The following is a 115,343-nucleotide window of genomic DNA, read 5'->3' on the forward strand; positions in this document are numbered from 1 at the left end:
TTTAAAGATTGTTACAAGAGTGATCAGAAGAAAAATTTGCGGGATAGAAAGAACAATATCCACAAATCGCATTAGAATGGCATCAATGATGCCTCCAAAATAACCGGCAATTGCTCCAACAACCGTGCCGATTGTGATGGAACCTAGCACTGAAGCAAACCCGACAAGCAGGGATACTTGCGCCCCGTAAAGCAAACGCGTCAGCAAGTCGCGTCCAAACCGGTCTGTTCCAAGCAAATTCTCAGCTCCGCCCGGCGGAACTAATTTTTTCGTCAAATCCTGTGTCTCATAAGCATATGGTGCAATGACAGGTGCCAGGAGTGCTGCAGAGATGATAAAGATCAGGAATGCAGCACCTGCAACAGCCAGTTTGTTTTTGGCAAACTTTCTGAAGAATATTTTTGTTAACGTGTCAGGGTTCGCTTTGATTCCGTGAACCGCCAGCTGACCAGAAGTTTCCGGTGTCAGGTTAGTTTGTGCCATTGTGCTCCCCCTCCTAGTACTCGATTCTCGGATCGAAGATTGCGTAAAGAATGTCAGCAATTAAGTTTCCGATGACGACAAAAACAGCTGAAATAACAGTTAACGCCATAATAACCGGATAATCACGCTGGAATGCAGAATCGATGAAAAGAAGTCCAATTCCAGGCCATGAGAAAATCTTCTCAACAACGACAGCTCCTCCGATAAAGGAAGGAATCATCAGACCGAAAATTGTGATGATTGGAATCAACCCATTTCGCACGCCGTGTTTAATAATGACTTTCGATTCTTTAAACCCTTTTGCACGGGCAGTTCTCATATAATCCTGCTTAAGGACGTCGAACATGCTTGACCTTGAATACCTCGTCAAGCCCGCCATATCGGCAGAGGCAAGAACAAATGCAGGCAGCATGAGATGGTGAATCCTGTCCCATATGCTGAATTCGGCATTCAAGGTTGAGGTTCCTCCGGTCGGGAACCAGTTGAGCTGCACGGCAAAGACCATGATCAGAATAAGACCGAGCCAGAAGTTCGGGGTAGCCAGTCCAAGGAAAGAAGTGACAGATACAGTGTAATCAACTTTTGTGTAAGGTCTTGCTGCAGAGATGATGCCAAATGGAATGGCAATGATCAGAGCTAGAACAGTTGAGACAACCATTAGCAATAACGTATTCGGCAAACGGTTCATAATCATTTCGCTTACAGGCACACCCTTACGGATAAGCGATGTACCGAAGTCACCCTGCACCATGCTTCCAAGCCATTTCAAATACTGAATGTGAACAGGATCATTTAATCCGTATTTCTCCATAAATTTTGCTTTATCAGCAGGGCTGATGGTCGGATCCATCAAAAGTGTTGTCGGGTCTCCAGGCGCAAGTCTGATAATCGCAAACGAGATAATTGTAATACCTAACAATAAGGGAATAGCCATCAATGTTCGGCGGACGATATAAGTAAGCACAGCTAGATCTCCCCTTTCCTTCTCAATTTTCTATAGGTAAAAACAGGGTCCAAAAACAAACAGACTCGTTCAATTTTCAAATTCAATCAGAATGTGCAAATTCTGCTTCATAAAAACAAGGGAAGGGATACTCCCTTCCCTTTGCACGTTTCCTGAAGTGTGTCAGTAATCAGTGATTACTGTTTTAACCACCATTTGTGGACATTGTAGTATTCAGACTTCGCGTTAAACTCGTAGCCTTGAAGATTTTCAGGCATTACGCGGTGAACGTTTGGATAGTACAGGAATGTGTATGGCTGGTCTTCAGCAATAAGCTTGTAGATGTCAGCATACTTTGTAGCATACTCATCTTGATCAAGAATTTGTTTCGCTTCTTCCATTAACTTGTCTGCTTCTTTGTTTGTGTAATCAGTCATGTTTAAGCCTTCAGCAATTTGGCTTGAGTGGAAGATGTCATATTGATCAGGGAAAGTAGACAAGCTCCATCCTAAGATCATTGCATCGAAATCCCAGTTTGGTGCAGAAACCTGCTCGATGAAAGCAGAGAACTCGATGATCTCAGGCTTAACTTCGATACCGATTTCTTTTAATTGCTGCTGTACAACAACCGCGATATCTTCACGGATTTTGTTACCTTGGTTCGTTTTTAGAGAGAATGAGAATTTCTTGCCGTCTTTGTCAAGAATGCCGTCGCCGTCAGTATCTTCCCATCCTGCTTCTTTAAGCATAGATTTTGCTTTTTCAACATCATAATTGAACTTTGGCACATCGTCGCTGTATGCGAAAGAAAGCGGGCTCTCAGGAACGTGAGCTACTTCACCGTCGCCGTTCATAACAGATGAAACCATAGCGTCTCTGTCAAGAGCCATTGTTAGAGCCTGGCGTACTTTAACATCTTTGAAAAGGTCGTTCTTTTGGTTCCAGCCGATGTAAGTGTAAGAAAGACCTAAGCCAGACTCAACTTTTACGCCGCTGAACGTGCTTTTTACTGTTTCAATGTCAGTACCTGGTACTTCTGTGAATTGAACATCGCCAGCTTGAAGCTGTGCAAGAAGCGCATCCTGGTCAGGAACGATTTTGTACGTGATTGAATCAAGGTATGGCTCGCCAAGGAAGTAATCTTTGTTCTTCTCAACTTTTACATATTCTCCGTCTTTCCACTCAACAAATTTGAATGGGCCTGTACCGATTGGAGATTTTGTGTTGAATTCGTTCTCGCCAAGCTCACCCACTGGAACTTTTCCAAGGATATGCTCAGGAAGGATTCCGTAGCTTAGAGAAACAGGGTAGAATGAAGCATCTTTCTTGTTAAGCTTGAATTCTACTTCAAAGTCGCCTTTTTTAGTTACTGTTTCTAAAGATTCAAAACCAGATCCGCGCTCACCGACATAGTCAGGGCTTTTAGGGATGCCGTATGTAAATACTACGTCATCTGCAGTAAGCTGTTCGCCGTCGTGGAATTTAACATCTTCTCTGATTTTTACAGTGTACGTTAAACCGTCTTCAGACACGTCGATTTTTTCAGCGAGGTGCAAAGTCGGGTTGAACTCAGTGTCAGAAGACACAAGTCCGTCAAAGATGAAGCCTTCGATATCAGAGCTTGAAGCATCTGTAGAATACATTGGGTTAAACAATGTTGGTCCGCCAATCGTTCCAACTACCAAATCTCCGCCCATTTGCGGTTCGCCGGCATCTTCAGCCGGTTTTTCTTTGCCGCCAGAACCTGAAGCAGGTTTGTCGCCCGCGCCGTTGTTGCACGCAGCAAGGAACAACGAGAATACAAGCAGTAAGCTAAGCAGTGTAAATAAACCTTTACGTTGTTTCACTTCGTATTTCCCCCTTAGAAAATTTTTAATTTTTAGACTTCTTGACTGACAAGTTATGGCTTCTGCCATCTCCCCCCTTCAAGAGTGTGATGTATGCTGATCTTGCCATCAATAAAGATGGCAAGCAACAAAGTGATTTTTCTTTACTTCTTTAAATTGAGGAACGGCTTCGCGGCAGGCGCTTGTAGCAGCCGGACATCTTGTATGGAAGACGCAGCCTTGCGGAGGATTTGCCGGGCTCGGCAATTCTCCCTTCAGGACGATGCGCTCCCGTCTTGCCATACCTGCTTTTCTAGGAACCGGAACGGCTGAAAGCAGTGCTTGAGTATAAGGATGCAGCGGCTCAGAGTAGAGGCTGTTTTTATCAGCAAGCTCCATCATTTTGCCGAGATACATCACTCCGACACGGTCGCTTATGTGCCTTACAACACTCAAGTCATGCGAGATGAACATATAGGTCAGGTTAAACTCATCCTGCAGATCTTCTAATAGATTAATAATCTGTGCCTGAATCGATACATCAAGCGCCGACACAGCTTCATCTGCAATGACCATCTGAGGATTCAGGGCGATTGCCCGCGCGATCCCGATTCTCTGGCGCTGCCCTCCTGAAAATTCGTGAGGATAGCGGTTGATGAAGGAAGCATTCAATCCTACTTTTTCAAGCAGCTCTTCTACTTTTTCGGTTCTTTCTTTCCCTCTGTAAAGATTATGGGTATTCATCGGTTCTTTAATGATGGAACCTAATGTTTTTCTCGGATTTAATGAAGCAAACGGATCCTGAAACACCATCTGAATATTTTTCCGGACGGTTTTGCGGAGCTCGCTTTCGGGTAAATTAGTGATATCCTGTCCATCGAACAGAATTTTTCCGCCGGTTGGCTCATACAGACGGATAATCGTCCGCCCTGCAGTAGATTTTCCGCAGCCTGATTCACCAACTATTCCGATGGTTTCTCCCTTTTTAACAGTCAGGTTGATTCCATCTACGGCCTTTACATACCCTGCAGTTTTCTGAAGAATTCCCGATTTGATCGGAAAATGTTTTTGTACATCTATCAGCTGAAGAATCGTTTCATCGTTTTTCAGCTGCGCTGTCTTTCTTTCTGCATCTGCAACTTTCATTGAACGGCAGCCTCCTCGTCATCATATAAAAAGCACCGGACAGAGCGATGAGCTGAATGCTGCGTCAACTCAGGAAGAGCGCTGAAACATTTATCAAATGCTTTTGGGCATCTTGGTGCAAACCTGCAGCCTGCAGGAAGATTATCCGGTGTAGGAACGTTGCCCGGAATCGAATTCAGCTTCTCAATATCACCGTCTATTGAAGGAATCGAAGCCATGAGCCCCTGTGTATAAGGGTGAAGCGGTTCATCAAACAAATCTTCTACGGACGCTTCTTCAACGACCTGACCGCAATACATAACTACTACTCTCTCGGCTATTTCAGATACAACGCCGAGATCATGAGTGATTAAGAGAATACTAGTATCAAATTTCTGGCTGACATCTTTCATCAGATCCAGAATCTGTGCCTGAATGGTAACATCCAGTGCCGTTGTCGGCTCATCCGCAATCAGGAGCTTCGGATTGCAGCTCATCGCGATCGCAATCATGACACGCTGGCGCATTCCTCCTGATAATCTGTGCGGATAATCATGAATAATTTCATCCGCCCGGCTGAATCCTACTAATCTTAAAAGCTCAATTGCTTTTTTGACAGCCTGGTTTTTAGGAAGCTTCTGATGATACATCAGCACTTCTGTAATCTGGTCGCCAATGGTCAGAACAGGATTCAGGGAGGTCATCGGCTCCTGGAAAATCATTGAGATGTCATTTCCCCGCACCTTGCACAATTCCTTTTCGGATAGCTTGGCCAAATCCTTTCCGTTTAGCAGAATCTCTCCATCTACTATCTTTCCTCCGGGACTTGGTACGAGCCCCATAATGGAAAGAGATGTAATACTTTTGCCCGATCCCGATTCCCCTACAAGTGCAACCGTCTCGCCTTTATGTATCTTCAAGTCAACGCCGTCCACAGCAGGAACAGCTTGCTTCTTTTTGTAAAAATATGTTTTCAGATTCTTAACTTCCAACAGTACTGACAATACCCTTCACCGCCCTATGATGTAAAGAATTTCCTTATCAATTATATAAATCATCTTAACTTTTTGTAAACATTGAATAGTCAGAAAATATATATTTGTATAGTATTACAAAAGTTTTACAAAAGCAAGCGAATTTTTAAAATATTGTAACTTTATTATTAAATTACTGTCTTTACTAGGAAAAAATACCAACAAAAAAACCCTTACTTGGGTTTAATGAATGACTTATTAACTATTTCGTCTGACGAAACAAAAAAGAGATCTGTCATGTTTATTTTTGTCTTTTCCATGTAATCCTTCACAATCTGATAGCCTGCGGCATATCCCAGCATCTTTGGATAAAAGCCTGTTCCGAACATGATTTGGGTGAACTTTCTGGAATCGCTTTTCAGTTCAAGATTCGGTTTTAAGATTTTCTCATAAAAAGACTGAACCTGATCCTTCGAATAGCGCTTCGTCCAGGATCCTGCATACTCTTCCCCCATTCTCACCCTGACTGCATTCTCTGCCATGCCCTCAAGAATGACCGCATCCATCAGCGTATAGTCCCTTTCCTTTTTCGGGTCTTTTGCAAGCCTGCAGACATGATGATATTCATGAGTCAGGATTGTCTGAATTTCTTTTTTGCTGTTGTCCGACAAAAACAGAAAGAGTTTATCATGAAAGGCAAGACCTGATTTCCCTCCAAATTCATCGCGCATTTTTCTGTTGGCCGCATCAGCAGGCAGGATGAATACCGGCACATCGGGACCTGACCATTCCTTTTTGAGCAAGGCTTCATCCGCCCTCACAATGTCCCACACCTTGTTTTTCTTCAAATCTGCAAGCAGCAGACCACCCGTTTCTTCCCCTTTGTACATACCAAAAGAATGCAAATAGCCGCTGATTTCCCTTGTGCTGTTTTTATGAAAGTACGGCTTCATCCGTCCGCAAATCTTAAGATGATCGGTTGATTCTTCGAGCCATTCATTTGTCTTGATTACAGTCATAAAACATCCGCACTCCCCTCTGCGGTATCTTATGAAGAGGCGGGAGGGAGGGTGAAAAACGAAATAAAAATGCCTCTTTTCCGAGAAAAAGAGGCATTTAAAATCATTGATATTTTTTAAAGATAATCGTTGCGTTATGTCCGCCGAACCCAAGTGAATTGCTCAGTGCAACATTCACTTCCGTTTTTCTTGCCTCGTTTGGAACGTAGTCAAGGTCACATTCCGGGTCCTTTTCATGAAGGTTAATAGTTGGCGGAATGATGCCTTCTTTGATGGCAAGTATGGAAAGAATCGCTTCAACTCCGCCCGCTGCTCCAAGCAAGTGCCCTGTCATGGATTTTGTGGATGAAACGGCAAGCTTGTATGCGTGCTCTCCGAATACTTCTTTAATGGCAAGCGTCTCAAATTTATCATTATAAGGAGTGCTTGTGCCATGGGCATTCACATAGTCAACGTCCTCCGGAGACAGGCCGCCGTTTTCAAGCGCCATTCTCATCGCGCGCACGCCGCCTTCTCCTCCAGGTGCAGGAGCCGTAATATGATGGGCATCGCCTGTTGCTCCGTAGCCCACGATTTCAGCATAAATAGGTGCTCCGCGGTCGAGTGCATGCTGCAGCTCTTCAAGAACAAGAATACCTGCCCCTTCTCCCATGACAAATCCGTCGCGGTTGGCATCAAACGGTCTGCTTGCTGTTGCCGGATCCTGATTTGTGGAAAGGGCTTTGCTTGCGCTGAAGCCGGCAAACGCCATCCTTGTAATCGGTGCTTCTGTTCCGCCTGTGATCATCACATCTGAATCACCGCGCTGAATAACTTTAAATGCATCACCAATTGAGTTTGTGCCTGTAGCACATGCTGTTACCGTACATGAGTTAAATCCTTTTGCTCCTAAAGCAATCGACACCTGGCCTGCTGCCATGTCCGGGATCATCATTGGAACAAAGAATGGGCTGACGCGTCTCGCACCCTTTGTCAGCAGTGTTTCAAACTGATTTTCAAAGGTTTCCATCCCGCCGATGCCTGACCCGATCCATACTCCAACACGAGGTGCAATCTCATCTGTAATTTCAAGCTGTGCATCTTTAACCGCCATAAAAGACGCCGCTACGGCATATTGCGTGAAACGGTCCATCTTTCTTGCATCTTTTTTATCCATATACTTCTCAACATCAAAGTCCTTGATTTCTGCTGCCACTTTTGCAGGGTAATCAGCAGAATCAATCCGCGTCAGCGGGCCGACACCTGATACCCCTTTAATTGCATTGTCCCAAGTGGACGCTGCATCGCTTCCAATTGGAGTAATGGCTCCAAGTCCAGTTACAACAACTCGCCTGTTTGTCATCTGTATACACCCTGCCTTTTTTATAATTTGAAAGTTTATCTGCCCCAGCGCATAGCAATGGCGCCCCAGGTTAATCCGCCGCCAAAACCTACCATGACCACAACGTCTCCGTCCTTAACCGTCCCTGCCTCAATTTCCTCGACAAGTGAAATCGGAATGGATGCTGCTGAGGTGTTTCCATATTTATGAACCGTTTTTGACATTTTTTCAACTGGAAGCTCAAGACGCTCTCTCGCTGCTTCCATGATCCGAATGTTTGCCTGATGCGGAATTAAGAAGTCAACATCCTCTTTTTTAAGGCCCGCTTTTTCAATGACATTCACACTCGATTCACCCATCTGCCTGACGGCAAATTTAAAAACTTCTCTGCCGTTCATCACAATTTTTTCATCCTGATATAAATGTTTTCCGCCAGATCCGTCTGAGCCAAGTTCAAAAGAAAGAAATCCTTTTCCTTCTGATACGCTGCTGACAACAGCCGCTCCGGCACCATCTCCGAAAAGGACGGCTGTATTGCGGTCATCCCAGTCTGTAATTTTTGAAAGTTTTTCAACACCTACAACGAGCACATTTTTATAAGCGCCCGTTTCAATGAACTGCTGAGCTGTAATCAGTCCGTACATAAAGCCAGCACATGCCGCGCTCAAGTCCATGGCAGCTACTTTCCTTGCCCCGAGTTTTTCCTGCAGCATGCATGCAACCGTAGGAAATGGCTGATCGGGGGTCACAGTGGCCACTAAAATCATATCCAAATCCTCTGCAGTCAGTCCAGCGTTTTCAATCGCTTTTTTAGCTGCATAGTAAGCCATATCGGAAGTATCCATATCATCTTCTGCAAGACGGCGTTCTTCAATACCTGTCCGTGTGCGGATCCATTCATCGGATGTATCCATCACTTTCTCAAGATCAGCATTTGTTACAGTACGGTCCGGAGTATACCGTGCAATCCCAATAATTCCAGCACTCATATATGCAGCTCCTTTTTCGCTTGTTTTTAGAATCAATTATTATTACCTGGTACTAATTTTATCGTATTCTTTTCAAAATTTCAATCCAAATCTGTGCGTTTGCCTCGCTCCGCTTTTGAATCAGAACATACACTGTCAGTAAGGAAAACTAAGAGAGGTGTTTATGTTGAGCGAAAAAAGGCAGTCGGATGAGTCCGGAGATTTTTTCAACTCCTTCATGTTCGGCGATAGACGTGAGGTGCGCACAGAGCAGGAGGAAACAGAAAAAAGGCCCGCTCTTGATGAGCAGGAACCTCAGTCCGGAACCGATTATTTTAGCATTTTCATGCAGATTGATGACATTATGGACTCGATAAAAGAATTAAAGCCGGTAGTAAAAGAGTTTTCACCTATACTGGATTATTTTAAACAGAAGCTCAAATAAAAAAAGCGCAGCTTATCTCACCGGCTGCGCTTTTTTTTATTTACCTGCTTCATTTTTTCCAAGTTCGTATGCATCGTTCATGACTTTCGTTAAAAGCTCCATCATCGGCTGAAGGTGTTCAGCTCTGATTTCAATTCCTGCTTCATCGAGCTTTGCTTTTGCCTCGGGAAGATATTTCATGGCAATCTGCATAAATTCAAGCGTTTTTGTATCCTGGCTCATTCTAAGTTCTCCTTTACAGCTGATTTGGCAATTTGTCTGTTTGCCGGTAGGTTTCAATTTGCTGCTCTACTTTCTCCTGAAAGGCTTTATCGACTTTCGGACTGTATGTACCCATTTCAATCACGTTATCCTGAAAATCAAAATAGAGATTTCCGCTGGCCAGTTCCCCGGCCTGGTATTTCTCTGCGACAAGCTCATAAAGCCTGTCCACATGCTGAATCGTGCTGGTCAGAACGGTAGTTTCTCCAAGGTCTGACTGGTCGGACACATAGCCGATGGCATACAGGCCTTTTTCTTTCATTCTTTCGATTACAGGTACATTATAGCCGTCACCTGCCGGATATACAACATCCACGCCTTCGGCAAGCATTTCATCTGTATAATTCAGAGCTGTCCGCACGTCATCCCAGCTCTCGACATATTGAATCTTCACTTCAACATCAGGGTTTTGATAAAATGCCCCTTCATAAAAACCGTCAACTTCCGGCTGCCATTCATACGCAGCAACAATTCCCACTTTGTTGGTACTCGTCATTTCCCCGGCGATCATGCCCCCAAAAAACCCCATGGCATTCGCATTGAAGTTGAGGCTAGTCACATTCTCTCCATCTGCATCACCATTGAAAAAAACAAACCGGATATTTTCATATTCTTCATTCAGCCCTTCAAAATAGGCTTCATATTCGCTTCCATGGCCAAAAATGAGATTGACTCCTTTGCCGCTCATCTCATTGACGGCTTCTCTCACCGCATCTTCATTATTCATGCCTTCTTTATAAAAGACTTCGGCCCCGTATTGCGATTGTATTTTCAAAAGCCCTTTGTATCCTTTCGTTCCCCAAACCTGATCGCTGATCGTATCAGGTACAAGCAAGCCTACTTTTTCCAGCTCATTCTGACGGGGTTGTCCGCATCCAGCCAGAAAAAAAAGGCACATCGCGAAGAGAATACTTTTCTTCAGCATGGCAAGCAGCTCCTTTAAGCTTGTGCTAGTCTAGATTCCTCTATATTTTAGACTGTATGACTCATTCGGCACAAGGATATATTTCCCAATAAATAAGCAAATGGGAGATTTTATCTAAAGGGACTGAAAAATATAGAGGTTTTGTCTGATCCACTCGGTTTGGGCGCTTAATCCATCTTTTAGCGAAACAGTGCTGCGCACGGTATATTTTATGTCCTCTGAAACTTTGCAGGCGACCCCGCTTTCCTTTTTTTCATTCAAAAGCACTGCAGCCTCTCTCCACTGATTTTCTTTACCGGAAGACAAATGAATGGTATCTCCTGTAAATGTTTCAGGCTTAGACAGCTCAATCAGGGCATTAACGGCATCTTCAATGTAAAGCAGGTCTCTTCTTTCCTCTTTTTCATCTTGAACAGGGCTCCCGCCAGTTAAGGAAGCAACAATGCGTTTATGAATGCTGCCCGAATTGGGCTGCCACGGACCGTAAAGACCTGGAAACCGGATGATTTTCAGCAGATCTGACTGTTTAAATAGCTTTTTCAATGTCTGTTCCTGCTTTAAATGAGCTGCTCCATTTATCGTTGTCGGAGCTGGTACTGTGTTTTTATCAATGACAAGCTGATTCTCACCGTATACTTCCATCGATGAAATTAATACTAGAGGGATTTTGTGAGTAAGTGAAAGAGAAGCACACTCTTTTAGAAGATTTTCATGAATCCTGCTTTCTTTGTCGGCAGGATCCTGAATGCAGCAGAAAATAATATCAAGCTCTTTTTCATCCGGAACCGAATCCACGCTTTGAAACAGAGCATTTCTCCCGATCATCATCAGCTTTTCTTCAGCGACTCTCTGTTCGAGTTCATCCTCATAATGATTGCTGATGCCATCAACACATACGCCCTCTTCAAGCAGCCTGCTGCAGAGGGAAAAACCGACAAACTGCAGGGTTCCCGCAATGAACGCTTTTTTCATGTTACGAATCCTCCTTATAAGAGCGTTATAGTAATCGTATGCTTAAAAACAGCGCAAAAGAATCGTTCCTGATGCAGGAACGATTCCGGCTACAAATTTTTTTCATTTTCTTTAAAAAACTTCACGACCGAATGATGCAATCTGTATTGATTGTCGGCAAGATGGAACGTGAGATCGATCGGATTTCCATGCTTGCTTCTGTGCTCCTCATACATTTTGCTGTGGTCCTGATAAGGGTAAGTGATGCTGTTCATCCGCTGCCAAATATGAACCGGTATGTCTGCTGTATCAAAGCTTTCATCAAATGTCATGCTCCCTGCCTCTTTTGGGTCCTTGTCATACGCAAGGGCTATTTCGCGGGAAAGCCGTTTGTAGAAAAATTTGTTCTCTCTCTCTTTTTCAAGGTGGGCGCTTAGATTCAGGCAGGGATTAAACATGGCAGCAGATCTGATTTTATCGCTTGATTTCATAAGTTCCTTTGCAACAAGCGCGCCCATTCCCTCGCACAGAATGTGAACACGCTCATTTAAGATTTCTTTTTTCATGACTATATGATAAATCCTCATTGCGAGCTGCTGTGCTTTCGGACTTCCCCAATTTGCCCCGTACAAATTGGACGTAAAGACCGTATAGCCTGCTTCGAGAAGTACGCCAAGCAGCTGATTTCTTCCATAATGCTGAAGCCAGAAGCTTGTTTGCGAATCCACGAAATGAGTTTTGTCCCCGAAGATATAGACCCCGAATCCATTCGGCTGATACGGATAATGAATAATTGTCCACTCGGAATCAAGCTGAAAAAAACGTTTTGTAATGCCCATCTTTGCCCACCTCCTTTCAATCGTACTTTGAACTTCTATACAACGTATGTTCACTTCTTATAAAACGAATGGATATATACCCAGTCCGGGCATCCATTAACGTTCATCAAATGGTCACGTTCAGCAGAAATAAAGCTTTTATTCCTCAATCTATGTATGATAATATGGACATAGAATTGTTTGAAGAATGAGGTGAACAGATTGCGCTTTTTTTGGACTTTTTTCTGGACGTTTTTATTAATACAAATGATGGTATACGTTGTTGCTTCTATGACAGGTGTCGCCTATAGTTTTGTTACTGCTTCTATACTCGCTGTAGCTGTAACCGTTGTCATCCTGATTTTGGGTGAAGTTGTTCCTGACAAATCGGCAGAGGGACATCATTAATACCTGACTTCGACTCTGCATGCAAAAAACCCTACTGAAAACAGTAGGGTTTTTTGCATGCACAGCTGTCAAGGTTTGCGCTGGTACGTCCATTCACGGTCGTCATTTGACGTTTCCGGAAAATGGTCTCCTGCCTGAAGCTTTATTTTACGGGGATTTTTAACCATTGAACCTGTCTCCCCAATTTCTACATACACACCGTTATTAGGTGCTTTTTGGCCAGATTTAAAGCGGTGCTGCTGCCCCAAATTGATTCCCTCCTTCAAGGTTTCATACATCTGTAGTATGGTTTAAACGAGGTCAATCCATGTAAATTCCCGCTTAAGTTTGCCTTTACACCCTCTTTCACCTGTAGTTAAATAGAGGAGTGAAACGGAGGATTTACTTTATGGAAGACTTTTATTTAATACTGAAATATTTACTGCTGGGGCTGTTTCAAGGTTTTACAGAGCCAATCCCTGTATCATCCAGCGGACATCTGGTGTTCGCCCAGCACTTTCTTGGCTTGAAAATTGAAGGACTAAGCTTTGAACTCCTTGTCAACGCAGCCTCACTGCTTGCTGTTTTGCTTATCTACCGGGAGGATCTGATTCGGCTGACTGTAAATGGCGCAAGCTACGCAGCAAACAGAAATCCGGAGAATAAAAAAGATTTTCAATTTATTCTATATTTGATTATTGCTACCATCCCTGCCGGTGTTTTCGGAATTCTATTCAAGGATGTACTCTCAAGCAAAGATGTCAGGCTTGCTGCAGGATCCCTGATTGTAACGGGTATTGCCCTTTATTTAATCCGAAATCTGCGGGGCAATAAAAAAGACGGAGATTTGACAGTAAAGGATGCTGTCATAATCGGTTTTGCACAGGCTGGAGCCCTGATACCTGGAATCAGCCGTTCAGGAGCTACCATCGTAGCAGCCATGGCTCTCGGTACAAAACAGGAAACAGCTCTTAGATTTTCATTTCTTTTGTTTATACCTGTCAGTGCAGGCGGAATGATCCTTGGCATCAGCGATCTCTTGGCAGATGAACATTTTAAAGAGCTCATTATGCCATATGCAGCAGGCTTTGCAGGATCGCTCATTATGTCCTATTTTTCACTGAAGTGGTTTATGGGCATTATGGATAAAGGAAATCTGAAATACTTTGCTTATTACTGCTTTATTGTAGGACCGGTTATTTTGATTTTGACTCTTTTTTCTTGAAACAGGAAACACCCCTGAATAAAACCGTTCAGGGGTGTTTTGTTTGTATGGGCGATTTAACTTGAATCGCCGCCGGCAAAATGATGGAATTTTTTTATCCAGCAAGAATCTCCTTCAGCAATGCTTTTTGCACGTGCAGCCGGTTTTCGGCCTGCTGGAAGACCGCTGACTGGCTGCCGTCAATGACTTCCGCTGTCACTTCCACGCCTCGGTGGGCCGGCAGGCAGTGAAGGAAGCTGCTGTCCCGCTTTGCGCCTGCCATGAGCTTGCTGTTGATTTGGTATCCCTTAAAGGCGGCAAGACGGATTTCATTTTCTTCTTCCTGCCCCATACTCGTCCAAACATCTGAATAGACGATATCGGCACCCTGCACTGCTTCTGCAGGATTCGTGACAGCTGTGACAGCTGCTCCGGTTTGTTTGCACACCTGCTGAACTTTTTTCATGACTTCAGGATCCGGCCCATACCCTTCCGGATGAGCAATGACTGCATCCATTCCAACTTTTGCACATGCGATAAGCAGGGAATGGGCAACATTGTTTCCATCACCTATGTAGGCAACCTTTGTTCCTTTAAATGTCTTTTTCAGCTGGAGGATGGTCATTAAATCAGCGAGCGCCTGGCAGGGATGATACGTATCGGTCAGTCCGTTGATGACCGGAATCGATGCGTGGCGGGCAAGCTCCTCGACTTTTTCATGTTCAAATGTCCGGATCATAATAGCATCCACGTAACCCGATAAAACCTTAGCCGTATCGGCAATGCTCTCGCCGCGTCCAAGCTGCAGATCATGGCTGCTTAAAAACAGAGCATTCCCTCCAAGCTGCTGCATGCCTGCTTCAAATGAAACACGGGTGCGGGTTGATGATTTTTCGAAAATCATCGCCAGGATTTTGCCTGAGAGCACCGACTGAACCGGATTTTTCTTCATCTCCATGCCCTCGTGTATGATATGAAGAATTTCTTCGGTTGTATAATCAAGCAGGGTCAGACAGTCTCTCCCAAAGAAAGAGGACTTAGGCCGGGCAAGTTTCACTGAACTCATCACGCATTCACTCCTGTTCGTGTTAATTCTTTTATTGAGTACACCTTGTAATCTGGCGCCGCCTGCAGATACGCGGCCAATGTTTCCCGATTTGAAAACACTTTAATTCCTTTATCCAATGCTTTAAGTCTTAGATCTGCTGATTGTTCCTTCATCAGACTCACAAGCAAACCATTGCGGACATTATCGGCCCATTCATCAAAATCCTCTGTGACAGCTGTCATTCCGGCGTTTTCAATCTGAGTGAGAAGCTGCTGATCGAGCGTATCCAAAAACACACTTGTTTCCTTACCGCCTTCTTCATCAAATACTTTGCCAAGTGCCTCTTCAATGGTCGGTGCCAGACACATGCCTTCTCCGGTTGACCGCATTTCAGGTCCAAGCAGCAAATCAACATTCTGAAGGGCATGGCTTGAGAAAACAGGATATTTTACAGCTACATACTCTTTTTCTTCTATTGAATCATGGGAGAGCATCTTTCCGTCAAGCGCTTCAGCGGCAAGACGGATCATCGGCACATCCATCACTTTGCTGACAACAGGTGCAGTCCGGCTTGCCCGCGGATTGACTTCAAGTACAAAGAGCTCATCCTCTTTTATTAAAAATTGAATATTCATCATGCCTTTATATTGAAGCTTCTGCACGATTTTCAGAGCTGCTTCATGCATTTCTGCTTTAAGTTCTGCACTAATTGATCGGGAAGGAATAATCGCCATGCTGTCACCTGAATGGACTCCTGCAGGCTCTATGTGCTCCATAATTGCCGGAACGAAAATGCCGGTTCCATCAGCCACTAAATCAAGCTCTGCTTCTTTTCCGATTACATAGCGGTCGATCAGCACAGGAAACGAATGCTTGCCTGCTGTTTTCAGCTGTTTTTGAAGCTGCTCTTTTGTTTCCAGAACGAGCATTCCTTTTCCGCCAATCACATAAGACGGTCTGATCAGAACCGGATAGCCGATCTTCTCAGCTTCCGCGAGCGCCTCTTCCTCGTGATGCGCTGTTGCTCCAGGAAGATGGGGGATTTCAAGCTCGTCAAGTAGGTGATAAAACCGTTCACGTTCTTCAAGAATATCAAGGGTTTCTGAGTCTGTCCCAAGGAGAAGCGCTCCTTCGGCCTCAAGTGCGGCAGCCAGATTGATTGCCGTTTGTCCGCCAAACTGCACAATCGTGACATCAATGCCCTCAGCCTCGATTACGTTCATCACGTGTTCTACTGTCAGTGGTTCAAAATAAAGACGGTCTGCGGTTTCAAAATCCGTGCTGACGGTTTCCGGGTTGTTGTTGATCATAATGGCTTCATATCCAAGCTTTTGCAGGGCTTTGATTCCCTGAACAGCACTATAGTCGAACTCGACCCCCTGCCCGATCCGGATGGGGCCGGAACCCAGTACAAGTGCCTTCTTCTTTTTCGGAGAAGCTTCTTTTTCAAGCTCGCACTCACCAAAGTACGCAGAGTAATAATAGTTCGTTCTCGCTTCAAACTCTCCTGCGCATGTATCCACCAGCTTATATTTAGCAGTTATGCCGAATGACTTTCTCACCTTTGACACTTCCGGTTCTTTTACATTCAGCAAGTGGGCAATATATGCATCTGAACAGCCCTTTTCCTTGATGCGGGTGAAAAACTCGCGTGTCATTGTATCAAGCGAAGAAGTCTTCAGCTGCTGTTCGAGCTCGATAAGTGAGGAAAAGATGTTCAGAAAATAATAATCAATGCCGGTTTCTTCATGAATAACATGGATGGTTTCGCCTCTTCTCAAAAGCTCCATGATGGCAAAAAAGCGCTGATCGGTAGCGTATTTCAGCAAGCTCAGAAGCTCCACATCCGAAAGACCGGCCGTATCTTCATGCCAGATTCCAATGTTTCCGAGCTCCAGGGAAGCTGCTGCTTTTTGAATGGCTGCCTCCAGGTTCCGTTCAATTGACATCACTTCGCCCGTTGCCTTCATTTTTGTGCCCAGAACACGGTCCGCATCTTTAAACTTATCAAACGGCCATCTCGGAAATTTAACCACTGCATAGTCAAGTGCAGGTTCAAAGCTTGCAAACGTTGATTGTGTCAGCGGATTCTTCAGTTCATCCAGCGTATAGCCGCAAGCAAGCTTAGCAGCAAGTTTGGCAATCGGATAGCCGGTTGCTTTCGATGCAAGAGCTGAGGAACGGCTTACACGCGGATTTACTTCGATGACATAGTATTGTTTGCTTACAGGATCAAGCGCAAATTGAATGTTGCATCCGCCGATTACTTCAAGTGCTGAAATAATTGTGAGTGATGCGGAGCGGAGCATTTGATACTCATGATCGGTCAATGTCTGAGACGGGGCAACAACCATAGAATCACCGGTATGAATGCCGACCGGGTCGATGTTTTCCATATTGCACACCGTTATGCACGTATTTGAGCGGTCTCTCATCACCTCATATTCAATTTCCTTAAATCCTGCAATGCTCTTTTCAACGAGGCACTGATGAATGGGACTCGCATTCAGCCCGCTTTTCATCAGCTGCATCAGCCTTTTCTCATTCTCTGCAATTCCGCCTCCCTTGCCTCCGAGTGTATAGGCTGGGCGGACGATAATCGGGTAGCCGATACTTTCTGCAAAAGCGAGTGCTTCCTTTGCGTCTGTCACGATCTCACTCGCCGGCACGGGCTGATTTAATTCATACATGAGCTTTCTGAATTTCTCCCGGTCTTCCCCTTTTTGAATCGAATCGACGCTTGTTCCGAGCACTTCCACCTGATATTTTTGAAGAATGCCTGCTTCATGCAGTTTTACCGCAAGATTTAATCCTGTTTGTCCTCCGAGCGATGCAAGCAGGCCGTCCGGCCGTTCTTTTTCAATAATTTTTGTGAGACTTTTCACCGTCAGAGGCTCAAAGTAAATTTCATCAGCGTACTCATGATCCGTCATGATTGTAGCGGGATTGTTATTCACAAGAATGACTTTGTAGCCTTCCTCTTTTAACGCGATGCATCCTTGCGTTCCCGAATAGTCAAATTCTGCTGCCTGACCGATGATGATAGGTCCTGAACCAATTACCAAGATGCTTTTAAGATCATGTCGTTTAGGCATATACCGTTTCTCTCCTTGTCTTTTTCACCATTTCCAAAAACTCGTCAAACAAGTATTCACTCTCTGCCGGTCCCGGATGTGCCTCCGGATGAAACTGAACGGACAGGATTGGAAGCGACTTATGAAGCATGCCTTCCACTGATTGATCATTCACATTCAGAAACCGGACCTTAAACGCTTCTTGATGCGACGTCACAACATAGCTGTGATTTTGGGAGGTCATGAACACCTTCCCCTTAACCTGATCAGCAACCGGATGGTTCGCGCCCCGGTGGCCAAACCGCAGCTTCTTCGTATCTCCGCCGTATGCAAGGGCAATCAGCTGATGGCCAAGGCAAATACCGAGTGACGGGTAGTCTTCCGTCGCTTTCTTGATCCCCGGCAAATACATGGCAAGGCTCTTCGGATCTCCTGGTCCATTTGAAAAAACAACGGCATCCGGCTTTACTGAGCTAAGCTCATGTAATTTTGTATAAGGAATCACCGTCACTTTGCAGCCCCTCTTTAAAAAGGAAGCCCCAATGGATTTTTTAAACCCGAAATCAATAAGGGCAACATGGACATCCCCATCGCCTGCTGTTGTCAGGGTTTCATTGATGCTCGGCAGCTGTTTTTCAGGAAATATAGAAAGATCTTTTTTTTCGGCTGAAAGCTCTGCTTTCATCGTTCCGTGCTTTCTGATCTGTTTGACGACAGACCTTGTGTCCACATGGCTGATAAACGGAACATTCCATTTGCTCAAGTACTCCTTCACGCTGTAAGCTGCCTCGTAGTGGGAAAAATGCTCGCAGCATTCATAAAAGACAGCGCCTTTAATCTGAGGTCTCTCACTTTCAAAGTCTGAAGCATTAATTCCGTAATTTCCGATTAGCGGATACGTAAAGACGATAATCTGATTTTGGTAGGACGGGTCTGTCAGCACCTCCTGATAACCGGTCATGCCGGTATAAAAAACGATCTCGCCCCCGATGTGCGCGCCGGTTAAATTTCCTTTATAGCTTGTGCCGTTCTCAAGAAGCAGGTAACCGCTCATGTTCCGTTCACCTCGAAATGAATTTTTATATAACTTTGAGTATATTTATGCATTGGTGTGTAAAAAAAATTTAGTGTGGTGATGGTTGGTGCCATCAATCCGGGTCTTGATGTTCAGTGCTATCAATACTGGTTTTTTGTTCGTTGATGGCTCTATTCTCGATGTTCAGTGCCATCAAATCTGATTTTCTGTTTGTTGGTGGTTCTATTCTTGCTGTTTCGTGCCATCAAACCTGATTTTCTGTTTGTTGATGGTTCTATTCTTGATGTTTCGAGCCATCAAACCTGATTTTCTGTTTGTTGATGGTTCTATTCTTGATGTTTCGAGCCATCAAACCTGATTTTCTGTTTGTTGGTGGTTCTATTCTTGATGTTCAGTTCCATCAAACCTGATTTTCTGTTTGTTGGTGGTTCTATTCTTGCTGTTTCGTGCCATCAAAACTGATTTTCTGTTTGTTGGTGGTTCTATTCTTGATGTTCAGTTCCATCAAAACTGATTTTCTGTTCGTTGATGGTTCTCTTCTTGATGTTTAGTGCCAACAAATCTGATTTTCTGTTTGTTGATGGTTCTATTCTCAATGTTCAGTTCCATCAAATCTGATTTTCTGTTCGTTGGTGGTTCTATTCTCAATGTTCAGTTCCATCAAATCTGATTTTCTGTTCGTTGGTGGTTCTATTCTTGATGTTCAGTTCCATCAAACCTGATTTTCTGTTTGTTGATGGTTCTATTCTTGATGTTTAGTGCCATCAAACAGAATTCTCCAACTGTTGATGGCTCTTTTCTCCCTGTTCAGTGCCATCAATCCGGAATTTCCGCTGACTGATGGCACCCATCCGCCAGAACAAAGTTCTACCTCACGCTCCCTGCCGTTTTCCTCAAGGTTTTTCCGATAATATCTGCAGCTGCAGACATTTCTTCATCTGTTACGGTAAGCGGCGGCAGCAGCCTGATCACCGTCGGCCCGGCCGGTAGTGCAAGCAGCCCGCTCAACCGGAGTTCTGCAATGAGTGGAGCTGCCTCCTGACTTAGCTGAATGCCAATCATGAAGCCTTTACCTCTGATTTCTTCCACTTCTTCTGCACCGGATAGGACATCTTTGAGCAGATCGTACATTTTATCGGCTTTCCTGTTCACGTCTTCGAGAAAGACAGGATCAAAGATTTTTTCAAGTGTTGCTTTGGCTGCTGCCATCGCAAGCGGATTGCCTCCGAATGTGGTTCCGTGAGAGCCTGGCTGAAAAGATGAAATCAGCTCTTTTTTCCCGATCATGGCTCCTGCCGGAAATCCATTTGCCAGCCCCTTGGCTGATGTAATGATATCTGGCTCTGCACCAAAATGCTGATAGGCGAACGGTTTTCCTGTCCGGCCGATGCCTGTTTGCACTTCATCAACAATCAGCAGTGCTCCAAGTCTTGTGCACGCTTTTTTTACTGCATCCATGAATGTCTGCTCTGCAGGAACGACTCCGCCTTCTCCCTGAACCACTTCAAGCATAATGGCTGCATAGTCATCTCCTGCAATTTGCTCCAGTGCTTCAGAATCATTATACGGAAGGTATTCAAACGACGGCAGCAGCGGCCCGAATCCGTCATGAATCTTCGACTGGCCGGTTGCAGACATCGTCGCGAATGTTCTGCCGTGGAAGGACTGTCTGAATGTCAGGATTTTCGACTTGCCCGTATGCTTTCTTGCAAGCTTGATCGCCGCTTCATTCGCTTCTGCCCCGCTGTTGCAGAAGAAGACGGCATCTCCTGAACTGCTTTCAGTAAGCAGCCGGGCTGTTTCCTCCTGGATAGAGCTTTGAAAGAGATTGGAAACATGCCATACTTTATCGAGCTGCTTTTTTACAGCTTCTTTTACATCCTCATCGCAATGACCTAAATTGCACACGGCAATGCCGGAGATAAAATCCAGGTATTCTTTTCCATTCTGATCAACTGCAACCGCGCCTTTTGCTTCTTTTATTTCAAGATCATACCTTGCGTATGTAGGGAATAAATGACTCACTTTAATGCAGCCTCCTTGCCGGCAGTTATTTTTGTTCCAAAGATGGATGATTCAGATGCAAACTTCCTCTTTCCGCTGACGATCATCACTTCTTTCAGCGTTTGGGAGAGAGATTTTATGGCAGCCTGGACCTTGGGAATCATTCCGCCGCTGATAATGCCGGAGCCGATCATTTCTGCTATTTCATCGGGAGTTGTATGCCGGATGACGATTTGTTCCTTCATGATGCCCTCTACATCTGTCACAAACAGCAGCTGGTTTGCCTCAAGCGCGCTTGCTACAGCTGCAGCTGCCGCATCCGCATTCACATTCAGCGTGCTGTGGTCTTTTGTTTTGGCGAGCGGTGCGATGACTGGGATATAGCCGCCTTTCAGCAGTGTTTTAATAAGATGGTCATCGACGGCTGTAATCTTGCCTACGTGCCCAAGCTCCTGTTCATTCAGATGCTCTCCTGTCAGGGTCCCTCCGTCGCATCCGGCAATGCCCGCTGCTTTAAATCCGTGCTGCTGCAGGGCTCTTACCAGCTGTTTGTTGATTTGTCCCGCAAGCACCATTTCCGCTACATCAAGAACCTGCTTTGTCGTCTTCCGCTGGCCGCCGATAAACTCCGTCTGCACATTCATTGATTTTAAGGCCGCATTGATGGCAGGCCCTCCTCCATGAACAATGACAACCCGGTGTCCATGACTGATCAGCTCGTGCAGGCTTTCAAAAAAATCACCTGACAGCTCATCGACTGTACTTCCTCCGCATTTCAGCACCACTGTTCTGTCCATAGTCCGCTCCTTACGTTCTGTAGCTTGCGTTGATTTTGACATAATCGTATGTCAGGTCGCAGCCCCATGCTTTACCTTCACCGTTTCCAACCCTGAGATCAATATGAATGGCAACCGTTTCTTGCTCAAGCGCTTTTTTTGCCAGTTCCTCTGAAAATGCCTGCGGCTGGCCATTATGAAAAAGACACTGGCCTTCTAAAAAGATGCCGATCCCATCCGGATTTACTTTTGCATCACTGTGCCCGATTGCCCCGATGATTCTGCCCCAGTTGGCATCAGAGCCGTAAACAGCTGTTTTCACGAGGCTTGATCCGACGACTTTCTTGGCCGTTATTCTCGCTTCCTCATTTGAAGCAGCACCCTCAACTGTCACTTCAATCAGTTTTGTAGCTCCTTCACCGTCTTTTGCAATGCTTTTTGCGAGATCTTCGCATACCATTTTCAGCCCCCGTTTAAAAGCATCCCAATCTTCATGTTCCGGAGTGAGCATATCATTTCCTGCAAGGCCGTTTGCCATGACAAGCACCATATCATTAGTCGATGTCTCCCCGTCCACTGTAATCTGGTTAAACGAAATATCTGTCAGCTCGCTCAGCGCCCCCTGGAGCACATCGCTTTCAACTGCTGCATCTGTCGTAATGAAGGCAAGCATCGTGGCCATATTTGGATGGATCATCCCCGACCCTTTTGCGCACCCTCCAATAGTTACTTTCTTTCCGCCGACGACAATCTCATAGGCCGTTTTCTTTGTCACAGTGTCTGTTGTCAAAATCGCTTCTTCAAAAGCAGATGCCCCAAGCTTTACAGGAGAAACGGCCCTTACTCCGCTGCGGATGCAGTCCATTTTCAGAAATTCTCCAATAACACCTGTTGATGCTACCGCCACATATTCTTCTTTCAATGAGAATGCTTCCGCGCACAGCGATCTCATTTCATACGCATCTTTCAGCCCCTGCTTCCCTGTGCAGGCATTTGCAATCGCGCTGTTTACGATCAGCGCCTGCAGTTTTTGCTCTGACTTTGTGCTTTCCTGTGTCACTTTTAATGGAGCAGCCTGAAAATGACTCTGTGTATAAACTGCTGCACAGCTTGCCGGAACCTCGCTGATCAGGACACCCAAATCTCTTTTTGCATATCTTAAGCCGGTATGTACCCCGTCCGCCTTAAATCCCTGCGGCGATGTCACAGAACCTTCTTCTATTTTCTGAATCCCAGCGGACTCTTTTACTTTTAGCATCGATAAGCCTCCTTATGGATACAGGGGAGCCATTTCAAGACCTGCTGTTTCATCAAATCCGTTCATCAGGTTGAAATTCTGAACTGCCTGCCCTGCTGCACCTTTCATTAAGTTGTCAATCACAGACACAATGGTAATCCTGCCTGTTCTTTCATCAAAAGCAATTCCGATATCACAGTAGTTTGAACCGTACACTTCCTTAGTTGAAGGAAATTCCCCGACCGGCCTCACTCTTACAAAATAGCAATCTTTGTAATACTCCTGATAAAGATCATGCCACTCTTTTAAACTGCCGCTTTTCGCCTTTGCGTAAATGGTCGTCATAATTCCCCTTGTCATGGGAACAAGGTGAGTCTGAAACGTAAGAGGCTTTACCGCGCTGTTCATTTCTAACAGAGCCTGTTCAATCTCCGGAATATGCTGGTGTTCATTCACTTTATAAATCTTAAAATTCTCATTTGTCTCTGCATAATGAACGCCGGCGTCAGGCTTGCGTCCTGCACCGGAAACCCCGGTTTTTGCATCAATAATAATAGAGGATTCATCGATTAATTCCCTGCTGACCGCAGGCGCGAGACCAAGGATTGCTGCCGTTGGAAAGCAGCCGGGATTTGAGATAACGGACGCTTTTCTGATTGCGTCTTTATTCCATTCAGAAAGCCCGTAAACCGCCTTGCCCACGATGACCGGATCTGCTGCCTTTCGTTTGTACCAGCTTTCATAAGTCTTTGAATCTCTTAATCTTAAGTCTCCGGACAAATCAATGACTTTTACCTTTTCCGTGCAGATCTCAGGCAGCAGTTCTGCCGCTGCACCGGGAGGGGATGCCATAAACAGGACATCCACCTCGGACTCAATTCCTGCAGTGTGAATGGCAGTCAAGCTTTCCCAGCTGATGTCAGTCAGATGCGGATAAGAATCCCTGTATGCCTTCTCTGCTTCTGACGATGTATATAAAATACATTCATTTACATGTGGATGCTTTGAGAGAAGCCTGTATAGCTCATTCCCTCCGTAGCCTGTAGCGCCTATTATACCTACCTTCAAATCGAATCACCCTTTAATTTATATCGTACATATGTGAGATTTAGTACCCATTATAATACTGCATAAAAATAAAATCAATTGTATTTTTATATATTTTTCATCAAGAAAAAAATCCCGATCCATAACGGACCGGGATTTAATACTCACTGAACACCCAGAGCAATTTTGGCAATTCTGCTCATTCTGTCTTTTGTCCATGGCGGATTCCAGACGATGTTCACTTCTGTTTCTTTGATTTCAGGGATATCGCGAAGGGCTGCTTTCACCTGATCGATAATCGTGCCTGCAAGCGGGCATCCCATTGAAGTTAATGTCATCGTGACAAGGGCTGTACCGTTTTCATCAAGGTCAACATCATACACAAGACCAAGATTGACAATGTCGACTCCAAGCTCAGGGTCAACCACAAGCTCAAGCGCGCCATATATATTCTCTTTCAATGCTTCATCCATTTTTATCACTCCTCTTATCTAGTATACCTGACAAAGGGACCGGCCTAAACTGATTTGCTTTCGCAAAGAAAATCAGCAAACCAGTCAACCGTTGCAATCAGTCCTTCTCGGGAAACTTTATGATCGGCGTTCGTATCGGCAATAAATTTCAGATACTCCGGTTTTGTCTCATAAGCAGATTGAATTTCCTTGAAAAATGTATACGTCGGATCAAACGGGACCACATTGTCCTTTTTGCCATGCCAGAAAAGCAGCGGCCGTGATGCAAGCTTTTCTGTATGTAGGCTGAGATCATATTCCTGCAGGCTGAGAAAATGCTTTTCCATCTCTTCATCTGTAAGAGGGACCTTCATGCCCATTTTTTGTACATATTGTATCTGCTGACGGGAAAACTGCTCATAATAAGGGCTGCCCATCAAGCTTGCTGCAGCTTTGATCCATTCGTACTGGGTCAGTGCCCCGAGAGTGACGATGCCGCCCATCGATGTTCCGGCAACGCCTATGTTTTCAGGATCGATCAGGCCGTTCTTTTCAAAATGATTCTTTATCAAATCAAGTTCCTTGATCTCATTTATTACAATGCTCCAAAATTGCATATTTAACTCCGTGCCCTGAAGTTTTCCGCTTCGTTCACCGTGGTGAAGAGCATCAGGAAGAGCAACGCGAATTCCTCTTTCTGCAAGAAGGTAGGCATAGTGAAGGTTGTGTTCCTTGGCGCTCGTAAAGCCGTGGACGAACAGGACAAACGGCGTCTTTTTATTTTTATCCGCATCCCTCGCGATGTGCAGGACGGGAATACCGGCAATGTTCATTTTTTCAACAGTGATCATGAGGCATACCTCCTTTTTAAGACTTCTTTCTTTTCTAAACATAAGTGTAACATGTAGACAATAATCTTGGAAAAAAGATACACTGTAAGGGGACTTTGTTTTTCAGCCGTCCCTTTAATCATAAAATAAAGGAGCTTCTATGACGACACTACCTCATTTAATTGCACTCGATTTAGATGGTACTTTATTAAAGGATGATAAAACGATTTCTGACTACTCAAAAGAAATCTTAAAAAAAGCGAGAGAAGCGGGACATATCGTCTGCATCTCAACAGGCCGCCCATACAGAGCAAGCTCCATGTATTATGAAGAGCTCGAGCTTGATACACCTATTGTCAATTTCAACGGGGCATTTGTCCATCACCCGAAAGACGATCAATGGGGAGCGTTTCACACTACGCTGGATGTGGAAACAGTCAAGCAGATTGTTGAAGTATGTGAAAAACACAACGTGAAAAATATTCTTGCCGAAGTGATCGATCATGTTTATTTTCACTATCATGACGAAAAATTACTCGATGTATTTACAATGAATACATCTGACATTACAGTGGGAGACCTTCGCAAAAATCTCGGTGATGATGTGACAAGCATTCTGATTCATGCATCAGAAGAAGAAGTCGACAATATCCGCACCTATTTGTCGGACGTTCATGCAGAGCTGGTTGACCACAGACGCTGGGCCGCTCCTTGGCATGTCATCGAATTAATCAAGCATGGCATGAACAAAGCCGTGGGATTGAAAATAATTGCCGATTCCTACTCGATTCCCGCAGAAAGAATTATTGCCTTCGGAGACGAAGACAACGACCTTGAAATGCTGGAATACGCAGGTCAGGGAGTAGCGATGGGAAATGCCATCCCAAAACTGAAAGAAGTAGCAAACCGCGAAACGAAGACAAACGAAGAAGACGGCATTGCCGAATACTTAAAAGACGCCCTATCTCTGTAAGGCGTCTTTTTTAGTGAAGTTTTCCAACCATAAAACGCCCACGTATGAGACAAAATAATGAGGACGCATCAGCAGCGTCAACCATTCATTTTAGGGGGAATTTCGCATGAGCAGTAATAAATCTAAACGCTTTGTTCAGCAAGGTAAAGATTCCGTTTCGAAACATGATGAACGTTTCCCTTATCATACAACAATGGCTGAGTCAGAAGAGCGCAAAGCTCAAATGGCAGAAAAATCCTCTTTAGGAGGCTTTTAATTTATGGGTAACCAACTATTTCAGGCAGCACGCAAAGCAGTCGAAAAAGCTGGAGAAGTTTTAACCGGCAAAATCGGTCATGACCATGGTCATGAACACCGTTCTGAAGAAAATCAGTACAGCTCGCAGCATGGAGCACAGCATAACGGGTCCCATAGCTACGGGGCAAATCACAATGAACATCAAAGCTACAGCTCTCAGCATGGCGGACAGCAAGGCGGGGCTCAGCAGCATGGCGGCGAAAGCGTAGACGCAGATTCTAAAGCGAAAGCCGAAAATGCTCTTATGTCCGCATTTGCCAACGCTTCACCCGCAGAGCAAAAGCAGCTCAGCGAACTTCAGGATGAACTGAAGAACATGTAGGTATGATGGCGGTCCCCGGAATCTGTATTCCGGGGATTTTAACTGATGAAACAAGAACAAAAGCGCAAGCGCCAAGGCCCGCTCCGATAGTCAGATAAGAATCCGGCGGAAAAGTCCGGTTCCCGCCTTTTTTGTCGGATTTGTTCTGAAAGAGGATCTAGGCGCTTCCGCTTGCCGATGATAACTTTGTTATGTTATCAACAACCTTTTATTTTTTATAATTTCCTACAGAACAGAAAAAGCTGCGGATAAACCGCAGCCGTTTTATTCTGAAACTGTAAATGTTTTGACTTCCTGAAGAGGCTTGGCTCCTTCAGCTTTTCCGGCAAACTGGGCGGTCACCGTATAGTCTCCCGCCTGCAGGCTTCCTGCTGATTTCATGTCCCATGTCTCCTCGTAGGTTTTGCTTTCGCCAGGAGGAATCGTTACATACTGCAGCGCCTGTGTAAACATTTTGCCTTTTGAATATTTGTAGACTTCTGCCCCGTTCGGATCGGTAATAATGATTTCGTACTTTTGTCCGGACGAAAATTCAAAGTTTTTTTCTTCATCTGAGTTGTTTTTAACCATCATGGTGATTTGGACAACACCTGATTCTTCTTTCGTTTCAACTGAAAGCTCGACATCTTTTTCTTCCATATCACCCGACACCTCTTCCGCTTGTTCTTTCTCTTGCGGCTGTTCAGCACTTTGGCCGCAGCCTGCAAGAATCAAAAAGACCGTAATGAACAAAAGTTTTTTCATTGCGCATATCTCCTATTCTTTGCGGAAGAATCCAAAGATGCCTGTTGTCTGAAGAATGTTTGTGAATGCCTTTGGATCCACTTCCTTAATGATTTTTTCTAAATCATAAAGTTCATAGCGCGTGATCACGATCATCAGCATGTCCTTTTGTTCGTTAGTAAAGGCCCCTTTTGCAGGAACCATCGTGATGCCTCTTACCATTTTAGCATGAATTGCCTTTTTCAGGTCATCGGCTTTTTTCGTGATAATCATGGCTGTCAGTTTTTCATGACGGGTATGGATTGCATCGATGACCCTCGTTGATGCGTAGAGAGTGACAAGCGTATAGAGTGCTTTTTCCCATCCATAAAGCAGACCGGCTGTAAAGATGATGATTCCGTTCAAAATGAAGAAATACGTTCCCACGGGCTTATCTTTCATGCGTGAGAGAATCATGGCAACAATATCAAGTCCTCCGGTTGATGCCCCGTACTTAAGCGTAATTCCGACTCCGATTGCTACGATCACGCCTCCGAATACTGCATTCAGCAGGATGTCTTCAGACAGCGGATAGAGCGGGACAATCGAAAGAAAGAAGGTTGTCGCTGCGACGCTCAGCACACTGTAGAGCGTAAATGATTTCCCGACCTTCTGCCAGCCTAAAATCGCTACAGGTATATTCAGCAGGAGCAGCAGAACCCCGGTCGATATGTTAAGGGGCGTATATTCAATCAAAACGCTTGATAAAAGCTGGGCAATCCCTGTAAATCCGCTGGCATATACATCCGCCGGAATCATAAACAGGTTCAGTCCCACAGCGTTCAGCAGCGCGCCGAAAATCACAATTATTCCTTTTTTGACTTCTTCATAAACCATTTGCAGAAAATCCTCCCGGGCTATAAGATATTAATAGTATTTCTGATTTACCCTTTTTTCTTGCAGACCAATACAAATTATGTCTTTTCAGGGCTTTCGTTGTTCTTTACTTCTATTTGGCTAAGTGCTACTTTTACTATAAGAATTCAATTTCAAATGAGACTATTCTCCCAAAGGGAAAAATTACATGAAATGAGGTGCAAAAATGACGGTTCACATCCTCGCAGACAGCGCAAGCGATCTGCCGCTTGAGTTTTACGAAAAGAACGGTGTCACGCTGCTTCCGCTCGGCGTACATATTGATGAGCATGACTACCGTGACCTTCTGACCATTACACCGAAGGAAGTATACGATGCAATGAGAGAAGGGAAAGTTGCGAAAACAACGCAAATTTCTCCTTTAGATGTCAAAGAGATCTTTACCTCTCTCGCCCAAAAGAAAGTGCCTGCTCTGTATGTAGCATTTTCTTCAGAGCTTTCAGGGACATACCAGACTGCAGTCATGATCGGCAATGAGGTAAAAGAAGAATATCCTGATTTTGAGCTTGCCATTATCGATTCAAAATGTGCTTCACTTGGCCTTGGCCTTGCTGTTAAATATGCAGCTGAACTCGCCGGTAAAGGAAAAACTCTACACGAAATCGCAGAGTCTGTAAAGGACTTCTGCGTGCATACAGAACACATTTTCACAGTCGACAATCTCGACTATCTCGCAAGAGGCGGCCGCATCAGCAAAACCTCTGCATTTGTCGGCGGTCTGCTGAACATAAAGCCTCTTCTCCATGTTGAGGACGGAAAACTTATTCCTATAGAGAAAATCAGAGGGAGAAAAAAAGTATTCCGCCGTGTCATTGAACTTATGAAAGAACGCGGCACTGACTTAAGCAATCAGACAATCGCCATCAGCCATGGCGACGACCTTGATTCCGCTAATGAAATCAAGTCCATGATTCAAGCTGAATTTCAGCCGAAAGAAATTTACATCAACACGGTCGGCTGTTCCGTTGGAGCACACTCAGGCCCAGGCACAATCGCCATCTTTTTCTTAAACAAACAGATCTCATAATATTTTTCTTCTCGTAGGGCATCCTAAACATATCATTTTTAAAGGAGTTTTGATGATGCCCCATACAAGCGATAACGACAAAAAAGCAAAAGACAACAATGCCAAGCAGCATGAAAAAAACATGATGCGCGAAAAAAGCCGCCAAAAAGGCGAACAACAATTTTCTAAGAAAACAGATCACTTGTAATCAGAAATGGAAACAGCAGCGGGGGAGATTCCGCTGCTGTTTTTTTATGTTAATTTAAATTGTGTTAACGTTTGTTTCAGATCATAGGTCAGCTTTCTCAGCTCTGAAACCCCTTCAGCCATCTTTTCAAAAGCAGCAAGCTGCTCAGCAGTTGAAGCTGAAATTTCTTCGCTTCCCGCTGCTGTTTCCTCCACTACAGCGCTGATGCTCTCAACATTTTGCAGAACATTTCCGCCTAATGTTTTCGAGTGATTCACACCTTCTTCAAGGCTAATCAATTCCAGTGTAATATTCTTCACTTTTTCATCAATCGCATGAAAAGCCTGTGTAGTGATGTCCATACCTGTCTTTTGCTTTTCTGCAAGGGAAACCCCTTTTGCTACAGATTCAGAAATGTTTGCAATGCCGGATTGCATCAGGCTTGCCATTTCAAAGATTTGGGAGGTGGCATTCGTAGATTCTTCTGCAAGCTTTCTGACTTCTGCTGCCACTACGGCAAATCCCTTTCCCGCTTCCCCTGCGCGCGCAGCCTCGATTGCTGCATTTAGCGCAAGAAGATTGGTCTGATCGGCAATGCCGGAGACGACCTTCGTCATATCTTCGATTTTCGTCATATACCCTAAAAATGTCTTCGTTGAGTCATTGATCAGGTTCATCATCACGCCATTTTCTTTCAGCAAATCGCTCTGGGTTCTGATTGCCCCCTGCCCCTCCTGAATGGCGCCTGCCGCTTCTTCGCCAAAAATGACAGACTTTTGGGAGCGTATGACGTTTTCGCTGAAGCCTGCATCCATCCGCTCAATCAGAGAAACAGCATCTTGAAGATCAGAGGAAATTGACTGGGATCCGGCAGACAGTTCATCTGTTGATAAAACGACCTGTCCGCTGATTTCACTTAAAACACGTGTTTCACTGTCAAGGGTTTCAGCAAATCCATCGACCTGTTTGCTTACAGTGTCAATAGAAAGGATCAGCCCTTTAAGCTGATTCACCATACTTGAAAACGAATCATTGAGCGCCCCGATTTCATCTTTCCCCTTATAGGTTAAAGCCTGCACGGCAAGATTCCCCTGTGCAATTGCCGCCGCCTGTTCTGACATGCTTTTTAAAGGCTTCGTAATTGACGATGTCATTCTGATGACAAGAACACTTGAAACAAGAATTAAAAGAGCCGTTCCAATGGCCGCTGACAAAATGACAAACTCGATCTGTCTTTTGACTTCTTCTTGAATAAATGTATACCTGTCATGAACATGGAGATTCACAGAATAAATATCGTTTGAGATGCCATCCATTCTTACAGCCTGGCGTTTCACTTCTGCCTGATTTTTCTCTTCAAGTGCAGGCAGCGTTTTCTGCTTGAGCTCAACGAATTTGGCTGATGCCTTTCTTAAAGCAGCCTTCCCATTTTTATCCTGCAAGGTCTGATCCAGGCTGTCTAAAAGCTTTTCGGTCCGGTTCAGCGACTGCAGCGCCTCCTCCTTGTGCGCATCGGAAAGCGAAAAAGCAGCATTATTTAAGCTCTGCTTGGCTGCATTCAGTTCTCCCTGCAGCTTTTCCACATTTAAAAGCACAGGAACTTCATTCTGGTTTGTCTTTTGAATCAATAGCATATTGAAGACGATAAAGCCAATCATAAAGGTAGCAAGTATGATAATGCCGACAGAATTGAACAATAATTTTTTCTTTAATGACACGATGATCCTCCTAGTTGCTCTCTGCTAATTTTTGCTTCCATTGATCAAGCGTTTTCTGCTGCTGTTCAGTCAGGTTCAGGACACGGATCGGAGCCAGTTGAACCCCATTATCCTTCACACCAAGTTCAATATGCCCCTCAGGAAGCTCCTGTTTCTTGACATAGTCTTTCAGAAGCTGAAAAATGCCGATATCCACATTTTTCATCATAGAGGTTACAACAGCCTTTTCCGCATAAAAATACTGATCGCTGTCAACACCAATCGCATATACTCCGCTGTCCTGCGCCGCTTTTAAAACACCTGCCCCAGTAAAACCGGCTGCTGCATAAAGTACATCCGCCTTTCTTTTAATCATGCTGTCTGCCATGACACCGCCCTTGATGTCATTGCCGAAATCATTTGCATACTCCGTGTAGATGACAATCTCAGGCTTGATCGTTCTTGCCCCTTCTGCAAATCCGTCTGCGAACTTATTTATAAGCGGCACATCAGCGCCGCCGATAAAACCGATCGTATTTGTTTTAGAAGCCATCGCTGCAACAACCCCGGCAAGAAAGCTCCCTTCATCCTCTTTAAACGTAACTGAGGTAATATTCTCAGCCTCAGAAACCGCATCGATCAGCAAAAACTGCTGATCCGGATACTTCTTTGCCGCTTTTTCCAAATCTTCCTGAACCATAAACCCAAGTCCAACGACAAGATCATTGCCCTCTTCAACAAGCTCAGTAATCCCTTTTTCATAAGTGCCCGTTTTTTCAAGCTCCCGGTAATCAAACAAAATGCCAAGTTCATCACGGGATTTCATCAGGCCCGCAAACGCAGAGTCACTGAACGACTGATCCCCAAGCCCCACATCCGAGAGCATGATCCCTACTTTTATTTTTTGATCCGCACTGCTGACTGCCTCATTCTTCCCGCACCCGGCGGCAAGCAGCATACAGGACGCGATTATGATCATAATTTTTTTCATTGATGTCTCTCTCCTTAAAAAGTTCTACTAGGAGGTTATCGACGGGTTTGGGGGAAAGTTTATTTTTTTGGAGGGGGATTTTTGCGGGACCATCAAGCGGCGGATTTTTTGTTTTGGTGGCACTTATCTATGAGTTGGGAACCATCAAGACGTGGAATTTCTGTTTTGATGGCACTTATCTCTGAGTTCGGAACCATCAAGACGTGGAATTTCTGTTTTGATGGCACTTATCTATGAGTTGAGAACCATCAAACGGAGGATTTTTTGTTTTGGTGGTACTTATCTATGAGTTGAGAACCATCAAACGGAGGATTTTCTGTTTTGATGGTACTTATCTCAGAGTTGGGAACCATCAAGACATGGGATTTCTGTTTTGATGGCACTTATCTCTGAGTTCGGAACCATCAAGACGTGGGATTTCTGTTTTGATGGCACTTATCTCTGAGTTCGGAACCACCAAACGGAGGATTTTTTGTTTTGGTGGTACTTATCTCAGAGTTGGGAACCATCAAGACATGGGATTTCTTTTTTGATGGCACTTATCTCTGAGTTCGAAACCACCAAACGGAGGATTTTTTGTTTTGGCGGTACTTATCTCAGAGTTGGGAACCATCAAGACATGGGATTTCTTTTTTGATGGAACTTATCTATGAGTTGAGAACCATCAAGACATGGGATTTCTTTTTTGATGGCACTTATCTCTGAGTTGGGAACCATTAAGACGTGGGATTTCTGTCTTGATGGCACTTATCTCTGAGTTCGGAACCATCAAGACGTGGGATATCTGTCTTGATGGCACTTATCTCTGAGTTCGGAACCACCAAACGGAGGATTTTCTGTTTTGGTGGCACTTATCATCGAGTTCCGAACCATCAAGCGGTTGGATTTCTTTTTTGATGGCACTTATCTCTGAGTTGGGAACCATCAAGAAGTGGGATTTCTGTCTTGATGGCACTTATCGATGAGATCGGAACCACCAAACAGAAAAATTCCTTTCTTGAAGGCACTTATCTCTAAGTTCGGACCTATCATTCAGAAAAATCTTTTATTCAATGGCACTAATTTTATTTATCTACAAAGTGAGAAGACCTCCCGCGCCCTATATGTTCAAAATGTGCGTACAGAATCTTTCTTATTGTCTTTTTTGATAAAACAAGCTTACACCATTCATGAATCTGATCTGTGGTGATCCTCTTTTCCGGAAAGAGAAGCCTGAATTCTCCTATTGCCCGTAATACTGCAGGTAGAAGCGGTTCGGTTGTTTTACAATTAGAGCATATAAAATTTCTGTTATTAAAGAGGGTATACAGCAATAGACATTTTGGACAGATAATACCTTTTTCCAGCCCCTCAAACCCATACCCCGGCAGCTTCAAAAACGGATATTCTTCCACGTGCGAATCCAGAAGTTTCTTGGCGAGCATGTCATGAAAGCCGGTTAATCTGCCCGGCTTGTGATTGAGTTTTTCTGCAAAACGGTTCAGCTGGGGGTGATAAATGATGGGTTGGTCCATTGGAGCATTGTAGAGGTGAAAGCGGTGGTTTACAAAGACGACAAATGGTTCGAGGGGAAACTTGATGCTTTGATCCTGGAGGAGCCGAGTGAGCAAGGCTTCACTTCTTTTGAGCTGAAGCAGGGGGTTTTTCATTTCTTTTTTGGCCGGGGTCGACCATCTTTCTTCTTCTGCGAAGTAATCACCTTCAGAGTTCTTTACATTGAATACGTACATTTTATCAGGTTTGATAAACAGGGAATCAATTTGTACGAATGATCCGCTGATTTCAAAAAGCAGATCGCTTAATACTATGCCATCCCCTCCTTTCTCAATAAGCCACTGCTCAAAATACTTTTCTCCTTCAAAGCCTTTTTCGAGATTCCGCAATTGATTAAGAGCTTCCTCATCCAGCATACTTCTGGCGTTCAAGCTCCGGTAAACAAGCAATTCCCGGTTTTCCTTTAAGTCCTTCAACTAATAAACATCCCCTTTCGTTTTTATCAGATCCATCAATTCCTCATTCATTTTTTCAGTTCCATAAATCAATTCCCCTTCCTTAATTTCGGATCAATCACCACCTGCCCTTCCTTCTTTACACATCCATCATAAAACAATACTATTCCCACCGGCAAAAACCCAAAATCAAATTTTCCCCATAAAAAAACAGCAAACGCATAGGCGCTTACTGTTGTTCTTTTTTAAAATAAGTCCAGCCGTCTTCCTGATAGACCTTTCCTGCTTTCATAAGTGAGCCGAGCGCACGCTTGAATGCCCCTTTGCTCATGTTGAAGCGTTCTTTGATGTCATCGGGATCGCTCTTGTCAAAGAAGGGCATGGCTCCTCCTCTTTCTTCCATGTAATCACAGATCACTTGTGCATCCTCATCCAATGCCTCATGTTTGAATGGAAGGAGAGAAACGTTAAGGGTGCCGTCTTCCTTCACATCAACAACTCGTCCTGTTACAAGTTCGCCAAGACGCGGCTCTCTTTTGCGCTGGGAGGAGTGGATGAATCCTTTGTAGCCTTCTTCAGTTATGATGAAAGAACCGGCAATAATGATTCGGTAGACTCTGCCAGTAACAGTCTGATTGTTCCGGACTCCTGCAGCCGGGACGATGTTTTCCTGCATGACATCTTCCGTTGCAAGTTTTGTGAAAAATCTTCCGTTTTTCGTCACTTTCAGGGAACAGTAGAGCTTGTCGCCTTCTTTTGGCCATACACTTACATAGGCCGGAAGAATATCGTTGTCGACAAGTGCATCTTTTGAAAGGCCAATGTCGACGAATGCCCCCATGTCTTCCCTGACACTGACTACTTCTACCCATCCGAACCGGTCTTCTGATATCGTCGGCTTTTTCATTGTTGCAGCGAGACGGTCTTCATGGTCCACAATCAGGTACACCTCAACCTCATCCAATTCTTCAATTGGTTCAGTGATTTCCGTTTTGTGAAGCAGTACTCGGCTTTCTCCATCTGCTAAATAATATCCGTAATCTACTTTTTCATCTATTTTAAGCGTCATAAACGTTCCGGGATTCATGTGTTCGTTCCTTCCTTTGCAGCTGAACTGCCGTTAGTTGTTATATCATGTACATTCTACTATAATCTAAAGATAATACAAACTTTTGGGAGGATTCTTATGGCCAAGGACAGTTCGTTTGATATTGTGTCGAAGGTGGATATGCCTGAGGTAACAAATGCCATCACGATGACGATGAAAGAAATCGGCACACGCTATGATTTTAAAGGAAGCAAAAGCAGCATCACGCTTGAAAAAGAGGAGCTTGTTTTAGTTTCTGATGATGAGTTCAAAATGGATCAGCTGAAGGATGTGTTCATTTCAAAACTGATCAAGCGCAATGTGGCAACGCGCAATATTGATTACGGAAAAATTGAAGGCGCATCAGGCGGCACCATCCGCCAGCGTGCAAAGCTTGTCCAGGGTATTGATAAGGACAATGCGAAAAAGATTAACGCGATCATAAAAAATGCAGGGCTTAAAGTGAAAACGCAGGTTCAGGATGATCAGGTCCGCGTAACCGGCAAAAGCAAGGACGACCTGCAGCAGGTGATTGCAGCTGTCCGCGGAGCGGATCTGCCGATCGATGTTCAGTTCATTAATTTCAGATAAACGCGTGGACTCAGCAGGTTTTTCCTGCTGGGTCTTTTTTTATCCGGACTGTGGCAAGAATTCCTCATCAATTCAGAAAACTTTTACTTTTCGCACTTGAATCTCCTGAAAAAAACATGTAAATTAGATATAATATCATTTAGCCAATTTCATATTTTTGATTCTTATCTAGAGAAGCTGAGGGACTGGCCCGTCGAAGCTTCAGCAACCTGGCGTAAACCAAGGTGCTAATTCCAGCGATGCATCCATCGGACGATAAGAAGAAGTCATGCATACTCAAAAGTCTTCTTCTTGGAAGGCTTTTTTCTTTTTCCCATTATCAGCTGTATTTTAGGAGGTTTATAGCTTTGGCACTTTTAACAGACTTGCAGACAAAAATTCTGATCGGGGACGGAGCAATGGGCACCCTGCTTTATTCCCACGGTGTGGACCGGTGTTTTGAAGAACTGAACCTGTCAAAACCCGATGACATTCTGAATGTTCATAAGGCGTATCTTGATGCCGGAGCTGATGTCATTCAGACAAATACGTACGGGGCCAATTATATCAAGCTGTCGAGATACGGGCTTGAAGATGAGGTGCGCGCCATTAACCGCAAGGCTGTGCAGATTGCAAAGCAAGCTGCGGAAGGCACCTCAGCCTATGTCCTCGGAACAATCGGCGGGGTCCGTGCTTTTAAAAAGGGCTCTTATTCGCTTGAGGACCTGCGGCGAAATTTCAGGGAGCAGCTTTATCTTCTGCTGAACGAAGAGCCGGACGGCCTCCTGCTTGAAACGTATTATGATCTTGAAGAAATGAAGACGGTTCTTGAGATTGCAAGAAAAGAAACAGACTTGCCGATTATAACGAACATTTCCCTTCATGAAATCGGCGTTCTTCAGGACGGTACTCCTCTTTCTGACGGCCTGTCCCAGCTTGAGGAGCTCGGGGCGAATGTTGTCGGGCTGAACTGCAGGCTTGGGCCATATCATATGCTCTCATCTCTGGAAGAAGTTCCTCTTCCCGAAAAGGCCTTCCTGTCTGTTTATCCGAACAGCAGCCTCCCGACCATTGAGGAAGGCAGACTTGTTTACGGATCCGGTGAAAAATACTTCGCTGAAAGCGCACTTGCTTTTAGAAATCAGGGTGCGAGATTAATAGGCGGCTGCTGCGGAACGACTCCTGATCATATCAGGGCGATGGCTTCTGCACTTAAAGGACTGCCTCCAGTGACAGAAAAGAAGGTGAAAGCTAGGAAAGAAGAAATCTCCATTGCCTCAGCTGCCGAGAGAAAGTATCCTCCGCTGCAGGATATCGTAAAAGAAAAACGATCCATTATTGTCGAGCTTGACCCGCCGAAAAAGCTCGGTATTGAAAAATTTTTAAAAGGAGCAAAGGCCCTTCAGGAGGCTGGAATCGATGCCTTAACTCTTGCGGATAACTCTCTTGCTTCCCCAAGAATCAGCAATGGCGCGATGGGATCCATTGTCCAGCAGACCCATGGACTCCGCTCGCTGATCCATATTACGTGCCGTGACCGGAATTTAATTGGCCTGCAGTCACATTTAATGGGTCTCCATACTCTCGGCTTAACAGATGTTTTAGCCATAACAGGAGATCCGTCCAAAATCGGGGATTTCCCGGGGGCAACTTCTGTTTATGACCTTTCTTCCTTTGACTTGATCAGTCTGATTAAGCAATTTAATGACGGGCTTTCTTACTCAGGAAAACCGCTTGGCGAAAAAACGAACTTCTCAGTTGCCGCCGCCTTTAACCCGAATGTGAAGTACCTTGATAAAGCCGTTAAAAGGCTGGAGAAAAAAATAGCGTGCGGCGCTGATTATTTTATCTCCCAGCCGATCTATTCCGAAAAACAGCTGCTTGATGTCTATGAAGAAACAAAACACTTAACCGTACCGGTTTATATCGGCATTATGCCGCTCACCAGCAGCCGGAATGCCGAATTTATTCATAATGAGATTCCGGGCATTACCCTGTCTGACAGCATCCGCGAAAAAATGGCCAATGCCGGAGATGACAAGGAAAAATCGTATCAGGAGGGTCTGGCCATTGCCAAAAACCTGATTGATGCTGCATTTGATCTGTTTAACGGCATTTACTTGATCACACCGTTTTTGAATTATGAACTAACCGTGGAATTGACGAACTATATTCATAATAAAGAGTCTGAGGCCACCGAAAGGAAGATTACGCATGTCTGATATAAAAAAACAGCTTGAGAAAAAAATCCTCGTTCTGGACGGAGCGATGGGCACCATGATTCAGGACGCCAATCTTTCTGCAGATGACTTCGGCGGAGAAGCTTATGAAGGGTGCAACGAATATTTGACTATAACTGCACCTGAGGTCATTCAATCGATCCATGAAGCTTACCTTGAAGCAAAAGCAGATATTATTGAGACAAACACGTTCGGGGCTACGAAAATCGTTCTGGATGAATACGATCTTGGGCACCTTGCCTTCGAACTGAATAAAAAAGCGGCTGAAATTGCGAAAAGAGCAGCTGAAAAATACTCAACACCCGAATGGCCCCGCTTTGTAGCTGGCTCAATGGGACCGACAACAAAAACGCTCTCTGTTACGGGAGGAGCCACATTTGAAGAACTGATCGAGAACTATGAAGAACAGACACTGGGACTGCTTGCAGGCGGAGCCGATCTGCTTCTTCTTGAAACGAGCCAGGACCTGCTGAATGTAAAAGCCGGCTTTTTAGGCATTAAGCGTGCCTTTGAGAAGACTGGAAAAGAAATCCCGCTTATGGTATCAGGGACGATTGAGCCGATGGGCACGACCCTTGCCGGCCAGGACATTGAAGCCTTCTTTATTTCCCTTGAACATATGCAGCCTCTTTCTGTCGGCTTGAACTGTGCGACAGGGCCTGAGTTTATGACAGACCATATCAGGACGCTGTCAGGCATGGCCCATACAGCTGTCAGCTGTTACCCGAACGCCGGCCTGCCGGATGAGGAAGGAAAATACCATGAATCCCCGCGTTCGCTTGCTCAGAAAGTGAAGGGTTTTGCAGAACAGGGCTGGCTCAATATTGTCGGCGGCTGCTGCGGAACCACACCCGCCCATATCACGGCTATCGCAGATGCAGTCAGCGAACTGAATCCGCGCACCGTCCCGGAACGTGATCCGGCACATACCGTTTCCGGTATTGATCCGCTTATTTATGACGACTCCATGAGACCCCTGTTTGTCGGGGAACGGACAAATGTCATTGGATCAAGAAAATTCAAACGCCTGATTGCCGAGGGGAAATTTGAAGAAGCATCTGAAATTGCGAGAGCACAGGTTAAAAACGGAGCACATGTCATTGATATTTGTCTTGCAGACCCTGACCGCGATGAACTTGAAGATATGGAAGCATTCATAAAAGAAGTGACCAAAAAAGTAAAGGCGCCGCTTGTCATCGATTCAACCGATGAAGCTGTCATTGAAAAAGCACTCTCTTATTCCCAGGGAAAAGTCATCATCAACTCGATTAACCTCGAAGACGGCGAAGAGCGCTTTGACGCAGTTGTTCCGCTGATTCATAAATATGGTGCCGCCGTTGTTGTCGGAACCATAGACGAAAAGGGCATGGCTCTTACAGCTGAGGAAAAGCTTGATATTGCGGTCCGTTCGTTTGAACTGCTTACTGAAAAGCACGGCCTGAGTCCGTCAGATATTATTTTTGATCCCCTCGTTTTCCCTGTCGGCACAGGAGACGAGCAGTATATTGGTTCTGCTGAAGAAACCATTAAGGGCATCCGCCTGATCAAAGAGCGACTTCCGGAATGTCTGACCATGCTTGGAGTCAGCAATGTATCCTTCGGCCTGCCGCCTGTCGGACGCGAAGTATTGAACGCAGTTTATCTTTATCACTGTACACAGGCGGGACTTGACTATGCCATTGTCAACACAGAAAAACTTGAGCGTTTTGCTTCAATTCCGAAACAAGAAGTAGAAATGGCAGAAACGCTTCTTTTTAATACAAATGACGAAACACTCGCGACTTTTACAAATCACTACCGCGGGAAGAAAAAAACAGCCAAAAAACCTGTACAGTCCCTTCCGCTTGAGCAGCGTCTCGCCCAATATGTTGTTGAGGGGACAAAAGAAGGACTGATTTCAGACCTTGAAATAGCCCTTAAGGAATATGATGCTCCTCTCGATATTATTAACGGTCCGCTAATGAGCGGAATGGCTGAAGTCGGAGAGCTGTTCAATACAAACCAGCTGATCGTCGCCGAGGTTCTTCAAAGTGCAGAAGTAATGAAGGCTTCCGTCTCCTTTTTAGAGCAGTATATGGAGAAGAAGGATGACAGCGGAAAAGGAAAAATCCTGCTTGCAACGGTTAAAGGTGATGTGCATGATATCGGGAAAAACCTCGTGGATATTATCCTGAGCAACAATGGCTACAAAGTAGTGGATCTCGGAATTAAAGTGACCCCGCAGGATTTAATTGCAGCTGTCAGAAAAGAAAAACCGGATATTGTCGGACTTTCAGGCCTGCTTGTTAAGTCAGCCCAGCAAATGGTCCTGACCGCTCAGGATCTGCGTGAAGCTGACATTTCTGTACCAATCCTGGTCGGCGGCGCTGCCCTTTCCAGAAAGTTTGCAGACGGAAAGATTGCTCCGCAATACAGCGGACCGGTGGTGTATGCCAAGGATGCGATGGACGGCCTTTCACTTGCAAACCGGATCCGCGTCGACCCGGCCCAGTTTAAAAAGAAAGAAGTGCGATCTGAACGGTTTTCTGAAAAGAAACCGACTGCCGCAGTGACAGAGCTGCTTGAAAAAAGAGCAGAGCTTGCACCGTCCCCTGTTTTTGTGCCTGAGGACTGCAGACGCCATATCATCAAAGATTTCAATTTGCAGCACCTCATCCCTTATATCAACATGCAGATGCTGATCGGCCATCACCTCGGCCTCAAGGGAAAAGTAAAGGAAATGCTGAAAAACAATGATCCAAAAGCTGTTTCTCTCAAAGAAACCATTGATGAACTCCTGAAGCAGGGAGAGGCGGAAAAATGGTTTGAACCTGCTGCGGTTTATCAGTTCTTCCCTGCTGTATCAGAGGGAAATTCTCTGCACATTCTGGATCCTGAAACAGAAGAAAAGCTGCAGACCTTTGACTTTCCAAGACAATCCAAGCTGCCGCACCGCTGCATTTCAGACTATGTTCGTCCGGACGGCGGAATGAGAGACTATGTATCCTTCTTTGCTGTTACGGCAGGAAAGAAAGTAAGAGAGATTGCAAACCGCTTCAAGGAACAGGGCGACTATTTGAAAAGCCATGTCGTTCAGGCACTTGCCCTTGAACTTGCTGAAGGTCTCGCCGAGCGGACGCACCAGCTGATTCGAGATCAGTGGGGCTTCCCTGATCCACCGGACTTTACAATGGATCAGCGCTTTTCAGCCAAATATCAGGGCCAGCGGTTCTCTTTCGGATATCCTGCCTGCCCGAATCTTGATGACCAGGCCAAATTATTCGATCTGATCAGGCCTGAAGACATCGGAGTGAACCTTACAGAAGGCTTTATGATGGAACCTGAAGCATCTGTTACGGCCATAGTCGTTGCCCATCCTGAAGCACGGTATTTCAACGTTTTGAACTGAGACTTCTGTCTCGGTTTTTTTTTTGCCGGAATCAGGTGTTTTATCAAAAAAAGATAGGGAATATATAAAGCATGTCCAACATACTTATCGGATTTTTCACCATACTAAACGTGATCAAAACCTGGAGGGATTGTAAATGAGCCAAAACAGCCAAACAAATAAAACGATGCCTGCACAGCATCAGGATGTGCAGCCAGGGCATGAAAATCAGATGCATCCAAAACCCGAGTTTGACAGCCATCAATACATAGGCAGCGGCAAGCTTTCGGATAAAACAGCGATCATCACAGGCGGTGATTCAGGCATCGGGCGGTCGGTAGCCGTCCACTTTGCAAGAGAAGGCGCAGATGTTGTCATTTCCTATTTGGATGAACACGATGATGCGAATGAAACGAAACGCCTTGTTGAACAGGAAGGCAGACAGTGTCTGCTTATTCCGGGAGATATCGGAGATGAAGCATTTTGCGGACAGGTAGTAAACGAAACAGTCAGCAAGTTCGGCAAAATTGACATTCTTGTCAACAATGCGGCTGAGCAGCATCCGCAGGCTGGCATTGAGGAAATTACAAAAGAGCAGCTTGAACGCACATTCAAAACAAATATTTTCTCTTTTTTCTATATGACAAAAGCAGCCCTTCCCCATCTGAAGCAAGGAAGCAGCATCATCAACACGTCATCCATCACAGCTTATGCAGGAAACGAACAGCTGATTGATTATTCAGCCACGAAAGGTGCCATTACGACGTTCACACGTTCCCTTTCCATGTCTCTTGTGAAAAAAGGCATCCGGGTAAACGGCGTAGCTCCGGGTCCAATCTGGACACCGCTCATCCCTTCAACGTTTGATGCAGAAAAAGTTTCAGAGTTCGGCGCCGACACGCCAATGGGACGCCCCGGACAGCCTGATGAACTTGCACCAAGCTACGTATTCCTCGCAAGCAGCGACTCAAGCTACATCACCGGACAGATGATTCATGTGAACGGTGGTAAAATCATTAACGGCTAAGAAAAGCGGAGCCGACCGTTTAGACCTGACAGGCAGAAAAGAAATCACCCGAAAAGTCCGACTTTGACTTTTTGGGGGATTTTGTTCTGACGGAAGGGCTGGGAGGCGGAGCTGGACAATGAAGAAAAGCGGAATCGCCCGTTTAGCCCTGACAGGCAGAAAAGAAATCACCCGAAAAGTCCGGTTTTGACTTTTTGGGGGATTTTGTTCTGACGGAAGGGCTGGGCGATGGAGCTGGACACCACGAAAAGCGGAATCGCTCGTTTAGCCCTGACAGGCAGAAAAGAAATCACCCTAAAAGTCCGGTTTTGATTTTTTGGGGGATTTTGTTCTGACGGAAGGGCTGGGAGGCGGAGCTGGACAATGAAGAAAAGCGGAATCACCCATTTAGACCTGAAAGTTACAAAATCTAATAAGTTTACCGCTGCAAAAAAAGCCCGTATCCAAAACGGGCTTTTTTCGTGTCTTCAAATTATATATTCTTAAGAAAATGTGCATGTGACCTATACTATTAAGAAAACGCTTACATATACTGTATTAGGAAGGAGGGGATAATGATGGATCGATTAATTTTCTTATTCCTTGCAGCCATTCTTGCAGGCTTTGCTCTAGTTGAACTTCCGCTGGCCGGAACATTCCTTGCAAGCCTAGCACCGTTTACGACAGTCGTTGGCGTTTTAGCAATCTTAGTTTTTTCTTTCGTTTTGATTTTCCACGGCGTCAAAAGCTTATTTAATAAGTAGCTGATTTCAAGGCCGGAGATCCTTTTCTCCGGTCTTTTTGTGCTGCTGGAAATGTCTTTTATGAGCTGAGTTCAGTAAGCAATAGATAAATAGGCTAACATAATTCTTTCTTCCGCATACCCTAAATTTGAGCAAGAGAAAAGCTCACGATTTCATGATTGGAGGAGACACAACCATGAGTAAAGATGGATGCGGCGGCGGATACAATAATGGATTCGCGCTAATTATCGTATTGTTTATTTTGCTGATTATCATCGGTGCTTCTTTTGTCGGCGGCGCTGGTTATGGTCCTGGACCTGGCTACTGCTAAAAACACAAAAAAAACGGCTTGCAGTGCAGGCCGTTTTTTTAAATGAAATTTTACAGTGCGTTTGTTAAAACTTCTGTCAGGACAGGTACAATTTGTTTCTTGCGGGATACAACGCCTTTCAGCACCGCCATGTTATCAATAAGCTTTACATCGTATGCCTGTTCTACCGCGCGTGTTTCACGGCCAAGAGCAATGGCAACGGAATCATTGATCAGGATATCTGTTACGACAAATACGAACAAGTCCAATTCTTTTTCAGCGATAACCGCTGAAACCATCGCTTCGATTTCTTCTTTATGAACAAGAATGTCGTTAGGATCTACCGCATTTACCTGTGCAATCTCAACTTTGTAATCGCCCATTGAGAATTCTTTTGCATCAAGAGAAATGAGTTCTGAAACTGTTTTGCCGCTGAGGTCAGCTCCTGCTTTCAGCATATCAAGTCCGTACACTTCTGCATCCACGCCGGCAATGGCTGCAAGTTCTTTCGCAGCTGCTACATCCTGCTCTGTGCATGTAGGTGATTTAAACAATAATGAATCAGAGATGATGGCAGACAGCATAAGGCCCGCAATTTCTTTTGGAATGCTCACGCCGTTCTCTTTGTAAATCTTGTTCAGGATTGTAGCTGTGCATCCGACAGGCTCCGCGCGGTAATAAAGCGGATCGCTTGTTTCAAAGTTTGCGATGCGGTGATGGTCAATAACCTCAAGCACGTGTACTTTTTCAATGTCACTGACACTTTGCTGGCGTTCGTTATGGTCGACTAAAATGACCTGGCTTGTCTCATTCGCAGCTGTTTCGATCAGTCTTGGAACGTCAACTCCAAATGTATTCAGAGCAAATTCTGTTTCGCCGTTGATTTCTCCGAGGCGGACAGGCTCTGCATTCATGCCTAGCTTTGTTTTAAGATCAGCATACGCAATTGCAGAGCAAATCGTATCTGTATCCGGGTTTTTATGACCAAAGATCAATACTTTTTCCATCTGAAAAACTCCTTTATTCTATCTGTTTTTGCTGAATCAGCATACATTCTCTTATTTTAACAGAAAAGCGGCTTTCTGCTACTTTTTCTTTTAGGCGGCTTAGGAAAGCAAATCACCCGCGAAACATTGCACTCTATTATTATGACCGCTTTCCACTCCCTTTTTCAAGTGGACAGGTTTATCTGCCGGCTGCTTTATTCACCGGGAAGTATCCCGCTTCTTTCAGCGGATCGAGGTCTTCATCCTCTTCGGCCATTTCCATGAAGATGAAGTCTTCATCAAGTTCATACAGGGCCTCAAGCTGTTCTGCGGCTTCTTTAAACCGTTTCATTGAGGCAAGATAGCAGGCTCTGTTATAAAGACAGAGAAGATCCTCAGGCTCAAGTGCAATTGCCGCTTCAACAGCTTCAAGTGCTTCTTTCAACTTGAATTGATGTCTGTATATGAGGCCAAGCTGATTGTAATTGTCGTGGTCGTCAGGGCTGACATCCATCGCCTGCCTGATGTGAGCTTCCGCCTGCCGGTATTTTTCATCTTCTGTATAGAGTCTTGCCAGATGGAAATGTCCCTTTTCCACTTCCGGATCAATTTCCAAAGCCCGTTTAAACGCACCTACTGCCTCTTCAAAGTCTCCGAATTCAAGCAGGGCGATGCCAAGAAGACTGTAATAGTCTGCATCTTCCTCGTCCTCAATCAGTGCTTCAAGTAGACCGCATGCTTCTGAGAGGTAGCGGACTGCTTTCTTTTCGCCTGCAGCAGCCGCTTCTTGAACAAGAAGGCCTGCAAGTTTATAGGCTGCGGCAGGTTCAAATGAATGGCGCAGTGACTGCTGCAGCACTTTAATGGCATCTTCATTAAGCCCAAGCTGAAGCTGTAGATCAGCAAACCATATGACGGCGGTTGTATTTTCCCTGTCAAGCTTTACCGCCTCTTCGTACAGATGAAGAAGAACTCCAAGTTTTAAACTTGCTTTTGAGATGCCTGTAATCCGCTTCAGCCAGCCTTTTTGCTCCTCCGCCTGTTCGAACGCATCCTGCATGTCTTTTAAGTGTCTTTCATAAGAAACTGCTGCATGCATGAAAATGATGCTTTTTTCTTCGTTTGAAGCTTTCAGTCTTTTCAATTCTACTTCAAGCTTTTGTATCGTTCTTGTTTCCATCATCAAATCAATCAGTGTGTCGTACAAAGTCCTGGTATCCGGATGGACAAGGATCAGCTTGAAAAGAAGAGCCTTTGCCTCTTTTGCTTTCCCGCGCCTGATCAGAAATGCTGCATAATGATGCTGCACCTGCAATTGGTCCGGATCAAGTTCAAGAGCCTGCATGAGGTGCTGTTCCTCTTTCTCAGCATCGCCGAGTTTTGCATAGACATGTGAGAGAGAATGGTGAAGGAATGCCTCTTCCACTGTTCCTTCAAGCTTCAATAGGTCCTGTTTAAAGGACTCTGCTTCTGCTTTTGTTTCCATTAAATTCAGCAGAACATCTGCTGAAATACAGTAAGGATCAACATGGAAAGCGGACAGGAGATAGTCTTTTTCTGCAGTCTTATCTTCTCTGCGGTTTGCAACTGATGCAAGGTCGAGCATCGCCTGTTCATGTTTCGGATCCAGCTCGAGAACTTTTTTATAATGACGCTCCGCCTCCGTGTACTCTTCAAGCTTTAAGGCGACCTCGCCAAGCCGGTAAAACGTGAAAACTTTTTCACCGCAGATTTCAGCAGCCTGGCGGTATAATTTTCTTGCTTTAACAATTGAGCCCTGCTGTTCATGAAGATAGCCCGAATAGGCTAAAATGGCCGATTCGCTTACCTTCCCTTTTAAACGTTCATAAAACGCAAGGCCTCTCCGGTAATGCCGTGTTTCAGCAATCATGTCCGTATAGATTTCCATTGCCTCTTCCACATTTTCGTCAGCAAAGGAGATTGCTTTTTCCATATAGGACAAAGCAAATTCCTCGAAAGCATCGCTTTCATCCATTTCGCTGCTTGCAGCAAACATCCGTTTCCCGGCGTTAAAGAGAAACTCGCTGTCATGCTGAAATGCTTCATAATGCGACTGAATTTCTTTAAAGAAGCGGGCTGTATCCCCTTCTTCTTTGTAAAGAGCAGCCAGAGCAATCCGTGAAAATGCGTCCTTTTCATCAAGGGCAGCCGCCATGCTGTAAAGTTCCCTGGCCTGCTGATACTCTTCTCGATTCTCCCGAATAACGCCCGCTGCATGAAGAAGCTCTTTCTTGTCATCTGCTGTTTGAATTCCCTGATCAAGAACGCCTAGAGCCTTCTCCTCATCCTTAAAAACGGAATCATAGAGGTCCGCAAGTTCAATAAATGCTTCTGCTTCAGCCGGATCAAGGGCAGCAGCGGTCCGGAATCCGCGGAGTGCCGCCCGGTATTTGCCGAGGGCCAAGTCGCATTTCGCCCTTTGAAGCCAGACGTACCCGTCATCTTTGTTTTCCCTCAGGCATTCGTGAAGCAAGCCTCTAGCCTCCTCCGGCCGGTCTGCTTCAAGCAGAAGGAGGCAATGATTGACGATTGTGAAAAGATCCAGGCTGTTAATATCCATTGCAATTTCAGAAAGCCTGAGCGCTTCTGCCGACTGGTTTCTGCTGAATGCTGCCATCGACAGGTAGGTCCATAACACGTGGTCTTCAGGCTCTTTTTTCAGGGCTTCTTTAAAAGCCGAATAGGCTTCATCGTACTGCCCGGAACCGTAGCTGATTCTGCCTTTTGTCAACCAATAGACCCCCGGATAATGGCGGGACTTGGTGCTGTTCAAATAGCTTTCTGCCTGTTCATTGTTTTTTGCGCTGTAATAGGCCATAGCGGCTGTAAGACTGTGGTATTCCGCCTGTTCTTTATGCTTTGAAATGACTTCTGCAGCTGCGCTTAAGATTTCTTCATCCACAACACCCGGCAAGTATTTCATGATATAGGCGGACACGGCCATGTGCCCGATATTCTCTTTCAGGAAATCCTGATCTTCACGGCTGAGTTCCTTATGAAAAATTTCGGTCAAAGCGAAAAGTTTTTCAGACATCTCATGTACGTGATCAGGCAGAAGGACGGACAGGTTTGAGTGTCCCTTTGGAGAAATGGCAAGCGATAACGCACCATTGTTTCCAAATTCGCGCTGCAGATCTTCATACATCAGCTCGTGCGTATATCTGTTGTTTGGGTCCTGCACGTGAAAAACCTGAAGTCTGTCATCATACCCGACAATCAATTGAACATGGGACGCCGTAGGGTAATCAATATTAACCATAATGGCTATATCACGGTCAAGCAGCTCTTTAAATACCTCTTCGTTTCCAAAAAAATACGTGCACCGGAATTCTTTTTCTTTAAAATAAGCAATCATCTTAGAAAGCTTTGATCCGTTTACGGCAAAAATGGATTCGGCAATCTCATCCTGTTTTACGGTTTTCCCGTACATGCTGAAAACCATCTCTGCACAGGCAGGAACACAATAGTTGTACTTCTGCACGACCGGTTTATAAGCGGTATTTTTCTTTTTAAAGCTGCCTTCTTTTTTAAAATGCTTAAAATAGGACTTCTCTTTAAAATGGCTGTGTTTGTTTAAGTAAGATTCAAGAACATCAAAATCTTCTTCCCCGTAATGGGATTCGGCCGTGTAGTATTCGGTCATTTTCTTGTAATCGTGGTATTGGGTAAGCTCATTCAGCCGCTGAATCGTGTCCCGCATCTCTTCCCACTTCTTTTGCTTTGAACACAGTCTGATTTTTTCGATAAGAAGTTTTGGATAATCGGGGTACAGGGTCATCGCTTGGTCAAGCTCACGCTTTGCAAGTTCAGCTTCCCCTTGAAGAGCCCAATGCTGAACAAGAAGCAAACGGGCAATCACACCGTCTTTCTTATCCTTTTTCCCCGCTTCAAGAAGGGGGACAGCCTTGTCCCAGTCGCCGCTTTGAAGATAGTAATAGCCCCATCTAGTATTCATGCTGTCCTTCGCCAGCGCTTCACATTTTTTCATATACTCATAGGCTGCCCCGAGTCTTCTCATCTGCATGAGAACAGTCGCCATGGAAAAAGAGAGCTTTTCTCTCAGCTCATCTGTAAGCTCCTGTTTCTCAACCTGAACAAGCAGCTCTTCTGCCTCAATCAGCTTGTGTTCATCCGCAAGCTGTTCGCTGTACCAGATGGCCGTCTGCGGAGAAGGAGCCGTCCGGTACATATCCCGAATCATAATTGAGCTCAGCTGATCCATCAGGCTTTCCTCTGCTGCAATCAGCAATTCCTTCATTTCCTTTTCATTGCTGCCGCAGCGGATAAAAGATTTGAAAGCTGTCAGACTATTTTTCGCTGCCATTTCCTGATACGCCTCTGAAAAGTGAGAAACTGCCGTCTTGTATTCTTGCTTTTCAAGCATTTCCTCTATGTATGATAGATTCATTTTTACCCCTCGCCCGTTAGTTTGTAAAACGCTTTATAAGGTAACTATACTCTGTTCCGGTGCTTTTGCAATCCATTTTTCCATGCAAAAAAAACCCGCATGAAAGCGGGTTCTGGCAGAAGATATTCAGTTGATTTCGGATGCCATGACTTTGATGAAATCAGTCAGAAAATCCTGATAGTTAAAATTCAGTGCAATGGTATGTTTCGCGCCAGGCGGGGTGAGGTGATTACGGAAATCGGCAAAGCTCATTCCTCTTGCATCTCCCAAAACACAAACAGAAACGGTTTTTTTGACAGAATAAATTTTTTCCTGATTCATCATAAAGTAGATGGCAAAGGCGTCGTGGATCGATGGACCATTCTGGTGCGGCCTAAGCTTCGCATAAGCGTCTGAATAATAATTCGTTACAGACGGAATCAATGCTTTAAACGGATTTTTTGAAATGGAATCGATGTACGCGGCAGTCTCTCTCGTTACGATGGCCCGGTCCGTCACATTGAGGGGCGCGATATGGACACTTTTTGCATAGTTAAGGACAACATTTGCGGCGACAGGATCCCCGTGGTAATTTGCTTCAGCAAGCGCCGTGACGTTTCCGGGCACAAAAAAGGCGCCGCCCATGCTGAATATATCGTTCACCTGCTGCAGCCTTTCAAGGTTTAAATTGAAGGCATGGGCAAGCGATGTGGGCCTGCCGATATCGGCAATCGTCAGATCAGGGTGTTTTTCAATCAGTTCAAATACATGGGAAAACCTTTTTAGATTCACCCTGATTCCTTTTGGAGGCCTGATTGGCCCGAGTCCTTCCGCGCCGTGTATTTCCGGATAGTAGACAGACAATTCACCGCTTAACGGGAAGGTAGCCCCTTCAATGACCGGGATATCTTCTCTCCCTGCAAGTTTCAGCAGATAGGCAGTATTCTCTGTTGCCTGCTGCTTTGAGACATTGCCGAAACTTGTGACAATTCCAAGCAGTTTTATGTCAGGGTGCAGCAAAGCATAAATAATCGCAAGCGAGTCATCAATGCCGGGGTCGGCAAACAGCAGAAGTTTTTTCATGCATCAGTCACCTTTTTCCATTTGATAGTTCACTATATGAAGGAAAAGCCGTTTAGAGAATTCCTATTTTATCCAAAGGGTTTTTGGTGAACCAGGTGGTATATAGTTCTTAAATCATATTGGGAGTGAGAAAATGGAAGCACAGGTACCGCGCAGAGGGATGGCAGGTAAAAAGAAGGGAATTTGGATCGGAACGATAGGACTACTTTTTTTGATTACTGGAGTCCTGGTTTTTGTAAACCTTTACATAAGCAGAAGCCTTCCTGGTTTATCTGGAGAGGTATCCGTTTCAGGTCTTTCGGCAGAGGTGAACGTCACAAGGGATAAGCATGGTGTCCCCCACATCCTCGCCGTCTCAGATCAAGATCTCTACACAGCTCAGGGCTATGTTCAGGCACAGGACAGACTTTTTCAAATGGATTTAAGCAGAAGGCAGGCATCCGGAACACTCAGCGAAGTCGTTGGGGAAGCAGCCATCGAAAGAGACAAGTTTTTCAGGACACTCGGACTTAGAAGAGCAGCTGAGGCGTCCTATCCAATTTACGATGAGACATCAAAAAAGGCGATGCAATGGTTTGCAGACGGTGTGAATGCCTTCATCAAAGAGGCGGAGGCTGAGGGAAAACTGCCGTTTGAATTCAGGATACTGGGCTACGAACCAGCTGAATGGACGCCCGCTGATTCCCTGACGATAGGGAAATATATGGCCTTTGATCTCGGCGGCCACTGGTCTGGACAGGCCTTCCGCTACTGGGCCATGGAAAACCTGCCGGAAGAAAAAGCACTGGACCTTTTCCCAACGTATCCAAAGAATGCACCTGAAATCATCTCTTCCTACAAAGATTCGGATTTAGATATTGAAACTGGATTTGCTTCTGCCGTTATACCGCCGGAATTTAACGGAAGCAACAACTGGGTAATAAGCGGAGAAAAGAGTGAAAGCGGCAAACCGATGCTTGCAGACGATCCCCACCTTTCGCTCGGCACTCCGTCCATCTGGTATCAGATGCATCTGCAAAATGAGAACATGAATGTAAGCGGCGTTATTTTTGCGGGAGTTCCGGGGATTATTCTAGGTCATAATGAAGACATCGCATGGGGTGTGACAAATACCGGCCCTGATGTGCAGGATTTATATATCGAAAAACGCAATCCTGAAAACCCGAACCAATTTTTATACAACGGAAGTTATGAGGATGCCGCTGTCATAAAAGAACCGATTGCTGTAAAAGACGGAAAAACGATTGATTATGAAGTAGTAGAAACGAGACACGGTCCGATCATTTCGGATTTTGCCCATGATTCAAAGAAAGACACAGCGCTTTCGATGAAATGGACGGCTCTTATGCCGTCAACCGAATTTCAGGCAGTTCTTTCGATGAATAAAGCGAAAAACTGGGATGAATTTGAGCGGGCACTTGCCGACTTTCACGTTCCGACCCAAAACTTTGTGTTTGCCGGCAAAGACGGAACGATTGCCTACAAAGCAAACGGGAAAATTCCGATCCGCAAAAAAGGCGACGGCATGCTGCCTGTTCCGGGATGGACAGATGAATACGAATGGGAAGGATTTATTCCATATGATGAGCTCCCGCGGACTGTTAACCCCAAGGAAGGATTTGCTGCCACCGCGAACAACAAAGTGATCGGCGATGAGTACCCCTATCACATCAGCCATCACTGGGCGCAGCCATACAGGTATATGAGAATAAAGGAAGTACTGGAATCCAAAGAGAAGTTTTCCCTTCAGGATATGAAAGACCTTCAAATGGACAAGAAAAATCTGTATGCTGAAGAATTTTTAAAGCCCCTTCTTGAACAGCTTAAAACGGCTGATTTAAATGAAACCGAACAAGCAGCAGCGGACCTGCTTGGCGGCTGGAATATGACTGACGATAAAGAGCTTGCCGCACCCCTTTTGTTTCATTTATGGATGAAGCAGATTCCAGCCGTGCTGTTTGAAGATTCCATTCCGGAGAAAATGGATGATTTATTTGAAGGGAAACAGGGGATAACGGATGAACTCTTAAGGCGGGCTTTGAACGGGGATGAATCTAAGTGGTTTACAGATCAGGGCGGATTCCAGCAGGTTCTTCTCGCTTCTTTTCAGGATATCGTCAGTCTGATTCAAGAAAAATACGGCAATGATCCCGGCAGCTGGAAATGGGGTGAGTATCATCAGCTTTATTTCGCCCATCCGCTTTCTTCCGCTTCACCTGTTCTAAAGTGGCTTTTTAACAGGGAAAATCCTGTGCCTGTCGGAGGCAGCCAAATTACAGTGCAGGCTGCAAACTATAACGCGGAAGGCACAGTGAATCACGGAGCTTCATGGCGGTTTGTCATCGATGCAGCTGATCTCGGCAAAGGCCACCATATTGTCGGGCCTGGCCAGTCAGGGCATGTTAAGAGTGAATGGTACAAAGATCAGCTTGATGATTGGGTAAATGGAACCTATCATGTGACAGATATTAAAAAGGCCGAGGGGAAAAAGACGCTTGTGCTTGTGCCGGGCGGCTGAATACAGCAGATGAAACAAAAACGGCCCTGAAGGCCGTTTTTGTTTAGATTATCGTTGTTTTTTTTGCAGGAACGTATTCTCTGCATGATTGACGCTTCATCAGCTTATGCGGGATGATAATGCGCTTGATCGGGTCCATCGGATCTTCCACCAGCTGAATGACATGCTTGGAAGCTTCATAGCCTAATTGAAAAATATTGATATCAACGGTTGTAAGCGGCGGTCTTGACACTTCAGAAAGCATAACATTATTGAATGATACAACAGATACATCATTCGGAACATTAATGCCCATATCATCAAGGGTGTTCAGCACCCCAAGAGCCATCAGATCGTCTGCTACGACAAGAGCTGTTGGAGGCTCATCCAGGTTAAACAGTTCCTGAACGGCTGCCTGCCCGCCCTCTTTTAAAAACTGTGCGTGAATGATGTAATCATCACGGTAAACAAGGCCTGCGTTGCGTATCGCTTTTTCATATCCCAAAAGGCGCTCGACCGTTACGACAAGCTTGAGATTTCCCCCGATGAACGCCACCCGCTCATGGCCAAGCTGAATCAGATGATCCGTAACTTCCTTCGCTGCACGGTAGTTATCATTGTCTACATGCGTAATGTGCTCGACATCTTTAAATGGCTTGCCGACAATGACAAACGGGAATTTTTTTCTGAGAAGATATTTAGTCAGCTTATCGTCTACTTGAGAATACAGGAGAATGATGCCGTCTACCCGTTTCCCTTCAACCATTTGCACGACGCCCTCCATAATTTCAGCGTCCGTTTCACCCGTCGACATATGCAGAGCATAATGTTTTTGATGGGCTCCTTTGCTTATGCCGCGGATAACTTCAGGAAAGAATGGATTTAAGAACGCTTTGTCAGCAGAACCCGGAATCACGATGCCGATTGCCTGGGTTGACTGATTGGCAAGACTTCTGGCAATGAAATTGGGATGATACCCAAGCTCACTCATCGCTTCTCTAACTCTCTCTTTTGTTTTTTCACTTATACGCGGGTTATTAGCAATCACTCTCGAAACTGTTGATGGAGCTACATTTGCTAACTTTGCGACATCTTTTATTGTTGCCACAATCCCATCCCTCTCTTACTGGCATGATCGGAGATTTTCTTCTCCGGATAAGTATCATTTAATCTATCACGAATGCTTTAAAGCTACAATACTGTAACCGCATTCAAATCTTTTCTGTAAAAAGGGGAAAGATTTCCCCTATGCTTTCTTCCTTCTGTTCCGGTACAAAAATCCTGCAAATAATGCGGGAACGGCTATAAATACACTGATCAGCGGAATATTCGGTCCTGTTTTTTCAACAGTCTCATAGATTTCAGCAGTCTCTCTGTCGAGAATAAATTCGTACTCCCCGTTTTTCTCTTCGGTACTGTCCCCGGTTAAAAGCCCGTTCAGTTCTTTACCTTCAGAGAGAGCATCAGCCGGAACAACAGCCGTTCTTGATTCTTCGGTATTGTTTACGGCAACCACCGTTGTTTCACCTTTGTATGTCCGCTTGAAAATGGTCATGCCCTTTTCATCAAACAGCACTTCCATCTCTCCTCTTCTGAGAGAAGGAAATTCATTTCGGACCTTTCCAAGCTTTGAAACATATTTTATGAGTTCATCATTTGCACGGAAATTCATCATTCTGCGATTATCCGGATCATTGCCTCCGTCCATCGCAATTTCAGTTCCGTAATACACAATCGGCATGCCCGGTGCAGCGTACATGTATGTCAGCGCCATTTTAATACGGGTAACCGGATTCTGTTTATTGACAAGAGCTTTTCTCGTAAATCGTTCGTTATCATGATTATCAATAAAATTGCCTAAAACAAATGGATCCTTGTACAGAACCTGATTTCTTTTAAAAACATTTGCAAGCATTCCTGCAGTGCCTCCTGTATTGGAAAACACTTTGGAAGCATCCTCATAAAACGGGTAGTCTACAACAGAATCAAGTCCTGCTTCCGTATACCCCGCAACATACTTCGGGTCCTTATCCCAGACCTCTCCCATTAAAAAGAAGTCGCTTTTGACTGATTTTACTTCCCTGGAAAACTCTTCCCAGAATGCTTTTGGGACGTGACGGACTGTATCAAGGCGATAGCCGTCAATGTCTGTCTCCGTAATCCACCATTTTGCAGCGTCTATCAAAAACGCTTTCGTTTCCGGATTTTCCGTATTCAGATCAGGCAGACCGAAAAGCCAGCCATTTTCTACTTCCTCTTGGTTTTGCCAGTTGGCAATGTCCTTTTTTTCATGAAACCAGTCTTTTTTGTCCGGATCATTTACCCACGGATGCTTATAGCCGGTATGATTGACTACAAAATCGAGCATCACTTTCATGTCGCGCTTGTGCGCTTCTTTTACGAGCGTCTTGAACTCTTCAAGTGTTCCAAAGTTTTCATCAACGTTCTTGAAATCACGGATCCAGTAGCCATGATAGCCGCCTTCTTCATTATCGAACACAGGAGTCAGCCAGATGGACGTAAAGCCCATTTCCTGAATGTAATCAAGCTTGTCAATGATTCCTTTCAGGTCCCCTCCGTGATAGGCTTTCGGATTTTTCGGATCTGCTTCAAAATCATTGGACGTGTCGCCATTATGGAAGCGGTCCACCATGATAAAATACATACTTTCATCCTGCCAAGAACGATTTTCCTCCTTCTTTTCAGCACCGGCATGAGACGCCGGGAATGCTGATAGAAGAAGAAAAGGGATGACTAGTCCTTTTATAAACCGTTTAAACATCCCTATGCCCCCCTTACTGCGTAATAGCTGCCCGGAACCGGACAGCTTTACACATAAGACTATTAAACTGTTAAGGTGATTTCAATATGAAATCGTTCTCCTGCTTATCCTTTATTTGCTCCTGCAGTCAGTCCTTCAACGATATACTTCTGGAAGATCAGGAACAAAATCGTAATTGGAACGGCTACCAGTACAGCTCCTGCTGCAAAGGTCGTAAACTGAGTGCTTGTTCTGCCTGTAACAAATTCGAACAATCCAACGGCAAGTGTTTTATTTTCATTCGAACGAAGGATCAAACGGGCAAAGATGAAGTCCATCCATGGACCGATAAAGTTATTAACAGCGATAAAAACAAGGATCGGTTTAGAAAGCGGCATCATGATTTTAAAGAAAATCGTTGTATGGCTCGCTCCGTCAATCTTCGCTGCCTCTTCAAGACTTCTAGGAAGTCCGTCAAAATATCCTTTAACAAGCCATGCACCAAACGGAATGGATCCGCCGGCGTAAACAAGAATCAGACCCCAGTGATTGTCCAAAAGGCCAATTTGAAGCAGAAGAATGTATATGGCGATCATCCCCATGAAGCTTGGGAACATCTGAAGAACGAGCATGGCCATAAGACCCTGCTTGCGTCCCGGGAAACGGAAGCGGGAAAATGCATATGCTGCCGTTACAACAAGGAATGTTGAGATGAGCATGTTGAAAAAGGCAATTTTAAATGTGTTTTTATACCATGTCAGATACTTTGTTTCTTCAAACAGATAGCGGTAATGATCCAGTGTAAGCGCCTCTGGAATCAGCTTTGTTTTGAAAAGAGAATCTCCAGGATTCAGCGATCCGATGATAATGAAATACACAGGATAGAGTACGGCTATAGCTGTTAGGATTAAAATGGCATATATAACGCCTACGACGAGTTTATCAGTTAGTTTTTTGTTCATCATGACATCATATCCTCTTCCTTGAAGGCTTTTGTTTTTCTGAAGTTCCAGATAGAAAGAGTTGCTACTACGATAAAGATGAGGATGGATACAACCGAAGCTGTAGCAAACTGGCTCTGCTCAAGCGTCATTTTGTAAATCCAGCTGATCAGGATATCTGTAGAGCCGGCATAGCTGTATTCTACATTTACAGGATTACCCTGCGTTAATAGATAGATAATGTTGAAGTTATTGAAGTTTCCTGCAAAGCTCATGATAAGCAGCGGAGCCGTTGAGAACATGACGATCGGCATAGTGATTTTCCAGAACTTGCTCCATGGAGTTGCTCCGTCAACATCTGCCGCTTCAAACATTTCTTTATCAATTGTAGTCATGACACCGCTCATCAGAACCATCCAGAACGGGAATCCAAACCACATGTTAACTGTGACAAGCGTCACTTTTGCCCACATCGGATCAGAAAGCCATGGAATCGCTTCAAGACCAAGTGCTCTTAAGTATTGATTCAGCGGACCGAATTCTCCGTTGAAGATGTTTCTCATAATCAAAATGCTGACAAACTGCGGGATAGCCCATGGCAGAATGTAGATCGAGCGCCATAAGCGCTTAAGTTTAATTCCTTTATGGTTGATCAGAACAGCAAACACAAGACCAAGGAAGAAGGTTGTTGCTGTAGAAAGAATCGCCCATATTACCGTCCATCCGAATACGCCGTAGAACGTTGTGCTCCATGTCTTCAGCTGGAAAAGGTTAAGGAATGTATCAAAGCCTACCCAGTCAACAAGCGCCTTCGGCGGCAAGTGGTTTGGACCGGAGTAGTTTGTAAAAGCAATCATAACTCCGAACAGGAGCGGAAGAATGGTAAGGAACATTGTAAATAGAATAGAAGGTGTTAACAGAATGTAAGGGAATCCGTTCTCCCATACATTGGCAAGCGTTTGCTTAGTTGTGTTAGGCTTAATGCCGCGTTCGCGTGCTTTGCCGACTTTATAGGCATCGCGCACGTTCAAGTAGTAAACCCACAGGAACAAAATGAATGAAATTAAGAAGATAATTCCTTCGATCATCAGGAAGATTGAGTGATCGCCCTGAACAACTTCGAATCCATTTCTTGACTGAGGTGTGTCTCCAAGAGTTGTCAGACCCCACATTGCATATCTGAAAGGCAGTGACCAAAAAACGAGAAGATAAACTTCCAAAAGGATAAAAAGGATACCCTTTAAATATTGACGGTGGTAAATCTGTCCAAGCCCCATTAATAAAAGCGATAGTAATGCACCTATTCTTGCTGGTCCGCGCATTATGCCAGGCCTCCTCACGTTGTATGAAAATCATGTATATTGAGAAAACTTCTTCAAAAAATCCCCATTGTCCCTTTGCTGTCCCCATTTACGGGCAGTTGACCCCCACCTCTTTCTCATGCATGTTCAGGGCATAGAGGTAGAGGCTGCTGCCTGCCAATAAAGGATAAAAGTTGAGCCAATACCATAGGTATCGGCTCAGACTGACTATTACTTCGTTTGTGAAGAGATAGCATCCTCAATTTGCTGACGTGCAGCGTCAAGTGCCTTTTTAGGTTCAGTTCCATCGTTCCACATTGTTGTATAAGCCGTTTCCATTGGACCCCAAACTGATTGCATTTCAGGAATGTTCGGCATTGGAAGTGCTGATTCAGCCTGCTCAAGGAATGCTGAAGCAACTTCGTCGTTTTGGATAGCATCGCTTTCAATCAATTCTGTTTGAGGAGGAAGCTGTCCTGTCATTTCAAAACGTTTTTCAAGCATTTCTTTGCTTGTTGCAAATTGTGCAAGAAGTGTAGCTGCTTTTGGATATTTAGAATAAGAGTTTACATAGTAAGCTTTGATTCCAGAGAAACTTTTTGGTGTTTCGCCGTTATCTAATTTCGGAAGCGGAGCAATACCGAAGTTGATGCCTGCTTCTTCATGGTTTTTAATATCCCATGGACCAGAGATGCGGTACATTAAGTTGTTTTCGTTAAAGAAAGAACTGATCAAGTCGCCAGTGATGTCTTCTTTTTTAAGCGGAAGAAGTTCTTTGTTCATGCGCTGCATGAATTCACCGGATTTAACTGCGCCTTCGTTGTTCACTCCAAGATCAGCTGCGTCTGTATTGTCGCTGCCGAAAATGTAGCCGCCGTAGCCAGCGAAGAATGCATGTGCAAAGTAGAAGTTTGCAGGCTCCATCATGAAGCCGTATTTGCCGTCTCCGGCAAAGCCTTTAGACTGTTCGAAAATTTCGTCAAATGTTTCTGCAGGCTTGTCTACTAAATCTTTATTGTAATATAGTGCATATGTTTCAATAGCCATCGGGAATCCGTAAAGCTTAGAATCGCCGTTTTCATCTGTATAAGATGTTCCGTCGATTGCAGCCGGAAGGAAGCTGTCTTTATATTCATCTGCTAAAACGTTTTCATAAATGAGTCCCGCTTTAACCATGTTTCCTACATGATCGTGAGGTGCATGGAATACGTCTCCGCCAAGTTCAGCAGGACCGTCTACTTCAAGTTTGCCGGCAGCGTCAGTGTGGTTAACTTCCTGCACTTCAACCGGAATATCGTATTTTTTCGTAAATTCTTCTGCAACCATAGTCGCCCACTTGGCTTCTGAGTCTGCATTATCCCAAAGTACAAGCTTTGCGCCTTCTTCAGGAGTCAAATCTACTGCTTCTTCTGTCTTTTTTTCTCCCTCTTTGTCGCCGCCTTCTGTCTTTGCCGGCTCTGAGCTGCCAGGCTTGCTGCATGCTGCCATGACGAATACAAGCAAAGCAATGAGAGTAAGTGATAAAAACTTTCTCATAATTTCCCCACCTTTTATTTTGTTGTAATCTATTTCATTGTACTTAGTGCCCAGGGGACTTTCAGCACAACTGAAACCAAAGTCTCATAGTTCGTCAGTGAAAACGCTTCCTATTACCCTCTTAAAAAAAGGCTTTCATCTCTATCAGACAGCCGTTTCTGCCAAGGTTTGTGCAAACGTTTTCCCTACTAACTAATTTTTATTTTAAGTTTGCCAGAATTAAAAGTCAATACATTTTTAAAATAAATGCAAACGTTTTCCCATTGCCTTATAATAGAAAAGAAATCTATTTTTTGGCTATAGTCGGTGCACAAAAGGATGGGATGATAGTCACACATCTTCCGTTCCTGTGCCCCGCTGCAAAACGGCCCGCAGAAAGAGAGTGAATGTATTGTTAAAAGAAGCTGTATATCACCGCCCTAAAAATCAATATGCCTACGCATACGATGAAAAAACACTGCACATCAGACTGCGCACGAAGAAGAATGATGTTGAAACCGTCAGCCTTGTGCATGGCGATCCATATGAATGGAGCAAGGACGGCTGGACGTTTAAGCAGAAAGAAATGAAGAAAAGCGGATCGGATGAGCTGTTTGACTACTGGTTTACAGCTGTCGAACCGGAATACAGAAGAATGCGCTACGGATTTGAGCTGATTTCAGGAGATGAAAAATGGGTCTATACAGAAAAGGGGTTTATTAAAGATGTGGTCTCGGACGATACAGCTCCGTACTTCGCCTTCCCTTTCTTAAATAAAGCGGATGTATTCCATGCACCTGAGTGGGTGAAGGATACAGTCTGGTATCAGATTTTCCCGGAACGCTTTGCCAACGGAGATTCTTCTATTAATCCAGAGGGCACCCTGGAATGGGGAAGAACAGAACCGACAAGCAGCAATTTCTTCGGCGGTGATTTTGAAGGAGTCATCCAAAACATCGGCTACCTGAAGGACCTTGGCATCAGCGGCATTTATTTCACTCCTGTTTTTAAAGCGTATTCAAACCACAAATACGACACGATCGACTACATGGAGCTTGACCCGCAATTCGGTGATAAAGAAACCTTTAAGCGCCTTGTCAGAACGTGTCTTGATAACGGCATTAAAGTGATGCTTGATGCTGTTTTCAATCACAGCGGCTACTATTTCCCGCAGTTTCAGGACGTTCTTGAACATGGTGAGAAATCAGCCTATAAAGACTGGTTTCACATCCGCAAGTTCCCTCTAAAAAACGAGGATGATTCTTTGAATTATGATGCGTTCGCATTTGTTGAAAGCATGCCGAAGCTGAACACAGAGCATCCAGAAGTGCGGAGCTATCTGCTGGAAGTGGGCCGTTACTGGGTAAGGGAGTTTGATATTGACGGATGGCGCCTCGATGTTGCGAACGAAGTGGATCATGCATTCTGGAGAGAGTTCAGGCAGGCTGTGAGAGCTGAAAAAGAAGATGTCTACATACTGGGTGAAATCTGGCACGACTCTATGCCTTGGCTTCAGGGTGATCAGTTTGATGCCGTCATGAATTACCCGTTCACAACCGGAACGATGAACTTTATCGCAAATAATAAAGTGAAAGCGGAAGAATTTGTTCACATCATGGAAAGCGTCCTCCACTCTTATCCTAAAAACGTGAACGAGGTCGCCTTCAACCTTCTTGGAAGCCATGATACCCCAAGAATCTTAACAACAGCAGGCGGGTCCAAAGAAAAACTGAAACTGCTTTTTGCCTATCAATTAAGCTTCATCGGAACACCGTGCATCTACTACGGAGATGAAATCGGCATGGACGGAGAACAGGACCCGGGCTGCCGCAAGTGCATGATCTGGGAAGAGGACAAGCAGGACCGCGAACTGTTCACTTATGTCAAAAAACTGATCAGCCTGCGCAAAAAGTACCCTGTATTCGGAAACGGCGGCGACATCACCTTTGTTGAAGCAAACGATGAGACCAATCATGTCATTTTCACAAAACAGAACAGCAGCCAGAAAATGATAGCCGTTCTGAACAATTCGGACAAAGAACTCTCAGCCGTTCTTCCGTTCAGCCTTGAAGATACGAAGCTGACCGACTTATTGACCGGGCAAGAATTTGCAGCACATGCAGAGAAACTGACGGTGACAGTCCCTCCTTATGAGATGGCGTTTTATTTGGTTGAGGAGTAAGGAATGAAGGTGCCCCGGATTATGGGGTGCTTTTTTTTGGTTCTTTCACGATGGAACTGTTTTGATGGAGGGGCTTATCCTTCTGATTATTGACCGTTCACGACGGACCAGTTCTGCTGAAGGGTCATATCTTTCTCCTTATAGACCTTTCACGACGGACCAGTTCTGCTGAAGGGTCATATCTTGCTGCTTATTGACCTTTCAAGTCAGATCCGCTCTGCTGAAGGGTCATATCCTTCTGCTAATTGACCTTTTACACCAGATCAGCTCTGCTGAATGGTCATATCTTTCCTCCTTTTTGACCCGCCAATCAAATGTCCTCCAACCTGCAGGTTTCGCACCGGAAATTTCCAAAACCCATCCACTCTGTCCCCATAAAAACCACAAAAAAACACGCCAGAAAAAATTTTCTGGCGTGTTACTATCCGGTTTCATTCCTCAGGCCTTGGCCCCGCATCAATGCCCCTGCTTTCAACCGTCATAATCGGCCTGCAGGTGACATCGCCGTTTACGCGGATCTGGCAGGATAGGCGCAGATGATCCTCTACTCCCTTTTCAGCGAACGCGTTTCGTTCTGTGTTAGTTAAATCTTCAAAATCACCTTCAAGAATTTCCACGCGGCAGCTTGTGCATTTCGCTTTCCCGCCGCAGCGGTGGAGAATGTTGACTCCATTATCTTCAAGTGCTAAAACAAGTTTTTTTCCCATTTCTGTTTCAAATGAGCCGTGGCCCGGCACGTTAATTGTCGGCATTTTTATTCCTCCATTGGTTTCTGGTTTAATGTTACTTATTACTTGAATTGGAACCATCAAGCTTCAGATTTTCTGTCTTGATGGCACTTATCTACGAGATTGGAACCATCAAGACCCGGATTTTTCGGCTTGGTGGCACTTATCTACGGGATTGGAACCATCAAGACCCGGATTTTCCGGCTTGGTGGCACTTATCTCCGAGATCAGGACCATCAAGCTTTGGATTTTCCGGTTTGACGGCACTTATCTCCGAGTTCGGAACCATCAAGCCAGCGATTTCCTGTTTTGACGGCACTTATCTCCGAGTTCGGAACCATCAAGCCAGCGATTTTCCCGTTTGATGGCCTTTATCTCCGAGTTCGGAACCATCAAGCTACCGGTTTTCTGTTTTTATGGCACTTATCTCCAAGTTCAGAACCATCAAGCCAGCAATTTTCTCGTTTGATGGCACTTATCTCCGAGTTCGGAACCATCAAGCCACAGGTTTTCCGCTTTGATGGCCTTTATCTCCGAGTTCGGAACCATCAAGCTGCAGATTTTCTGTCTTGATGGCACTTATCTCCAAGTTCAGAACCATCAAGCCAGCAATTTTCTCGTTTGATGGCACTTATCTCCGAGATCGGAACCATCAAGCCACAGGTTTTCCGCTTTGATGGCCTTTATCTCCGAGTTCGGAACCATCAAGCCAGCGATTTTCCCGTTTGATGGCCTTTATCTCCAAGTTCAGAACCATCAAGCCAGCGATTTTCCCGTTTGATGGCCTTTATCTCCGAGTTCGGAACCATCAAGCCAGCGATTTTCTGTTTTGACGACACTTATCTCCAAGATCGCAACCATCAAACACATGATTTTCCGCCCTGAAGGCACTTACCCCCAAGACCATAACTTCAGTACCATCCTGACCTATTATCGGTCTTATTCATACATGTTTTATTTTTTCCTTGATACTATCTTTCGATATTCAAGTGGTGAAACTCCTTCCAGCCGCTTAAATATTTTTGTGAAGTAGGCGGGATCCTGTATGCCGGACTCTTTTGCAATGAATGAAATTTTATCGTCAGTAGTAGACAGAAGACGCTTCGCCTGTTCCATCCGGTACTGAGTTAAGTACTGTACGGGTGTGACCCCCATTGTTTTCTGCATGCATCTTGTGATGTAGTCGGGATGAAAGTGAAGTTCCTTTGCAACGTCCTCCATCTTCTTCTCTTCTTTGTAATGTTTCCTAATATAACGCAGCGTGTCTTCTACTACTTTTTCAGCCGCGCTTGAGATCTTCAGTGATTCTTTTTGGAGATGAAGAATGATTTCCTGAAAATAAATCTGCTGCCTCAGCGGAAAATCAGGGGTCTGATGATCCAGACGTGTAAGATTCTCAAAAATCTTTTCAACAAAATCACGGTGGAGGCACTCTCCGAAAGCCGGAAGTTTAAAATGAAATTGGGGCGGAACGACAAAGTCCCCGTCTCGCGTCTGAATCTCTGCCCAGTTTTCATACCCCTCCCTGTACAGTGAAAATTCACCCTCCATTTTGAAATGACACCAAAAAACTCTTGTATCTTCTCTGCAGCTTTTATGTCCGTAGTGTTCAAAGCCTGGAGTTAAGATGATGAACTGGCCGTCTTTTATTGTAAATGGCTCGCTGTTTTCCGTTATGTAAAGCTCTCCCGACTGGACGTAGATCAGATCAAAGACGGTAAAAATGCGCTTAAAGTGCTTGGATCCCTTTTTAAAAATAGCATCTCCGCCTTTTATAAAAGTTGGAAATGGAGGAATGTCAAAACCGATGTAGGACATGGCGCTCTCTCTCTTCAGGTCGTATTTTTCCAAAAATGATCGAAATCATCTCTTTTTATTATAGAAGATCATCTGTAAACTAGTAATGATTTTACGTAAGTTTTTGGGAAGGAGGATGTTTTTTGCCTCAAGTAAAGAAAGATCGAAAATTGACATTATTTGCTCTTACCTGGCCTATTTTTATTGAGCTGTTTCTTCACATGCTGATGGGAAATGCCGACACCCTGATGCTCAGCCAGTATTCGGATAACTCTGTTGCAGCTGTAGGAGTGGCGAATCAGATTCTGAACATTTTAATCGTCATGTTCGGCTTTATCGCAACAGGAACGATTGTTCTGATTACGCAGAACGTCGGTGCCGGCAACAGCAGAAGCGCCCTTGAAATTTCGCAGGTATCCATTGCAGCCAATCTGGTTCTTGGCCTGATTATCGGTGCAGCGGTCATTGTTTTCAGCGAAAACATGCTCATGATGATGAATATCCCCCCTGCCCTGATGGCAGAAGCAGACTATTACTTAAAGATGGTCGGAGGGCTCTGTTTCCTTCAGGCGCTTATCATGACCATTGGAGCTGTGCTTAAGAGCTACGGATTTACAAAGGATACGATGTATATCACAATCGGCATGAATATTCTTAATGTCATTGGAAATTATCTGTTTATTTTCGGACCATTCGGCATACCGGTTCTTGGAGTGGAGGGGGTTGCCCTTTCGACTGTTGTCTCAAGGCTTGCGGGACTGATTGCAATTTCTTATCTCCTGGTAAAGCGGATTTCATTCCAGACGAAAGCGCTCGATGTTTTTAAACTGCCTGTTTCTCACCTGAAAAATCTGCTGAAGATCGGGGTGCCGTCCGCAGGTGAGCATCTTGCCTACAACGGATCTCAAATCGTCATTACCATTTTTATTACCATGCTTGGAGCTGAAGCGCTGACAACAAAGGTTTATGCACAGAACCTGATGATGTTCATCTTCCTTTTCAGTCTCGCGATCAGCCAGGGAAATCAGATTATGATCGGACAGATGACAGGAGCAAAAGAATACAACCAGGCCTACGCCAGATGCATGAAGTCCCTCTATTGGGGTATCGGTACTTCTGCCGTTATCGCTGTGATATTCAGCATTTTTACCGACAGTCTGTTCGGCATCTTCACAGATAACACCGAGATTCTGCAGACAGGAGCTGTCCTTCTTCTCCTGACCATCATTCTTGAACCCGGCAGAGCATTTAATCTGATTATCATCAGTGCGCTTAGAGCGGCAGGAGATGTAAAGTTCCCGGTATATATGGGTATTTTGTCCATGTGGGGAATCAGCGTTCCGCTTGCCTATGTGCTTGGGATTCAATTTGAACTTGGTCTTGCAGGCATCTGGATTGCGTTTATAGCGGATGAGTGGCTGAGAGGCATCCTCATGCTTATAAGATGGAAGTCCAGAGTCTGGATCAATAAAGGATTTGTTTTACATTCAAAAGCAGCAATCTGACATCCGGCGATTCCGCCGGATGTTTTAATTTTCGCGTCAGCTTATGTGACGCAAGTTGTAACCGCTGTCAAAAATCACACAGGAAATTAGTCCTTATTTTTTATTATAATTTTCAGAAAAATGCTTGCTTTCTGCATACTCTTGCCATATGATAATATACATAACAACAGGTGTTATATTTCCTGACATGAAAATCAGTCTTTATTATCTTTTATTAAAAGGAGTGTGTTGAGGAATGGATGCTGTCGTGCTAATGGATAATTTATGGGTCGTCATTGCGGGTATACTTGTTTTGCTCATGCAAGGAGGATTTATTCTTCTTGAAGCGGGATCTACCCGGATGAAAAACGCCGGTCATATTGCAGGAAAGACGATTTTTACAGTTGGAATTGCCTCTCTTGTGTTCTGGGCAGTAGGGTACGGGTTCATTTACGGTGATGGCAACAAGTTTATCGGTCTTTCAAACTTCTTTTACGGAGATGCTTCTCCAGCAACTGACGGGCTGACCACTTCCGTTGATTTCTTTTTCCAGCTCGCCTTTGCAGCAATTGCACTGACAATTGCCTTCGGAGGATTTGCAGAACGTGCTAAACTGTCTGCATATGTTATCTTCGCAGTCTTATTCTCTGCATTGATCTATCCGGTCGTTGCCCACTGGATTTGGGGAGCCGGCTGGCTTAAGGATTTAGGCAAGCAGGATTTCGCAGGATCCACAGTCGTTCATTTGACTGGTGCAATGGCGGCACTCGCTGCGACGATTGTCTTAAAGCCAAGACTCGGAAAATATGCAAAAGACGGTACGATGAATCAGCTTTTCGGCCATAACCAGGTATACACGGCTCTAGGCGTTTTAATCCTTTGGGTCGGCTGGTTCGGATTTAACGCAGGAAGCACATTCGGCGTATCAGACGGATTTTTTGGATATGTTGCTTTAAACACGCAGCTTGCAGCAGGTGCAGGTGCCATCGCAGCGATGATTGCCGTCCGGGTGATGACAGGCAAAGCTGATATTCCTACAACTTTAAACGGCGCTCTTGCCGGACTTGTAGCCATCACTGCCTCCTGTGCATTCGTGGCCCCGTGGGCAGCGGTTGTCATCGGACTTGTCGCAGGAGTTCTTGTCTACTTCAGCATGAAGCTGTTTGATAAAGCGAAAATTGATGATCCGATTTTTGCCCTCTCTGTTCACGGTGCGGCAGGCGTCTGGGGTACATTATCCACCGGTTTCTTCGCTACTCCGGAGCTTGCTGAGCGAAACGGCGGACTTGCGGGACTGTTCTACGGAGGAGGCCTCACACAGCTCGGCGTTCAGGCCATCGGCATTCTCTCATGTGCCGCGTATGCGTTCATCGTGTCTTACGTCATCCTCATTGTGATGAAAAAGGCAATGGGCACAATCCGGGTGACAGAAGAAGAAGAAATGATCGGTCTTGATATGAGTGAACACGGCAGCTACGGCTATCCTGAATCGTTTGCTTCTGCAGAAGGAAGCAAGCCTGAGAAAAAAACAACAGCTTAACAGAGTGGTTTAGAGCGGTGTGATGCCGCTCTTTTTTTGTGCTCAGCTTTCATCAGACGCCTCGTCCGCATGGCCAGAGCGCGTTTCCTTGTGCATTCCCCTGCGGTTTCTTATAATCAGAGTAGAGAGAGGTGCACAAATGAAAATTGACCAGTCAATCTATTATTTTTTCCTTTTCTGGTATGCGTGCGGTGTTGTTCTTTTAAGCTTTGATATCCTTCCTCCCGCCCTGGAATGGGCAAATGTGGTGTTCCTGATAGCTGCAGGCTTGATTGGAGGCATTTATTTTGTCCGTTCGTACGGAACTTCAAAAGGACTTTCCATTTCTGCGATCATCGTTTTTTTCTCCATTTTTGCAGAGCACCTCGGCGTTGAGTACGGTATTTTGTTTGGTGACTACTACTACACTCAGGATTTCGGCCCTAAACTGATCGGCGTTCCGATCGCAATCGGATTTGCATGGCTGATGGTGATCGCCTCGTCACATGCACTTGCCAAAGTGATCGCCTATAAGAAAAATGTGCTGATCTACGTTCTCACAGGCTCTTTGCTTGCGGTTCTGATGGATCTGATCATTGATCCTGTAGCCTATGAGGTTAAAGAATACTGGGTATGGCAGGCAGAAAGTTTTTACTACAACATTCCCTTTTCAAATTTTGCAGGGTGGTTTATTGTTGCCTTCATTCTGCATGCTGTCATCTACTTTCTTGTACATAGCGAAATGAACGTGAGCGGCATCTGGCACAGCCGGATGGTCCTTGTTTTTATTCTGATGCAGGCCATGTTCATCCTTTTGGCTCTGATCAGCAAACTGTGGCTTGCTGTTTCCGCCACTTTTGTGCTGACTGCTGCAGCGCTTGCGGTTTACTATTATTCTTTAAAGAGGTTCCCACATGATTGAAGCCGCCAAAAAGCCTTACTTTGAAAAATTGTTTTTCCTTTATAACAGGCAGCTGTTTAAACGCCATTTTAACGGGATTTACCTCGATGGGCCTGCAGAGCTGCCCAATCAGGCGATCATCTGCATGAATCACAGTTCGTGGTGGGACGGTCTTCTTCTTTTCCACTGCAATCAGGCAAAAATAAAGCACGATATCTACATCATGATGCACGAAAAAGGACTGAAGGAATTCCCCTTTTTCAGAAAGCTCGGCGCGTTTTCTGTTAACCGGGGGAAACCGAAAGACATTGTGCTTTCTCTTCAGTATGCAGGCAGAAAACTGGATGAGGGCAAATCAGTCTGTCTTTTCCCGCAGGGGGATGAAATGCATCTCGAGAAGCGCCCTCTAGGCTTTTTGCCAGGGGCGGTTTCCCTGCTTGAGAAACACCCTCACATACCGGTTCTTCCCGTCATCTTTTACTATTCTTTTGGAGACCGGAAAAAGCAGGATCTTTTCGTCCGAATTTGTCCTCCTATTACATACAATGAACTTACCGGGACCTCCCGTAAAGAAAAGAACCTTTGTTTTGAGGAACTGTTTACAAAAGAACTCGATTCCCTGAGACAGCAGGTCATTGAAAAGAACGTCTGCGGGTTTGAGAATGTGTTATAGAAGAAAGGACGTTTCCCTATGAAAAAAGCAGTCGTCATCGGAGCCGGTCTTGGAGGGCTGTCTGCGGCCATTACTCTTGCAAGCGAAGGCTTTCACGTAGATGTTGTGGAGAAGAACAGGCATGCAGGCGGAAAGCTGATGCCTGTTTCTCTTTTAGACTATCATTTTGACTTTGGTCCAAATACGATTACCATGCCTCAGGTTTTTGACCGCGTCTTTTCAAAAGCAGGCATAAGGATGAGTGACGTTCTGAACATGAAAAAGCTTGATGTTCATACGCGCAACGTTTTTAGTGACGGAACGGTCTTTGATTTTACAAACAATACCGCTGCCATGAAAGAACAGCTGAAGGAAATCGATCCGTTCGCCGCACAGCATTATGATGACTTTTTAAGAGAAATTACGAGGCTGTACAAACTGTCTGAAACGCACTTTTTCCCAAAGATGTTTCAGTCGTTTGCAGACTACCTTTCACCTTCTCTTGGAAGCGCGCTGCTGAAAGTCCGGCCGCTTGAATCCATGCATCACTTTTTCGGCAGATATTTTAAAAACCCTGAGCTGCTCAAGGCGTTTGACCGGTATGCCACATACATCGGCTCCTCCCCGTATATCTCTCCTGCCACTTTTTCAATGATTGCTTATCTTGAACTTGTGCAGGGCGTTTATTACGTTGAAGGCGGGAATGTGAAAATTGCAGAAGGATTTAAAGCGGCTGCAGAAAAACTCGGGGTGCGGTTTCACTTTGGGTCGAAGGTGAACAGGCTCCAAGTCAAAGATAAGAAGGTGTCATCAGTTCTGCTTGAAGACGGACGATCTTTTCAAGCGGATGAAGTCATCATGAATGCCGACCTGCTTCAGGCGTATCCTGAACTTGTTGACGAGCAGCACCGTCCGGGATTTAAAGCTTCCAAGCGCGACAGCTACCAGCCGTCCATCTCTGCATTTGTCATTTTGGCCGGCCTGAAAAAAAGACATAGGGAGCTTTTGCACCATAATGTCTTTTTCTCTAAGGATTACAAAGAGGAATTCAATGATCTGTTTTCTGAGCATCGGTACAGCGGTGAGCCGACCATCTACATCAGTAATTCCTCGTATACGGACAAAAGCGTATCCCCGTCAGGAGATAACCTGTTCATTTTGGTCAATGCTCCGGCTCTTACAAAAGAGGGAGAGCTTGCTGCCGATGCAGAAGAATACAAGGAACGGATATATGATATTCTGGAGGCAAAAGGACTCGAGATCCGAGGTCAGCTTGCATGTGAACGAGTCATAACTCCGCTTGAAATCGCAGACACGTTCGGAGCATACCGCGGAGCTCTTTACGGCATCTCAGCCAACAGAAAAATGGACGCCTTTCTCCGGCCTTCCAATTTTTCAAAAGACATCCGCAATCTTTCCTTCGTTGGCGGCAGCACCCATCCCGGAGGAGGTTCGCCCATGGTAACACTGAGCGGTATGAACGTCGGGGAGGCTGTTGCTTCAAGGCACAGAAGCTAAAAAACTGTTTCCCTGAATGCGGGAAACAGTTTTTTTATCATCTCACGTACCACAATAAGTCTTGTAAGGCTGATCGTCATTCAGAGGAAGCTTGCAGTATTCTTCCTGTTCCGGAGAGTACGCATACGGATTTTCCAATACACGCAGCAGCCTCTCAGTCACACTGTAATTTCCCTCAGCAGCGGCTGCAAGGGCCTCTTCTACCCGGTGATTGCGGGCAATGACTGCGGGGTTGCTGTTTTTCATCAGCTGCAGCGACTCCTCTTTTGATTGCGTCTGCCTGCTTAGCCTCTCTTCCCAAAGACGATTCCACTTTCCGAACTCCTCTGATTGAAACAGGGCAGAGTCCCCGTATGAACCAGTCGTGAGTGACCTGAACGAATTTGTGTAATCCGCATGATGCTTCTGCATCAACTTCAGCCATTCCTGAACGAGAGACTCGTCCTCTTCTTCCTGAGTGAACAAGCCCAATTTAGCCCTCATTCCATTAAGCCAGTACTGCTGATACAAATCACTGTACGCTGAGAGGGTATCCTGCGCAATCTCAACCGCCTTTTCTTCATCCTCATGAAGCAGCGGCAAAAGGGATTCTGCCAGTCTTGCAAGGTTCCATCCTCCGATGTAAGGCTGATTTCCGTATGCATAGCGGCCATTGACATCAATGGAGCTAAATACAGTTCCCGGATCATATGCGTCCATAAAGGCACATGGTCCGTAATCGATGGTTTCTCCGCTGATTGTCATGTTGTCTGTGTTCATGACACCGTGAATAAATCCTGCAAGCTGCCATTTGGCAATGAGTTCAGCCTGACGGTCAATCACTTTCTTTAAAAAGGACAAATAGGCGTGTTCATTTTCTTCAATCTCTGGATCATGCCGCTTGATTGCATAGTCAGCAAGCGTCTTTAAATCCTCTATGCTTCCCCAGTTAGCCGCATACTGGAAGGTGCCAACCCTAATGTGGCTTGAAGCGATCCGGGTCAGAACTGCACCAGGCAAAAACGATTCCCGGATCACAGCATCCCCCGTCGTGACCACTGCAAGACTCCGTGTCGTCTGGATGCCGAGACCATGCATGGCTTCACTGATAATGTACTCTCGAAGCATTGGACCAAGAGCAGACCGGCCGTCGCCTCCCCGGGAAAATTTCGTCCTTCCTCCGCCTTTCAGCTGCATATCGATTCTCCGGCCATCCGGCGTCAAGTGCTCACCAATCAGGATCGCCCGGCCGTCTCCAAGCATTGTAAAATGGGCCAAATTGGTGGCCGGCATATGCTTGTGCAATCGGCTCTGCACCATCTGGAATCCGGTTTCCCGCGAAAACGTCCGCATCGCTTTTTAATGTGTCAGCGCTGAGACCGAGAGAAACAGCCAGTTTTTCATTGAACAGCACTATTTCAGGAGAACTTGCCGCAGCCGGTTTCTGACTGGCAAAAAAGAGTGACGGAAGACGCATGTAGCTGTTGTCAAATTTCCATCCGCTGGTTAAATTATTCATCCTGTCTCCTTTCTTGTTTTCATTCAGGTTTAGGATAAACTGTATTTCAATTATTTCAGAGGAAGCGAATTTACTCAAGAAATAACAAAAGCGGAAACGCCTTGAACAGATCCGATAGGCAGATAAGAATCCGGCAGAAAAGTCCGGGTTTGACTTTTTTGCTGGATTTGTTCTGACAGAGGATCTAGGCGGTGGAGCTGGACGCCGATCACGTTTCAAAGTTTTTCACAACTCATTTTTTATAATTCCCATCAGAAAAACAGCCCAATACGGACTGTTTTCATTCTGCTCCATTTATTTGCCTTCCATCCACTCAGGCTTTCCAAATCCTTTAAAATCTTTGTCTATTGCCTCCTCAAACTCTTCGGATTGAACAACGTCTTTAATATCCTTGGCGATTTCCGACTCAGCGTCTTTTGTGTTCATCACAACGCGATTGCGGTGTACATCGTTCATGTTCTCGAGAGTCACCGCATCCGCAAGGTCCATTTTAGCTGCAAGAGCAAAATTCCCCGGCACGGCAGAAAGGTCCGCATCTTCTACAGCTCTTGGAAGCTGTGCAGCTTCGATCGGAAGGAACGTCAGTTTTTTAGGATTCTCCGTCACATCTTTTTCAGATACTTGAAGCGGGCTGACCTCTTCATTTAACTGAATCAGTCCTGCGTCCTTCAGAATATGAAGCGCCCTGGCAGCATTCGTCGGATCGTTTGGAATGGCGACTGAGGCACCCTCTTTGACTTCATCAATGTCCTTTACTTTATCAGAATACAATCCCATTGGGGCCGTCGGAACTGTGATAATTTCCGAAAGCTCCAGTTTGCTTTGCTCAGCGAATGTTTCCATGTAAATTTTGTGCTGAAACAGGTTTGCATCCAGTTCATCATTGCCAAGGGCATTATTAGGCTGAATATAATCGTTGAACTGAATAACCTCAACTTCATATCCTTTCTTTTCAAGGCCGGGTTTAATGGCCAGTTCCACCATATCTGTGTATGGACCGGCTGATGCGCCGATTTTAATTTCTTTCTTCTCTCCATTTGTTTCTTCTGCGCCGCACGCAGACAGGATTCCCGCTCCTGCCACTAATAATGCCAATACCATTTTCTTCATGTCTTTTTCCCCCTAGATTGAATAAAAAAATTCCTCCTTCATTCAGAAAGAGGAATCGTATGTATGACGACTTATCTTTCAGAATGAAGAACATTCTGCAGGATTTAGCACCGTTCCAATTAAGGAGGTTGCCGGACGTCGCAGGGGCCTGTTCCCTCAGTCACTCTTGATAAGCAAGCTATTAAATTGAATAACGTAATCTTATACTGTGTATTGGGTTCTGTCAATCACTATTTTAGAATAATCAAAATAGTAAGATTAACACTCTGCTAAAAAGCACCGTCCCGATGAAGACGGTGCAGCTCAGAGCTGTGTTCAAAATCAGATCTGCGAAAGGATCGCATGTTTTTCTTCACTTGACACAAAATTCCGCTCACCGAACACATTGTAGTCATTTAAGCGGATTTTATTAAGGATCGCACGGTAAAAGTGGCCGGCCGCTTTCACAGGTGCGCGGGAATGCAGAGGGTATTCATGCATAGTCAGCATCGCTGTATCATAATGCTTTTCCGCTTCTGCCGCAAGATGCTCCCATACTCGGATAAATTCAGGGGTTACCTTCTGCTGCTGCAGATCAAATTCGGTCATTTTATGTCTTGCCATCACCTCTTCAGGGACATAAATGCGGCCGCGTTCAAGATCTTCTCCGATATCCCTTAGGATGTTCGTCAGCTGCATGCCGAGTCCAAGAGCAATAGCCCCTTCCCGAAGAAGGCTTGTCTTTTTCGGAGCAAGCACCGGCAAAAGCATGAGGCCGACTGTGCTTGCAACGTGATACGAATAATCGAGCACTTCTTCCATAGACTGATAGCGGATTTTGACAAGATCCATTCCCTGGCCTTTAATCATGTCCCGGAAAGCTTCCACATCCATATCGTAATTGGTGAATGTATCGTGAAGGGCCACCCACATGAAATTGTCTCTGGAGTAGTCCCCTCTTAGAAAAGAGTCAAATTCAGCCGTGAATGCCATTAATTCTTCGCTTGGCCTCTCTCCCTCGTCTACAATGTCATCGACGATTCTGCAGAATGCATAAACAGCCCACACTGCTTTTCTTTTTTTGGGAGGCAGAAGCGAAAAAGCTTTATAGAAAGTTTTAGAATGATGCCGGATGACTTCTTCACATTGCTGATAGGCTTGTTTTAAATCAACCACTCAGACTCACTCCTTCCCTCTCTTTGTTTTGATGATCGGATAAGATGGCAGAAACCATCAGCTTCGCCCCCTGCATCACGATCGGGACTCCGCCTCCGGGGTGAATCGAAGCTCCTGCTGCATAAACGTTTGTGAGCTTGGATGGTTTAACCTGCGGTCTGAACACGCCGGATTGAAACAAAGTCGGAGCGATGCCGAAGCTTCCTCCCTGAAAGAGTCCTTCCATTTCTTTGTCATCCGGTGTTCTGACTTTTTTCCACTGGATCGACTTTCTGAGTCCGGGGAATCCTCTTTCTTCAAGCTGATCAATAATCTTTTCAACGAACCCTTCCTGTTCCCCCCAGTTGATCGAACTGCCTGACGGCACCGGCACAAGCGCGTATAAAACGCCGTGTCCCTCGGGTGCAAGTGAGGAATCGATTACAGAAGGATGAAATGCGTAGATGGAAGGATCTGACGGAACTTCTTTTGTTTCAAAGATTTCTTTCATATGCTGCTGAAAATTCGAGCCCATGAAAAACTGATGCACAGGTGAATCCCTGTAGACTTTGTCCAGTCCGAAGTAAAGCAGAACACAGCTGGATGACGCCGTATAGTTTCTTGCAGGCATTGACTCCTTTGGAATCATCTTTGATGCGCCCGGAAAATCGCCGTTTAAAACAAAGGCATCCGCCTTGACTTCTTCTCCGTTTACAATCAGAGCTGCTGCTTGCACGCCATCTGTTACCACTCTCTCAACAGTAGCATTTTTCATCACCTTTACGCCAGAATTTAGAAGGGCGTTTTCAAGAACCGTTACAAGGGAAGCATAACCGCCTTTCAGATAATAAATGCCATGCTTATGCTCGCTGAATGAAATAAGCGAATAAAGGGCCGGTGAATCAAGTGGATTGCCTCCGATATATAGCGTCTGCAGGGAATAGGCCTGCCGGATTCTCTCATCCTGAAAATAGGCTTTTAGAGAGTTGTTTACAGATTTATAAGCTTTCAGATGCATGAGTGTTTTCAGATTGTTGCGTGTCCAGAACGTTCGCTTATCATGAAAAGATTTCTCGAGAAACTGGTCCCGTCCAAGGTTAAAGCGGATCTCCATATCCTTCATGAACTGAACGAAGCCTTCTTCATTTCCCGGAAAGTTCTCCTTTATCTCCTGGATCTGCCGTTCAATGGAATTGTATTTCGTGTACGAAGACCCATCTTTAAAGTGCAGTTTATAAAGCGGATTAATATTGATTAATTCGTACTGATCACGGCTAATTCCTGCTTCATTCAAAATGGATGTGAGCATTTCCGGCAAAAGAACTATTGTCGGGCCTTCATCGATCCTGTACCCCTTCTCTTCTGTAAAGGCAAGCCTTCCCCCAAGTCTGTCTCTCTTTTCAAACAAACTGACCTCATATCCTTTTTTCCTGAGCATAAGAGCTGAAATAAGCCCGCCAATGCCGCCGCCCGCTATTGCAATTTTCATAGTGCATTCCCCAATTTCTTTTCAGATTTGATTGGTAGAGCATGACTGGTTTCGTCCATTATGGCATTAGTCGTGATCCTTGCTGATTCGAGAATGGTAGGAAGCCCGCTGCCCGGATGAGTTCCTCCTCCGACAAGCCAGCAGTTGTTCAGCTCTTCAAATTTGTTGTGCGGTCTGAGCACCATCATCTGTGTCAGCTGATGGCCTAAATTAAAGGTTGCTCCTTTATAGACAAGAATGTCTTCTTCCCAGTTCTTTGGCGTAATGATTTTTTCAGTTTCAATATGATTTCTCAAATTTTTAAACTGCGTTTTCCGTTCAATTGTCTCAAACACGAGTTCCCGGAACTCTTCCTGATGCTGTTCCCAGTCAATATTGCTGAAGTTGTTTGGTACCGGGGCAAGTATGTAAAGCGCAGACTTGCCTTCGGGCGCCAGAGTATCATCTGTTGCGGCTGCATTTTGAATATAGATGGACGGATCCCCTGACAGCTTGAGGGTTTTCGTGATTTCCTCTACGTTTCTCTTATAATCTTCAGAAAAAACGATTGTATGGTGAGGCAGATCATATTTTTTATCGAGACCGAGGTAGATCATGAAGGTTGAACAGGAGTATTTTTTCTTCTCCAGTTTTTCTTTTGAGAATTTCTTTAAGATTCCCGGTTCAACGAGATTTGACATAACGTGGGCGAAATCGCCGTTGATGACGACTTCATCAGCAGCTGCTGTCGTTCCGTCTTCAAGAATGACGCCTTTCACATCCTTGCCTTGGAGCAGCAGTTTTTTCACTCCTTTTCCGAGGTGGATGGTTCCCCCATGCTCTTTCAGCACGGCTGCCATTGCTTTTGACAGCTGGTTTACCCCGCCTCTTGGGTGAAAAATGCCGTATTCGTGTTCCATAAAAGAAAGGATTGAAAATGCGCCGGGACATTCCCATGGGGACATGCCAAGATATTTAGACTGAAACGTAAACGCATATTTGACTCTTTCGTCTTTAAAATAGCCTGATAAAACATCATACAGCGATTTCGTAACAGTCAGCTGCGGAAGAGCCTTAATGACCTTCCAGCTCATGTAATGACTGAAGCGGTCCATTTTACTTTGCAGTATTGGAGTCAATGCCGCCATTTTCCTGCGCGTATCGTTCATGAACCTGTTATAGCCTTTGCCGTCCCCCGGCGAAAACTCTTCTAATCTCTCGACCATTTTTTCCGGATTTTTTGTCATTTTTAAGGACTGATCGTCAAAAATCAGTTCGTACATTTCTTCAAGTTCAATCATGTCCATATAATCATGAAGGTTTCTTCCGGCTGAAGCAAAAATCTCTTCAGCAATATGGACCATGCTCAAAAAGGTCGGCCCCATGTCAAACGTGAAGCCGTCCAGTTCAATGGAAGCGTTGCGCCCCCCGACATATGGCTGTTTTTCATATACGTCTACCTGGTACCCCTGACTCGCTAAATTCATGGCAGCTGCCAAGCCGCCAGGCCCTGCACCGATGACTATGATTTTTTTAGCCATGTTTACTCCTCCTAATTCCTGTACAACAGTTATACAAACATTATACAATTCAATTTATTAAAACACAATTATTTAGGTTCTCCCTTTTTTTTACTATTCCCTAATACAAACGATTTCAGCAGCTTTTCCGATCATTCGATGCACATAAAAAAAACCCGGCTATTCCGCCGGACTTGCTTCTATCATATTCACCGCTGCTTCAAATGTCAGGATTTCGTCCTCCCAAATGGCATTTCCCTTCATTACCTGATCTTTCAGTCCCAAAGGCACAACATAAACGCCGTTCACTGGTCTGAGCTCCTTCACTTCTTCTCCTTCGAGATAATAGATTTCAAATTCCGGTTCTTCTACCCTGTTAGCGGCACTCAGCGTGAAAGTGTTTGAATAATAGGTATCAAGCACATCACCTTTCAGGCTGCTTGTATAATATGGATCCATATCCTTTGTACAGGCTTCAGATTCAACCTTGCAGTACTGGGGCTTTATAGACCCAAGCGTGCTATTCTTCCATACGACCGAAACAACCGGAGGCTTGGACAAATCAACAGTTTCCACTTCCCCTTCTGTTCCGCCGCTGTTTGCTAGAGACAGATAAATGGGAATTCCTATACCAATAAGAACAAGTGCACCGAGCGCACCGTCCCACTTTGTGACTCTTACCGGCACATGCTTTCGGTGATAAAGAAGCACTTCATCGAAGAGAAAAAATAAAAAGCCTGCGAAAACGGTCAGGAGGACACCATCAAGAGACCCAATGGACAAGATAAACCCGGCAGCAGCCGCAGAAAAAACATGGATGGAAAAGTTCAGAAACCTTCTGCTCTTACCCCTGTTCCGGACAATAAAATAAGAGATAACGCTCACAGGCAAGCCTACAGCAAAAATAAACATCGCAGAAAACACTAGATAAATCGGCATTATTATCAATGAGTGCCAAAAATCTGTATCAGTATTAACAGCAGCGGAAATTAAGCTCGTTACCACACTAAGGACAAAAGCGGTACCTGCTGCACTTAAGATTTTTTTTAATATCATTGCATCCACCCCCCCAAAAACCAATTTTAACATAAAGAGGAAAATACAAGGATGTTTCATAACACAAAAAGCCGGAAAATCCGGCTTTTACGATTCATCAATATCAATTCTGTAGGTTTCAAACCAGACGTGGATCTGTGCAAGATGGGCAAGCAGCTGCGGCCCTGTCATCAGCTGTCCGTACCAAGGCGCCTTAAAGGCACTTCCCTCTGATTCTATGATGTCATGCAGCGCCTTTTTATCGAAAAATGTATGCAGTGCTGAATCCTTTTTCTGAGTAAGAGACTGCAGCCACGTTTTGACCGCTTTTGTGTAATGAGGATTGTGCGTTTTCGGATATGGGCTCTTTTTCCGGTAGAGCACTTCGTTTGGCAGAGCACCTTCGAGCGCTTTGCGGAGGATGCCTTTTTCCCGGTCTCCGTGCATCTTCATCTCCCACGGAATGTTCCAGACATATTCAACAAGACGGTGATCTGCAAACGGCACCCGGACTTCAAGGCTTGCGCCCATGCTCATGCGGTCTTTGCGGTCAAGCAGCGTCGTCATAAACCATAGGATATTCAAATAAAACAGCTGTCTGCGTTTTGACTCTGTCTCAGATTCCCCGTCGAGCAGCGGCGTCTCCTTCAGCGTTTCCTGATATCTCATTTTCACATACTCTTTCAAATTCAGCTTGCTTTGCCAGTCCTTGTGAAGCAGATTCATACGTGCATCTGTTGACCTCATCCACGGGAAGGCTTCTTCTGATAAATCCTGCGGCCTGTGGAACCACGGATAGCCTCCAAAAATTTCATCCGCACACTCTCCGGACAGACCCACAACAAAGTCTTTCTTTATCTCGCGGCAGAACCAGAGCAGAGATGAATCAATATCCGCCATTCCAGGAAGATCTCTGACTTCTACCGCTTCCGTCAAGTTGTCAACGAGCTGCTGCTGCGTGATAACAGACCGGTGATGAACGGTCTGGAACGCTTCTGTCATTTTATCAATCCACGGGGCATCCGAGTTCGGCTGAAATTCATTGGCTTTAAAAAACTTCTCGTTATCTTCATAATCAATTGAAAATGTGTGAAGCGGGCCTTTTCCTTCCTTTTCAAAAGCCTTGGCTGCAATAGCGGTAATGGCGCTTGAATCAAGACCGCCGGATAAAAAGGTGCAAACCGGCACATCGGATACAAGCTGCCTTGTCACAGCATCATTCACAAGGAACCCGACGCGGCTGACCGTTTCATCAAATGTGTCTATATGCCTGGCACTTTTCACATTCCAGTATCTCCAGACCTTCATGCCATTCTTTGAAAATGTCATGGCATGGGCAGGACGCAGTTCTTTTATTCCTTTAAAAACGCCGATGCCGGGCGTTCTGGATGGTCCGAGGCCGAATATTTCGCTCATCCCTTCCCGGTCAATCACCGCCTTTTGATCAGGGTGTGCAAGGATCGCTTTCAGCTCGGAGCCGAAAATCAGAGATGCGTCCTTCTCTGCATAAAATAACGGCTTTACCCCCAGTCTGTCTCTTGCGATGAACACTGATTCCCGGGCAGCATCCCACACAGCAAAGGCAAATATGCCGTTTAAATGAGTGACGCACTCTTCTTTCCATTCCATATAGGCAGTCAGCAGCACCTCTGTATCAGAATGGCCTCTGAATGTGTAGCCTCTTTTAAGAAGTTCCGTGCGGATATCTTCTGTATTGTACAGCTCGCCATTGTAGCAGATTGTATAATTGTTATCTTCCCTGCTCCTTGTCATCGGCTGCCTGCCGCCTTCAGGGTCCACAACAACGAGACGCTTATGTCCAAACAGAACATGCTGCTCTCCCCACAGGTTCGTATCATCCGGTCCGCGCTTGGATAAGCACTCCGCCATGGCTTTCATGACAGCTTTTTGCTGTTTGAGATCTTTCTGGTAATCAACCCAGCCTGTTATTCCACACATCTGCCTCTCACTCCCCATTTTTACTGTCTGATAGGTCTCAGACGGTCAAAGATGTACCTATCCTATGCTTACTTTATGAAGTGTTGATTTGTCCTTATCACGTTTTCTTCTGGCAAGTGTGAAGGCATCCTGCATAATTCTTCCTCCTTTTGGAAAAAACGAATGATAAGAATATGGGCAAAGGAGGTCTGCGTTATGCTGTCAAAACAGAAGCACCGGCTGTTTGAGCGTCAAAAAAGAGCGCACATAACCGGATTTATTGAGATTGGCGAGGATCAGGAAATCTTATTTTATGATGATGAGCATGAGGAAGTGACCATTCTTCATTTTAAAAAAGATGAAAAAGTGGAGATTCTTTTAGAAGACAGCTGGTATCAGGGAATTTATACCGGAAACGGACAGTTAGCGGTTCCGACGGGGATGCATAAGCTCCGTGAAAATGATACCCTCCGTATTCCCAAAAAGGTTCAATACGCGCTTGATTATATGCTGAAAGAAGCTACAGATGACTCATTTGTTGCGTTTACGTCAAAACTGAATGAACTTTCCTTTTCCATTCATGACTGCATATACAGCTACAATCAGATGGTTTTTCTAGAAGAAACAGAAGATAAAAAAGGGGTATCCTTCTACCAGTTTGATAATGAAGAAGCCGTCTGCGGCGTTCAGCATCACTTCTCAAGAGGAAGCAAACATGAAGACAGATTTGAATTTACAGTCTGTACTGGAACAAGAGCTCTTTTAACTCAGCTGAAACCATAAAAAAACCTCCGCAGAAATTGCGGAGGCTTTTTTCATTAAAACAGCTTTAAGCCAAGCGGCAGTCGCAGGCCAAGCAGAATAACAACAATCAATGCAATGACAAACTGAATCCAGAAAATGCGTGTCGGCTTGCCCTTTTTTCCGCGGACAAGGATCATTTCCATCATGCCGATTACATAGATTCCAAGAATGACTTTTCCGATGTACTCGCCGGTGATCGCGCCAAGGCCGAGCAGCAGCTGAATTCCTGATGCAATGATCAGCAGATAGAACAGTCTGAGTGTCATGTGTACGATTTTAAACGGTTTTTCTTTTCCCGACTTGAAGAGGGAGTTCGCAACGAAAAATAGAATAAGTGCGACAACCCAGGTCGTGATATGCAAGTGTGTAGTAACTTGTTCCGTCATATGGCATTCCTCCTCTTTTAAACATAGTAATCCATCCATATAATATCACGAATCTCTGTGAAAAATGAAATGTAAGCGCATTTGCCTGCCTATTGTTTTCTTCAAAAAGGTAGGCTATTGTAGTACTTGAGGAATGCTAGATTCCTGTATTACAAGACTTAATCGCACCAGGAGGGGATATTGTGTCTAAATCAGTACAAATCATCAGCTTGACTGAAAAATACGGGGCAAATAATTATCATCCGCTGCCGATCGTTATATCCAAGGCAGAAGGGGTTTGGGTAGAGGATCCTGAAGGAAACAAATATATGGATATGCTCAGCGCTTATTCAGCCGTCAATCAGGGCCACCGCCACCCTAAAGATCATTGAAGCACTTAAGGAACAGGCAGACAAAATCACCCTGACTTCCAGAGCTTTTCACAACGACCAGCTCGGACCATGGTATGAGAAAGTATCCGCTTTAACTGGAAAAGAAATGGTTCTGCCAATGAATACAGGTGCTGAAGCCGTTGAAACCGCTGTTAAAACAGTGCGCCGGTGGGCATATGATGTGAAAGGGGTACCTGCTGATCAGGCTGAGATCATCGTGTGCGAGGAAAATTTCCACGGCCGTACAATGACAGCGGTATCAATGAGTTCAAGCGATGAATACAAGCGCGGTTTCGGGCCGATGCTTCCGGGAATAAAAGTCATTCCGTTCGGTGATCTTGATGCACTTAAAGCAGCGATTACACCGAATACAGCTGCTTTCATTTTCGAGCCGATTCAGGGCGAAGCAGGCATCCACATTCCTGAAGAAGGCTTCCTGAAAGCTGCTTTTGACATCTGCAAAGAGCAAAATGTTCTCTACGTCGCAGATGAAATTCAGGCAGGTCTTGGCCGCTCCGGCAAGCTTTTTGCATGCGACTGGGAAGACGTTAAGCCTGATATGTACATTCTTGGAAAAGCACTTGGAGGCGGGGTTTTCCCTATTTCCTGCGTAGCTGCAGACAAAGATGTCCTTGGTGTGTTTGAGCCGGGATCACATGGTTCAACGTTCGGAGGAAACCCTCTTGCGTGCGCTGTTTCCATCGCTGCACTTGACGTTCTCACAGAGGAAAAGCTTCCTGAGCGTTCACTTGAACTCGGCACATATATGCAGGAGAAGCTCCGTGAAATCAGCAATCCTGTCATTAAAGAAGTTCGCGGAAGAGGTTTATTTATCGGCCTTGAGCTGACTGAAGCCGCTCGTCCATACTGCGAGAAGCTGAAAGAAGAAGGCCTTCTTTGCAAAGAGACACATGATACGGTCATCCGCTTTGCACCGCCGCTAGTCATTTCAAAAGAAGATCTGGACTGGGCGATTGAAAAAGTGAAGAAAGTTCTTTCATAAACGAACAAAAGCGCAAGCGCCTTGGTCAGATCCGATAGGCAGATAAGAATCCGTCAAAAAAGTCCGGTTTTGACTTTTTTGACGGATTTGTTCTGACAGAGGATCTAGGGGCTGGAGCTGGACGAGGATAACTTTGTAATGTTATCCACAGCCTTTTAACTTTATAATTTCCTATACAAGAGCAAAGAAGCACACCGGTTTCGGTGTGCTTCTTTCTATTTATTCAGCAATCGTGTTGCTTAACGTTCCGATGCCTTCAATTGATATTTCAACAGTATCTCCCGGGCTTAAATATTTTGGCGGCTTAAACCCTTTCCCTACTCCAGCAGGTGTTCCTGTTGCAATGATATCACCGGGCTCAAGCGTCGTGCCCTGTGAAATGGTCGAGATCACATTTTCAATGGAGAAGATCATGTCTTTCGTATGACCGTCCTGTCTGACTTCCCCATTTACTTTTGTAACAAGAGAAAGTGCGTATGGATCAGGAACCGCAGATTTATGTACGATATACGGTCCCATCGGGCAGGACGTATCCAGGCTTTTTCCAAGAAGAAACTGCTTATGCCTTGACTGAAGATCCCTTGCCGTAATGTCATTTAACACCGTATAACCGTATACGTAATCCATCGCCTCAGCTTCCGGGATCTGTTTTCCCTTTTTCCCGATAATGACCGCAAGCTCACCCTCGTAATCCAGCTCACTTGTCAGATGGAGGTGAGGGTCTATCTTCTGTCCATGGCCCGTTACGGCTGTCGGGGCTTTTGAAAAAAGCATCACATGTTCCGGAATATCCGCTTCGCTTCCAAGCTCAATCGCATGTTCCCGGTAATTTTTGCCCACGCAGAATATGTTCTTCCGCGGAGAAGCAATAGGAGGAAGCCATGTTACATCAGACAGAGAATATAAAAAGGATTCTGTCTCATCCGCCTTTTTCACATACATCTGCAGTTGTTTCAGGTGATTGAAAAACTTCTCCCCCATTTCAATGCATTCAATCATTGACTGCGGGGCTGATTCCATATCAAACCATTTTTTCTCTGCCCTTTGAATATCAAGAATCCTGTTTTCCTCCATAATCAGTCCGATGAAGGTCCTTCCGCCAATCTGAGCTGTTGCAAGTTTCATTGTTACCCCCCGTTATCTCTTTAATCTAAACTGCCTGATAATGTATCTTATTCGATAAAGAATGACACATTTCCTCTAAAAAACCGCCTGTCTGTACGGCAGCATTTTTCTTTGGCATAAGACCAATGAAAAAACAGATCGAAACCTATCCCGCTTTGTAGAAACCTGTAATGTTTTTTGTTATTTTAGCGAAATCAAACCATTTTGTACAACCCTGTGTATAATAAGTGTAACCCGCGTGAAAGAAGACTTTCCAGGGAATCCATTTCATAGAAAACCATCCTATTAAACCATGAAAGTTGGAGAAAAATCATGGCAGTGAATGAAATTGAAGTGCACAGACAAAAGCTTTTTGAAGCAGCAAAAGAACATGGAATGAATTCTTCTGAAACGGTGCGCCGCAGCCAGGAGCTCGACCAGCTGATCTTAGAACAAATCAAGCGGCAGATGGAAGGTGAACTGCAGACGGCAGTAAACTAAGCTCTGCTGAACAAGTAAATCCACTTCCGCAAAAGCCATTCTGCCGGACCAAACCGAAATGTTCTAAACCAATAATAGCTGACAATAAGCTGCACCGAATAGAGGACCACTGCGATCATGACGCCTTCGCCTGCTGAAATGTTTCCGTACAACCCAAAACCATAGGAATAAAAAAGAAGTGTACAGACCAATGACTGCATCAGATAATTGCTTAAAGACGCCCGTCCCGCTGCCTTAACCGCGCCGAGCTTGAAAGAATAGTTATTCAGCAGCAGCAGGATCACCGAAACATAAAACAGGGTCAGTGCCGGACCCCCTAATGACAGCTGCAGATGCTGAGTAAGCAAATTCTCCTCCCAATAAAAGGGTGCACCTTTTAACAAAACTGCGGCAGTTCCTGTTATCAGTGCCGTCCGTTTCCATTCAGACGACAGATCCTTATGGAACCAGCCACGCTTATAGGCGGCAGCACCAAGCATGAAAAGCGGTAAAATGGATATCACAAGAAAAAATGCATTCTCAAAGTTATTTACATACAGCCAGTCTGTCACTCTCTGCTGAGTAATGTCAAAAAAGCTACCTGTCTGGTACGTCTCAGCTGACTGCTGAACAGCTTCCTCCGATTTATAGTAACTGAGCATCTCCGGATCCGCTGCATATGCCGCAATAAGAGCAAAAGAAATCAGCACATTCGGAAGCAGCAGGATGAAAAGCCCCCACTTAATGAGCCCCCTGGAATTCCACTTTATAAATAACAGAAATAAAAACCCAATCAAGGCGTAGTTTGTCAGAATGTCCCCATGCCAGATCAAAAAAGCATGCAGAAGGCCAATAATCAACAGCCCAATCAGCCTTCTTGAGAAATACACATTGAACGAATGCCCCTTTTTCAATGCCCTCTCATAAAAAATCACTGTTCCCGCTCCAAATAAAAATGAGAACAGCGGATAAAAGCTTGCCTGAGCAAAAAACGAAATCAGCTGCTCAACAATCCGGTCAGACCCGCTGCCGCTCACAAGGCTTGTCTCATAAAGAGCAGGCTCATAAAAAGACTTCATATTCACAAGCAGGATGCCAAGCAGCGAAAAGCCTCTCAGAATATCAAGCGTATGCAGCCTGTCCTTCTCAGGGACTGCTGTAAGTGGATCCATTTTGATTTCCCTCCTTTTTTTCATACGATCAATTTTCTGGTTTTTATGGTCTTGGGGTGCGAATCCGCTTTTTTAGTGCCCTCAATTTCCTACTTTCAGGTTTTGAGGGTACTGTTCTGCGTTTTTAGTGCCCTCAAGCTCCGATTTACAGCATTTGAGGTCACCATTCTGCGTTTTTAGTGCCCTCAATTTCCTACTTTCAGGTTTTGAGGGTACTGTTCTCGCTCTTTCGTACCCTCAAGCTCCGATTTCCAGCATTTGAGGGCACCATTCTTCGTTTTTAGTGCCCTCAATTTCCTACTTTCAGGTTTTGAGGGTACTGTTCTGCGTTTTTAGTGCCCTCAAGCTCCGATTTACAGGTTTTGAGGGTTCTATTCTGCGTTTTTAGTGCCCTCAATTTCCGACTTTCAGGTTTTGAGGGTACTGTTCTCGCTCTTTCGTACCCTCAAGCTCCGATTTACAGCATTTGAGGGCACCATTCTGCGTTTTTAGTGCCCCCAATTTCCGACTTTTGATTTTTGAGGGTTCTAATCTGCGTTTTTAGTGCCCTCAAGCTCCGATTTACAGGTTTTGAGGGCACCACTCCCGCTCTCCAGTGCCCTCAAGCTCCGTTTTCCAGGTTTTGAGGGCACCACTCCCCTGCTCTCCACTACCCCCAAGCCCAGTCTCCAAGGGTTTAAGGGTACGGTTGTTCCGCTATTCACCGCCCTTGATTACCGAAGAACATGCGGTGCAGTCAGATTAGTCAAACGAAAACTCAATCTTCCCGTCCTTCAGGACAAGACTTGCATCAAAAGGCTTTTTGCCTTTGAAGCCTTTCAGCTTGTTTGTTTTTCCTTTTTGGCACAGTGTTTTAATCTGTGAGGCGGATATGGATTTTCCAAGCAGTTTTTTCGGAAAGGTCTGCTTGCATCCGCTTTTGTATTCTGTGCAGCCGTAGAACGTTTTTCGGTCCATGATGCTGCCCTTTAGACAGGCCGGGCAGGCGCAGATTGCAGCCCGGGTTTCCTGCTGGGGCGGAATGTCGACCTCAAGTTTTTCCATACTTTCCCCTGCCTGACTGATCAGGGTGTAGCAGAATTTTTTAGCCGTTTCGATAAAGACTTCTTTGGACTTTTCGCCGCTTCCGATTCCTTTTAGGTAGACTTCCCATTTTGCTGTCATTTCAGGCTTGGAGAGCAGAGTGCCGTCAACCGCTTCACAAAGAACTTCCCCTTTCGGCGTGACAAACACTTCATTTTTCTTCACTTCAATAAACTTCCTCATAAGAAGCGTATCAATAATTCCGGAGCGCGTTGCTTCTGTCCCGAGACCTTCTGTGCTGTTCAGCGCTTCTCTCATCTCTTTGTCTTCCACATGCTTGCCGGCTGTTTTCATGAGCGTGATCAGCTGTCCCTGGGTGTACGGTTTAGGTGGCTGTGTCATGCCGTCCTTCACACCGATTTCCGCTTTGGCAGGCTCGCCCGCCGCCACTTTTGGAAGCATTTGAAGATCTGCTTTTTCTTCCGGGCTGTCAGTCTCTCTTTGGTAAAGCGTCTTCCAGCCGGGTTTTTTCATCGTTCTTCCCTTGCTGATAAAATCGTTTTTTCCGATGGACGTCAGGATGGTTGTTTCATCATAGACGTAATCCTCCATAAACATGCCGAGAGCTGTTTTGATGACTTCTTCGTATACAGCTTTTTGTTCACCGCTGAAGGAATTGTAAGCAGCTTGCGTGACTCTTTTTTCAGTAGGCACGATAGCATAGTGATCGCTCACTCGTTTGGCATCCACAAACCGTTTTGAAGGCGACAGTCTTGCAGGGGTAAACGAGAGGGACAGGGTTTCCTGATACTGGCCGATTCTTGCCTTAATGTAACTGAATTCTTCCTCTGTAATAAACTGTGAGTCTGTTCTCGGATACGAAATATACCCTTTTTCATAAAGAGACTGTGCTGTTTTCAGAACCCCGCTTGGGCTCATTTTTCTCTGTTTATTCAATTTCGCCTGAAGGGTTGATAAGCTGTGAAGCTTTGGCGGCGGTACTCTTTTCTCCGCTGTATCTGCACTTTTCACTGTCGCTTCATACAGCGTTTTTCCCTTTACAATGTCAGGACCAACAGCAGAAAACAATTCTTCCTGGCTTTTAAAGCGGCCCTTCAGCTTTCCAGTATAGTTTCCTGCGGCCACTTCAAAAGCAGCCTGAAGCTCGAAGAAAGGTTCAGGCTTAAAGTTTTCAATCTCCTTTTGCCTGTCATAAATCAGTTTCAGAACCGGAGTCTGTACTCTTCCCACACTGAAGACATCCCTTATCCCTTTCTTCTGAAGGTGAAGGGTATAAAGTCTGCTCGCATTTAAGCCTACAAGCCAGTCGGAGATCTGTCTCGCCTGCGCTTCGTGATAAAGATGAATGGTTTTGCTTCCGTCGTAAAGCTCTGTGAATCCTTTCATGATGGCGTTTTCTGTTAACGAACTTGTCCAAAGACGCTTCACGCTCTTTTTTTCTGCACCGGCCATCATGATCAGAAGTCTTGCAATATTTTCCCCTTCACGGGCAGGATCAGTGCCGATGATAATTTCATCTGCTTCCTTTAATAACTCTTTGACAATCTTAAACTGCTTCGCTTTTCCTTTACTGACTTTATATGAAAAATGATCGGGAATAATCGGCAGTGTTTCAAACCGCCATTTTTTCCATTCGTCTTTATATTCATCAGGGTTTTTAAGTTCGACCAGATGGCCGATTGCCCACGTAACCTTTGCCCCGTCCGGAAAGACCGGGCATGGTTTAATCTCTAAATATCCCTCTTTTTTCACAGAAGGAAAAGGGGCTGCAAGCTTGCGGCCCTGATCTGGTTTTTCAGCTAGAATGACCACTTGGGACATGTTTGCATGGACCTCATTTCATTTAAGAAACAATGAATCTGCTTCTCTTGTATTCTTATCCAGTATGGATCATTTTGCTCTAAAAAGAAATAGCTTCAGCTTCAGTGAGAGCTGGCAAAACGTCTTTTTCTTGATGGAAAAAGGGTGAAAAATTACTTTTCGCGCTGCAGGAAAAATTCCGCTTTTATCACAAGTCTGCCTATCTTTCATACGATATGTTACAGGTGCCTTACTGCCTGAATGAAGCAAAGGATGTTGAATATGCCAGCCATTGTGGGAGCATTTAAAGTAAATGCCGTCGGAACTAGCAGCATTGTTCATGTCGGGGATGTTATTACCATCTCACCTTACAGCGAGGTCAAAACCTTTGCAGGGGCAGGATCGTTTAATACAGGTGACGGACTGAACATCTACAATCAAAACAGTGTAACGAACGCATACGATAACGACACTGTTGACCAGCCGATTGTCGGCAATGCATAAACGGGGTGAAAAAATGAATTTTTACATTAACCAGACCATTCAAATTAATTTTTTGAAAGTGGATGCCGTCAGCAATTCTTCCGTCCTGCAGATCGGAAGCGCAGGCATCATCAAGCCTCTTGCAAATCTTTATAACACCGGGGCTTTCACAACGCCTGCTCCTCCTGCAATCAGTCCGGGCGGCTCTCAGTCAGAAGGCCCGTTTGTCCCGCTTGCACCGAGTTAATTTCAATAGGCATTCACCCAAATTGGCAGCGTGCATATAATAGCCCATAATCGTTTTGCACGTGATCCATAGAAACGGGGTGAGTGAATTGTACTATGACCAGTCGATGATGCAGTGCATTCAGCATTTGTATGGAATGGTTCAGGCTCAAGATCAGAAGATTCAAAAACTTGAAGCCGCTGTTTCCGCTATGATGGAAGAAATAGAAGAACTAAAAAAACGCCCCAGTACTACAATTGAAAAGATTGAATATAAATTTGACCAGTTAAAAGTGGAGACGCTTGAAGGGACGCTGAATATCGGGCTGAATCCAACCGTTCCTGACCAGATTGAACAGTTTGACGTGGAACAGAACGGTCTGCAGGTAAACAACCAGACCACAAATCCAAAGCGCGAGGAAGAAATCTTTGAGGCCGTTCAGTCAAATCTGCTTGTCTTCTTAACAGAAGACATTGCCAAATACATTGAAACGCTTGCTGAACAGAATAACTACCAGCTTGATGACGCACATAAAGAATTCATTATTGAAGACATCCGCAAACAAATTGACAGCCGGATCAAATTCTATTTAAAACAGGGAGGATACAGCGAGTCTGTTCCTGCCGAAAAGCAGATAGAAGAAATTACGGCTAAAGTAAAACAGGAAGTGGAACGGTCAATCACTTACTTTATCCAGGCCCTGCCCCAAGAAGGAGCTGAAAGCGAAACATGAAATTCACGGTTGTAAACAAGGACATTTCAGTTGGTGCCATCAGAGTAACGGCTGTTGCGAGTTCAAGCGTCTTTCTCATCGGAGATGCAAACTGCATCACCATGTCATCGGTTTTTGATACGCCGCCTGAATCACTGATCATCGGTCCGTTTGTACCGCTTGCCCCTGCATGATCCAGAATCGCTTATCCATCGTCAATGCGGCGTACATTGATTCGGTGGGGATCAGTTCGGTTTTTCAAGTCGGCGACAGCGTTGATATTATCCCGCGTGTAAAAGTTTATGCCGTTCAGAGGGAAGAAGAAATTGAACTCGGAAATGAAGGGGACCTGAGGCAGTATAATATCTATTCAGAAAACCTCCCCCGTCCGCTCATATATGAAAATGTTCAGACTGCATTTTTTCATGAATGTCCGGTCATCCGTGTCGGTGCTGTAAAAGTTACCTCTATATCCTCTTCCGGTGTTGTCCATTTCGGGTCAACCAATACGATTGACGGCGAATCAAGAGTGAAGCATATCAGACAATTACGGAACAGGAATGAACGTTCCGATTCATAATGCATAGACTGAAAGTATGACAGAAAGACAAAGGGTGTTCGTTCATGCCAGCAATCATCGGTCCGATCTGCATTAACTCTGTCGGCGGCGGTGTCGTAAACTTTGGTGATTCCTTTTATCTGTCTCCAAAAAGCTCATCAAAGACAGCTTCCGGTTCCGGCGGCGGAAATACAGGCGACTTTATCATAGTCAACAACATCGTAAGTGCAACCAACTCGCTAGACCCAGATGTGAATGATCAGAATATTGTGGCTAATAATTAGAAAAGCGGAATCAGCCGTTTAGCTCCGACAGACAGAAAAGAAATCACCGGAAAAGTCCGGGTTTGACTTTTTCGGGGATTTTGTTCTGACAGAAGGACTAGGAGGCGCAGCTAGACACCAGAAAAGCGGAATCACCTTTCCACACAAAAAAGACGTGCCAACTCTCCGGCACGTCTTTTTTCATTTCCGTTTCTTCCGCTCGTTTGATTTTCTTGTTCTGACAAGCTTTGTGGACGGCTGCTTGCGTATCCATTTGATGAAGCTTGCAATTTTCGGATCGCTTCTTAAATCCTGAATGGTATTCAGCCTTACAGCAAGTTCGTCATTTGTATAGAGGGCATGGATCTGTTTATGGCAAGGAATGCAGAGCATCGCGGTCGGCATGAAGGTTCCGCCCATTTCCTTCGGGGTTAAATGGTGTTCTGTTGTTTCAACGTCCTGCCTTTTGCACAGCTCGCATGTTCCAAGTTGTTTCTTTACCATTTTCAACCTATCCTCTCTACATCACTTCAAGCTGGACCGATGTGCCGCTTCCTGTCGGCTCTGCAGGTGTTACGACCAGCTTTCTCGGAAGTCTTGCACGAAGCTCCTGCACATGGCTGATGACTCCGACTGAAAGGTTGTCGGACTGCAGTTTTTCAAGAGCCGTGATAACTGTATCAAGCAAATCTGCATCAAGCGTCCCGAACCCTTCATCAAGGAAAAAGAACTGAAGCGGGTATTCCCCCCGCAGCTGAATTTGAGATGAGAGGGAAAGCGCCAGTGCCAAAGAGGTCAGGAACGTTTCTCCGCCTGAAAGGCTTGAAACGGGACGCCTTACTCCTCCGTTTGCATCATCACGCATGACAAATCCGCCGGATGAATCCACCTCAATGGCATAGCGCTGTCTTGTAAGCTGCCCGAGCCGCTCAGAAGCATCCTCGCTCACAAGGTGAAGCTGTTCTTCTGCCAGGAATTCAACAAACGCGTTTCCTTTAAATACAGTCTGCAGCTTTTCAAGTCTTGCTGCAAGCTCTTCAAGCTCAAGACGTTTTTGTTCCAGTTCCATGTATCTTTCGTGCTTATCCTTCAGGATATGAAGAGCTTTTGCGGCAGCTCCGCGGGCTTCTGAAGCAGTATCTGCCAACTGTTTCGTTTCTGCTTTCAGCTCTTTAATGGACTCCCATTCTTCAGAGCTTACTGAGCGGTTTTTCCGTTTCGCTTCCACACGTTTAAAGTCTGCCATGACTTGTTTCTTTTTATCCTGATAGACGTCAAACTCTTCCTTCAGATTTTGTTTGACGGCTTGTGGCATAAAAGCAGCGGCAGCCTCAGAAGCATCTTTGAAAGGTGTCTTCTGTTTGATCTGCTCCCATTTTTCAGCTGCTTCGCGCAGTCTTGCTTCTGCCTGCTCGAACGTTTTTTCCGCTGCCGCGCTGCTGCTTTCCGCTTTTTGCAGAGCCTCCATCGCTTCCTGAAAGGATTTGTAGAGGCTTTGTTCCTTTGCAGAAAGTTCTTTTAGCATCATTTCGTTTTCCTGAAGCTGAAGGGAGAGGTCTTTCTCTCCTGTTTCTTTTTCAATCCGTTTTTGTTTTTCAGCCGCAGTTTGCCTCATGCTTGTCAGATAGGCTGTCAGCTCTGCGCGGCTAATGCTCAGCTGCTGGCATTCTCTCTCAAGCTGCTTGATCTCTTTCTCTTTTTCTTCAATAAAATCAATGCTCTTTGCAACTCTGGTTTTCAGCTCTTCAAATTGTTCATCTTTCTCCCGGATCAGCCGCTGCTCTTCTGCTGCCTGGTCAGCTGTAAGGTCACCAAACGCTTCTGTCCACTTTTCAAGTGCAGCATTGTGTTCCTTTTCTGCCTGTTGCCGTTTTTCTGCTGCTTCCTGATGCTCAGAAACAAGGGTGCCATGCGTAAACTCAAGCTGGCGAAGAGCTTCATTTTGCTTCCTTACGGATGAGTCAAGCTTTGTATACTGCTCTTTCATTTGAAGAAAATCCTGAGTTAATGATTTTGATTCTGTTAACACATCCATTTCATCATTCCTGTCTTTAACATCAGTTAAGACAGAGGATAAAAACGAATAGGATGAGACCATTTCTTTTGAGAGGTCTTCCCACTTTTCTTTTGCATTCTCCAATTGCAGCGTCAGAAGCGCATCTTGGCCTGCCTGCTTTTCAAGCATTTCAAGATTTGATCCATCTGAAGATTCCAACGCCTTGAAGTCAGCCGGCGCAGGGTGATGAACAGATCCGCATACAGGGCACGGCTCATCAGCGGTGAGGCTTTTTGCAAGCATTTCTGCCATGTTTCTCTGAACATTTTTCTTTTCCTGCTGGAGCAGCTGTTTTCTCGTCTCTGCAAGTTTTTTGTGCTGGTTCAGCACTTCGCAGCTTGCATGATAGCCCCATTGCACATTGTCATAGAGAGCTTTTAAGCTGCCTTCAGCTTCTTGAATTTTCCCCTTTGCCTGCTTCAGTATTTCATCAGATTGACCGATCTTCTGCTTCTTTTGCTCTGCTTTATTCTTCCATTCATCAAGGATCGACTCGGCATTTGCAAGGAACATTCTTTGTTCTGACGCAGCCCGTATTCGTTCTCTCTCTTTGCTTGTTACTGTATTTTTCTCCATCTGCTCTTTTAAAAGGTTTTGCTTTTGAACAGCTTTTTTCAAAAGCTCATTTGCCCGTGCAGCAGTTTCCTCTTTTTCAGAGAGTTCTGTTGTCAGGCGATTGTGCTGCGCTGCCTTTTCTTCAAGCAGGCGGTTTTCATGTTTCAGTTCTTCTTCCAGAGCAAGCAGCTGCAGGAGCTGTTCTTTTCTTGAAGCAAGCGCCGGCTCATCCTCTGCTTTTTTCTTCCGTATCTGTTCATAGGCCGCTGCCGCCGCAGCATAGGATTGCTTTTGTCTTTGCCATTCTTGTGCAGACTCTTCCTTTATTCTGCTGCTGAGTTCTTTTTCCCGCTCAGCCGTTTGCAGTGCTTCGGCGTATGGTTTTGCCAAATCCGCTTTTTCTGCGCGGTCAAGTTTTGCTGCCAGCTGTTCGATGTCCGCTTTCCGCTTTTCAAGCTCTGCAAGTTCCTTTTCATAGCTTTCCTGTTCAAGCTGAAGTGCCCGGACTTCCTCAAGCTCTTGATGCTGCCTGACTGTTTCTTCATATTCCTTCTGCCTTTTTTCTAAAAGAAGATTTACGCCTTTCAGCTCTTCTTCCGCCAGTTTAACGGCTTCCTCTGAAGCATCTCCAAGACCTGCCTGTTCGGCTGAAATCTCGTTCTGCTCTCCCCTGGCATCCATCAGCCGTTTTCTGACCTTTTTGACAAGCTCTTCCCCGTATTGCTCCAAGTGGAAAAGCCGCTGCAGCATCTGTCTTCTTTCAGCTCCCTTGAGAGATAAAAATTCTGCAAACTTGCCCTGCGGAAGCACGACTGCCCTTGTGAAATCATCAATGGTCAAGCCTAAAAGAGCATGTACTTTTTCATTCACTTCCGCCGCTTTATCCGCAAGGACCGCTGTTTCCTCGCCATGCTCAAGAATTCTGCACAGCGCGGTTTTCACCCGGTGCTCATCTGTCCGCTTAAACATCCTTTCAACCGAATACCGTTTCAGGCTTTCTGCATTTTCAAGTTCAAATGTAAACGAGACATGAACGGTATCCTCGGCATGATTGATGATTCCGTGAGTGTTGTTTGCCGCCCGCTCCACTTTTCCGTACAGAGCGAGTGTCATGGCGTCAAGAATCGAGGATTTCCCGCTTCCGGTCGGGCCGAATATGCCGAATACGCCGCCTTCGCAGAGAGAACTGAAATCTACGGTCTGTTTTTCTCTGAAGCTGTGAAGCCCCGAGATGGTAAGTGCGATTGGCTTCATCCTCTGTCCTCCTCCTCTTTCGTCTCATCATGAACCATATCAAGGAAAAGCTTCATCGTTTCCCCGTCCGGCTGAGCTCCACCGGTCTGTTTTTCATAAAACCTCGTAAAAAGCTCGTCAATGGGCAGGTTCGCCCTGCTTTCACGGATTTCTTCGTTCATGTTCTTTTCAAAAACCGGACGAATATGGACAAAGCCGGGATGTGATTTTCTCAACCTGTGGATTTCCTCAAGAGAAAGTGTATCCTTCAGGTGCACCTCAAGGTCAATCCAGGCAAGCCTGTCCTTCCCTTCATCCAGCCACTGATGAACCTGATGCAGGCCTTCCCGGGCTCTCCATTTCACAAGGGGCTTTCCGCTTGAGAGCAGAATCTCGGATACCTGTGCCTGTCCTCCAGGATCTGCCTCCACCATCGTGACGGATTTCGCATAGCCAGATTCAGAAAAACTGTAGGCAAGCGGCGAGCCGGAATATCTGGCTACAGAGCTCGCCCGCTTCAGCGTTTGAGGACGGTGGAGGTGGCCTAGCGCCGTATACTGAGCAAGTTCCGGAAGGCTTGAGGCAGCGACCGTATATGCCCCTCCTACTTCAATCGGCCTTTCTGAGTCGGTCGAGCTCCCGCCTGCGACATAGATGTGGCTCATCGAAAGATTCACTGTGTCTTTTCTGAACTTTCCCGCCATCACGGCAAACAAATCTCTGATCCGCTCGTCATATGAGTTGCGGAGCAGTATTTCATCGTGGGTGTCTGAAAGAACCTCTTTAAGCCTTGCCTCAGAAGGATAGGCAAGAGCAGCCATGGCCATCGTCTGGCCGGCAGACGGCACATCAATTGTCAGTACATCCGCTGTCGGGTAGCCAACCAAGTAAATCCCCTGGGTATCTGCAAGGGGCGAAGCAGCCTGAACCCGTTCCGGATTGTCATGATTCCCTGCAATCACAACGACAGGCCGGTTTCCCTTGTCCGAAAGTCTTGAGATGCTCTCATAAAACAGCTGTTCAGCCGCTGCGGGCGGATTAACTGTGTCAAATACGTCTCCGGCCATGATAATGGCATCCGCTTTTTCATCCGCGGCGATCAGGGAGAGCTCATCTAAAAACTGGGCCTGCTCTTCAAGCCGGCTCCTTCCTTCAAGCGTCCTTCCAAGATGCCAGTCTGCTGTGTGCAGAATTCTCATAAGCTTCTCTCCTTTAAAAAAGCTCAAGCTGCGCCAAGAGGCGCACCCTGAGCTTGTTCTTTTTCTTTACATTTCCAGCACATGCCCTCCGTCAAAGAAATACAGCACCTTTGAAGAGAGAGGTTTTTTCGTTATTTTTTCAATGGCTTTGCCGTAGAGGTCAAGCTGCACGCTGTAGCGGCTTGCAAGAACAGGCTTTGCCTGCTGGAACCCTCCCGGAAATTTGCCGTGAATCGCATCTGTCTTGTAATCAAGCAGCACGACTCCTTCTTCGTCTTCAAACAGACAGTCAATAACCCCCTGGATAAGCACCTGTTCACCGCTTGCTGCCTCGTACAGCTCTTCAGCCGGCAGGGCATAGCTGAAGGGCACTTCCCGTTCGATGCGGTCTGCTTTTTGAAGGCGCATGCCGATATCTGTTTCAAAAAAATGGACAATGGCAGCAATATTGATGCTGTCCGCCTGCGCTCTTGTCAAAATTTCTTTTTCAACAAGCTCGTTTACTTTCAATGCAGTATTTTCTTCCGTCACAGGCTCTCTGACATTCAGCTGTTGCATGACGGCATGCATGGCTGTCCCTTTTTCGGCAGCTGTGAGAGTTTTTTTCTGCATGAATTTAGGGCGGTCGAACATATACGTATCCTTCTGATTTTCGAGAATCCGGATGTCGCTGAATTCATCCCGCGTTTCCTGCTGCCTCTTCACTTCTGAAACAGACTGCTTGGATCTGAACACAGAGGCGAACTGATGAGGATAGACCCATGAGAGCTGCTTTTCGATCTGATCGCGGTACGCTGACTGCTCTGCGATTGGCTCCAGATTTTTCAAGGCTGTGAGCATGTCCTCATCATATTTCTTTTCTTCTGCCCGGATATCATAGAGGTCCGTTTCTTTCACCATTGAGATTAACCATCTGGAAGGATGTGTCAGCAGATGCTGAGCCCCTTCAGCCTGTTCTCTCAACAGTTCTGCGTCTTTGTGGCGGACAAGCGCCGGCCCGATCCAGTCCAGGTAGGACTTTGCCTGCGCCCGTTCAAAATCAGGCAGCAGCCAATCTTCCTGACCCAGCGCTGTCTGCCAGTCTGAAAGAGATTTTGCTGCATCTTTAACTGTTCCGATTAAAAAGAGCTTTTCCTTTGCACGGGTAAGCCCAACATACAAGACTCTGAGCTCTTCTGAAAGCAGCTCAATCTTCATTTTTTTCTTCATGGCTGAAAGCGCAAGCGTCGGATAGCTGATTCTGAGTGATGGTTTAATCAGCTTCGTGGCAAAGCCAAGCTCTTTATCCAGCAAATACTTTTTGTTCATATCCATCATATTGAACTGTCTTGCGAGCCCGGCAGTAAAGACCACCGGGAACTCTAGCCCTTTGCTGCTGTGGATGGTCATCAGCCTGACAACATCCTCCTGCTCGCCGAGTGCCCTTGCTGCACCGAGATCATCTCCGCGCTCCTGCATCCGTTCAATAAAGCGCAGAAACCGGAAAAGTCCCCTGAACGAAGTCGCTTCATACTGTCTTGCCCTGTCATAAAGGGCACGCAGATTGGCCTGGCGCTGCTTTCCGCCCGGCATGCCGCCAACGTAGTTAAAGAACTTTGTATCTCTGTACAGCTGCCAGATCAGCTCTGAAACAGAGCCCATCCGCGCCCGTTCTCTCCACTCCTGGAGCTGATCATAAAATACTTGAAGCTGATCTCTTAAATCCGCATCAGATCCCTGCGCTTCAGAAAGAAACACCTTCAGCGCTTCAAAATAAGTGCCCTTTTTTGAATAGGTCCGGACAACAGCAAGTTCGTTCGTGCCAAGGCCCGCAACAGGAGACCTTAAAACAGACGCCAGAGGAACATCCTGATACGGGTTATCGATGACCTTCAGCAGCGACATCATGACAGCTACCTCCGCCGCTTCAAAATAACCGCCTGAGAGATTCGCATAGACAGGAATTCCTTCCTGCTTAAACTCTTCCATGATCTGCGGTGCCCACGGCATGGAACGGAGAAGCACGACAATATCTTTGTATGTGATATTTCGCGTGCCTCCAAGCTTTCGGTCATAGATCTGATATTTTGTCTGAACCATTTCCCGGATTTTTTTGGCCATCACTCTTGCTTCAAGCTGAACGGTTTCCAAATCCTCTGCAGCAAAAACATCTTCTTCAGAAGCATCATCTGATTCTTCTTTTCCTCGGTCCACAAGCAGAAGTTCCGCACTCATCGTTTCAGACTCCGGGTAGGACGCGCCAAGCTTCAGCTCAGCGGCTTCGTCATAGGCGACCTCTCCCACTTTTTCTCCCATCACCTGTTTAAAGAGAAAATTGGTGCCGTCTATCACTTCCGCACGGCTTCTGAAATTTTTTGACAGGTCAATTCTCAGACCGTCCTGTGCGTGATCGTCTTTGCCGAATGTCTTGTATTTGCTTAAAAACAGAAACGGCTCTGCAAGGCGGAAACGGTAAATGGACTGCTTGACATCGCCGACCATAAAGAGGTTTCCCGGCCCGCTTTTTGAAACAAGCTTCAGAATCGTTTCCTGAACAAGGTTTGTGTCCTGGTATTCATCAACAAGCACCTCTTCAAACTGCTGTCTGTAATCAAGGGCAGCTTCGCCCGGCTGCAGACGGCCGTGCTCATCTGGAACACCGAGAATCTGCAGGCAATAGTGCTCAAGGTCCGAGAAATCAACGATGCCTTTTTGTTTTTTCATCTCGTCAAAACGGATTCCGAACTGATGAACAAGCCCAATCAGTGTTTCTATGACAGGCTTCAGTTCCTTAAGGTCGTTCATGTGGCTTTCATAAGAGCGCGCAAACAATTCTTCCTGCAGCTGTTCAATCTGCTTTTTTGCGGAATTGCGGAGCGATGTCGCCTGTTCAAGCAGCTCTTTGCTGTATTCAGCCCCTCTGCATGCCTTGGCGCGGGAGAAAGAAATCAGCTTGATTTTCTCAGCAAGATCGTGCCACGACCCTTTCACCTCAAGCAGCCCCTGAACCTGTCTGATGTCATCTGTCAGATTTTCAGCTCTCGGTGCCGGACCTCCGGGCTTTTCAGTCAGGGCAAGCGCCCGTTTCAGCTTTTCGAGACTGCTCGTAAGCTGCATCGAGATGTCTTCAGCAAGATACGGGAAGAACGGCAGGTTTTCAAGCGGTTCTTCTCCGCCGTACATATCCAGCAGCCCATAAAGCCACCCTTCAGGATTCGGATGGGAGCGGGAAAAATCATACAGCGTCCGGATCAGTGTCTGAAGATCCGTATCGCTTCTGTCTGTTGTATACATATCAACAAGAGCAAAAAACCGCTCGTTATCGGGGATGCTGTACTGCTCTTCAAACAGATCATCAAGCACTTCATCGATCAGCAGCTGGCCTTCCGTCTGATCGGCAATCCGGAACCCGGGATCAAGGTCAATCAAATAATAATACTTTCTTACAACGTTTAAGCAGAACGAATGCAAGGTGGAAATGGCAGCCCTGTTCAGCAGTGAAAGCTGGCGTCTTAAATGCAGGGATGATGGATTTTCCTTCAGCGCCCTGTCAAGCGCTTCGCCGATCCGGTTTCTCATTTCAGCTGCAGACGCATTCGTAAACGTAGCAACAAGAAGGCGGTCAACGTCCACGGGATTTTCTTTTGAAATGATTTTCCGGATGATCCGTTCGACAAGCACCGCTGTTTTTCCTGAGCCGGCAGCTGCAGCAACCAGTATGTCCTGTCCGCTTGAGACAATGGCTTTCCACTGGTCATCTGTCCACTGGCTGTCTGCTGGTTTTTGCAGCATCATGATTCCTCCCTTCCCGCTTCGTTCTGAAGCCGTTTTAAAATGACATCATTCTTGTCATCTTTCAGAACACGGTACTGATTTTCAGAAAGCGACTGGTCAAACTGGCAGACCGATTTGAATGAACAGAAGGTACACGGTACTTTATCCTTCAGCTTGTAAGGAGAAATGTCCGTTTTCCCGTTCGTAATGTCCGTTCCGATCGATTGAAAAACGGATCTGACATGGCCTCTGAGCAGATCAAATTCGGCTTCGCTTGCAATGGCGGAATCTGACCTGAATCCGCCGTCTTTCTTAAGGCCTGCCGAGACGATTTTTGAGAGGCCGGATTCAAGTGTCTGATCCATCAGCCTTACAGCTTCCTCATCTCCAAGAAGCAGGCCTTTCATTTTAAACTTTTTGAAAATCTCTTCATCGATTTTATCCTGCGGCAGCATGGCTGAAGACTGGATCATCGGATCATGCACATGGAAATAGAGAACACCGGCAGGAGTCGCTTCGACACCAAGCCATGATTTTGAATGAGTAATGATGACGTCAAGATACGTCAGCATCTGCAGAGCGAGTCCGTAGTACACTTCCGATAAATTCAGCGTCTTATCACTTGATTTAAAATCAACAATCCTGAGAAGAACGCCTTTTGAACTTTCTGCTTTATCAACCCTGTCAATCCGGCCGACAAGCTCCATTGTGCATCCATTTTCAAGCTTAAAGCGGATTGGCGGCAGCGGGCCGCCTTTTCCGAATCCAAGCTCAAGACCTGCGGGGGCAAAGCCGCTTGCCCTGGCATGCTCGCTCAAGATGGAGGATGCCCTCGTAATGATGGTGACGAGCTTTCTCTTTAAATAATGATGCCTGTTTGAGCTCAGCAGAATTTCGCGCTGAAGCCGCGGCGCCAGTGTTTCGACAGCATCATGGGAAAGACGGGAGCACTGATCTAAAGACAGGTCCTTCCAGCCGATTTTCAGCTGCTGCATCCGGTCTGAAATCAGTTTAAGCGCAGAGTGGAACAGCTGTCCGATATCAGGAGCCTCAAGACGGAACTGCTGCCTGTCCTTTAATTTCAGGCCGTGGGAAGCATAGTGGGAAAACGCACAGGCTTTGAACATTTCCATCCGGGACACACTTCCCTGAATGTGCTCTCCGTAAAGCTCTCTGCTGATTCCTTTTTCAAGTGTTTCTGCTTCATTCCGGTAAAACAGGCTTCCTGTCACTTTTGACAGCGCAGACCGCTCCTCTTTTTCTGCAAAATGTGTATAGGCATCCCACCAGATCGGGCTGATCGGATAGCTTCTTTTCCAGTTTTGAAGCTGAGATGTTAAGTAAGAAAGAGTGACCTCCTCATTTACGATAAAAGAAAGCTGTTCCTCTTCTGTAAGCTCTTCCGGCTCATTGATAAAAATCTCAGTTTTGATATCAGGAAATAAATCTCTTAATCGTTTCACGATGATGGAAGGCAGCATCGCCTTTCCTTCCTCATCTGCGAGAGGATACGAGATATACAGCTCGCGGGATGCACTTGAGAGGGCCATGTACAAAACAAAGGTTTCATCAAGCAGCTGCTCCCGTGCAGTCGGGGCAAGTTCAATGCCCTGATGATGAAGGGAGATGCGGTCTTCCTCCGTCAGCACGCCTTCTTCCATTGGTCTTGCAGGCAGTACACCGTCATTTGCTCCTGCAACAAACGCAACGCTCACATTCAGCAGCCTTGAACGTTCCAGGCTTGCAATCACTACCTGGTCCATCGCAGGCGGTACAAGAGCAAACTTCATGGCTTCAAGCCCGGTGTCAATCATATCCGCGAACAGACTGCGTGATACACGGTGTTCATTCATCATCTCGGCAAATTCATCAAGCATTCCGATGACCGCGCTCCACACCTGAGCATGCTCTCTCGCCTCAACGAGTCTCCCCGCTTCCTCTGCTTCCGCTCTCATCTGTTCGAGTTTATATGGAATATGGAGTTCTTCGAGGAATAGATAAAGAGCCTCTGCCATGCCGGATGCATCTTTCGCACGCTTCATCCGTTCACCGAGCGTCTGGATCGGCGGTACAACGATGTCTTTCAGCTCATTAATCATCTCTTCCGTTTCATTTTCTTCATCTGTTCTGACATATTCATCATCAAGAGAATAATAGCGGCGGTAGACAAACCGTTCACCGTTCGTCCATTTGCTGCCCTGAACGCCGTAGGAAAGAACATAGTTTTCAAACTGGTCCATTTTTTCTCTCATGCTGCGCTTATCCGTTTCAGCAGGGAACAGGAGCTCGGTTTTAACCGCCCTGAAAACAGCCTCATAACGCCAGCCCCCATTCAGCACTTCAAGAGCCGAGCGAATCAATTCTATGACCGGATGATTCAGCATCGATCTCTTTTGATCGATGAAAAAAGGAATCTCGTAATCTTTGAATACCTGTTCGATGACATCCTGATAGTCTCCGATATTCCGGATCAAAACAGCAAGGTCCTTATACCGGTAGCCATCATCCATGACAAATCCTCTTATTTTTCTGGCAATGCCCTCAATTTCCGCCCTTCGTGAGGAAGCTTGTGCAAGCACGGCATTTGTCTCTCCCTCATAAGGCTTCACCGGCCGTGACTCAAGAAAGCGCTCCAGATGGGCAAGGGACGGCCGCTCTGCAAAACGGGGCATTTCGTTCAGCACCGTCACATCCTCGATTTCGGCACCGTTATCCGCGGCAAGAACAGAAAGCCTGTGATAGGTCATGCCTGTCATCCTGAAAAGATGCAGTTCATGAGGCAGATGTTCATGAAACGGCTTGTCTGCTGTCAGCGCAATCGTTACACTCTTTGCATGTTTCATTAACGCGCCGATCACCATGTATTCCTGAGGCGTAAAGCTGTGAAAACCATCGAGGTAAATATCCGCCTTCTGAATATAGGATGAATCCTGAATTTTTTCAGCCAGAAGACGCAGATAATCCTCTGAATCGACGTATGTGCCGCTCAGTTCCTTTTCCATCTGCTTATACAGCAGAACAACGTCATGAAGTTTGTCAGCGAGCGCCTGCTCCTGTCTCGTGGCGTTGACTGACATCCCGTTTATCTTCTCTTCCATCTCCTGCGGCGTGAGGCAATAGCGTTTAAGCTCCGTAATCATCGCTTCCATATGATCAATAAAACCGCTTTTGCCGCTTGCTTTTGCAAAGAGCCTGAAGTCCTGCTTGTGCTGCTCAATCAGCTTTCTCAGCATCATCTGAATGCCTGTCCCGGTTATATGATAGCGGCTGATCCCGCCTGTTTCCTGAAGAATTCTCCACGCAAGACGGCTGAAGCTGAACGTCTGCGCCCTCATCATGCCGCCAAGCCCTGGCGTTTTGGCAAGCTCATATTCTATGCCGAATGTCATCTGATCGGGCACAAGATAGACAACCGGATCCCCTTCAGGCTTCCTGAAAAGCTCTGAACGGATTTCATTCAGCATGCGGTGTGTTTTTCCGCTTCCCGATCTTCCCAAAATAAACTTGACACCCACCGTCAGAACCCCTTTCTATGTAAAAAAAGGCATACGATCATACGCCTTTCTGTTCCGTTTCACTCTCTTTTTTCTATCTCTCTATTTTACTTGAAAACAATAGGGAATGCCATTCTCCCGGGACTTCCAAGTTTTGCAGAAGCCCCGTGACCGCTGTGCCGGCACATGCATAGGCTGTTTTTAAAGGAGGCAGTCTGATGAAAAAAATCCATCTGCTCTCGGCCTTTTTTCTCGTGACGGCCGTTATGGTCGCAAGCAGCATCTATGTCCTTATTCCCCTGTATGCATCTATATCGGAGGATACGGGCCTTTCCTTCAATGAAGCCGTTCTCGGCAGCACCTTTTTTACATTCTTTTATGCGGCCGGCCTTTTCACGTTCGGTCCGCTCACAGAAAAAGCCGGAAAGAAAAACGTCCTGATCGGAGGCTTTGCCATCGCGATTGCAGCAACCGCCATGCTCGCGTTTTCCTCATCCGCCACATTTATTCCGCTCAGATCCCTGCAGGGTTTTTGCCTCGGCTGCTTTGCGCCCGTTGCCTATGCCTATTGCTTTGAATCGTTCAGGGAAAAAGAGGCAACCATGCTCATCTCCCTGATTAATATGGGATTTTTAATGTCCGGCATGATCGGGCAGCTGATCAGCTCAGCCATAGCCATTTCGTATGACTGGAGAACGGTCTTTCTCTTTTTCGCCGTCGCCTATGCCCTGCTTACAGGATGTCTGGCATGGCTGATAGACGGCAGGAAAAAAAACACCGAGCCAAAGAGCCTGATCTCCTCGTTCCGGTCCATTTTCCGTAATGGGAAGCTTGTTCTGTGCTATATTTTGACGTTTGCCATGCTGATGTCATTTGTCTCCTATTATGAGGGGTTTCACCGTGCCTATTCGGGGATTGTCTCTGAAGAAGTCCTGTTCTGGTGCAAAGCAGCAGGACTTGCCGGGGCGCTGTTTTCCTTGTTCAGCGTAAAGTGGATCGGAAGGTTCGGGAAAACAGCTGCTGTCAGGTACGCCATGCTGTTGATCATTCTGGCTTTTCTGCTGAACTATGCAAGCGGAAGCCTCTTCATGTCCGCCGCTTTATCTGTCCTGTTCACTGCCTCTCTTTCCATTTGTATACCGGCGGTTATTTCCATGATCGGAGAGGCTGCGGGAAGAGACAGGGCAACAGCCGTCTCACTGTATTCCTGTATTTTGCTCACAGGTGCAAGCATAGGGCCTTTGCTTGCGGGAGTTCTGTCTTTTCAAAGCATGCTGCTTGGGTTCTCGGTGTTTTACGGGATTGCTGCTGCGGTTACTTTATTTGAATCAGGGAATCAAAAAAGTGCACGATGATCATGATCGTGCACTTTTACTGGGGCCTGCCCTATTCTTTTGAAGCCTTGCCAATCACATGATCTGTGCTGATCAGGCCAAACTGTCTGCTGTCCCTGCTGACAAGGCGGTTGTCACCCATAACGAAAAGACAGCCTTCGGGAATCGTTTTTTTGCCCGTAATCTCCTCAAGCGTAAAATTGCCGGTCAGCTTTCCCATGCTTAACTCTTTTTTGACCGGATTTAAATAGGGTTCTTTCACCGCTTTTCCGTTGATATACAGCTTGTCGTTCTTATACTCCAGCTCATCTCCGGGCAGGCCGATAATCCTCTTGATGTAGGCCTCTTTTTCCCCTTGCGGCTGAAACACAACAATATCAAAGCGTTTCAGGTCAAAAAGCCGGTGGTTTACTTTATTAATAGACAGAAGGTGGCCCGCCGTCAGAGTAGGCTGCATCGAAACCCCTTCCACCCTGTAGTCGACGAACAGCAGATTTTTTATAGTAAGTATGAGCAAAAAGGTAATGACGGCAGACAAAAACCAGGATCTTTTTCTCATCTTTACTCCCCCGTAAAAATATTAATGGCCTCGTTTCCTCTCAAGCATTCTGACATTCAGGCGCTTTTCCACCTGCTTGCCGATCAGCCAGAGCAGAAAAATCACAACCGCAGCGATGAGCGTTCTTTCAGGCTGCGTGATGATTGCACGCAGGTCATATCCAATAAAGCTGACCAGGAAAATCATCACGAACTTCCCGGACATCACTGCAAGACTGAACTGCCAGATGCTGACCTTCGACAGGCCGGCCACCACGTTGACGGCAGCAGACGGTGTAAATGGAAAGCACAGCAGGATAAACAAAGGTCCGAAACCATGTCTCTCAATCCAGCCCATCATTTTCTGCACCGATTGATGACGGCTTATAAATCTGAAAAACCGCTCCTGCCCGTACTTTCTTACAAGAAAAAACAGGATGAGCGCCCCGAGACAGCTTCCAATCCAGGAATACAAGAAGCCGAACCATAACCCGTATGAATTGGCATTCGCCACAATAAACACAACCAGAGGCAAAAACGGAAGAAATGCCTCGAGCAAAGGAAGCCCAATGCCAAGCAGCGGTCCAAACGATCTGTAATCCTTAAAGAATTCCATCATTCTTTCAATTGTAAAATAATCCATTATTGCCTGAAGTTCCATCCTGCAAGCTCCTTCTATCTTTCTCTATGCTCATATTCTACACGTTTGTGCAAAGACTTTAAACATGGAGCATTTTTTCAGGAACTGCCTGCATAAAAGCAGCTTGCATTTCGTATACTGATAAAGTAAAATAAAACCGAACATACGTTCCTTTTATCATGTTAAAGCGAGGTTTTTGCGATGACAAGAATTCCCTCAGACCTGCGAGATGCCATTGAGATGTCCATCTACCTCCCCATGACCATCTCCATCTTCAGCAGGGATCTGTTAATCATTGAAAAAAGTCCATTCAAGCTGCAGCAGCCCTATTTGAACCTCGTGGAGGAATCACTGAAGCTTGCACAGAAAGACCTTGCTGCAGTGCGCCGCGAGCTGAAAAAAAACAGCATCAAAGTGAGTGAAGTGAAAAGGGATGAAGCTTTTACGATGTATTCCTTTATCTTCAGAGGCTACGAAGAGCAGCACAACTATTTTAATCCGAGAATACGCAATAAGGTATGCGAGCTGATGGAAGAATATTTGTTTAAAGCGGTAAAAGCCTGATTAATGTTTGTTGAGTTCACGGATAATCTGTTCGTAAATGAAATTTGTCTGCTTTTCCTTCGGAAACATCAGCATATTCATTTTGCGGTGCTCCTCTTCAATTCTTGCCGTAATAATGGTCCGCAGCTGAGCTGTTCTGTAAAGCTGATTTTCAAATGACGAAGAGGAAACCGGTATGGTTTCAATCAGTCCGTTCGTAAACAACACTTCTGTATTGTCAAAATCCGAAGCCGTATAATGCTGGATATGGGCATGCGATATCCAGGCGCACTGACTCCTGGTTGAGGCCAGTGTAGGAAAAAAGAACATATAGTTTCCGGGGTCAATGACAATCGGCGGCTTGTGTGTAATTCCCATAAGGTCCCGTGTCCCCGCCTTTCTTCCTTCATAGCTGCTGCCGAAGTACATGCAGCTCTTGCTTACAATCTCCTGGGGGCTGAGCTTAACTGCAATCTCTTTCTCCGTCTCAATCACCCTCGAATAAAGCTTTCCCATATGCGGATCAGGAAGAATGGCCATCGTGAACCGGTTTGCTATGTAGTCCTTCATAAACTTATTTTCCATCGCTATCACCTCAATTTTAATAGGAGTAAAGAACTACTTTTAATCTAGCATAATCCCCCTCTGTTTTTCTACATTTTTACAATATTTTTACATAATTGCGATTCAGCCTCTACTAACACAAATCCTCCTTGCAAATATGATGCTTACTTTCAAAAAGGAAAAACGTGCAAAATTTGGTGAAATAAGTTTTCTAAAAATTTTAAATATTTAGTTGATTTATAGGCCCATTATCCATATAATTAAAAAAAGGCATCAGGGGTGATCTTTCTTGAAAAACAGGAAAACGTATACCGAGATCATGAAGTCCCGTAACACGCTCAAGATGGAAAAGAAACAGGAAACCGTACTTGATATTTACATTCAAATGGTGTTGGATGAAGCTGTGTTGACCCGGAAACTGTCCCTCCTTCAGGAAAAGATCGATGAGTCCTTAGACCGAAATGACAAACCGCTGTTTTTTAAACTGGCAAAAGAATATGCAGAATTGAGACTGCTTATTTAAAAGAGGCTACGATCATAACTAGCTCCGAATAATGAAAAAGGTGAATTTGAGCAAGCTCAAATTCACCTTTTTCTGTTTTTTGAAGAAAGTTATCTGCTTCCTTAGTGGTCGGATGTAAGATCCGGACAGGGCCCTGTTTACTTATAAAAAACATTTAAAAGATTGAACCAAAAAAGATCCGGGTATCACTTATCTAAAGGATGACACGAGCCGTCTTTTCTCAGTGCCTGTTTGTCATTCACATTTTGTTTGGAGGGATTAGTATGGCGATGCTTAAAGTTGGCAATGAAAACGATGCTCCAATTGACATTTACTATGAAGATCAAGGAACCGGAAAACCGGTTGTACTCATTCACGGATGGCCGCTGAGCGGACGATCATGGGAAAGCCAGGTGCCCGCTCTCATTGATGCCGGCTACAGGGTGATTACATACGACCGCAGAGGGTTTGGAAAATCCTCTCAGCCCTACAGCGGCTATGAATATGATACATTCGCAGCGGACCTGAACAGTTTGCTTGAGCATTTAGATCTCCGTGAAGCCACACTTGTCGGATTCTCAATGGGCGGCGGAGAAGTAGCGCGCTACATCAGCACATATGGAACAGAACGTGTGAACAAAGCGGTGTTCGCTGCAGCGGTTCCTCCATATTTGTACAAGGCTTCGGATAACCCTGATGGTGGTCTGGATGATGGGGCAATTGAAGAGTTCCAGAACGGTGTAAAAGGCGACCGAATCGCGTTCCTTGATACGTTTACGCAAAATTTCTTTGCAGCCGGTGACAAGACAGACCTTGTCAGCGAGCCATTCCGTCTCTACAACAGGGATATTGCAGCAATGGCGTCTCCAAAAGGCACCCTTGAATGTATCGCAGCGTTCGCTAAAACCGATTTCCGGGGCGACTTGGAGAAAATAACTGTTCCAACACTCATCATTCATGGGGATTCAGACGGGACTGTCCCGTTCGAAGTGAGCGGCAAGCGTACCCATGAAATGATTCCAGGTAGTGAGCTTGTTGTGATTGAAGGCGCTCCTCACGGATTCAACGCTACGCATGCCGAGGAATTTAACCGGGGTCTAATCAGCTTCCTTAATTCTTAATGATGGAATAGCTATAATGGGCAAAAAAACCAGTTTAATTTTAGAACTGGTTTTTTCTTTGTTTAACCTGTAAAAAGGGTAAGTGCAGCCTAACCGCAAATCCTTTCGGCACTGCTAATTAGAGATAGGCCAATTAATGGATAATCCTAAAGAGGCCTGCATCAATCATAGTAATCCGGTTCTTCGATTTTCACGGCAGTAGGACGCTTCCATGCAGGTCACGCTTTTAGAGCCTGACCTTTTTTAGTATGCTAAAACAAAAACGGAGGGCGATTCTATGGGAACAAAACGATTGCAGATCCAGGAAATACCCGGCTGGGGAACGTATCTGCGAGGCCAGTGGGAGGCCCGGTTTACCGGCCATCTCTCTGCTGAGGAAAAAGAAGAAATTTATTTAGACTCCTTTTTATGGCATGTGTGCAGCTATCAAAAGATAGTCTGTCTGGAGAAGCAGGAAGCGATCCAGGCGTTTCAGGATCAGAAAAAGGAGAAGTGCACCTTCTTCTATCAGTTTGTAGATGATGCCTGCCTCATCAATCATGCTGCTTCCTTAACAATGGAAGACCTGCCTTATGATCGGCTCCATATGGATTTTGGGGATTTGTATGTAATGGACTGGGAACAGAAGTGGACATTTGTGATGACGCATGAGTCAAGCTGCGGACCTTATTTCATCCGTTTGTAAAGGATTTCAAATTCAGTGCGATTTCTCTTCCCATCTTGTTCAAGGCCGCTTTTGTCCCGTATTTTCCATGACTCTGGCCATTTTTATCCTGTCCCCCTCCTAACCCAAGAAATTGCTCGGACGGTTTGAAATGGAGGCCTAGCAGCGGAATTCCAAGCCTATGATGAAAGCCAAGCTGATAGGCGGCGCCCGGGTAAGATTCAATCGCTTTCGGCGGATCAAATCCAATCCCAGGTTCGACTCTTTCAAACAGTGCGCAGTGCTCTCTGCCTAGAAGAATGACCATGCCCGGTCTTAAGAACTCGAGCTTTGACCGCAAAAACTCCCGTGAAAAATCAGAACCGAGCAAACTAAGTTTCTCTTTAATCCTCCCCATATGCGTACGCGTCGCAAAAGGAAAAAAGTCCGAATGAACTACGTTTTGAAAATGGGGAGAGCCGTAAAAAGAACCGCCCATTCCATTTAAGAAACCTTCCAGTTTCGCTCCACCAGGTTTGCCAAACCATGTGCGGTACGTCTTCCCCTCCTTAAAATAGGTTTGATAGAATTCAACGGCTGATTCCAACTGAGCGTCGTCCTTTGCAAACTCTGCTAATGATTGTCCGTTTTCCAGGATATGAAATCTTGCTTGTTCTCCAAGAAGCAGCTGATTGTTCCGATTGAGGAATTCTTTAGGAGACGGATTGGTGGCCATTGTGACCCAGCTGCCCGGAATCGCCTCTCCCAGCCACGCAACCGGTGTGGCTCTTTCGATAAATTCAGGAGCAATCGTTTCCCCGAGCAGCTCTTCCTGATGCAGGGAAGCTTTGGCTATTAATGATTTAGCTTTGCTTAATCCTTCTTTGCCAAGAGAGAATGAGCTCATAGCGGTTCGCCTCCTTTTTTCAGGACATGTGGTATATAAACCATCTCCTAACGGATGGCTTGTTAAACCTTACGACCTTCTAAAGCCGATGGAATTTGAGGACCAGTCACACACAAATAACACATATTGCAGACTGAGGATGTGTCATGTATGAATCCTCAGCAAATCGTGGATATCCTCTTCGGTCAGGGTAAACGGCCTTTTTTCATCGATATCCACTATTTCATTAATAAGCTGCCTTTTCTTATCCTGCAGCTCGTTCATTTTTTCCTCAATCGTTCCGCGGGTGATAAGCTTGATGACATTCACTTTATTAGTTTGGCCTATCCGGTGAGCACGGTCTGCCGCCTGCTCCTCTACCGCGGGATTCCACCAAGTATCGAAATGAACGACTGTATCTGCACCCGTTAAGTTTAAACCCGTACCTCCCGCCTTCAGCGAAATGAGAAACAGATCCCGTTCCCCTTCATTAAAGCGTCTGCACAGATCCACCCTTTCCGGCATTGCGGTTTGACCATCGAGATAAAAGTAGGGCATACCCTGTACTGCGAGTTTTCTTCCAATCAAATTGAGCATAGAGGTAAACTGGGAAAAAATCAGCACTCTTCTTCCTGACTGCCTGGCCTCCTCCAAAATCTTGAGGAGCTGGTCAAATTTTGCCGACCCTCCGCTGTATCCATCAACGAACAGAGAAGGATGGCAGCAGATCTGCCTAAGTCTTGTGATTCCGGCCAGGATTTTCATCCGGTTTTTCTGAAGTGTGTCTTTATCCAAATGCTTCAGGGTATCCTCGCGAAGCTTTGCCAGACAGGCTGCATAAAGCTTCTTCTGCTCCGGGAACAGCTCGACGATTTCCATTGACTCAATCTTTTCCGGAAGCTCAGGCAGTACATCCTCCTTCATTCTGCGGAGCATAAAAGGGCGGATTCTCCTTGCGATCTTTTTTCTTGTGAGCGTGCTGTATTCCTTTAATCCCATGAACAGCTCCGGAAAGACAACATGAAAGATTGACCATAGTTCTTCCCTCGAATTCTCAACAGGTGTGCCTGTCAGCGCGAACCGGTGCGAGGCCTGAATTCTTTTCACCGCTCTTGCCGTTTGGGTCAGCGGATTTTTAAAGGCCTGCGCCTCATCATAAAAAACCGTATAAAAAAGCCGTTTTTCATACTCATGGATGTCCCGTCTGATGAGCGGATAGGAAGTAATGAGAACATCTGCCGCTGCATGATCCTGAAAGTGCCCCGTCCTCTCTTTCCGGCTGCCATCGATAATCATGGTTTTGATGTCAGGCGCAAAGGATTCAATTTCATTTTTCCAGTTATACAGAAGAGAGGATGGACAAATAATCAGGACCGGCCTTTTTAACCGGCGGATTTCAGGAAGAACCGACACAATATACGTGATGCTCTGCAAGGTCTTCCCAAGACCCATATCATCTGCCAGAATTCCTCCAAAACCGTGCTTCGCAAGAGATTTCATCCACTTGTATCCGGTCTTCTGATAATTCCTCAGCACCGGTTCGAGCTTCACTGGAACCGCAAATTCCTTCTCGTCCGGGTGGAGAAGTCCATTAAGCAGCTGCTGAACCGAATCACCGAGCGTCATTGTGCCGGAAACAGGAACCGAATCGAGAAGCTGAAGTCCTTTGATCAAAGGCATTTCAAGCTCTTGTTCCCAGTCCTCCGCCTGTACCGGTGCCGCATTTAAAAACCGGTAAATCTCCTCATATTCCCGTTTTTCAAGAGAAAGCAGCGCCCCGCTCCTTAACCGGTAATACTTCCGTTTTTCCTCGAGGGCCGCAAGTACATTGCGGATTTCCTTTTCAGAAATTCCATCCATCTCAAACTTGAATTCCAGCCAGTTCGTCCTCTCCTTATTCGCCTCCACCTTGATTCTCGGCGGGGCTGCTTCTTTAAATATCCTGCTCCGGACAGCAGTGGTTGCAAGTACCTTGGCCACCTTTTCAACCTTCGGCAGGACATGATACAGGAACTCATATTCCAGTAGTTCATTTTGGAGATAATAGCCGCTGTCCGTCCGGGTAAATGAGCTTTCCTCCATCAGTTTAAGAATCAGATCCTCTTTTTCAATATCCCGGATGACCACCTGCAGAGAGCGTACCTCTTGTTCATCCAGGGGATTAAAAACGATGTTTCCGTAATGAAATTCAAGTCCCGCAAGCAGCCGGTTTTTCACACGGTCTAGATAGAGCTTCGCAGTAAGAGAAGTTTCCGCTAACCGCCTGGAAATTGTTTCAGATACGGTTACGTCCCCCAGTCTCCGAAGACCAGGCACCACTTTCTCCAGATACAGGCTGACCTGATGCGGCGGGATTGGGACTGTATTTTTTCCGGATGCGAGGATGACCCGATCCAATTCGGCCAAGCGCTCGAAATTTTCAGGTTCTAAGTGATACCATGTTCCTGCGGAAAACACCGATTCATAAGGCTCCAACAGGAGCAGATCCTTTAAGCCGTTCACTCTCAGCACATATCCCGATCCTTCTTCATACAAATCAAATTGAAGCGGCAGGATGCCTTCTGACAAATGAAGTCCCGAATAAATCTCTCCGTTGACCTCAAGCTCTACATTTGGCGCTTTTATAAGGACAGGCAGGAGCAGATTCCATGAAATAGGAGAGAGGAGAAGCTGAGGATCTTCCTCAGTCCTCTCATTCCGTACGATCTTGACAAGCTGCTGAAAGACAGCATCCGTCTCTTTTGTGAAGCAATAAGACTCTGGATCAAACAGGAAGCCTGGCGCAATCTGAAAGGACTGTCCGCTATTAAGCTGTTCAAGAAAAGCCCTCGGTTTCCCGATTTTCACCGGTCCAACCGTGAGATCCAGTGCAAGTAAGAGCCCACCGTCTCCCTTTGATGCCGGCTTGAACGTAAACACGGCAGGCAGTACGGTTCGAGTTTCAAAATAATTTTGCGCCTCTGTTATACGGTCTTTTCGCTCCTTAAAGGCCGTCAGCAATTCATCTGTCAGCGCATAGTCAGGGTTACTGGAGACCTCTCCCTCGATCGGAACAGGAGGAACCGTCCCTTGTTTCTGATGTTCTTCTATCTCAAGCAATACCGCCGCAACATGCTGGCATTCCTGTTTAAAGGAGATCAGCTTCGGACAGCTGCAGGCTGCCTGAAAAACGCCGCCGGAGTCCACCGTGACCAAAACATCAAAATCCTCCGTACTTTTTACGACCGCATGAGAGCGATCTTCACGGTACTCCCGGAACTTCACTTTATTTGAGCGGCGCAGCAAATCCCCGCTCTTTAAGGAGACGCGGCCGCACAGGTTTTCAATCATTTTCTTGTTCAACTTAATATTCAAGGCAAAGGCTCCTCAAAGATAAATTTCTGTCGTGCGTACTATACTTTATCTATTATTTTAACAGAAGGGGAACAAAATATGAGGACGGGAACCATTGGGATTGCCGATAATCATGAATCGTCGATTGGGAAAGTTGATCGTGAAGAAACCAGGCTCGATCCTTGTGCCAGTTATCACAGGAAGGACAGCCGTTTTGTTCCAGCCTATTTTTTCTGAGCCAGTATCGTGCAATTCACGGCATAAAAAAACTGCCGCACCCCGATGGATGCAGCAGCTTTTTTTTAGGACTGTGCTGTAAACTGCTCTTCTTCTGTTGAACCTTTAAGTGCAGTTGTGGAGGATGTGCCTCCTGTGATAACCTGTGACACTTCATCAAAGTAGCCTGTTCCGACTTCACGCTGATGTCTTGTCGCTGTGTAGCCGTATTGTTCGCTTGCAAACTCTGCCTGCTGAAGCTCCGAATAGGCTGCCATTCCGTTATCGCGGTATTTTCTGGCGAGCTCGAACATGCCGTAGTTGAGGGCATGGAATCCGGCAAGAGTAACGAACTGGAATTTATAGCCCATTTTCGCGATTTCTCTTTGGAATTTCGCAATTGTTTCTTCGTCCAATTTCTTTTTCCAGTTAAAGGATGGGGAGCAGTTGTAGGCAAGAAGCTTCCCAGGAAACTTCGCATGAATGGCATCCGCAAACTTCTGAGCCTGATCAAGGTTCGGCTCTGACGTTTCGCACCAAATAAGGTCGGCATAAGGCGCATAAGCAAGTCCGCGGGCAATCGCCTGATCGATCCCGGCTGTTGTCCGGAAAAATCCTTCTGCCGTGCGCTCGCCTGTAATAAATGCCTGATCTTCAGGATCAACATCACTTGTAATTAAATCTGCTGCGTCAGCATCCGTGCGGGCAATAATGATCGTCGGAACACCCGAAACATCCGCTGCAAGGCGGGCAGAAATCAAATTCTTCACAGCTGTTTGTGTAGGCAGAAGCACTTTGCCGCCAAGGTGACCGCATTTTTTCTCAGAAGAAAGCTGGTCTTCAAAATGAACAGCAGCTGCTCCGGCTTCAATCATGCCCTTCATCAGTTCAAATACATTAAGCTGTCCGCCAAAACCTGCTTCAGCATCTGCAATGATTGGAGCAAACCAGTCAATATCTCCTTCTCCTTCCATATGCTGAATCTGATCTGCACGCTGAAGGGCCTGGTTGATTCGTTTCACAACGGCCGGAACGCTGTTTGCCGGATAAAGGCTTTGGTCAGGGTACATATGGCCTGAAAGGTTTGCATCAGCCGCAACCTGCCAGCCGCTTAAATAAATCGCTTTCAATCCTGCCTTTACCTGTTGAACGGCCTGATTGCCGGTTAATGCTCCCAGTGCATGAATGTAGTCTTCCGTCTGAAGCAGATTCCAGAACTTTTCTGCACCTCTGCGTGCAAGAGTATGTTCAATATCAATCGATCCGCGCAGACGAATCACTTCTTCCGCCGAATACGGTCTTTCTACTCCATTCCATCTTGCATCCATCGCCCAGCTTTCTTCCAGTTTTCGCGCTCTTTCGTTTGTCATTTCCAGTCCCTCCAATAGTCTGTACGTTTTGTTATAATACAGTTTGTATTTTATAGTATTAATATATAACAGATTAATTGAAAATGGAATCTTTTTCTTTTAAATTTTTTGATTTTTTTTAGATTTATTGATTGAAAGCTTGATATTACTGGGTTTTATAAGATTCATAAAGAAGTTGAGCCAGTCTACCGCTGTATGATAACAGCAGGAAAGCAGGAGAAAGTTTCACTCAAAACGAAAAAAATCCGAACTAACAGCCAGTTCGGATTTTTTAAGTGTAATAATCAGTTTCTTATTATTCTTCCCTCCCGCTGCCCCATTCTTCAAGATAGTTGATTCTTTCCAATATGGTCGGGTGGCTGTATCTGAAGATTTTCACGAGCCCCGGCGGATTGACCTGGCTTAAACCGGCACGCGTCAGTTCCTGGAATGTGTTTACCGCAGCCTCCGGGTTCTCTGTCATTTCTATGGCATACAGATCTGCGTCCTTTTCCTGGTGGCGCGATATGATATTTGAAAAAGGATCAGAGGCAAAGCTCAGCATGCCGAGCAGCATGAGAAAAAGCGGGAGTGAGGCAAGCTGTTTTTTCCCGTCAAGCTTCAGAACGTGCCCGTAACGCCTGATGGAGAAATTCATGAGCCTGTTGATCATATAAAGACCAAGCAAAGTAAGCACGAGATAGCCGCCTATCCCGATATAAATATGCTTCATCACATAGTGCCCCATCTCATGGGCCATGATAAACAGAATTTCTTCTTCGCTCAGTTTATTTAACGTTGTATCCCAAAGAACAATCCTTGAGTTGTCTCCAATTCCTGTGACATATGCGTTCAGAGCATTTGTCTTCTCAGACATGTTCACTTCAAACACATGGTCTGCCGGAATGTTGGCCTCCTCGGCAATCGCGAGGATCTTCGTTTCAAGCTCTTTATTTTTAAGAGGCGTAAACTCATTGTACAGCGGGTCGATCAGGACCGGCTGAATAAACATCAGGAACAGGCTGAACGGTACAGAGAGAATCCACGCAAACAGCCACCATTTCCTTGAAAATTTTCTGATCAGGCCGTACAATACGGCAACAATCAGCACCATAAATGCGCAGTTCACCCAGAAATCAATCAGCTGATCCTTCATCCACCCTGAAAAAGTCTGGGTCGTAATGTGATAGGACAGCGAAATTTTATAGCGCAGCCATTCAAGCGGAAAAGCACAGACCGTTACAAGCAAAGACAATCCAAAGACAAACACGGCCGTCTGGAGAATAAAAAACCTGGAGATACTTTCAGCCCAGCGCTGCATCTTCTTTGCAAACCCGGTAACGAGGACAACAAAAAAGATAAACCATTCAAACGGAGCGGCGGCAAAAAACATAAAATCCCTCAGCTTCGAGTATTCACCCGAGAGCATCAGCTCCCTGCTGTTCATAAACGTATTCGGGTCGGC

The 115,343-nt window shown here is 45.5% G+C and carries 94 protein-coding genes, 2 pseudogenes and 2 riboswitches (2 of these 98 running past the window's edge); of the genes and pseudogenes, 35 read left to right on the forward strand and 61 right to left on the reverse strand.

All coding sequences use genetic code 11. From position 1 onward, the window contains the following. The 8 genes from opp4C to RKD52_RS16760 form a co-directional block, all read right to left on the reverse strand. A protein-coding gene (opp4C, locus tag RKD52_RS16725; RefSeq protein ID WP_454100597.1) for an oligopeptide ABC transporter permease crosses the window boundary here: on the reverse strand, positions 1 to 483 show its 5' portion. It extends 435 nt beyond the left edge of the window; the window shows 483 of its 918 coding nt (coding positions 1–483); it begins with the start codon at positions 481 to 483; the stop codon falls past the left edge of the window. A gap of 13 nt (positions 484 to 496) precedes the next feature. After that, positions 497 to 1,447: an ABC transporter permease gene (locus RKD52_RS16730; protein ID WP_454100598.1), complete on the reverse strand. Its 951-nt coding sequence runs from the start codon at positions 1,445 to 1,447 to the stop codon at positions 497 to 499. A gap of 176 nt (positions 1,448 to 1,623) precedes the next feature. Beyond that, positions 1,624 to 3,273, reverse strand: coding sequence for a peptide-binding protein (locus tag RKD52_RS16735; protein ID WP_454100599.1), 1,650 nt, complete (start codon positions 3,271 to 3,273; stop codon positions 1,624 to 1,626). 108 nt (positions 3,274 to 3,381) lie between these two features. Continuing rightward, complete coding sequence (locus RKD52_RS16740; RefSeq protein WP_454100600.1) at positions 3,382 to 4,398, reverse strand: ABC transporter ATP-binding protein; 1,017 nt, start codon at positions 4,396 to 4,398, stop codon at positions 3,382 to 3,384. After that, positions 4,395 to 5,381 (reverse strand): ABC transporter ATP-binding protein, encoded by a 987-nt coding sequence (locus RKD52_RS16745; protein WP_369732211.1) that lies wholly within the window; start codon positions 5,379 to 5,381, stop codon positions 4,395 to 4,397. The genes RKD52_RS16740 and RKD52_RS16745 overlap by 4 nt, the downstream gene beginning before the upstream one ends. 203 nt (positions 5,382 to 5,584) lie before the next feature. Next, a complete protein-coding gene (locus tag RKD52_RS16750; protein WP_454100601.1) occupies positions 5,585 to 6,370 on the reverse strand; it encodes a DUF2268 domain-containing protein in 786 nt (261 codons plus the stop codon). A gap of 103 nt (positions 6,371 to 6,473) precedes the next feature. Then, positions 6,474 to 7,712, reverse strand: coding sequence for a beta-ketoacyl-ACP synthase II (gene fabF, locus RKD52_RS16755; protein ID WP_454100602.1), 1,239 nt, complete (start codon positions 7,710 to 7,712; stop codon positions 6,474 to 6,476). Positions 7,713 to 7,747: 35 nt separating this feature from the next. Further along, positions 7,748 to 8,680 carry a beta-ketoacyl-ACP synthase III gene (locus tag RKD52_RS16760; RefSeq protein WP_454100603.1) on the reverse strand — a complete coding sequence of 311 codons (933 nt, stop codon included), beginning with the start codon at positions 8,678 to 8,680 and terminating at the stop codon, positions 7,748 to 7,750. A gap of 163 nt (positions 8,681 to 8,843) precedes the next feature. Here RKD52_RS16760 and RKD52_RS16765 point away from each other — a divergent pair, with 163 nt between their 5' ends. Beyond that, positions 8,844 to 9,104: a hypothetical protein gene (locus tag RKD52_RS16765; protein ID WP_454100604.1), complete on the forward strand. Its 261-nt coding sequence runs from the start codon at positions 8,844 to 8,846 to the stop codon at positions 9,102 to 9,104. Positions 9,105 to 9,140: 36 nt separating this feature from the next. Here the strand turns inward: RKD52_RS16765 and RKD52_RS16770 are convergent, their stop codons facing one another. The 4 genes from RKD52_RS16770 to RKD52_RS16785 all read right to left on the reverse strand — a co-directional run bounded on the left by RKD52_RS16770 (position 9,141) and on the right by RKD52_RS16785 (position 12,080). Further along, on the reverse strand, positions 9,141 to 9,326 hold the full coding sequence (locus tag RKD52_RS16770; protein ID WP_029282655.1) for a ComZ family protein: 186 nt from the start codon (positions 9,324 to 9,326) through the stop codon (positions 9,141 to 9,143). A gap of 13 nt (positions 9,327 to 9,339) precedes the next feature. Then, positions 9,340 to 10,290 carry a BMP family ABC transporter substrate-binding protein gene (locus RKD52_RS16775; RefSeq protein WP_454100605.1) on the reverse strand — a complete coding sequence of 317 codons (951 nt, stop codon included), beginning with the start codon at positions 10,288 to 10,290 and terminating at the stop codon, positions 9,340 to 9,342. A gap of 114 nt (positions 10,291 to 10,404) precedes the next feature. Beyond that, positions 10,405 to 11,262, reverse strand: coding sequence for an NAD-dependent epimerase/dehydratase family protein (locus RKD52_RS16780; protein ID WP_454100606.1), 858 nt, complete (start codon positions 11,260 to 11,262; stop codon positions 10,405 to 10,407). A gap of 89 nt (positions 11,263 to 11,351) precedes the next feature. Further along, a complete protein-coding gene (locus RKD52_RS16785; RefSeq protein ID WP_454100607.1) occupies positions 11,352 to 12,080 on the reverse strand; it encodes a hypothetical protein in 729 nt (242 codons plus the stop codon). Positions 12,081 to 12,281: 201 nt separating this feature from the next. Here RKD52_RS16785 and RKD52_RS16790 point away from each other — a divergent pair, with 201 nt between their 5' ends. After that, a complete protein-coding gene (locus tag RKD52_RS16790; RefSeq protein ID WP_454100608.1) occupies positions 12,282 to 12,467 on the forward strand; it encodes a DUF2929 family protein in 186 nt (61 codons plus the stop codon). Positions 12,468 to 12,535: 68 nt separating this feature from the next. Here RKD52_RS16790 and RKD52_RS16795 read toward each other — a convergent pair whose 3' ends face one another. After that, positions 12,536 to 12,715: a YjzC family protein gene (locus RKD52_RS16795; RefSeq protein ID WP_029282665.1), complete on the reverse strand. Its 180-nt coding sequence runs from the start codon at positions 12,713 to 12,715 to the stop codon at positions 12,536 to 12,538. A 140-nt stretch (positions 12,716 to 12,855) separates the two neighbouring features. On the opposite strand from RKD52_RS16795, the gene RKD52_RS16800 reads away from it, so the two are divergent. After that, the gene (locus RKD52_RS16800; RefSeq protein WP_454100609.1) at positions 12,856 to 13,671 is read left to right on the forward strand and encodes an undecaprenyl-diphosphate phosphatase; all 816 of its coding nucleotides are present in this window, start codon (positions 12,856 to 12,858) and stop codon (positions 13,669 to 13,671) included. Between the two features lie 94 nt (positions 13,672 to 13,765). Here RKD52_RS16800 and argF read toward each other — a convergent pair whose 3' ends face one another. From argF to RKD52_RS16845, 9 genes are all read right to left on the reverse strand, one after another. After that, on the reverse strand, positions 13,766 to 14,716 hold the full coding sequence (gene argF / locus RKD52_RS16805) for an ornithine carbamoyltransferase (RefSeq protein WP_454100610.1): 951 nt from the start codon (positions 14,714 to 14,716) through the stop codon (positions 13,766 to 13,768). Then, positions 14,716 to 17,793, reverse strand: coding sequence for a carbamoyl phosphate synthase large subunit (locus RKD52_RS16810; protein ID WP_454100611.1), 3,078 nt, complete (start codon positions 17,791 to 17,793; stop codon positions 14,716 to 14,718). The genes argF and RKD52_RS16810 overlap by 1 nt, the downstream gene beginning before the upstream one ends. Then, positions 17,786 to 18,826, reverse strand: coding sequence for a carbamoyl phosphate synthase small subunit (locus RKD52_RS16815; RefSeq protein WP_454100612.1), 1,041 nt, complete (start codon positions 18,824 to 18,826; stop codon positions 17,786 to 17,788). Before RKD52_RS16815 ends, RKD52_RS16810 begins: the two co-directional genes overlap by 8 nt. 849 nt (positions 18,827 to 19,675) lie before the next feature. After that, positions 19,676 to 20,833 (reverse strand): acetylornithine transaminase, encoded by a 1,158-nt coding sequence (locus RKD52_RS16820; RefSeq protein WP_454100613.1) that lies wholly within the window; start codon positions 20,831 to 20,833, stop codon positions 19,676 to 19,678. Then, on the reverse strand, positions 20,830 to 21,609 hold the full coding sequence (gene argB, locus RKD52_RS16825) for an acetylglutamate kinase (RefSeq protein ID WP_454100614.1): 780 nt from the start codon (positions 21,607 to 21,609) through the stop codon (positions 20,830 to 20,832). Before argB ends, RKD52_RS16820 begins: the two co-directional genes overlap by 4 nt. 10 nt (positions 21,610 to 21,619) lie before the next feature. Next, positions 21,620 to 22,846 carry a bifunctional ornithine acetyltransferase/N-acetylglutamate synthase gene (argJ, locus tag RKD52_RS16830; protein WP_454100615.1) on the reverse strand — a complete coding sequence of 409 codons (1,227 nt, stop codon included), beginning with the start codon at positions 22,844 to 22,846 and terminating at the stop codon, positions 21,620 to 21,622. 12 nt (positions 22,847 to 22,858) lie between these two features. After that, positions 22,859 to 23,893 carry an N-acetyl-gamma-glutamyl-phosphate reductase gene (gene argC, locus RKD52_RS16835; protein WP_454100616.1) on the reverse strand — a complete coding sequence of 345 codons (1,035 nt, stop codon included), beginning with the start codon at positions 23,891 to 23,893 and terminating at the stop codon, positions 22,859 to 22,861. 143 nt (positions 23,894 to 24,036) lie between these two features. Next, positions 24,037 to 24,345, reverse strand: coding sequence for a metal-sulfur cluster assembly factor (locus RKD52_RS16840; RefSeq protein ID WP_029282683.1), 309 nt, complete (start codon positions 24,343 to 24,345; stop codon positions 24,037 to 24,039). Positions 24,346 to 24,389: 44 nt separating this feature from the next. After that, positions 24,390 to 25,175, reverse strand: a complete 786-nt coding sequence (locus RKD52_RS16845; RefSeq protein ID WP_454100617.1) for a prolyl oligopeptidase family serine peptidase — start codon at positions 25,173 to 25,175, stop codon at positions 24,390 to 24,392. 139 nt (positions 25,176 to 25,314) lie between these two features. On the opposite strand from RKD52_RS16845, the gene RKD52_RS16850 reads away from it, so the two are divergent. The 3 genes from RKD52_RS16850 to RKD52_RS16860 all read left to right on the forward strand — a co-directional run bounded on the left by RKD52_RS16850 (position 25,315) and on the right by RKD52_RS16860 (position 26,746). Continuing rightward, the gene (locus tag RKD52_RS16850) at positions 25,315 to 26,127 is read left to right on the forward strand and encodes a Cof-type HAD-IIB family hydrolase (RefSeq protein WP_454100618.1); all 813 of its coding nucleotides are present in this window, start codon (positions 25,315 to 25,317) and stop codon (positions 26,125 to 26,127) included. Between the two features lie 106 nt (positions 26,128 to 26,233). Continuing rightward, entirely contained in the window at positions 26,234 to 26,383 is a 150-nt protein-coding gene (locus tag RKD52_RS16855; protein WP_168713755.1) for a hypothetical protein, read from the forward strand. Positions 26,384 to 26,386: 3 nt separating this feature from the next. Further along, complete coding sequence (locus tag RKD52_RS16860; protein WP_454100619.1) at positions 26,387 to 26,746, forward strand: DUF3813 domain-containing protein; 360 nt, start codon at positions 26,387 to 26,389, stop codon at positions 26,744 to 26,746. Between the two features lie 264 nt (positions 26,747 to 27,010). On the opposite strand, the gene RKD52_RS16865 is transcribed toward RKD52_RS16860, so the two are convergent. Both RKD52_RS16865 and RKD52_RS16870 read right to left on the reverse strand, forming a co-directional pair. Then, positions 27,011 to 27,490 carry a BsuPI-related putative proteinase inhibitor gene (locus tag RKD52_RS16865; protein ID WP_454100620.1) on the reverse strand — a complete coding sequence of 160 codons (480 nt, stop codon included), beginning with the start codon at positions 27,488 to 27,490 and terminating at the stop codon, positions 27,011 to 27,013. 12 nt (positions 27,491 to 27,502) lie between these two features. Then, the gene (locus RKD52_RS16870; protein WP_029282694.1) at positions 27,503 to 28,345 is read right to left on the reverse strand and encodes a YitT family protein; all 843 of its coding nucleotides are present in this window, start codon (positions 28,343 to 28,345) and stop codon (positions 27,503 to 27,505) included. 205 nt (positions 28,346 to 28,550) lie between these two features. Here RKD52_RS16870 and RKD52_RS16875 point away from each other — a divergent pair, with 205 nt between their 5' ends. After that, a complete protein-coding gene (locus RKD52_RS16875; RefSeq protein ID WP_454100621.1) occupies positions 28,551 to 29,411 on the forward strand; it encodes a DegV family protein in 861 nt (286 codons plus the stop codon). A gap of 55 nt (positions 29,412 to 29,466) precedes the next feature. Continuing rightward, positions 29,467 to 29,598, forward strand: a complete 132-nt coding sequence (locus tag RKD52_RS16880) for a DUF3941 domain-containing protein (RefSeq protein WP_369732185.1) — start codon at positions 29,467 to 29,469, stop codon at positions 29,596 to 29,598. A gap of 44 nt (positions 29,599 to 29,642) precedes the next feature. Here the strand turns inward: RKD52_RS16880 and RKD52_RS16885 are convergent, their stop codons facing one another. From RKD52_RS16885 to RKD52_RS16900, 4 genes are all read right to left on the reverse strand, one after another. Next, positions 29,643 to 31,295, reverse strand: a complete 1,653-nt coding sequence (locus tag RKD52_RS16885; protein ID WP_454100622.1) for a methyl-accepting chemotaxis protein — start codon at positions 31,293 to 31,295, stop codon at positions 29,643 to 29,645. A 10-nt stretch (positions 31,296 to 31,305) separates the two neighbouring features. Next, entirely contained in the window at positions 31,306 to 32,265 is a 960-nt protein-coding gene (locus RKD52_RS16890) for a BMP family lipoprotein (RefSeq protein ID WP_454100623.1), read from the reverse strand. A gap of 1,064 nt (positions 32,266 to 33,329) precedes the next feature. Next, positions 33,330 to 34,235, reverse strand: a complete 906-nt coding sequence (locus tag RKD52_RS16895) for a nuclease-related domain-containing protein (protein ID WP_454100624.1) — start codon at positions 34,233 to 34,235, stop codon at positions 33,330 to 33,332. Between the two features lie 208 nt (positions 34,236 to 34,443). After that, the gene (locus tag RKD52_RS16900) at positions 34,444 to 35,301 is read right to left on the reverse strand and encodes a CvfB family protein (protein ID WP_454100625.1); all 858 of its coding nucleotides are present in this window, start codon (positions 35,299 to 35,301) and stop codon (positions 34,444 to 34,446) included. Between the two features lie 99 nt (positions 35,302 to 35,400). On the opposite strand from RKD52_RS16900, the gene RKD52_RS16905 reads away from it, so the two are divergent. The 6 genes from RKD52_RS16905 (at position 35,401) to RKD52_RS16930 (ending at position 43,558) form a co-directional block, all read left to right on the forward strand. Further along, a complete protein-coding gene (locus RKD52_RS16905) occupies positions 35,401 to 35,892 on the forward strand; it encodes a YajQ family cyclic di-GMP-binding protein (RefSeq protein ID WP_029282708.1) in 492 nt (163 codons plus the stop codon). 161 nt (positions 35,893 to 36,053) lie between these two features. Then, a riboswitch (SAM riboswitch) is annotated at positions 36,054 to 36,154 on the forward strand. A gap of 85 nt (positions 36,155 to 36,239) precedes the next feature. Continuing rightward, positions 36,240 to 38,093 (forward strand): bifunctional homocysteine S-methyltransferase/methylenetetrahydrofolate reductase, encoded by a 1,854-nt coding sequence (locus RKD52_RS16910; protein WP_454100626.1) that lies wholly within the window; start codon positions 36,240 to 36,242, stop codon positions 38,091 to 38,093. Further along, positions 38,086 to 41,499, forward strand: coding sequence for a methionine synthase (metH, locus tag RKD52_RS16915; protein ID WP_454100627.1), 3,414 nt, complete (start codon positions 38,086 to 38,088; stop codon positions 41,497 to 41,499). The genes RKD52_RS16910 and metH overlap by 8 nt, the downstream gene beginning before the upstream one ends. Positions 41,500 to 41,635: 136 nt before the next feature. Then, positions 41,636 to 42,505, forward strand: a complete 870-nt coding sequence (locus tag RKD52_RS16920) for an SDR family oxidoreductase (RefSeq protein ID WP_454100628.1) — start codon at positions 41,636 to 41,638, stop codon at positions 42,503 to 42,505. Positions 42,506 to 43,059: 554 nt separating this feature from the next. Further along, positions 43,060 to 43,248 carry a hypothetical protein gene (locus RKD52_RS16925; protein WP_342824565.1) on the forward strand — a complete coding sequence of 63 codons (189 nt, stop codon included), beginning with the start codon at positions 43,060 to 43,062 and terminating at the stop codon, positions 43,246 to 43,248. A 175-nt stretch (positions 43,249 to 43,423) separates the two neighbouring features. Next, a complete protein-coding gene (locus RKD52_RS16930; RefSeq protein ID WP_081870098.1) occupies positions 43,424 to 43,558 on the forward strand; it encodes a YjcZ family sporulation protein in 135 nt (44 codons plus the stop codon). Positions 43,559 to 43,608: 50 nt separating this feature from the next. Here RKD52_RS16930 and RKD52_RS16935 read toward each other — a convergent pair whose 3' ends face one another. The 3 genes from RKD52_RS16935 to RKD52_RS16945 all read right to left on the reverse strand — a co-directional run bounded on the left by RKD52_RS16935 (position 43,609) and on the right by RKD52_RS16945 (position 50,014). Beyond that, on the reverse strand, positions 43,609 to 44,544 hold the full coding sequence (locus tag RKD52_RS16935; RefSeq protein WP_369732178.1) for a manganese-dependent inorganic pyrophosphatase: 936 nt from the start codon (positions 44,542 to 44,544) through the stop codon (positions 43,609 to 43,611). 178 nt (positions 44,545 to 44,722) lie between these two features. After that, positions 44,723 to 48,952, reverse strand: coding sequence for a tetratricopeptide repeat protein (locus RKD52_RS16940; RefSeq protein WP_454100629.1), 4,230 nt, complete (start codon positions 48,950 to 48,952; stop codon positions 44,723 to 44,725). Between the two features lie 126 nt (positions 48,953 to 49,078). Next, positions 49,079 to 50,014, reverse strand: coding sequence for a nucleoside hydrolase (locus RKD52_RS16945; protein WP_454100630.1), 936 nt, complete (start codon positions 50,012 to 50,014; stop codon positions 49,079 to 49,081). A 133-nt stretch (positions 50,015 to 50,147) separates the two neighbouring features. On the opposite strand from RKD52_RS16945, the gene RKD52_RS16950 reads away from it, so the two are divergent. Beyond that, positions 50,148 to 52,532, forward strand: coding sequence for a penicillin acylase family protein (locus tag RKD52_RS16950; protein WP_454100631.1), 2,385 nt, complete (start codon positions 50,148 to 50,150; stop codon positions 52,530 to 52,532). A gap of 43 nt (positions 52,533 to 52,575) precedes the next feature. Here RKD52_RS16950 and RKD52_RS16955 read toward each other — a convergent pair whose 3' ends face one another. From RKD52_RS16955 to RKD52_RS16975, 5 genes are all read right to left on the reverse strand, one after another. Further along, positions 52,576 to 53,622: a LacI family DNA-binding transcriptional regulator gene (locus RKD52_RS16955; RefSeq protein WP_454101256.1), complete on the reverse strand. Its 1,047-nt coding sequence runs from the start codon at positions 53,620 to 53,622 to the stop codon at positions 52,576 to 52,578. Positions 53,623 to 53,757: 135 nt separating this feature from the next. Next, complete coding sequence (locus tag RKD52_RS16960; protein WP_454100632.1) at positions 53,758 to 55,293, reverse strand: alpha-amylase family glycosyl hydrolase; 1,536 nt, start codon at positions 55,291 to 55,293, stop codon at positions 53,758 to 53,760. 104 nt (positions 55,294 to 55,397) lie between these two features. After that, positions 55,398 to 56,234 carry a sugar ABC transporter permease gene (locus RKD52_RS16965; protein WP_029283838.1) on the reverse strand — a complete coding sequence of 279 codons (837 nt, stop codon included), beginning with the start codon at positions 56,232 to 56,234 and terminating at the stop codon, positions 55,398 to 55,400. Further along, entirely contained in the window at positions 56,234 to 57,535 is a 1,302-nt protein-coding gene (locus RKD52_RS16970) for a carbohydrate ABC transporter permease (RefSeq protein WP_369732173.1), read from the reverse strand. The genes RKD52_RS16965 and RKD52_RS16970 overlap by 1 nt, the downstream gene beginning before the upstream one ends. Before the next feature lie 210 nt (positions 57,536 to 57,745). Beyond that, complete coding sequence (locus RKD52_RS16975) at positions 57,746 to 59,050, reverse strand: sugar ABC transporter substrate-binding protein (protein WP_454100633.1); 1,305 nt, start codon at positions 59,048 to 59,050, stop codon at positions 57,746 to 57,748. A gap of 391 nt (positions 59,051 to 59,441) precedes the next feature. Between RKD52_RS16975 and RKD52_RS16980 the strand changes: the two genes are divergently transcribed. Continuing rightward, positions 59,442 to 61,211, forward strand: a complete 1,770-nt coding sequence (locus RKD52_RS16980) for an alpha-glycosidase (protein WP_454101257.1) — start codon at positions 59,442 to 59,444, stop codon at positions 61,209 to 61,211. 431 nt (positions 61,212 to 61,642) lie between these two features. On the opposite strand, the gene RKD52_RS16985 is transcribed toward RKD52_RS16980, so the two are convergent. Both RKD52_RS16985 and RKD52_RS16990 read right to left on the reverse strand, forming a co-directional pair. Beyond that, on the reverse strand, positions 61,643 to 61,963 hold the full coding sequence (locus tag RKD52_RS16985) for a 2Fe-2S iron-sulfur cluster-binding protein (protein WP_282034779.1): 321 nt from the start codon (positions 61,961 to 61,963) through the stop codon (positions 61,643 to 61,645). 930 nt (positions 61,964 to 62,893) lie between these two features. Further along, on the reverse strand, positions 62,894 to 63,757 hold the full coding sequence (locus tag RKD52_RS16990) for a helix-turn-helix domain-containing protein (RefSeq protein WP_454100634.1): 864 nt from the start codon (positions 63,755 to 63,757) through the stop codon (positions 62,894 to 62,896). A 122-nt stretch (positions 63,758 to 63,879) separates the two neighbouring features. On the opposite strand from RKD52_RS16990, the gene RKD52_RS16995 reads away from it, so the two are divergent. The 5 genes from RKD52_RS16995 to RKD52_RS17015 all read left to right on the forward strand — a co-directional run bounded on the left by RKD52_RS16995 (position 63,880) and on the right by RKD52_RS17015 (position 69,810). Next, on the forward strand, positions 63,880 to 65,241 hold the full coding sequence (locus tag RKD52_RS16995; protein ID WP_454100635.1) for an MATE family efflux transporter: 1,362 nt from the start codon (positions 63,880 to 63,882) through the stop codon (positions 65,239 to 65,241). A gap of 235 nt (positions 65,242 to 65,476) precedes the next feature. Next, entirely contained in the window at positions 65,477 to 66,760 is a 1,284-nt protein-coding gene (locus RKD52_RS17000) for an ammonium transporter (RefSeq protein WP_369732169.1), read from the forward strand. Between the two features lie 139 nt (positions 66,761 to 66,899). After that, positions 66,900 to 67,661 (forward strand): carotenoid biosynthesis protein, encoded by a 762-nt coding sequence (locus tag RKD52_RS17005; RefSeq protein ID WP_454100636.1) that lies wholly within the window; start codon positions 66,900 to 66,902, stop codon positions 67,659 to 67,661. Then, positions 67,654 to 68,313 carry a lysophospholipid acyltransferase family protein gene (locus tag RKD52_RS17010; RefSeq protein ID WP_454100637.1) on the forward strand — a complete coding sequence of 220 codons (660 nt, stop codon included), beginning with the start codon at positions 67,654 to 67,656 and terminating at the stop codon, positions 68,311 to 68,313. Before RKD52_RS17005 ends, RKD52_RS17010 begins: the two co-directional genes overlap by 8 nt. A gap of 18 nt (positions 68,314 to 68,331) precedes the next feature. Next, on the forward strand, positions 68,332 to 69,810 hold the full coding sequence (locus RKD52_RS17015) for a phytoene desaturase family protein (RefSeq protein WP_454100638.1): 1,479 nt from the start codon (positions 68,332 to 68,334) through the stop codon (positions 69,808 to 69,810). Between the two features lie 42 nt (positions 69,811 to 69,852). Here RKD52_RS17015 and RKD52_RS17020 read toward each other — a convergent pair. From RKD52_RS17020 to asnB, 7 genes and pseudogenes are all read right to left on the reverse strand, one after another. Continuing rightward, positions 69,853 to 71,308: pseudogene (locus tag RKD52_RS17020) on the reverse strand (protein adenylyltransferase SelO). A 294-nt stretch (positions 71,309 to 71,602) separates the two neighbouring features. Then, a complete protein-coding gene (locus tag RKD52_RS17025; protein WP_454100639.1) occupies positions 71,603 to 72,418 on the reverse strand; it encodes a MetQ/NlpA family ABC transporter substrate-binding protein in 816 nt (271 codons plus the stop codon). Positions 72,419 to 72,486: 68 nt separating this feature from the next. Further along, a riboswitch (SAM riboswitch) is annotated at positions 72,487 to 72,594 on the reverse strand. Between the two features lie 145 nt (positions 72,595 to 72,739). Beyond that, positions 72,740 to 73,573 carry a phytoene/squalene synthase family protein gene (locus RKD52_RS17030; RefSeq protein WP_454100640.1) on the reverse strand — a complete coding sequence of 278 codons (834 nt, stop codon included), beginning with the start codon at positions 73,571 to 73,573 and terminating at the stop codon, positions 72,740 to 72,742. Continuing rightward, positions 73,566 to 75,041 (reverse strand): phytoene desaturase family protein, encoded by a 1,476-nt coding sequence (locus tag RKD52_RS17035; protein ID WP_454100641.1) that lies wholly within the window; start codon positions 75,039 to 75,041, stop codon positions 73,566 to 73,568. The genes RKD52_RS17030 and RKD52_RS17035 overlap by 8 nt, the downstream gene beginning before the upstream one ends. Further along, positions 75,038 to 76,561, reverse strand: coding sequence for a phytoene desaturase family protein (locus tag RKD52_RS17040; protein WP_454100642.1), 1,524 nt, complete (start codon positions 76,559 to 76,561; stop codon positions 75,038 to 75,040). The genes RKD52_RS17035 and RKD52_RS17040 overlap by 4 nt, the downstream gene beginning before the upstream one ends. Before the next feature lie 159 nt (positions 76,562 to 76,720). Then, entirely contained in the window at positions 76,721 to 77,596 is an 876-nt protein-coding gene (locus tag RKD52_RS17045; protein ID WP_454100643.1) for a hypothetical protein, read from the reverse strand. Positions 77,597 to 77,683: 87 nt separating this feature from the next. Beyond that, complete coding sequence (gene asnB / locus RKD52_RS17050; RefSeq protein WP_454100644.1) at positions 77,684 to 79,534, reverse strand: asparagine synthase (glutamine-hydrolyzing); 1,851 nt, start codon at positions 79,532 to 79,534, stop codon at positions 77,684 to 77,686. A 195-nt stretch (positions 79,535 to 79,729) separates the two neighbouring features. On the opposite strand from asnB, the gene RKD52_RS17055 reads away from it, so the two are divergent. Beyond that, positions 79,730 to 80,296 (forward strand): DUF2777 family protein, encoded by a 567-nt coding sequence (locus RKD52_RS17055; RefSeq protein ID WP_454100645.1) that lies wholly within the window; start codon positions 79,730 to 79,732, stop codon positions 80,294 to 80,296. Between the two features lie 35 nt (positions 80,297 to 80,331). Here the strand turns inward: RKD52_RS17055 and RKD52_RS17060 are convergent, their stop codons facing one another. Then, complete coding sequence (locus tag RKD52_RS17060) at positions 80,332 to 80,703, reverse strand: YisL family protein (protein ID WP_454100646.1); 372 nt, start codon at positions 80,701 to 80,703, stop codon at positions 80,332 to 80,334. 182 nt (positions 80,704 to 80,885) lie between these two features. Between RKD52_RS17060 and RKD52_RS17065 the strand changes: the two are divergent. After that, positions 80,886 to 82,077, forward strand: a pseudogene (locus RKD52_RS17065) (ornithine--oxo-acid transaminase). A gap of 219 nt (positions 82,078 to 82,296) precedes the next feature. Here the strand turns inward: RKD52_RS17065 and RKD52_RS17070 are convergent. Next, entirely contained in the window at positions 82,297 to 83,202 is a 906-nt protein-coding gene (locus RKD52_RS17070; protein ID WP_454100647.1) for a fumarylacetoacetate hydrolase family protein, read from the reverse strand. A gap of 312 nt (positions 83,203 to 83,514) precedes the next feature. Between RKD52_RS17070 and RKD52_RS17075 the strand changes: the two genes are divergently transcribed. After that, positions 83,515 to 83,682: an aspartyl-phosphate phosphatase Spo0E family protein gene (locus RKD52_RS17075; RefSeq protein ID WP_081414267.1), complete on the forward strand. Its 168-nt coding sequence runs from the start codon at positions 83,515 to 83,517 to the stop codon at positions 83,680 to 83,682. Here RKD52_RS17075 and RKD52_RS17080 read toward each other — a convergent pair. Together RKD52_RS17080 and RKD52_RS17085 are read right to left on the reverse strand one after the other, a co-directional pair. After that, complete coding sequence (locus RKD52_RS17080) at positions 83,679 to 84,833, reverse strand: DUF418 domain-containing protein (RefSeq protein WP_454100648.1); 1,155 nt, start codon at positions 84,831 to 84,833, stop codon at positions 83,679 to 83,681. The two genes, RKD52_RS17075 and RKD52_RS17080, sit on opposite strands and share 4 nt — an antisense overlap. A gap of 741 nt (positions 84,834 to 85,574) precedes the next feature. Beyond that, the gene (locus tag RKD52_RS17085; protein WP_454100649.1) at positions 85,575 to 87,698 is read right to left on the reverse strand and encodes a DNA topoisomerase 3; all 2,124 of its coding nucleotides are present in this window, start codon (positions 87,696 to 87,698) and stop codon (positions 85,575 to 85,577) included. A gap of 261 nt (positions 87,699 to 87,959) precedes the next feature. Here RKD52_RS17085 and RKD52_RS17090 point away from each other — a divergent pair, with 261 nt between their 5' ends. The 6 genes from RKD52_RS17090 (at position 87,960) to RKD52_RS17115 (ending at position 89,941) form a co-directional block, all read left to right on the forward strand. Further along, entirely contained in the window at positions 87,960 to 88,181 is a 222-nt protein-coding gene (locus RKD52_RS17090; protein WP_454100650.1) for a spore germination protein, read from the forward strand. 13 nt (positions 88,182 to 88,194) lie between these two features. Then, positions 88,195 to 88,407 (forward strand): spore germination protein GerPB, encoded by a 213-nt coding sequence (locus RKD52_RS17095; protein WP_369732151.1) that lies wholly within the window; start codon positions 88,195 to 88,197, stop codon positions 88,405 to 88,407. Positions 88,408 to 88,495: 88 nt separating this feature from the next. Continuing rightward, positions 88,496 to 89,119 carry a spore germination protein GerPC gene (gene gerPC / locus RKD52_RS17100; RefSeq protein ID WP_454100651.1) on the forward strand — a complete coding sequence of 208 codons (624 nt, stop codon included), beginning with the start codon at positions 88,496 to 88,498 and terminating at the stop codon, positions 89,117 to 89,119. Beyond that, complete coding sequence (locus RKD52_RS17105; RefSeq protein ID WP_029283783.1) at positions 89,116 to 89,292, forward strand: hypothetical protein; 177 nt, start codon at positions 89,116 to 89,118, stop codon at positions 89,290 to 89,292. The genes gerPC and RKD52_RS17105 overlap by 4 nt, the downstream gene beginning before the upstream one ends. Next, the gene (locus RKD52_RS17110) at positions 89,289 to 89,678 is read left to right on the forward strand and encodes a spore germination protein GerPE (protein ID WP_454100652.1); all 390 of its coding nucleotides are present in this window, start codon (positions 89,289 to 89,291) and stop codon (positions 89,676 to 89,678) included. The genes RKD52_RS17105 and RKD52_RS17110 overlap by 4 nt, the downstream gene beginning before the upstream one ends. 44 nt (positions 89,679 to 89,722) lie before the next feature. Beyond that, positions 89,723 to 89,941, forward strand: coding sequence for a spore germination protein (locus tag RKD52_RS17115; RefSeq protein WP_029283778.1), 219 nt, complete (start codon positions 89,723 to 89,725; stop codon positions 89,939 to 89,941). A 180-nt stretch (positions 89,942 to 90,121) separates the two neighbouring features. On the opposite strand, the gene RKD52_RS17120 is transcribed toward RKD52_RS17115, so the two are convergent. The 5 genes from RKD52_RS17120 to addB form a co-directional block, all read right to left on the reverse strand. Next, on the reverse strand, positions 90,122 to 90,424 hold the full coding sequence (locus RKD52_RS17120) for an HNH endonuclease (RefSeq protein WP_454100653.1): 303 nt from the start codon (positions 90,422 to 90,424) through the stop codon (positions 90,122 to 90,124). 16 nt (positions 90,425 to 90,440) lie between these two features. Then, the gene (locus RKD52_RS17125; protein ID WP_454100654.1) at positions 90,441 to 93,785 is read right to left on the reverse strand and encodes an SbcC/MukB-like Walker B domain-containing protein; all 3,345 of its coding nucleotides are present in this window, start codon (positions 93,783 to 93,785) and stop codon (positions 90,441 to 90,443) included. Further along, positions 93,782 to 94,963 (reverse strand): exonuclease SbcCD subunit D, encoded by a 1,182-nt coding sequence (locus tag RKD52_RS17130; protein WP_454100655.1) that lies wholly within the window; start codon positions 94,961 to 94,963, stop codon positions 93,782 to 93,784. The genes RKD52_RS17125 and RKD52_RS17130 overlap by 4 nt, the downstream gene beginning before the upstream one ends. Before the next feature lie 66 nt (positions 94,964 to 95,029). Further along, entirely contained in the window at positions 95,030 to 98,737 is a 3,708-nt protein-coding gene (addA, locus tag RKD52_RS17135) for a helicase-exonuclease AddAB subunit AddA (RefSeq protein WP_454100656.1), read from the reverse strand. Next, complete coding sequence (gene addB, locus RKD52_RS17140) at positions 98,734 to 102,231, reverse strand: helicase-exonuclease AddAB subunit AddB (RefSeq protein WP_454100657.1); 3,498 nt, start codon at positions 102,229 to 102,231, stop codon at positions 98,734 to 98,736. The genes addA and addB overlap by 4 nt, the downstream gene beginning before the upstream one ends. A 197-nt stretch (positions 102,232 to 102,428) precedes the next feature. Between addB and RKD52_RS17145 the strand changes: the two genes are divergently transcribed. Beyond that, complete coding sequence (locus RKD52_RS17145; protein ID WP_454100658.1) at positions 102,429 to 103,565, forward strand: MFS transporter; 1,137 nt, start codon at positions 102,429 to 102,431, stop codon at positions 103,563 to 103,565. Positions 103,566 to 103,596: 31 nt separating this feature from the next. Here the strand turns inward: RKD52_RS17145 and lepB are convergent, their stop codons facing one another. Continuing rightward, the gene (gene lepB, locus RKD52_RS17150; protein WP_454100659.1) at positions 103,597 to 104,103 is read right to left on the reverse strand and encodes a signal peptidase I; all 507 of its coding nucleotides are present in this window, start codon (positions 104,101 to 104,103) and stop codon (positions 103,597 to 103,599) included. A gap of 21 nt (positions 104,104 to 104,124) precedes the next feature. After that, a complete protein-coding gene (locus tag RKD52_RS17155) occupies positions 104,125 to 104,742 on the reverse strand; it encodes a TVP38/TMEM64 family protein (protein ID WP_454100660.1) in 618 nt (205 codons plus the stop codon). A 180-nt stretch (positions 104,743 to 104,922) separates the two neighbouring features. Here RKD52_RS17155 and RKD52_RS17160 point away from each other — a divergent pair, with 180 nt between their 5' ends. After that, positions 104,923 to 105,285 (forward strand): hypothetical protein, encoded by a 363-nt coding sequence (locus tag RKD52_RS17160; RefSeq protein WP_029283756.1) that lies wholly within the window; start codon positions 104,923 to 104,925, stop codon positions 105,283 to 105,285. Here RKD52_RS17160 and RKD52_RS17165 read toward each other — a convergent pair whose 3' ends face one another. Further along, positions 105,286 to 105,849, reverse strand: coding sequence for a competence protein ComK (locus RKD52_RS17165; protein ID WP_426863894.1), 564 nt, complete (start codon positions 105,847 to 105,849; stop codon positions 105,286 to 105,288). 268 nt (positions 105,850 to 106,117) lie between these two features. Between RKD52_RS17165 and RKD52_RS17170 the strand changes: the two genes are divergently transcribed. From RKD52_RS17170 to RKD52_RS17180, 3 genes are all read left to right on the forward strand, one after another. Beyond that, positions 106,118 to 106,351, forward strand: coding sequence for an IDEAL domain-containing protein (locus tag RKD52_RS17170; RefSeq protein WP_369732136.1), 234 nt, complete (start codon positions 106,118 to 106,120; stop codon positions 106,349 to 106,351). 263 nt (positions 106,352 to 106,614) lie between these two features. Continuing rightward, positions 106,615 to 107,451: an alpha/beta fold hydrolase gene (locus RKD52_RS17175; protein WP_454100661.1), complete on the forward strand. Its 837-nt coding sequence runs from the start codon at positions 106,615 to 106,617 to the stop codon at positions 107,449 to 107,451. Positions 107,452 to 107,728: 277 nt separating this feature from the next. After that, entirely contained in the window at positions 107,729 to 108,136 is a 408-nt protein-coding gene (locus RKD52_RS17180; protein ID WP_454100662.1) for a DUF4275 family protein, read from the forward strand. On the opposite strand, the gene RKD52_RS17185 is transcribed toward RKD52_RS17180, so the two are convergent. The 4 genes from RKD52_RS17185 to RKD52_RS17200 all read right to left on the reverse strand — a co-directional run. Further along, a complete protein-coding gene (locus tag RKD52_RS17185; RefSeq protein WP_454100663.1) occupies positions 108,123 to 109,001 on the reverse strand; it encodes a hypothetical protein in 879 nt (292 codons plus the stop codon). The genes RKD52_RS17180 and RKD52_RS17185 overlap by 14 nt on opposite strands. Before the next feature lie 144 nt (positions 109,002 to 109,145). Then, the gene (locus tag RKD52_RS17190) at positions 109,146 to 112,334 is read right to left on the reverse strand and encodes a DEAD/DEAH box helicase (RefSeq protein WP_454100664.1); all 3,189 of its coding nucleotides are present in this window, start codon (positions 112,332 to 112,334) and stop codon (positions 109,146 to 109,148) included. Positions 112,335 to 112,615: 281 nt separating this feature from the next. Continuing rightward, entirely contained in the window at positions 112,616 to 113,899 is a 1,284-nt protein-coding gene (gene aceA / locus RKD52_RS17195; RefSeq protein WP_454100665.1) for an isocitrate lyase, read from the reverse strand. Positions 113,900 to 114,194: 295 nt separating this feature from the next. Beyond that, positions 114,195 to 115,343 carry the 3' portion of a M48 family metallopeptidase gene (locus tag RKD52_RS17200; RefSeq protein ID WP_454100666.1) on the reverse strand. 117 nt of this gene lie beyond the right edge of the window, so 1,149 of the gene's 1,266 nt are visible here — the last part of the coding sequence; the start codon falls outside the window, past its right edge; its stop codon occupies positions 114,195 to 114,197.

It is taken from the genome of Metabacillus sp. SLBN-84 (genome assembly GCF_053629595.1).

What these genes read in the sequence shown, in the direction of transcription:
- RKD52_RS16740 (WP_454100600.1), bottom strand. Translation starts at nt 4,398, where the DNA reads ATGAAAGTTGCAGATGCAGAAAGAAAGACAGCGCAGCTGAAAAACGAT.
- RKD52_RS16750 (WP_454100601.1), bottom strand. Translation starts at nt 6,370, where the DNA reads ATGACTGTAATCAAGACAAATGAATGGCTCGAAGAATCAACCGATCAT.
- fabF (WP_454100602.1), bottom strand. Translation starts at nt 7,712, where the DNA reads ATGACAAACAGGCGAGTTGTTGTAACTGGACTTGGAGCCATTACTCCA.
- RKD52_RS16760 (WP_454100603.1), bottom strand. Translation starts at nt 8,680, where the DNA reads ATGAGTGCTGGAATTATTGGGATTGCACGGTATACTCCGGACCGTACT.
- RKD52_RS16765 (WP_454100604.1), top strand. Translation starts at nt 8,844, where the DNA reads ATGTTGAGCGAAAAAAGGCAGTCGGATGAGTCCGGAGATTTTTTCAAC.
- RKD52_RS16770 (WP_029282655.1), bottom strand. Translation starts at nt 9,326, where the DNA reads ATGAGCCAGGATACAAAAACGCTTGAATTTATGCAGATTGCCATGAAA.
- RKD52_RS16775 (WP_454100605.1), bottom strand. Translation starts at nt 10,290, where the DNA reads ATGCTGAAGAAAAGTATTCTCTTCGCGATGTGCCTTTTTTTTCTGGCT.
- RKD52_RS16780 (WP_454100606.1), bottom strand. Translation starts at nt 11,262, where the DNA reads ATGAAAAAAGCGTTCATTGCGGGAACCCTGCAGTTTGTCGGTTTTTCC.
- RKD52_RS16785 (WP_454100607.1), bottom strand. Translation starts at nt 12,080, where the DNA reads ATGGGCATTACAAAACGTTTTTTTCAGCTTGATTCCGAGTGGACAATT.
- RKD52_RS16800 (WP_454100609.1), top strand. Translation starts at nt 12,856, where the DNA reads ATGGAAGACTTTTATTTAATACTGAAATATTTACTGCTGGGGCTGTTT.
- argF (WP_454100610.1), bottom strand. Translation starts at nt 14,716, where the DNA reads ATGAGTTCAGTGAAACTTGCCCGGCCTAAGTCCTCTTTCTTTGGGAGA.
- RKD52_RS16810 (WP_454100611.1), bottom strand. Translation starts at nt 17,793, where the DNA reads ATGCCTAAACGACATGATCTTAAAAGCATCTTGGTAATTGGTTCAGGA.
- RKD52_RS16815 (WP_454100612.1), bottom strand. Translation starts at nt 18,826, where the DNA reads ATGAGCGGTTACCTGCTTCTTGAGAACGGCACAAGCTATAAAGGAAAT.
- argB (WP_454100614.1), bottom strand. Translation starts at nt 21,609, where the DNA reads ATGGACAGAACAGTGGTGCTGAAATGCGGAGGAAGTACAGTCGATGAG.
- argJ (WP_454100615.1), bottom strand. Translation starts at nt 22,846, where the DNA reads ATGCTAAAAGTAAAAGAGTCCGCTGGGATTCAGAAAATAGAAGAAGGT.
- RKD52_RS16840 (WP_029282683.1), bottom strand. Translation starts at nt 24,345, where the DNA reads ATGGATGAAGCATTGAAAGAGAATATATATGGCGCGCTTGAGCTTGTG.
- RKD52_RS16845 (WP_454100617.1), bottom strand. Translation starts at nt 25,175, where the DNA reads ATGATCACTGTTGAAAAAATGAACATTGCCGGTATTCCCGTCCTGCAC.
- RKD52_RS16850 (WP_454100618.1), top strand. Translation starts at nt 25,315, where the DNA reads ATGACGACACTACCTCATTTAATTGCACTCGATTTAGATGGTACTTTA.
- RKD52_RS16855 (WP_168713755.1), top strand. Translation starts at nt 26,234, where the DNA reads ATGAGCAGTAATAAATCTAAACGCTTTGTTCAGCAAGGTAAAGATTCC.
- RKD52_RS16860 (WP_454100619.1), top strand. Translation starts at nt 26,387, where the DNA reads ATGGGTAACCAACTATTTCAGGCAGCACGCAAAGCAGTCGAAAAAGCT.
- RKD52_RS16865 (WP_454100620.1), bottom strand. Translation starts at nt 27,490, where the DNA reads ATGAAAAAACTTTTGTTCATTACGGTCTTTTTGATTCTTGCAGGCTGC.
- RKD52_RS16870 (WP_029282694.1), bottom strand. Translation starts at nt 28,345, where the DNA reads ATGGTTTATGAAGAAGTCAAAAAAGGAATAATTGTGATTTTCGGCGCG.
- RKD52_RS16875 (WP_454100621.1), top strand. Translation starts at nt 28,551, where the DNA reads ATGACGGTTCACATCCTCGCAGACAGCGCAAGCGATCTGCCGCTTGAG.
- RKD52_RS16880 (WP_369732185.1), top strand. Translation starts at nt 29,467, where the DNA reads ATGCCCCATACAAGCGATAACGACAAAAAAGCAAAAGACAACAATGCC.
- RKD52_RS16890 (WP_454100623.1), bottom strand. Translation starts at nt 32,265, where the DNA reads ATGAAAAAAATTATGATCATAATCGCGTCCTGTATGCTGCTTGCCGCC.
- RKD52_RS16900 (WP_454100625.1), bottom strand. Translation starts at nt 35,301, where the DNA reads ATGAATCCCGGAACGTTTATGACGCTTAAAATAGATGAAAAAGTAGAT.
- RKD52_RS16905 (WP_029282708.1), top strand. Translation starts at nt 35,401, where the DNA reads ATGGCCAAGGACAGTTCGTTTGATATTGTGTCGAAGGTGGATATGCCT.
- metH (WP_454100627.1), top strand. Translation starts at nt 38,086, where the DNA reads ATGTCTGATATAAAAAAACAGCTTGAGAAAAAAATCCTCGTTCTGGAC.
- RKD52_RS16920 (WP_454100628.1), top strand. Translation starts at nt 41,636, where the DNA reads ATGAGCCAAAACAGCCAAACAAATAAAACGATGCCTGCACAGCATCAG.
- RKD52_RS16925 (WP_342824565.1), top strand. Translation starts at nt 43,060, where the DNA reads ATGATGGATCGATTAATTTTCTTATTCCTTGCAGCCATTCTTGCAGGC.
- RKD52_RS16930 (WP_081870098.1), top strand. Translation starts at nt 43,424, where the DNA reads ATGAGTAAAGATGGATGCGGCGGCGGATACAATAATGGATTCGCGCTA.
- RKD52_RS16935 (WP_369732178.1), bottom strand. Translation starts at nt 44,544, where the DNA reads ATGGAAAAAGTATTGATCTTTGGTCATAAAAACCCGGATACAGATACG.
- RKD52_RS16940 (WP_454100629.1), bottom strand. Translation starts at nt 48,952, where the DNA reads ATGAATCTATCATACATAGAGGAAATGCTTGAAAAGCAAGAATACAAG.
- RKD52_RS16945 (WP_454100630.1), bottom strand. Translation starts at nt 50,014, where the DNA reads ATGAAAAAACTTCTGCTGTTTGCCGACCCCGGCATTGATGACTCGCTT.
- RKD52_RS16950 (WP_454100631.1), top strand. Translation starts at nt 50,148, where the DNA reads ATGGAAGCACAGGTACCGCGCAGAGGGATGGCAGGTAAAAAGAAGGGA.
- RKD52_RS16960 (WP_454100632.1), bottom strand. Translation starts at nt 55,293, where the DNA reads ATGTTTAAACGGTTTATAAAAGGACTAGTCATCCCTTTTCTTCTTCTA.
- RKD52_RS16965 (WP_029283838.1), bottom strand. Translation starts at nt 56,234, where the DNA reads ATGAACAAAAAACTAACTGATAAACTCGTCGTAGGCGTTATATATGCC.
- RKD52_RS16970 (WP_369732173.1), bottom strand. Translation starts at nt 57,535, where the DNA reads ATGCGCGGACCAGCAAGAATAGGTGCATTACTATCGCTTTTATTAATG.
- RKD52_RS16975 (WP_454100633.1), bottom strand. Translation starts at nt 59,050, where the DNA reads ATGAGAAAGTTTTTATCACTTACTCTCATTGCTTTGCTTGTATTCGTC.
- RKD52_RS16985 (WP_282034779.1), bottom strand. Translation starts at nt 61,963, where the DNA reads ATGCCGACAATTAACGTGCCGGGCCACGGCTCATTTGAAACAGAAATG.
- RKD52_RS16990 (WP_454100634.1), bottom strand. Translation starts at nt 63,757, where the DNA reads ATGTCCTACATCGGTTTTGACATTCCTCCATTTCCAACTTTTATAAAA.
- RKD52_RS17000 (WP_369732169.1), top strand. Translation starts at nt 65,477, where the DNA reads ATGGATGCTGTCGTGCTAATGGATAATTTATGGGTCGTCATTGCGGGT.
- RKD52_RS17005 (WP_454100636.1), top strand. Translation starts at nt 66,900, where the DNA reads ATGAAAATTGACCAGTCAATCTATTATTTTTTCCTTTTCTGGTATGCG.
- RKD52_RS17010 (WP_454100637.1), top strand. Translation starts at nt 67,654, where the DNA reads ATGATTGAAGCCGCCAAAAAGCCTTACTTTGAAAAATTGTTTTTCCTT.
- RKD52_RS17015 (WP_454100638.1), top strand. Translation starts at nt 68,332, where the DNA reads ATGAAAAAAGCAGTCGTCATCGGAGCCGGTCTTGGAGGGCTGTCTGCG.
- RKD52_RS17025 (WP_454100639.1), bottom strand. Translation starts at nt 72,418, where the DNA reads ATGAAGAAAATGGTATTGGCATTATTAGTGGCAGGAGCGGGAATCCTG.
- RKD52_RS17035 (WP_454100641.1), bottom strand. Translation starts at nt 75,041, where the DNA reads ATGAAAATTGCAATAGCGGGCGGCGGCATTGGCGGGCTTATTTCAGCT.
- RKD52_RS17040 (WP_454100642.1), bottom strand. Translation starts at nt 76,561, where the DNA reads ATGGCTAAAAAAATCATAGTCATCGGTGCAGGGCCTGGCGGCTTGGCA.
- RKD52_RS17045 (WP_454100643.1), bottom strand. Translation starts at nt 77,596, where the DNA reads ATGATATTAAAAAAAATCTTAAGTGCAGCAGGTACCGCTTTTGTCCTT.
- asnB (WP_454100644.1), bottom strand. Translation starts at nt 79,534, where the DNA reads ATGTGTGGAATAACAGGCTGGGTTGATTACCAGAAAGATCTCAAACAG.
- RKD52_RS17055 (WP_454100645.1), top strand. Translation starts at nt 79,730, where the DNA reads ATGCTGTCAAAACAGAAGCACCGGCTGTTTGAGCGTCAAAAAAGAGCG.
- RKD52_RS17060 (WP_454100646.1), bottom strand. Translation starts at nt 80,703, where the DNA reads ATGACGGAACAAGTTACTACACACTTGCATATCACGACCTGGGTTGTC.
- RKD52_RS17070 (WP_454100647.1), bottom strand. Translation starts at nt 83,202, where the DNA reads ATGAAACTTGCAACAGCTCAGATTGGCGGAAGGACCTTCATCGGACTG.
- RKD52_RS17075 (WP_081414267.1), top strand. Translation starts at nt 83,515, where the DNA reads ATGGCAGTGAATGAAATTGAAGTGCACAGACAAAAGCTTTTTGAAGCA.
- RKD52_RS17080 (WP_454100648.1), bottom strand. Translation starts at nt 84,833, where the DNA reads ATGGATCCACTTACAGCAGTCCCTGAGAAGGACAGGCTGCATACGCTT.
- RKD52_RS17085 (WP_454100649.1), bottom strand. Translation starts at nt 87,698, where the DNA reads ATGTCCCAAGTGGTCATTCTAGCTGAAAAACCAGATCAGGGCCGCAAG.
- RKD52_RS17090 (WP_454100650.1), top strand. Translation starts at nt 87,960, where the DNA reads ATGCCAGCCATTGTGGGAGCATTTAAAGTAAATGCCGTCGGAACTAGC.
- RKD52_RS17095 (WP_369732151.1), top strand. Translation starts at nt 88,195, where the DNA reads ATGAATTTTTACATTAACCAGACCATTCAAATTAATTTTTTGAAAGTG.
- RKD52_RS17105 (WP_029283783.1), top strand. Translation starts at nt 89,116, where the DNA reads ATGAAATTCACGGTTGTAAACAAGGACATTTCAGTTGGTGCCATCAGA.
- RKD52_RS17110 (WP_454100652.1), top strand. Translation starts at nt 89,289, where the DNA reads ATGATCCAGAATCGCTTATCCATCGTCAATGCGGCGTACATTGATTCG.
- RKD52_RS17115 (WP_029283778.1), top strand. Translation starts at nt 89,723, where the DNA reads ATGCCAGCAATCATCGGTCCGATCTGCATTAACTCTGTCGGCGGCGGT.
- RKD52_RS17120 (WP_454100653.1), bottom strand. Translation starts at nt 90,424, where the DNA reads ATGGTAAAGAAACAACTTGGAACATGCGAGCTGTGCAAAAGGCAGGAC.
- RKD52_RS17125 (WP_454100654.1), bottom strand. Translation starts at nt 93,785, where the DNA reads ATGAAGCCAATCGCACTTACCATCTCGGGGCTTCACAGCTTCAGAGAA.
- RKD52_RS17130 (WP_454100655.1), bottom strand. Translation starts at nt 94,963, where the DNA reads ATGAGAATTCTGCACACAGCAGACTGGCATCTTGGAAGGACGCTTGAA.
- addA (WP_454100656.1), bottom strand. Translation starts at nt 98,737, where the DNA reads ATGATGCTGCAAAAACCAGCAGACAGCCAGTGGACAGATGACCAGTGG.
- RKD52_RS17145 (WP_454100658.1), top strand. Translation starts at nt 102,429, where the DNA reads ATGAAAAAAATCCATCTGCTCTCGGCCTTTTTTCTCGTGACGGCCGTT.
- lepB (WP_454100659.1), bottom strand. Translation starts at nt 104,103, where the DNA reads ATGAGAAAAAGATCCTGGTTTTTGTCTGCCGTCATTACCTTTTTGCTC.
- RKD52_RS17155 (WP_454100660.1), bottom strand. Translation starts at nt 104,742, where the DNA reads ATGGAACTTCAGGCAATAATGGATTATTTTACAATTGAAAGAATGATG.
- RKD52_RS17160 (WP_029283756.1), top strand. Translation starts at nt 104,923, where the DNA reads ATGACAAGAATTCCCTCAGACCTGCGAGATGCCATTGAGATGTCCATC.
- RKD52_RS17165 (WP_426863894.1), bottom strand. Translation starts at nt 105,849, where the DNA reads ATGGAAAATAAGTTTATGAAGGACTACATAGCAAACCGGTTCACGATG.
- RKD52_RS17175 (WP_454100661.1), top strand. Translation starts at nt 106,615, where the DNA reads ATGGCGATGCTTAAAGTTGGCAATGAAAACGATGCTCCAATTGACATT.
- RKD52_RS17180 (WP_454100662.1), top strand. Translation starts at nt 107,729, where the DNA reads ATGGGAACAAAACGATTGCAGATCCAGGAAATACCCGGCTGGGGAACG.
- RKD52_RS17185 (WP_454100663.1), bottom strand. Translation starts at nt 109,001, where the DNA reads ATGAGCTCATTCTCTCTTGGCAAAGAAGGATTAAGCAAAGCTAAATCA.
- aceA (WP_454100665.1), bottom strand. Translation starts at nt 113,899, where the DNA reads ATGACAAACGAAAGAGCGCGAAAACTGGAAGAAAGCTGGGCGATGGAT.